Here is a 115343-nt window from a genome sequence, read left to right as displayed (position 1 = left end):
TGATATTTTCAATTTCACAGTGCAGGCTATTATCAGGCTTATCTGTTACAGTTCTATTAAGAATATAGATGACTGATAGTTCTGAAGAAGTTTTATTTTCCTCGGATAAATCAGGCATTTCAAATATGCGTTTGTTAAAACGGTTATGCACTTTTTTAAGCTTAGCTACGTCACCACCAAGTGCATTTTCCACTGAATCGGGCCACATGCGGGCAATGGGCCAGCTGGGGTAAACTTTTGGTGCGTTACTTTCTGTTGCATTCGCACCAATTTGATGCAGCGCAATCATATCATCAGTTAGCCACTCACATCCAGCTTGTTGTAGCTTGGCACTCAAAGTTGACTTGCCCGTACCACTATTTGCTACCAATGCGAAGGTTTTTTCACCACGTTTCAACCCATTTGCGTGTATGCAAGGTACATGCTGAGTTTCTAACCACAGGGCCAGGGCCAATGTCTGAAAGTAGTGGGAAGACGATGTGCCTTCATCCCAATCAATGGTTATTTTGTTTTTCTGAATTAAAAACCGACCTTTACCTTCACAATTAACACTCAGCACATAGCTTTTAGGTGAAGGGAGGTAGGTTTGTGACTCATCTAACGAATTGGTTTTGGCTTTAGTAATATGGGTATTGGGATAAGGAAAGAGATTTAATTCGGTTAAGTATCTCTGTCCTTGATCTTTTAATGTCCATATTGGGAGCTGGTTCACATCGAGGCTAATTGCTTCAAACGCAAGTTCAACGGCCAATTCAGAGATGTTAGTTTTATCACCACTGCAAATAGCATCAGGCAAAAAACATTCAACGCCATGAAGCGGCGTTGAATAATACTTATCTTGCATTGGTAACTAATGCCTCTGTTCAATCCATGGTTTGAATCTAAGGTAGAAGCTTTAGCAGACTAACGATTAACCTGTAAAAGGATTACGTTTTGTGTGTCCGCCTTGCTCATCAGGAATACTTCCCGCGTAACCTTGAGTTAATTCTGCAAGATTACCAGGGTTAGTTAATTCTGGCTTGGTGTAGGGCTTTTTGCCACTAACGGAATCGTTCACATTTACTTTGTTCATGACGTGTCTCCCTATTTATTTAAATCTTAAACTATTTTCTTGCACGTAAGCGTGCTGCACCAAACAATAAACCGCTTAGGATCATTGCAGTAGTAGCTGGCTCTGGTACTTTAAGCGTTTCAGTATCAGCAACAAATGTTAACTCTTCGCCTTCAGCAATCGGTGAAGAAACAAGCAATACAGATAACGAATAAAATAAATCGTCGTATTCTGCGTTTACTTGGTCGGTATATATTGCGGTATCAAATGCACTAGCCGTTGCGAAAGCAACACCCACACCTGAATCTGGAGTATCCACATTGTCAGAATCGATATCGAATGCAATTCCACTATCAATACCGCTGATCGAGAAAGCGAAAATTCCACTCGCTACAGCATCATTAGTTAACGTCCAAGCACCATACACATCACCTGCTGGTGAAACGTTACCGCTGGAGAAACCTTGTTGAGTCAATGACCAACCTGTACCAGTTACCCCACCGGAAAAACCTTCTGCATCAGCAATAGGATCGCCAGTACCAAGAATCACATCTGGGTAAGCAGACCAAGTAACTACCTCAGATGAACCATCACCGAAGAGAGCCGTTACTTCAAGGCCTGCCATATCAGCACCTGTGATATTCGATTCATCGATAATAATGGCAGACTGAGCGCTTAAGCTCATTCCCACTAGTGACAAACCTGCAATTATTTTCTTAATCATGTGATGCTCCTTATTTAGTTCTGCGAACTTAAAAATTTCTTGAATATGCACTTAATGCTATTACTTCTGTAGAAATAACTGCAAAAGCCATTCCAGATATATTTTTCCCATATAAATCATACAGTTAACAAAACTCAATGTTAATGCATTGTTAACTCGAAAATGATCTGTAAAAATTCCTGACAGAAAAAACCTAATGTAAACAAAAGGTTATAATGTCATTTGTTGTTACAGTGGAGTGACATTTGGCATATAGTACCCTTAATTTACCGGTGTTCGAAAGCTTTATTTAGGTCTAAATATTATATGAATACATTGTTTGCTCTATTTGGTTCTAAAGCGCCTCGTTATTTTGAGGCGATTCAGGGCCACTATGAAAACTCAAATAAGCAAGTAATATCAGATAGTTACAGCTCGATCGGTGGCGCAGATTCTAGTGTTTTTTTGGGTAAGGTGGCCGATGCTGATGGGGTGTTAAAAACCGATACACCCGTCCCCCTGAAGATTGTGAGTGCAGGGCGATTTTGTTTAAAAAATGCACCTTTGGTGTGCGATGGTGCACTAAAAGATCGCGATCTTTGGGATTTGATCGATAGCGATTATTCGAAAACCATTGAGCAGCTCGACGGTGATTTTACCCTCATTTCCTGGCATCCAGATGCTGCTGAATTACGATTTTGTAGCGCTGCGTTTAATCCCCGCTCCCTATTTTATGGGTGGTTAGAGGGCTGCTTTGTGGTGACCACTGATTTGCAGTTGATGACGACCCTGCTCACCCCGGAAGTGGATAATATTTCGATTCTGCAGTGGCTGGCGGGACGGCCGGATCCGAATCGATCTATGTTCAGCAACATTGATCAGCTCCCCTTCGCTCACAGCGCCTGTTTAACTGCCGAAAATCAATTAACTGTGCGGCGATTTTGGGATATCCAACCCAACCACTCACTAAAGTTTGCCAATGAAGTGGAGTATGAGCAGGCTTTTTACGATGTGCTAAAACAAAGTGTCGCAGGGGCGTTGCCACTGAGTTCACAGGGTAAGCGGCCTGAACCTATTTTCAGCCAGATGAGCGGTGGTATGGATTCAACTTCTATCACCTCTATTTTACATTCATTGAGTGAGCATGGTGGCAAAGACGCAGATCTCCTTGGGTTTGAATTACATTCCATTTCTCATACTTATCGGAATACCCAGAGTTGTGACGAGATAGAAAAGATTGATGCAATGCGGGACTTTCTGAAGCTTCAACATAGTCATTTTGTTGAGCTAGACCAATTTACCAATCTTTCGTTTGCCCAGCTGTACCCTACTCAGTTACACAATCCTGGCGTGGTAGCTTCACCTAAGTACCAACAGGAAGCTGAAATGATTCAGCGGTTAGGGGGGCACGATTTGTTTACGGGCAATGGCGGAGACGAAATGTGTTGGGGTCACAGCTTTGCTTATCGGGACAGATTAGCCAGTGGTGATCTTGGAGTGACTAAAGAGGTGTTTAATTCTGCTCAACAGTTGGGTATGTCACCCATGAGGATCATGCTGCAAGTACTGGTTAAGCCATTATTGCCTCAGTCACTGTTAACCTTGTTAGGCAAGCAGCCAGTAGATGCCGACCACTTTCCCCAGTGGTTAGGGCCTCAACAACAAGCCATGTTGAAGTCGGTTGAGAAGCACAATCCATTTGCTCAAAGTAAACAATGGGCAAAACGAGCTCGCTATGAGGGCTTATTTACCACCTCCACTTTTAATAGCATGCGCTCTTATCAGCATGTTTGCGATCCTTTAGGGATTGCAGTACATCATCCGTTTTTCAACAAGCAGCTAGCGGAGTTTAGTTTTGCGGTGCCGCAGAAATTGCACATCCAGGGGCGATATCCGAAATATTTGTTGCGTAAAGCCATGGATAGCCATTTGCCAGAAAGCGTGTGTTGGGACCAGAACAAAACCGTATTTGATCAGCATTTTGCGAATTTGGTGCGTGCAAATAAAACCGAGTTGCGTGAGTTGTTATCCCATCCAGGTTTACAAGATTTAGGGTTGGTTGATAATGACATTTTGTTAGCCAGTTTCGATAAGGTAGTAGCCTCACCAAAGGGTTCGTTAAACGTCGATTTATTATACGCAATTTTAACCCAATCCTGGTACCAAACCCACATGTTGTAGCATGGCCTTTAGGCCATGGATTGTCTTTAGGCCATGAATGTTAGGCCATCAGGCTCTCTCGGGGCTAAAGCCACCGACTACAGGTATATTGAATCCCAATGGGGATATTGTTTTAGGCTTTTGACAATTCCTGCCCGCAATGGATTTGCAACAATGTACCGTGCGGCCTCAATTATATTTTCTTCTTTGCGTAATGCGTGGTCATGAAATCCTGCTTGCCATATTCCACCCTTTCGGTTTAATCGTTTGCATATTTGATGGGACGTGGTGCCTTTGATATACCCGATTACCTCGCTAAGGCTCGAATCACCTTCTAACGACATCAAAAAATGCACGTGGTCGGGCATAATCACCCAACTTAGAAACTGTATTTTGCCCCTTTGTTGGGATTTTTTCATGCATGCCACCACAATTCTGGCCAAGGTAAATTGGATAAATAATGGTTCCCGATGTTTTGTACAGGCAGTAATTAAATACACCTGACCGATTATAGAGCGGCGCCCTTTTGTTAGGGTTTTGCCCATGATTCAATCCTTTGAATGGCAAATTTTAAGTGTAGATTGAATATTGTTTAGACGGGGTACAGAAATATTGGGGGGGGAATTTTAGGGGCATTTCTCGGGGCCTGTAGCATGGTCTTTAGGCCTTGGATTGTCTTTAGGCCATGGGCATTTCTCGGGGCCTGTAGAATGGTCTTTAGGCCATTGGGTTTTAGGCCATGGTTTTTGCTCGGGGCTAAAGCCGCCGACTACAGGTGACTGTAGCATGGTCTTTAGGCCATGGATGTTAGACCATGGGCATTTCTCGGGGCTAAAGCCGCCGACTACAGGTGACTGTAGCATGGTCTTTAGGCCATGGGCATTTCTCGGGGCTAAAGCACCCGACTACAAGTGGCTGTAGCATGGTCTTTAGGCCATGGGCTCTCTCGGGGCTAAAGCCGCCGACTACAGGTGCCTGTAGCATGGTCTTTAGGCCATGGGCGTTTCTCGGGGCTAAAGCCGCCGACTACAGGTGCCTGTAGCATGGTCTTTAGACCATGGGCATTCCTCGGGGCTAAAGCCACCGACTACAGGTGACTGTAGCATGGTCTTTAGGCCATGAATGTCAGGCCATGGGCTTTCCCCTCGGGGTTATAGGGAAGATATGCTGGCTTGGAAGAATTGGCTTTTGTTGGTGATTTCGGTGTAGGTATTCACCACTTCTTTGCTGTCGTTAATGATAAAACCGTTTACGGTTAGCCATGAATGGGCTTCAAGGGTTTTGTCGTTATTTTCTTGAGTGTTGGTTGGCGTTGCAGAGCTGAACCTTACACCAATGTGCAAGGTCGAGGGCATATTTTTGCTTAGCAGCAATTCCTGAAAAGCCAAGCAACGGCGCAGACAATTCATGGGGCGATAATGGTGTCGAGTTACTTTGGCAAACAAGATGGCTTGTTGCAGATATTTGTGTTGGGGATAGGCATCAAACTGGTTGCTTGTATTGCTCACACTAAAGCTCTTATCGAGATACTTTTTCCATTTTTTGTAGGGCTGTTTGGATATGCGCCAATCCCATTTGGCTAATAACCAATAAGCATGCACGATGGTAGGTAAAGAGGTGATCAACTGCATACGTTTGTTTTCCCTAAATCAACCATTGTCCTACCCATGGAGCTTGCGCCCTAAGCTTCTTCTAACAGTCCTTTATCACTCATTGTGTCAATAAGCTCTGAAAGATCAGCTTGAATATTGTCGACTGTGGCGTCGTAATTTTGCTCGATGAGGGCCACCACCTGAGCTACAGACTGTCCCGTATTCAAGGCTTCAATCATTTCCGTACCTATGGGATCGAGGGTGTAATACTGGCCGCTGATAGAGTCTAAAATGACCGTCTCATCCACCACTTTTTGAAACAACGCTTTGTCTGAAAGTTTATATTTAGTGTCGCTATTCAGCATATTACGTCCTACTCATTGGTTTTTTATTCATCTAGGTAAAGTTACTGTCTCAATTCTAGAGCTTGGTTTACACCTGCGCCAGAGAACCTTGTTCTAGTTTATAGACTTTGTCTGCCACTTCACACAGTTGTTGGTCGTGAGTCACAATTATAATGGTTTTGTCTTTTAATGACTCCCCTAGAAGCCTAGAAAATTCCAATTTTCCGGCGTCATCGGTAAAAGACGTGGGTTCATCAAACAGCAAAATTTGTGGGTTAATCACTAAGGCACGCGCCAAGGAAATACGCTGTCGTTGTCCACCGGAAAGGAGTACACCGTTTTCACCCACTTTGGTGTAGTAGCCGGCTTTCAAATCGGTAATAAAGCTATCTGCACCGGCAAGTTTCGCAGCTTCAATAATCTCTTCTTCACTGGCTTGGGGCAAGCCATAGGCAATATTGTCTAAAATGTTGCCGTCACATAAGGCGATATCTTGCGACACTAAGCCAATTGCCTTGCGCAAAGACACTAGGCTGCAATCGGCAATAGCCTGGTTATCAATTAAGATGTTGCCGGTTTGAGGTTCCATAAACCGCATGAGTAAGTGAATTAAACTGGTTTTACCCGCGCCGTTTGGCCCCAGAATGATACTCACACTAGCGCTGTCAAAGCGTGCATCGACGCTTTTTAAAATGGGACTGTCAGGCTGATACGCAAAAGAAACACCATTAAACTCGATATCGCCCCTTTGGCAAGACAGGTCGAATTCGGCTTTATCATCTGACTCAGGGGATACATTAAATACCTCTAGAATACGTGTAGAAGAGCCCCTAGCCTGCTGTAGCTGACCGTATAACCCGGCAAAAGTACTCATGGGCTTGGCAAACACTAAGCCATACATCAGCAAGGTGATTAGATTGGGAATGGTGAGCTCGCCTGATTGATAGTGCAACGCGCTCACTACAACGATGAAGACAATACCAATTGATATAATCATTTGAATAAGCGGGGAAATGAGCGCTTGAATGCGCAGTAAACGGGTTCGCAGATCGAGTACCTGCTTGGCATTTTTGCGGAATTTTTTCGACTCAATACTTTGGCGATTAAAGGCTTTCACCAATTGCATAGAGCCAAAGTTTTCAGTGGCGATGGCAATGGCACCGGCCTGGTGTTTTATAACCTGCTCCGAAATAGGGCGGATGGTTTTACCAACAATTTTTATGGTGATTAAAAATACTGGCACCGTGACCACGATTATCAAGGCGATGCTCAAATTGATATTGGCCATCATAATGATTGCACCTATCACTATTAGCGCCGCGGGGACTAGCCCTGTTAACACGCCGGATAAGAAATAGCTGAGCACATTGGCGTCATTACTGATGAGAGATAGAATTTCGCCCTTTTTACGGTTGCTAAAATAGGCCATTGGCAACATTTGTACGTGGTCGTAAAGCCGGCAACTTAGGTCGTTTAATACTTGAGCGCCGACGATATTGGTGCGAAAGGTTGATTCAAAGCGCAATACCGCTTGCAAGATAATTAAGGCAACCCAAGCCAAGCATATTTGACCTATTGACCAGCCAAATGCATTTTCTTGATCCAAGATACTCATTGAAAACTGGCCGATAAAATAAGGGATACTCAGGCTTATCAGACTTTCTGCAAGCATCAACAGCACAGCAAGACACAATGCGGTTTTATGATAGCGGAGTAGTTTAAATAGCGATAAAAATGACATTGAATGAGTAGGTTAGGAACAATCGAGTATTGGCATCTACTCTACCTTATTTTAGTGAACGATGAACAGCAGGGATTGAAAATAAACCCCAAGCGGAGAGGTGAGTGTAAATCCAAGGCCTGTAGTCGGTGGCTTTAGCCCCGAGAGAGCCATGCACGGTCACCCTGTAGTCGGCGGCTTTAGCCCCGAGAGAGGGGTATCAAAACCCCATGATAAACCCATGGCCTAAAGACCATGCTACAGGGCTCGAGGAAAAAACCATGCACGGTCCCCCTGTAGTCGGCGGCTTTAGCCCCGAAAAGACAATATTGAAAATTATGATAATTCATGGTCGTCCTTACCTTTCATGGCCTAAAGACCATGCTACAGGGCTCGAGGAAAAAACCATGCACGGTCACCCTGTAGTCGGCGGCTTTAGCCCCGAGAGAGCCCATGGCCTAAAGACCATGCTACAGGGACCGAGGAAAAATCCATGCGCGGTCACCCTGTAGTCGGCGGCTTTAGCCCCGAAAAGACAATATTGAAAATTATGATAATTCATGGTCGTCCATACCTTTCATGGCCTAAAGGCCATGCTACAGGGCCCGAGGGGATAATTGACCTTCACTGCCCATGGCCTAAAGGCCATGCTACAGATTAAATGCCTATTCGACTAAATGGTTTAATGAATATAAATCGCGGGTTTGGGTGGATTGTTTGCGCACTTCTTCTAAGGCTTTGGCTTCGCTTATTTCGAACAGCGTGTTGATCAATCGGTTGAAGTGGTAATGCATTGCCTGTCTTGCTTCGGCTGAATCGTGATTTTTCAAGGCGGTGTATATTTTACGATGTTCTTCTAAACGATCGCTGTCGCTGCGGTTACACACGTTTTTATATACATTGACTATGTCGGGTTCTGAATCTCGTAATTGCCAGAATTTTTCAACCGCTAAGCATACCGCGTTGTTGCGAGTGGCTTTAGAAATAATCAAATGGAATTCGCGGTCTGCCTTTTCTGGATGAACCCCCTTTTCCATGGCAACTAATGTCCCTTCTAAATCGGCAAGTTCTTGCTCTGTAATAGACGCCGCGGCCAACGCAGCAGCCTCGCCTTCCACTAATGCTCTTGCTTGGGTTAATTCAAAGGCACTAACTTTGATTTCAGGTTCGTCGGTTTGCGGATTTTCCAGTACGTAAACCCCAGAGCTGGTTTTCACGTCAACTCGTTCGCGTACTTCTAAGGCTATAATGGCTTCGCGGATTGTAGGACGACTAACGTTAAAGGTTTCAGCTAATTCTCGTTCGGGTGGTAATCGACTTCCCGGTGGATATTTCCCGGAATCAATTAATGCTTCGATTTTTTCGACTATCTGCCAAAACATACGACGATTTTTCATCTATAATCCTCTCACCCAAACACAACAGCTTTAGTATTATTATTTCGCTTTTTCGTTTGATTTACTTATACCTAGGTTTGTACTAATACTTATTACGACAAACCATTTTTGATATTTACACTTGCTTAACAACTAAGGTAATGAGGATAGCATACACCTCCCCAAGATTATTACCAATAAAATTTAAATTGGTAACAACAACGGGCGATAATGGTTGACAATATTAGGTTATATTGATTAGATATCAGCATAAATTAACTTGGGGAAAATATATGACACACAGCGAAGCGTTTATTTACGGTGACAAGCAGCCAATTGAAGATATTGGTAATGGCATGAAGCGTCAATTAATGGGTTACAATGACCAAATTATGATGGCGAAAATCTGGTTTGACGATAATGCGATTGGTTATGTTCACGCCCATCCTCACTCTCAAGTTACTTATATTGAGAGCGGAGAATTTGAAGTACAAGTGGGTGAAGAAAAACAATTGTTGAAAGCTGGCGATTGCTTTTTTATGCTTCCTCATGCAGATCATGGTGCAGTTTGTAAAAAGGCTGGTATCCTTATCGATGTATTCAGTCCTTTGCGTGAAGACTTCTTGTAAAATTAATTAATTAGAGAACCAATGAATGACATATCAGAATGAAAATACCAGCGATAACCCGACAGTGGATTTTTTTAGTAAACTAAGCGGGCCGCTAGTATTTGCAGGCGAGTGTATGCTTGAGTTGGTAAACAAGAGCGATAATGAGCTTGGAAAGTCTTTTGCAGGTGATTTATATAATTCTTGTGTCTATTTAAAGCGGGCGTTTCCTGAGCAAGATATCGAATTTATGTCGTGCTTAGGAACCGATAGACTCAGTAGTGAATTGATCAGTCGATTAGACGGTGAAGGTATCAGTACTGGGTTTCTTCCGAAAATCACCAGCCATCATATTGGCAGTTATATGGTCATTACTGATGATTTTGGTGAGCGCTCTTTTATTTATTGGCGTAGCGACTCTGCTGCTAAACGCATGATCAGTGCGTTGTCATCAGAACAATCCATGGCATTAAATAAAGCAGGCATGTTTTTCTTTTCAGGCATTAGTTTAGCCATATTGTTAGATGAAGAAAGAGCTTTGTTCTGGCAGAAACTAGAAGAAATGCAGCAAGCCGGCGTATTGATTGTGTTCGATCCGAACTATCGCCCTCAACTTTGGCGTTCGCCTGATATTGCAAAGATGAATATTGAAAAAGCCTTCCAGATGGCAGATGTACTGCTTCCTGGTGTGGATGATTTTGATAAGCTTTACGGTGTCGACGACGTGGAAGAGTGCATTGGCTTGTGCATGCAGTATTCGCCCAAAGAGCTAGTTATGAAGCAGGGCGAAAAAAATGTCATTATTGTTAATGAGCAAGGACGAGAAATTGTCCCCATCGTGGCCAATGACAATGTAGTTGATACAACCTCCGCAGGTGACGCCTTCAATGGTGTTTATCTTGGTGCACGGGTATCTGGTTTCGATCTGAAAACTTCCGCACTAGCTGCGAGCGCGGCAGCAAGCAAAGTAATAGAAACCCCTGGTGCTATCATGCCTAGAGACCTGTTTGAATCATTCTGGCAGTCTTATCAATTACCAAACCTGTAGTCGGCGGCTTTAGCCCCGAAAGAAAGCCCCGTTCAAACCCCATGGCCTAAAGACCATGCTACAGGACGTGCCACCTGTAGTCGGCGGCTTTAGCCCCGAGAGAGCCCCATGGAAAACCCATGGCCTAAAGACCATGCTACAGGGCGTACCACCTGTAGTCGGTGGCTTTAGCCCCGAGAGAGCCCCGTTTAAACCCCATGGCCTGAAACCCATGGCCTAAAGACCGTGCTACAGGACGTACCACCTGTAGTCGACGGCTTTAGCCCCGAAAGAGCCCCGTTTAAATCCCATGGCCTGAAACCCATGGCCTAAAGGCCATGCTACAGGACGCTCCACCTGTAGTCGGTGGCTTTAGCCCCGAGAGAAAGTCCCGTTCAAACCCCATGGCCAAAAGGCCATGCTACAGAGCGTTCCACCTGTAGTCGGCGGCTTTAGCCCCGAGGGAGAGCCCCATTCAAACCCCATGGCCTAAAGACCATGCTACAGAACGTGCCACCTGTAGTCGGTGGCTTTAGCCCCGAAAGAAAGCCCCGTTCAAATCCCATGGCCTAAAGACCATGCTACAGAACGTTCCACCTGTAGTCGGTGGCTTTAGCCCCGAGAGAGAGCCTATTCAAACCCCATGGCCTAAAGGCCATGCTACAGGCCGTGCCACCTGTAGTCGGTGGCTTTAGCCCCGAAAGAGCCCCATTGAAAATCCATGGCCTAAAGACCATGCTACAGGACGTTCCACCTGTAGTCGGTGGCTTTAGCCCCGAGAGAGCCCCATTGAAAACCCATGGCCTGAAACCCATGGCCTGAAGACCATGCTACAGGACGTGACACCTGTAGTCGGTGGCTTTAGCCCCGAGAGAAAGCCCCGTTCAAACCCCATGGCCTGAAACCCATGGCCTAAAGGCCATGCTACAGGACTCTACCTGTAGTCGGTGGCTTTAGCCCCGAGAGAGAGCCCCGTTCAAACCCCATGGCCTAAAGGCCATGCTACAGAACGTTCCACCTGTAGTCGGTGGCTTTAGCCCCGAGAGAAAGCCCGTTTAAATCCCATGGCCTAAAGACCATGCTACAGGACATGCCACCTGTAGTCGGTGGCTTTAGCCCTGAAAGAGAGCCCCGTTTAAATCCCATGGCCTGAAATCCATGGTCTAAAGACCATGCCACAGGACATGCCACCTGTAGTCGGTGGCTTTAGCCCCGAAAGAGAGCCCCGTTTAAATCCCATGGCCTGAAACCCATGGCCTAAAGGCCATGCTACAAAACCGGTCGATTCTTGGTTAACCAAATAAATCTAACCAAAAACCACAATTGGTATGACATTACTATTGGAGTTGCCAATTTTTACACATATAATCCCTTAATTGAGATAACAATAATTTTACATTTGGTAAGGGGAAAGTATGTTTCTTAGTTGGATGCTTGACTACAAACACAGTCAAAAATCGCGGTTTTCGTTGGTCTTACTTTTAACTGCCGTGCTCAGCGCTTGCGGCGGTGGAGGTGGCAGCACCGCAACAACACCGGTGATCCCTCCTGTTGTCGTCGAGCCAGAACCTGAACCTGAGATCTGTGTAAATGAAACATACGCTGTAACTTCTGCAACTGATGACGGCAGTTTTGATCCAGGCTACCCGCCGAGTAACGCTATAGACGGCCTAACTACGCCAGAATCCAGATGGTCTAGCGATGGAATAGACAAAGAGTTGATACTTGATTTAGGCACCAGCAAAGACGTAAGGGCTTTAACAATTAAGTGGTACAAAGGTAATCAGCGTACCGCCAGTTTTTCTGTGGCTACCTCAGCCAGTACTACACTAGACAATGCTACCTTTACTGATGTACTAGAAAATGCCGAATCCACAGGCACTCACAGCGGCTTCGAATTAGTAAGTTTAGAAGAATCAGATGCACGATTTATCAAGATTATCGGCATGGGAAATAGTGAAAATACCTTTAATAGCATCGTTGAAGTACAGGTACATAGCTGTGCAGAAGCCACGGGCGAGTATGCGGATATTCTTCCCAATGAAGTTGGTATCGATTTGTTAGACTGGTATCTAAGTGTACCCACAGATGAAGATAATAGTGGCACCTCCGACTCGATTTTCGAGACAGAACTGGCAGCCGGCTACACCAACTCTGAATTTTTTTATGCCTCAGAGGATAACGGCATCGTTATGCGCTCCCCAAGTTACGGTTTTAAGACCTCGCAAAATACCAACTATGTGCGTGTAGAGTTGCGTGAAATGCTGCGCAGAGGTGACCGCTCGATTAGCACTCAAGGTGTAAACAAGAACAACTGGGTGTTTGCTAGTGCTTCAGCCGAGGGCCAAGCCAATGCGGGCGGGGTAGACGGCGATTTACGAGTAACCTTGGCCGTCAACAAGGTCACTACTACTGGGGAAGATTATCAAATTGGACGTGTGGTCATTGGGCAAATACATGCCAACGATGATGAACCTGTTCGTTTGTATTATCGCAAACTTCCGGGAAATAACCTGGGTTCAATTTATTTCGCCCATGAAAGTCGTGAATTAGACAGTGACGGCGACACTATTGAAACCTATGTAGAGATGATAGGTTCAAGGAGCAATTCAGCAAGCAATCCGGCGGACGGCATTGCATTGGATGAAAAGTTTAGTTACCACATTAGTGTTAATGTGAATTTGCTAACGGTGACCATTAGCCGCGAAGGAAAGAGCGATCTGGTGGCAAATTACGATATGAGCGAAAGTATGTATGATGAAGACGGCCAATATCATTATTTCAAAGTTGGCGTTTATCATCTGAACAATTCAAGTGATCCTGACGAATATGCCCAAGCAACCTTTTACGAAATTAAGAACAGCCACACAGGGTATAGCGCCAGCGAATAAAGGATAAACCGGTCGGCGGGCGTTTCGGGCCCGCGCATATAATTGAAATACCGCCCTGTAGTCGGTGGCTTTAGCCCTGAAAGAGAGGGTATCAATATCCCATGGAAAATCCCCGTTCAAAACCCCATGGCCTAAAGACCATGCTACAGGAGGTGCCACCTGTAGTCGGGTGCTTTAGCCCCGAGAGAGGGGTATCAAAATCACATGGAAAATCCCATGGCCTAAAGACCATGCTACAGGGCGTGCCACCTGTAGTCGGCGGCTTTAGCCCCGAGAGAGGGTATCAATATCCCATGGCCTGAAGACCATGCTACAGGGCGTGCCACCTGTAGTCGGTGGCTTTAGCCCCGAGAGAGCCCCATGGCCTAAAGACCATGCTACAGGAGGTTCCACCTGTAGTCGGCGGCTTTAGCCCCGAGAGAGCCCCATGGCCTGAAGGCCATGCTACGGGTATGTTAATGCTGGTTGTCTAGGTGATAGAAGGTGGCTTGGACGTAGTCTTTTGGGTTACCGCTGTTGTTTTGGTTGTATACACCGGCTTTGAAATACATGTATTGGTTATTTTTATGATAGCCACTGTCAGTCATATCAAAAGATTTTGTGATATTGGGTTTACCTTGACGGATCAAGGTGACAAATAAAATGTTGTTTTCGACGGTGATCTTATAGCTAAATTTTTCATTTAACGAGATGCCGTCTTCTGGGTCTGCAAGAGTATGGGAGCGAGTGCCAATAAAGTTCACCCACTGGTCATCCCCGTCGTTAATTTCATGAGCGAAGTAAACTACGCCTTTGGAATTATTCGGCAGTTTGCGATAGTAGAGGCGAATCGGCTCGTCATCAGTTGCATGGATCTGGCCGATAATCACCCGCCCTACCTTTTTCTCATCACCGGTCGTTGACACACGATTAACTGCCAAGGTGGCCTCTAAACTACCCTCAATGGCACCAGCTTTGCGCTTAACCGAGCCGTGGGCTGCGCTAAACACCCAGTTATTTTCGGTAATACCTTGGGTTTTGATAGAAGCGTTGCCTCGTCTAAGCATTTCACGGAGTTCAGTTCGGGCATATTTGGTATTTTTGGAGGTTTTAGCGCCAACATTTGGACAAGCGAACACCATGCCCCCGTCTTCAGCGGTATAAAACAGTGGTTTTAGCTCAAAGCCATCACTTAAGGGTTTTTCGTAGATAATATCGGCTTTTTTGTCTTTGTTAAGATCAGTGGGTAAGGTCAATGTCCAATCTAACAAGTCAAAGTTTTCACTTGGCTTTTTGCTGGCGTCAAGGGCGTCTAAATTACCAAGTAAAACGCCGTCAGCCAAGTCTCTATGAGACGCTGGTATGTAACTTTGCTGGTCTGTTTGCTCTGCATAGCTAGTTGATGCCGAGGTCAAGCCAACGGCCAAAGGCGTGATAAAAAATAGCGTTTTGGTAAAAGATAATCGTCCAGAAAGAGAACCACACCAAGAATTAATTAACCTTAACATTGTACTCTCCCCAGGCTAATACTACGAAATTCATAAACTACGAATTTCAAAAACACTCGCCTTAGGAACCTGTGGCTCCCAAGGCGCAACTTCGACCCCAAATCTAGATGCTTATTTTGCTTCCACAGGGGCTATTTTAGGACATAAGAACCAAATACTTGCCATAGCGATAATAGCCAAGGCTGCACCTATCACAAATACCACAGTGTAGTTACCATCAGCGGTTAGTGAAGGTACCAAGTAAATCAATACACCGGCGGCCAATTTTGCAGCCATCCCAGCGAAACCTGACAAGGTTCCAACAGATTTACCACCAAACAAGTCACTTGGCAGAGTTTGAACATTACCAATGGAGGTTTGGAATCCAAACAGTATGGTTGCCATAATCAGAACGGCCGCCACTTCTCCACCCGGATCAGATAACATTAACAACGCCGGCAACATAATTAAGCAGCCCATGGAAATAACCAGTTTTCTGGTTTTATTCACTGTCCAACCGGCTTTAAGACGGTTTTGCGCAAGTAAACCACCAAACCAAGCGCCCAACATCGCGCCAACGTAAGGTACCCAACCGTAAATAGCTAAGCCCTTAACGTCCATTTGATAAACTTCAACTAAATAAGTGGGGATCCAGACAATAAACAACCACCAAATTGGGTCGATTGCTGCAGTGGCGATAATCACCCCCCAGCTTTGTTTATGGGATAATAACTGACCTGTAGTAGGCGTGTACTCTGGCGCAGTGTTGCCATTTTCACATTTCACTTCATTTTTCTGACCCGTAAGAATGTATTCGCGCTCTTCTTCGGTGATCCAAGAGTGAGAACCCGGTGGCGATTTGACAACGATCAACCAAGGAATTAGCCACAACAAACCAGTACAACCAACGATGACAAAAATCGCTTGCCAACTAAAAAACAAAGCAAGATAGGCAATTAGAGGAATAGACACAATACCACCAATGGCAGCACCTGAGTTGAATATCCCCTGGGCTAACGCTCTTTCACGGGTTGGAAACCACTCCGCGTTGGCTTTAGCCGCACCTGGCCAGTTACCCGCCTCAGAAATACCCAGAATCGACCTGAAGATACTGAAGGTTAAGATGCCTTGGGCAAAAGCATGCATGATGGTGGCCAATGACCAGATACCGATGGATAATACGAATCCCATTCGTGTCCCCACCCAATCGAATATCTTACCAAATAGTGCCTGACCAAAGGCATACGAGAATAAGAAGACAATACTGATAATGCCGTATACTTCTTTGAGCTCAGCATCAGTTTTCTCTGGATAAATTTCTTTACCCATGAATGGCCAGAGCACGCTTAAGGATTGTCTGTCGATATAGTTAACTACCGTTGCTAATGCAACGAGAGCAATCACCCACCATCTTAAATTCTTCATGTTTATATTTACCTATACCTGATGCTTCGAATATTATTCTTCACGTTTTTATTACGATTGCTGAATCGCGCTTTTTATTTTGTACAAACTATTCTGGTATTCACTATGCATTTCTAATCCAACCCAGAATTGCATATTGCCATGGTGATGCGCGCTATCGCCTGCTGCAGACAAACTAGATTTCAGTGTCGTCGCTGGCATCGCTTCAACTTGCTTATTAACTTGTTGCAAGTATTCTGACCCATAACCCATTGGGCTAAAGATCAGAATGACGAGAAGCGTTTGCGCCCATTTCATTGTGAAACATTTCCTACCACGACTGCAGTAGAAGGGCCGCCGGCAAAGGTTTCAGTGACGACAGGTAAAGGCGTGTTCACAAACTTATTGTTCAATATTTGGGTGCGAGGCTCACCGACAGTATGGTCAATGGTGATCACCTTATTCTGAATAAATTCATTTCCTTCAAGCAGAGTTTGCTGAACCCCTAACAAGAAGATAGACGAACCTGTTTTATTGCGTTTTCCAGCACCCACATTTTCAACTTTGCTATCCGTCATTCTAAAGTGCGGACCGAAAGTACTTTCATCTGTACCGCCTCGATACACTTTGGCCACCGCTCCTTCAATATTGACGAAGCTTGAATTTTTGATGGTGATATATTCAGCGTTATAAATCCCCAAGTCATCCTGCTCTTTGTCTAAGCGCAAAACATCACCGGTTATATTCTTGAACACACTATTGGTGATCACCAAGTTCTCCGCCATGCTGCGGTAACCTGAATCAAATACATGGGCCGAATGATTAACGTTTAAGTCGCTAAAATGGGTATTGTCGATGGTTAATTTGTAGTTATGCAGAGTTGGTAATTTGGTATTACGAATAAGTACATTACCGGCATTATCTGGGGTTTTAACACCAGAGATATTCAGCCCGTCTAATTTTAAGCTACCGCCATCTTCTATCTCGAAAGTTAACGAGCGCATGGGATAAAGTGTAACTGAACGAGGCGTTGCGGCTTTAAGGGTTACTACAGATTTAACTTGTAATTGTTTGTTTAGATCATAGTTACCTGGTGCAAGCAAAATAACCGTACCGTCATCTACCCCGGCAATGGTTTTCATCAACTCTTGGGCTGAAGAAACATTGACCACGTCCCCGGAATCAAATTCCACTGGCGCATCCGCTTTGGGATACCAGCTTACTCCGGTTTGGTCTTTTGAAATTGGCTCTAGGGAGGCGGCTGCACCCACATTGGCTTGTTGTGCACTTGCACTTTGCAGTAAGCCGTTAGCACCTCGTTTAAGATCACTTTTTTCAATGGAGAAACCCGAAGCAATTTCATCTTGAGGGCTTTGGCTGGCGATATTGTTGGCAAAAGTAATACCAGAAACATCATCAAATATCTTGAACGGGTTACTACCGTCTGCATTGATTATTAAGTTATTTGAAAAGCTGCTATCAATTGGCGTTGCAGTGCGCTCTGCATCACTTCCACCGGCTAAGTTGATGTTGTCGACATTCACAATGGTGTTGTTTTCGATGATGGCATTTTTAACTTGATGATAGCGATTGATAGATGAATTAGGCACACCGTTTAAAATAGTAAAACCACCGCCAAAACGAATACCGGTTAAGCCTTCCATGTAATTGTTACGGATTGTTTGATCAGCATTGATTACGCGAATACCTCCAGTATGGTCTTTACCATTTCCGAAGAATACGTTGCCTTCAACTAAATTACCGTTGCCATGACGCAAGGTTAAAGTGCCGCGGCTTTCCCAAAATACGTTGTTGAGGAATTTGTTTTTGCCAGACTTATTGGAAATAATTTCAACTTCACCATTGCAGCGTTCGAAGTAGTTATTTTCAACAACGGTTAGAGAGTCACTTAAGGAATATTTACTGGTACCAATACGCAAGGTTTCGCCACCGTTAGAGCCTAGAATAGGTCGAGGCCCAAAATAGTTGTGGTCAATGCGGTGGTTGTTTTGTTGGCTGGCTTCGCTATTTAATCTAACCGCCATGGTTACACCAGCGTTGTTTTTACCTTCTAAATGGCTATGGTCAAAACGGTTATTTTTACCGTATAACACCACCCACTTATCTGAGTTAAATTTGTCTGTATTGCTAAATCCGTCAATAACGACTTCCGTTACCCGAGAGTGATTAGCGAGGGTGTCAGCGTCTTCGCGGAATGAAATCACTTCACCAGTAGGACTGTAGCCGTCTTTGAATACCAGTCCTTCAACAACTAAATATTCACCTGATAAACGTAAATTGGAAAGGCCAGTTAAAATGACTTTCCCTTTGGTTGACGCTTTAAGGGTAATAGGTTTCTCAGCCGTCCCCTTGCCTTTCAAAAGAATTTCAAAATCTTTCCATTCTTTGTCGGCTAAAATAAGGGTGTCGCCAGGTTGTAATGAGGCTGCGGCTTGTGAAAATTGCTGTTGGTCGTTAATTAAAATGCCATCTGCGGTTTTTAGCATCTTTGCTGATGCCATCTGGCTAGTTGGTTTGCTGCTATTTTCAGCATTTTGAGAAGACGCGCTACAACCTACAACGGACACCACCATGGTAAGTGCAACGATACGGGGAAAAGAGAAATTTTTAGCAAACATTCAACACGACCTAATTCCATTTTAAAAATAAGTAGAACTCTGTAAGTACTATTCGTACGCAGAACCCTGGTTGGCAATGCATGTTGTAGAAACCATACATCAATTATTTGTTACTGACACTATTACTTATGCTCAAATAAGCTTAGGCTTTGAATTGCAATAATTAAAGTAATGAATATCGTAAAGACAATGTAACCAATTTCACAACATTGTGTCAACCACACATTAACATTTATTATTACCAATAATACCTCTATTGGTAATACCAAATACTATTCTATTGTTTTTAAACAAGTTTAACTTTTAAAAAAATGGGCCCCATTTAATGAGACCCATTTTCCACTTTAGTGATTAATTTCACTACGTCATCCATATGATTTGCAATCTGCTAGCAAAATGTCGCTAATGATGCATTCGCAAGATCCTAACCCGTGTTGGTTATGAGAACAGTAAACCACCGTTTATATCAACGTTATTACCTGTCATGTAAGATGAGTCGTCATCTGCCAAAAAGCCTACTAATTTAGCCACTTCTTCCGAGGTACCTTCACGCTTGATACAAGTTGCTCCAGCAACATTGGTACGAACCGCATCAGGGGTAAACGTATCGTGGAAACCGGTAGATATCATGCCCGGACACACCGAATTAACCCGGATATCAGGCCCAAGTTCTTTCGCTAATCCCCGTGTAAAGGTGGATACTGCCCCTTTAGAGGTCGCGTAAGGGATAGCGCCACCGCCGCCACCGTCGCGAGCCGCTTGGGACGAGAATGTCACGATAGTGCTACCAGGCTTCATGTGAGGAATAACGGCTTGAGACATTAAAAACAACGATGTTAGGTTAACGTCTAATACATATTTCCAGTGGGCTAGGTCCATCTCAGTAATTTTTTTACGATCAACCAGGCCGCCTGATACATGCACTAGGCAATCAATAGCGCCAAATTCATCTAACGCCGTATTAATGGTTTTGTCGACACTGCTTTGTTCAGTTAAGTCAGCTTGAAGTGCAACCGCTTTTCCACCCGCTTCAGTAATTTTAGCCACCGTTTCTTGTGCTCTTGTGGCACTTGCGTGATAGGTGATCAAAACACTTGCCCCTCTAGATGCTAACTCAACCGCACACGCTGCTCCGATATCTCTACCACCGCCAGCTACAATAGCTACTTTACCTGTCATTGACATTCGTTATTCTCCAAGAGTAAAAATTTAGTTTATACCAGTAAAAACGTTGCAATTATTAAGTTGTATCGTCGAAAAACTTAGGCTTAGGTAAGCTTCTCAACTTATATAAACAAAGCGGTTGCCGCCGCATATGTTAAATTAAAGTAACTAAGCAGAATTTCATTATCAACCAAGAATTCAAACTTGTGATTACCAAAAGCACTAACCAAAATTAACCATTGGTTTTAATTTAAACTATAGTTCAAATAGCATTTTAGTCGAGTCATCGGAATTAAGGCACTAAATTCAAGTACTGTAAGACACATTAAATTTGATTCAGTGACAGTGGAATAGCCATTATTTAGTGTGCTGTGCGACTAAAGCAGTATTGAAATAGGATCATTTTAGGGTTTCAATCTATATTCATAAGTAGGTTTTTAAAATGCCGTAAGTGTTAATTGTCTGATTGAAGGAATGGCTGTGAAAGGTATTGTTTTTGTAAAGTTCAATGAGTTTGTGGAAGAGCTTTGGGGAGAAGAGTTTTGGGATACCTTGTTAGACGAAGCCCAGCTGTCCAGTGAAGGTATTTACACAACGGTAGGCACTTACGATGATGAAGAGCTGTTTACTCTCATTGGACTGGTAGTTGAGCAAAAAAATATCTCCCCTAAAGATGCCCAGTTTGCATTCGGTAAATGGGTATTTAAAGAGCTGCTTAATGCCGCTCCTGCTGGGGCTCATAACTTTAAAGATGTTTTTGAATTTTTACATGCGGTGCAAGACTTTATCCACGTAGAAGTGAAAAAACTTAATCCCGATGCTTTATTGCCCGAATTCGAATTTCTAAGTGAAACGCCCAACACCTTAACCTTTCTTTATCAGTCACCGCGTAATTTATGCTATTTCTGCGAAGGCATTGTGCACGGTTTAGCAGAACATACGGGGCAAACAGTGGAAGTGTCTCAGACAGAATGTCAGCATCAAGGTGATAGCCGCTGCGTAATGGAAGTGGTAAAAGTTTGACCCTGTCTAAGGAAGAACTGGAAAAAAGAGTTTCCGTTCTCGAACGCAAAGCCTTGAGAGAGAAAAAGGCAAGGCAACTGGCCGAGAATCAGCTAGAGAAGTATTCCTTGGATATTTATGAAGCCAATCAGTCTTTGAAAGCAGCCTTAGCAGGTTCCGAACAAAAGCAATTGGAACTAGAATACTTAGCCCACACCTCCAGCGCCGTAGCCTCCGAAATTCCCTTAAGAGAGATGGTTTCGAATATTGTCGATTTAACCGGCGAGTTTTGTTGTGCCCGATATGGTCTTTTTGTCATCAGTGAAGAAGGCCAATGGCTAACTGAAAAAACCCCCAAAGTCTGGATTTCTGAGCAGGGATGGCAAGAAAACAACGCCATTAAGGAATTCGTAACGGATCTGCTCCCCGTTAGCAATAATGACCTGCTTGCATCGTGGCGAAGCGCTGAAATTAAAAATAACGAACTCAATGAGAGCGCGCCGTTAAATTCCATTTTCTACACCAATGTTGCCTGGTCAGGTAAAAAAATCGGTTGGTTAGCCTTTTTAAGCCAAGAAGCTGAATTAAATCAAGATCTTGAAGTGATATTAAACACCTCGAAAGAACACTTAGTCAGTGGGGTTCGCAGGCGCTTAACGGATATAAGAATTCTACAACGTAATGTACAGTTACAAGACTCATTAAGTAGCCTCGAAAAAGCTCGCCGCCAACTTATTCAGTCTGAAAAAATGGCATCTTTAGGGCAATTGGCAGCCGGCGTTGCCCATGAGATCAACAACCCCATTGCCTTTATTCGGTCTAATTTAGAAGTGTTGCAAGATTATCTACATGACTACAAAAAACTAACCTCAGAAGTGCAGACTAACTTAACCAAGCAGAATACTCTGGATACCAGCCAATTCTCACAAATATGTAAAAAAATAGACCTTGATTACATAGAAGAAGATTCCGAAGATCTCCTTAAATCAAATATTGAGGGCTTAGATAGAGTAAAAGAAATCGTCGATAACCTGAAAGGATTTTCCCACGCAGGTGATGAAGCCTTAGTAGCAACATCATTAAATAATTGTATCCAATCTGCCCTTAAAATAGCGGGTAATATGTTCAAGTATGAACACAAGGTAATAAACAATATCTCTGGGGACTGCCCACCCGTGTTGGGTAATTCTGGGCAATTACAGCAGGTATTTGTTAATTTATTTGTCAATGCAGCACATGCAATGGAAAAGGGGGGAATTTTAACCATCGATTACACGCATATTAAAGAAGGCGTAGTTGTGCATATTCAAGATACGGGTTGCGGAATGGACGAAGAAACCGTTAACCAGTTATTTACCCCTTTCTTTACAACCAAACCTGTTGGTATCGGCACTGGGTTAGGGTTATCAGTTTCCTATGCAATATTAGAAGCCCACGGCGCGCAAGTAACCGTAGATTCCCAGCTAAACCTAGGTACAACCTTTCATATAAAATTTCCGATAATCGACTAAATCTCCTCTCCATTGTCTTCAACAACCAACGAAAGAGCTTGAGACTGACTTTTTTCAAATTGAATCAACTTGGTGATAGTAACATCACTGAATGTGTGTCCTTCTGGCAGTACTAATATGTGTTTATCATTGAGAATGTTGTTGCGCAACACCATTCCTGGCTTGAGTTCCTCAGTGCTAATCGTATTGTCAATAAACTTATCGGAGACAATATCTTCGTTATCCAACAAAATGTCTAAAACCACGGGGTCATAGTGTGAACCTTTTAGCTTTTTCATTTCCATTAGGCAGGCAATGTCATCTAGCTTTTGAGCAGTGATTCGAGCTGTTTTAAAACGCCAATAATCTCTGGCGACGGCTAAAATTTTTGCACCCATAGGAATTTGGCCATCTTCCAGCTTTTTAGGCCCTGCGCCATTGAGGGTTTCATATTGGCAAGTAATAATATCAGAGACATTTTGCAAATGAGTGGCCGGAGCAAGTACTAACTTTGCGATGTTAATTTGTTCCAGAAACTCTTGCTGTTGATTATAGTTTAGCTCTTTGAAAGGACGACTATATATTGCTGAATCTAAACCTAACAAACCCATTTCACACAACAGTGCAGCATAAGATACATCTTTAATTTGCTGTTGAGATAACCCTAATTTTTCCGCAATGCGGCTCGCAAGTAAACTCACGCTATTGGCAAAACCACCACTTAAATTGGGGTTAATACTGATCATGTTATACAGCACTTTTTGTGTGGCACTGTTGTTGTGTTCAATTCGCTGCATGGCCAATTGTATTTGCTTAGTCCGCAGTTTAACTTTGTCTTCTAAATTTTGATTAAGCTTTTTCAGCAGACAATTTTGCTTTTTTACTAACTTTTGTAAGTGATTATTTTCATTTTTTAACCTAACCTTTTCCAAGCCCTCTTCAATGGTTTGGATGATCTCTTCATTGTTCCAAGGTTTCTGTAAATATCGATGGATTTTGCCCTTGTTGACTGCATCAATGGTCGACTCCATGTCAGAATATCCGGTTAATAAAATACGATGACAGTCAGGCGTTAATTCAGCCACTTTCTGGAGTAATTCCGCGCCCGACATTCCGGGCATTTTCATATCAGAGATGATCAGATCGATCTTATTCTGGGCCATTACTTCAAGGGCTTTGGCACCACTTTCAGCCAGTAACAGTTGATAGTTTTGTTTGTACAATAAACGCTTCAATGATTTGAGAATATTCACTTCATCGTCTACACAAAGTACCGTCATGGTAATAGCAGCGTCTAACAATTGTTCACTCATTTGGGGGGCTCTTCAGATTTTCGTTATCGGTTAAAATAGGTAAGGTTATGGTGAAACAGCTTCCTTTGTTTACCTTGCTGGTTACCGTAATATCCCCTCCATGCTCTTGAATAATGCCATAGGATATGGATAAACCTAAACCTGTGCCCTTGCCTACATCTTTGGTGGTAAAAAATGGGTCGAACAGCTTACTTAGGTTTTCCGGGGGGATGCCCGAACCATTGTCTTTAACCGCTATTAAGATTTGTTGATCTTTTACTTTAGTGGAAATTGAAATTTGCCCGTTGTCACGAATGGCTTGCCCTGCATTGATCAACAAGTTTGTGAGCACCTGGCTAATTTTGCCAAAATTAATCTTAATTTTGGGTACCTCAGAAAGATCTTTTTGAATGTCACAATGATACTTAAGCTCATTGCTTACCATTTTGAGCGTACTTTCAATACACTCGTTTATATCTAACCAACTTTTCTCTTCAACATCTGCCCGTGAAAATTGCTTGAGATCTTTAACGATGTTGGTCACTCGCTCTAAACCTTCAACAGACTCAACAAGAACATCTTTAGAATCTTCATTTATGAATGCTAAGTCTTCACTATTTACAATTTCAATTAAATTTTGTTTCGACAACTCTAATGATTCTGAAGGCCCTTTGCCGTAAACAGCCACTAGGTTCTCGCTGATTTTGCGATAAATACCGATATATTCTTCGAGACTGCTTAAATTGCTTTTCACAAAACCAATGGGATTGTTAATTTCATGGGCCACGCCTGCGGCAAGTTGACCAATTGAGGCCATTTTAGCCGCTTGAGTGAGTTGTTTCTGGGTAGCCTGCAACTCTTGGTTTATTTGTTCCAACTCATCATTTCGCTGATGTAATAACGTGGTTCTTTGGGCTACTTTTTGCTCCAGTGTGCGATTAAGCTCTTCAAGTTCATCCTGATACGCCTGTTTACGGGAGTTTTCATACTCCAAGGTGGTAACAAGTTTATTGAATGCACGTGTTACCTCGGCAAGTTCGTCTTTACCATTCACTGGCAATTGGGCTTGATTAAATGAGCCGCTTTCAACATTTTGCGAAACTTTGCGCGCCGCAATACGTAAGCTTTCCAACTGCCTGGTTAAATAATTACCCAAAAAGAATGAAAATAAAGCAACGAGTGCCATTTCGATGATTGCGATACTGGTTGTCCACTTCTTGATCACTTCTAGAGAATCTTGGATGTTTAATGTATCTACTCCCAATTCCACCCGGCCGTAAAGTTGCTCTGCTTCGGTTATATTTACAAAGCTATCAAAAACACCATCAGTGACATTACTAACGTCAATATCTTGGTTAAATTGACGGGCTAACAAGTTGTTGTCTCCGGCTTGGGCTAAGACTTGATTTTCGGTGTTTACCACTCTTACATACAGAATATCAGGGTTACTTAATAGCTCTACACAGTAGGTTTCTAATGATGCGAGATCATAGGTTAACACCGCATTTTTTGTTGTACTTGCAAATAAGGTAGCCACAGTTGATGAACGGCTGACTAAATTTTCATTGAGGGTATTGCGCATAAAATTAATTGCTGTAAATATCAAAGCAACCAGCAGCACACCCTCAATGACGGCAATGCTAACAATGGTTTTATTGCGTAAAGAAAGGTGCATTAATTCACCGTGCCAGTTGCTTTGTTGTGGAACAGCGCTTCGATGTTAAGTGCTCTTACATCATCCCAATCGCTGTCTGTTGCGGTTTCAAAACCGTTAAAGTTAATGTTTTTAAGTAATACTTTGCCGTGTTCACTATTGTTCATATTCACTAAAGCGGCTTGGATCTTAACCCTGGTGGCAGCATCGACATCTGGGTGGCTGGCAATAGCATGTGAGGTATACCTGGCACTCTTCCAGATCGTCACTAAACTAGCCTGTATCTCTTCATCCATATTATTAAGGGTGCGTTGAATTCCACCGCCCGCAGGGAAAAAGCCTCTGGACACATTTAAGTAAACAGAATCGTGTGAGCCCACATACATAGGCGTAAATTCCACACCTAAGTTATTTAGTTCGGCTTGGGGCAATAAAGTGGCTGCAAAAGCGGCCGGAGCGGGGAAAGCTAAACGGCTACCGACTAGGTCATGGATGGTTTTTATGTTGCTATCGGCATGGGTAACGATAACCCCTTGGATAGTTTTATTACTTTGTTTAGCTAAGGCATCATAGCCCGATACTTGCTGATAAAAGATGTAATGGTAGGGATTCATATAAGCTAAATCATAATCCCCAGATTCGAGGCGTTTTTCGAAGGTCGGAATATCTTTGGCCGTGCTAAACACAATATTGACATCGCTTTGTTGGCTAATGTGGTGAAAAATTGGGGTCCACAATTCAGCCAAACGTTTTGCGGATTGTTGCGGAACAATACCAAACGTCAGGGTTTTCTGTTGTGCCGCGACAACACTCGAAAAACCAAATAGCAAACCAATCAATAGGGCTAATTTATACATCAATCACCTCATCTTTTATCAATGTTACTGGGTCATTTCATTAACTAAACTTAATAATTTGTCTTTTTCAAAAGGCTTAGAAAGTGCGGCATTGGCACCTAAAGCAAGTGCTTCATCTAAGCTTTCCTGATCCAACGCTGAAATAACCAATATTTTTAAATCTTGAAATTGTTCGTCTGCTCGTAAATGCTTCAAAAGTTCGAAACCATTTAGGCCAGGCATTGTTAAATCTAAGGTCATGATGCAGGGCTTGTGTTGCATCAGCTTACTTCCTGCTAAAAAGCCGTTGGTGGCAGTATCACACTCAAACCCGTCCTTTTTGAGAACACGTTTGATCGCATTTCCCATGTCTTTATCATCATCAACAATTAGAACCGTTTTGCTTTTAGGCAATAGTTCTGCTGGCACAGGCATATTGTTTTGCTTTAAAAAAAGCACAAAATTATCCACAGTGACTCGATTGTTGCCCCTTCCTGGTAGCTTGTAACCTTTCAAACTTCCCTTATCAATCCACCGTATTACTGTGCGTAAATTGACATCGCAATATTCTGCAATGTCACCAGTAGTAAGAGATTTCACTTTAGCCATAATCATATTCCCTGAATTAGTTTGGTATTTATATCACATAAGACAAATGAGTCATACATGACTAAAGTATAATACACGACATTTGTGACATTTGCTACATTTGCACAATCGAAACGAACAACGTTTTTCTGCTTTACGCAAACAGCTCATTAAAAACAGCGGCGTTTGGCTTTATTAGGTGATGGTAAGAATGAAGAAACTGTATGTATTAATGGCTGCCTGTGTACTGACATTGCAAAGTGTTCAGGCAACAGAATTTGATGCCAGCGTATTACTTAGATACGAAAATGAAACGGATCAAATTAATCTGGCTCCGCGCAAAAGAGTGAGAATGATTGCAGCGTTAGGGATCACCAGTCAATTTAACGATACCTGGTCATTTACGGCACAAGCGCGCACAGGGTTAAAGAACAAACAAAACGTTCCAGCGAACACCTTATATCAAATCACTGATCAGCCTGCTGGCGACAAAGACGTTTATTTAACTCGGTTTTTTATTCAGGCAAAATTCGACAATCTTAACCTGATTGCGGGCAAGATCCCGTGGAAAACCGCACAAGTCACCGACCTGTTTTGGGACAGGCACTTAAATCCAATTGGCGTGCATGTTGACTATGCTCTTGGAGCAGGACAGGCATTCAAATTTACTACCTTTAAGCCCCTCGACGGGGCCAATGGCACAGTGGGCCATATGTCGATTTTTCAATTTCAACATGAAATCGCCAGCAAATGGGGCAAGTTAACGCTGTCTCCTTGGCTTGTGGATTATCAAGGTGAATCTGATGCTCTCTACGCTAAAAAAGACACCCAATATGATAATCAATTTGTACGTTTATCCATGCAACTAAAACGCGGTCAGTGGCAACTAGGTGCAGATATTGGCAAATCAATTAAAGGCGCACCGACTGAGGTGGGTGAAGCGTTCTCAGATCAAAAAACAAGCTATGCCTTTGAGTTAAAACATGGCAGCTTGAAAAAAGACGGAAATTTTTTAACCCAACTGAGATATTTACACGTTGAAAGGTTCTCCGTAGTCACTGAGTTTGCTCAAAATGCGTCGAGCCGTTTTGCCACAAGCAACTTTAAAGGGTGGGATTTGCGTATACGTCATAAGATGAATAAAAACTTATGGGTAGGTGGTCGCTTATCTCGAACGCAGCGTTTACTTGGCGATGCCGAGCAAAGTGTGCGATTCAGATTAGAAACAAAATATACATTTTAACTGTTATTTAGGACTTACGATTATGTCTAACGCCGTACAAAAATATCTATCAGAAACACCTACGGAACTTTGCAACCTGTTAGTTATTGATGATGAAGAAAGTAACTTAAAAGCGATTACACGGACTTTTAGGCGCACTAAGTATCAAGTATTCACAGCCGATAGTGCAGAAAAAGGTTTAGAGTTGCTAAGGCAACATGAATTTCAAGTTGTTTTGTCTGATTTTCGTATGCCCGATATTGACGGCGGAACCTTAGTTAAAAACATTAAACAATGTTATCCCAATATCATTTCCATGATTCTTACCGGGTATGCAGATTTTGATGCAGCAGTAGATGTGATGAACTCTGGCGCGGCTTATAAATTTCTAACGAAACCCTGGAACAATCAGAAGTTAATAGCAGAAATTGACCAAGGCTTTAGAGAATATGAGCAACGCCTTTTGCAGAGTTCGAAAAATAAGTTAAACGCCCGTTACGTGAAACCTGATCGTGTGAAGCTTGATAGCACCATTAGATTTTTACTCCAACAAGATGCTAAGTTTGCGCTAGCGTCTGTGATGATTTCTGATATTTCATTGCACGATCAGTATTGGGCAAAAAAGGAAGACGAAGAACTTTTAGGCCTTGAGTCTGTGGTTAAGAACATCCGTGCGTGTTTACCCCTAAGTTGCGAAGTCTTTGAAGTTGAAGTGGATCAGGTGTTGATTATTATTCCCGAGAATGAATGCGACGAGGAATTACATACTAAATTAACCTTATTAAGCGGTGCCTTATCGGCTTGCTCACAGAATGATGCCAATATTCCCAAATTACAGTGCAATTTATCTTATGCACTTGCGCCTTTCTCAGGGATGGATACACAACAATTATTACACTCCATCAGAAATTTGCCGGAACAAGATTTTCATGAGAGTAAACTAAATGGCCAAAAACCCTGCGTTGTAAAGTTAGATGCCTCTTATGTCGCTAAAAAGAAGCGCAAAAGAACCATTCAAAATAGCATTCAGCAAGCCATTAACAGCGACCAATTCAGTTTGTATTTTCAGCCTAAAGTAAGATTATCTGATGGCATTGTAGAAACAGCAGAGGTGTTAATGCGCTGGCAACATAACACTTTAGGTTGGGTATCGCCCATAGAGTTTATCACCCTAAGTGAACTGGATGGACAAATAGAGAAAATAGGCAGCTGGCTGTTAAATAAGAGCATTGATCAGCTCATTGGTTTGCAAAAACAGTATGGCAATAATTTGAAACTCGCAATTAACGTTTCACCCCGTCAACTGAAGAACAATAAAATCGTCGATGAGTTAGCTTATTTGCTAGATAAAACCGGATTAGCCCCCGCCAGTCTTGAACTTGAAATTACCGAAGGCTGTATAATCGAAGATCTCGCCCAAACCAGCGAGATACTTTGGAAGTTAAAAAGGCTAGGCGTAAGCATTGCAATAGACGACTTTGGCTCGGGCTATACCTCCTTTGCCTACCTAACCAAATTACCCGTTGACGTATTAAAACTAGATAAGATTTTAATTGATGACTTAGGGGTTAATACCGATGTGAGCGAGATGATCCGAAGTGTCATTCAATTATGCCAAAAGATGCAAATAGACGTGGTAGCCGAAGGGGTTGAAGACCAGCGCCAAGTTAAAATATTAAGAGAGTTCGGCTGTGACTATATTCAAGGATATGTATACAGCAAACCTTTAGAAAAACCAGAATTTGAAAAAACACTGATTAACCAGCCATTTAAGGTTTAAGCGGTCTTTAGCCGAAACCTTAAATGCCTGGGGGATTATGAAGATTTTTACACTTTTGGCACATCCATTAAGCGTAAAAACAAATTAGCGTTGAGAATGTTAAACGCGTTAAGAGCTATGTGGGTTACACATTTTGCCCGGCAACCCAAGCACTGCTCCACGCCCACTGGAAGTTGTAGCCACCTAGCCAACCAGTAACATCCACCACTTCGCCAATAAAAAATAGGCCATCGAGGTTGTTTGCCATCATGGTTTTCGACGAAAGCTGGTTTGTATCCACTCCTCCTAACGTTACCTCAGCGGTTCGATATCCTTCAGTGCCGTTAGGTTTTAATTGCCATTGATGAAAGGCATTGGCCACCTGTTCTAACTGCTTACCTTGAAATTGTTTAAGGGGTTTGTTCTCTAGCCCTAAGTAAGGCAATGCCGTTTGAACATATCGCTTGGGAAAATGTTTGGATAAGGCGGTAGCTAACAAGCTGTCTGGGGATTGCTGTTGGCTTTGCTGTAATTCATTGAGTAAATCACCGTTTGGAAACAGGTCGAACTCAACCGCTTGGCCTGGATACCAAAAAGATGAAATTTGCAAAACGGCTGGGCCGCTTAGTCCTCTGTGGGTAAACAGGATATTTTCATTAAAACTGGTATTGTTGCAGCTCGCTCGCGCATCTAAGGAAATGCCACTAAGTTCGGCTAAAACGCTTTTGTCTTGTTCGTGCAATGTGAAAGGAACCAGTCCTGCTCGGGTTGGTTTAACGGTTAAACCAAACTGCTCAGCAATTTTAAAACCAAACGGCGATGCGCCTAATTTGGGCATGGATAACCCACCGGTAGCAACCACCAGCGATTCACAGCGGTATTCACCTTTGTTGGTTTGCAAGGTGAAGCCATCAGAGGTTTTATCCACCTCGATAATTTCACATTGATTGGTGACACCCGCCCCTGCCTTATCGCATTCTTGCAACAGCATATTGAGGATATCTTTAGCCGATTCATCACAGAATAACTGACCGAGTGTTTTCTCGTGATAGGCAATGCCGTACTCTGCGACCAAGCCTATGAAGTCCCACTGAGTGTAGCGACTCAAAGCCGATTTGCAGTAATGAGGATTGTCGGAGAGAAAGTTTTCGGGGCTGGCATACATGTTCGTGAAGTTACAACGCCCACCCCCTGACATCAATATTTTGCCACCAATACGTTTAGCGTGATCCAGTACCTGTACCTTCCGACCACGCTTAGCCGCCTCAGCTGCACAAAATAAACCGGCAGCACCCGCGCCGATGACAATAACGTCAAATTGTTTCAATAGTTTCTCGTGTTTATCTAGGTTGAAATTTGAGCTGTCAGAAAAGTCCACCTCAATTGTAGGGAAGCATTATATCGTTTCCCCGAAGGTGTAGCACGGGATTTATCCCATTCAAATTTGTAGCCTGGTCTTTAGGCCATAGGCTCTCTCGGGGCTAAAGCCGCCGGCTACAGGTGGAGCGTCCTGTAGCATGGTCTTTAGGCCATGGGGATTAGGCCGTGGGGTCTCTCGGGGCTGAAGCCACCGACTACAGGTGGGATGCCCTGTAGCATGGTCTTTAGGCCATGGCTGTAGACCATGGACATTTCTCGGGGCTGAAGCCGCCGACTACAGGTGGAATGTCCTGTAGCATGGTCTTTAGGCCATCGGGGATTTCATGGAACGGCATGAAGTGACACAACACATCCTCGGGGCTAAAGCCACCGACTACAGATGGAATGCCCTGTAGCATGGTCTTTAGGCCATGGGCATTTATCGGGGCTAAAGCCACCGACTAGAGGTGGGACGCCCTGTAGCATGGTCTTTAGGCCATGGACATTTCTCGGGGCTAAAGCCACCGACTACAGATGGAATGCCCTGTAGCATGGTCTTTAGGCCATGGCCATTTTTCGGGGCTGAAGCCGCCGACTACAGGTCGGACGCCCTGTAGCATGGTCTTTAGGCCATGGCCTCTCTCGGGGCTGAAGCCGCCGGCTACAGCACTTCGTGGTTATTTTTTAATGTAAAACGCCTCGGGTGGGGTTGCGTTGAGTGTCTCAATTAAGGTTTTTGCGGCATGTTTGGCTACATAACGGGTCTTTTCGTCGGGTTCGTTGTCGCCCACTTCGTAAGTGACACCGTGAACCTGGTAGACATCGGCAAAAAATTGCTTAAACACACCTTTGCCTGGCGATGTCCCAGGTTTGTCAAACACCTTAAATACGCCCGCCGTCTGCTCTTGTAAACTCGACAACCAATTCACCACCATTTCTGTTGGCGCAATATTTTCATCCTGTGGAATGGTGTAAAAAACGTTGTTATGGGTTGAATGGAAGTCCATTCCCATGACAATTTTTCCACCATTGTCAGTAATGGAGTCCAAATACTCTTTCACCGCTTTGGTTTCTGGTTGAGAAAATACATTCCAGTCTCGATTTAAATCTTTGTGGCCTAAACTATGTCGCCAATGCCCCTCTGCAACGCCATCTGGATTGATGTTGGGCACAACTAATACATTAAATCGCGATAAAAAATCACGGTTGGATGCGGTGTAAGCAAGAAACTCATCTAAAAAGGCAAACATGGCAACCGCCCCTGTCACTTCTGGAGGATGTTGTCGACCGACAAAGATCACCCACTCTTTATTCTCAGGTTTCTTTAGAGTGAACGCCGACAAAGGGCGACCTGCGGTTGATTTACCAATAACAAAAGGCTCAAAGGAATACGTTTGTGCTGCGCTATCTAACCAATTAGTATAATCAGAATTTAGTACTGGTCGCTGGGCTGCTACGTATAACGCCTTGCTGCTGATATCTAAGGACAACGACATAGCCTTTGCATTTGTATCAAATGCAATGGGTTGCCAAGACATTTGGTCATCACTCACTTTGGGTAAGTATCTGGGTGCAAAGCCATCAAAAGTCAGCAAGACCTTTATGGTTTTGGCTACCGGTGATTTCACACTAAAATAATACCAAGGGCTGGGATTAATTGGTTTGTCTTCAGGCAAGAACGTCAACACGTATTCGCCATTTTTGTTAAGTTCACAATTATCTAAATTACCTGCCTCAAATTTGGCAGAAAAGCTCACACCTTCAAACTCACAACCAAAGGCAACGGGTGCCGTAAATGCAAGTGCTATCAATAAAAAACGGATCATGATACCTCCATGGAAACATCGCCCACCGAATGTGGGCGATACTAACTAAATCAACGAGATAGAAATTTAGTTTATAGGTTAAAATTTGTGATTTAGGGTGATGTAAGAGTAACGCCCCAACGAAGAATGCAAGTTGCTACTATACCCAAAGGTATTGTCTGCAAATGGAGGAGCTTCATTGGTAATATTGCGCATTCCCACAGTTACTTTAGTCTTACCAGTAAACAGCGCATCTTCGCTAAAGCGATAGCTCAGGTAAGCATCAACCGTAGACCAATCATCCACCACATAAGTAACTAAATCACCCGCATCATTTGTGTAGGTTAAACTAGTATCCTCTACATCACTAACATAGCGGTATTTAAGTCCAGCTCGCCATTCATCTTTAGAGTAGGTTAACGACAAATTTGTTCGCCATTCTGGACGTTCGTTTTGGCGGATAAGATCACCGTCGCTACCAAACAATGATACCTGCTCTCCTTCATACAACAACGCTTCGTTACCGGCTTCTTGAGCTGCCACAACGAGATCCGTAATTGCATCTGTTCCTTGGGTGAATTTTCGCAAATTAGCTGCATTCAACTTAATTGTGAATTTACCAAGGTCCGTTTCTAAACGATAGGTTGCGCTATAATCTATACCGGAAATTTCTCGGGGCAATAAGTTAGTGTAGTCATTTCGGACATACAAAATTTCGTCGTTTTCGTCGCGCACAACATTTTCATTTTGACTACCTTGGCTGCGCAGTAGTGCATCATAAAGAATTTGAATACGACTATCTAAAATACCCACGGTGTTCTCTTGTTTGATGCGCCACCAGTCAACCGTCAAGGTAAGTTCTTTGGTTGGCGTCAACACAACCCCAAATGAGTAGTTTTCACTTTCTTCCGGGCTTAGGGTATCGCTACCGTTACGTAGCTCTAAAGTTCCTCGACTCGTTTGAGTGACAGGATCTGTGCGGGTATTTGAACGGGCCACATTTACTGCCGTGGTCTGCGGCAAACCAGGGGCTTTGAACCCTCCAGAATAGGCACCGCGAACCAAAGCTTTGTCATTCACTGTCCAGGCTAAAGCAACTTTAGGTTTAAACACACTGCCCACATCAGAGAAATTCTCATAGCGCCCAGCCAATTGCATATTTAAGCTTTCAATTAAAGGTTTGTCGGCGATTAAGGGGATAGCCAATTCAGCAAAAGCTGATGATACGTTACGACTACCACTGGCATCGGGTGTTGGGCTACTGCCTAAAATTTGGCTGGCAATTTCGGACGACGTACCTCCCACCAAATCGCTAAAATATAAGGTACCGTTTAAATCATCAGAACGTTTATCGAAAAAGCTTTCATATCGAAATTCGATTCCAGCAGCGAACCCCACATCTCCTGCAGGCAGAGAAAACAAGTCGGGACGAGAAATTTTTGCATCAATTGAGGCCAATTCGGTCTCTGATTCACGTTCAACATTGACCGTAAAACTATCGATAACACTTTGCGAAACTGGCGTATCATCAACAGTATTGGGATTGGTAACACTTGCGCCGCTAAACACGTTGTAGGCAGTACTTTCATCAGTACTATTGATGGCTTGCTGGAACAAAGTAGTGTTTATACGATTGGCTTTATCTAAGGTATTGGCTTTTGAATAAAGTACCCCAGTATCATAATCCCAATCGCCGAAATAACCACGACTCCCCACTAATAAACGATAACTATAATCATCCACCTCTATATTACGCGGGCCAGTATCAATGGGACGATATCTCCGTAAGGTCACCTCTTCATCAAACGGATTGTAAAAAGCATCTGCTGAGATAGTAAAACGTTGTGCAGTGAGGTTACCCGACTGTTCACGTAAGCGCTTTGCTGTTGCAGAGTAATACAGCGCCTCTCCATAAACTTCCACTTGGTCGTTTACTTGATGATTCACTAGAGTGTAAAAGTTTAATCTGTCGACTTCAGAACTAAGGCTGCGCTGGGAATTTGAATCGAACCTGAGGTCGCGCGGTGTGGAACCTGATGACGCGCAAACCTCATCGTTGACCACTGCGCTACAATCATCATAAGCGCTCGGTTCTAAGTGAAACGTACCTAGGCTGTCTGAAGAAAACTCGCCCCAAGGGGTAACCGTAGAGCGGTTGTCTAACTGAGTATCTCCAATGAACTCGCTAGGAACTTCACTGAATTCACGTAAATCTGAACTTGCTGCATAGTCTCTTTCGCTCGCCATCACCATATCACGATGATAATAGCCACCACTGATGGTTAGATGAGTCTTATCATCATTGAACAGCCAACCACCTGCACCAGATAGATTAACTTGGTCTCGGCTCGTCCCCTGACTGTTTCCATACTGAGCTTGAATTTCACCGCCAGTGTAATTGTCATCCAATACATAGTTCACCACACCAGAAATGGCATCGGTGCCGTAAATTGCAGCCGCACCGTCGCGCAAAACCTCTACGCGTTTAATGCCTTTAACCGGTAGAGTATTCGAGTTAACTGTAGTCACAGGAACTAAATTTTCTGCTTGTGTTCCTGGGTGCAGCACTAAACGACGCCCGTTTAACAATGTAAGTGTATAGCCGGTACCTATTCCACGTAAATTTACTGACGAAACATCACCACGAGCATCATTTACACCGCCTACGACGCGCTCGCTGGTAAAGTTCACCGCACCTTGCTGAGGTAGCTCAGCTAATATTTCAGCACCACTACTTATACCCAAGCCATCAATGTCTTCCGCAGACATGGTGGTTACCGGCAGTGCCCCTGTGTCTTCCATACCTCTGATGTTGGAGCCAGTCACTTGAATTCTTTCAACGCTAGATTCACTCGCAGTCTCGTTAGTAACAATTGGCGATGGGCTATCGTCTTGCTGATTATTTGTGGGGCTTTGAATGGGCGTAATAATATAGGTTCTTTGCGAGGTTTGTTTAAAAGTAAAACCTGTTCCCTCTAACAAAGTAGCAAGGGCTTGTTGCACATCCATGCTGCCTTCGAGCTTAGGTGCAAGCTGCTCTTTGATTCGCTCATCTGAAAAAAGAATCTGAATTTCGCTATGCTGTGCTAGTGACAACAGTGCATTATCAAGGGTGGTAGATTGAATCGATAAATTATCGACCTGTTGAGCGTTTACACTACCATTAAATGACAGTGCGACGCATAAAGCTATTGTACTTATTGTTGTTTTTGGCAACTTCATGGCTGCTCCTTTGATTTTTAGTGTGTGCTCATAAAGTTAATACGCAGGCAAAAACAAAACCCTCCGTTATTTTTTCAATAAAATAATACGGTCAGTGTCAATTTGCGCTTCTATGGGCAGTGTTGCCTCGAGTGCGGTTAAAATGGCATCGCCATCTGACAACTTAAACACGCCACTAATGCGCAAATGTGCCAACTTATCGTCTATCTCTATTTTCTTAGTTCTGTATCGATTAAAGCTAGCGATAACCTTTTCCAACCGTTCATCATCAAAGCGCAAATAGCCAGTACGCCAACTCTGCGCCTTCTCTACTGTCACCTCGTTTTTCTTGGCGATGATGGCATTGGAATTATTAAAGGACGCAATTGCTCCAGCTTCTAAAAATACCCCTTCGCTTTTTTCGACTTGCTGATTGGAGCCGCTCTTAGCACTTTCTTCAACGGCCACAATGCCTTCTGCAACGGCAATATCAAAACCCGATTGAGATAGCTTAATGTTGAACTTGGTACCTACCACGCGCACTGTTTTAGTGCCGGTATGAATGAGAAACGGGCGAGAAGGATCTTTGGCAATATCGAAAAAAGCTTCCCCTGTTTGCAACCAAAGTTCTCGGTAATTGTCGTTAAATTCAACATTAATTTGAGTGTTGGTGTTTAAACTAATTGTCGAGCCATCGGGCAATCCCACACTACTGATCTCACCAATAGCCGTGCGATAAGTGCTTGGCAGTTGGGGTTGCACAGAAGTGTCTATGCTGGTGGTGTTGAAAAACAGCATAAAACTAAACATAAAGACAAGAATAGATGCCGCTAAGTAGCGCAGGTGATAGAAACGCTTTTCTAATTTTTGTCGCCAGCCCACATGGGGTGACAACTCTGCAGACATATCCCACAGTGACAAAGCTTGATCAAAAGCCTGCTGATGGAATTCGTTTTCCTCACACCAACAGATAATTCGTTCTTCTTCCTTGGCGGTTAATTCCCCCGAATACAGACGAACTACGAATTCACTCGCTTGCTTATTGATTGCCTTTTGATGACTTAAAGCAGTAGTCATTAATTTTGTACCTTATTTCGAATAGCGGTGAGAGCAGCAGATATGTATTTTTCAACCGTGCTGACAGAAACCCCCAATATATCGCTTATTTCTCGGTAAGCTTTTCCTTCGACACGACAAAGTACAAATGCAGTTTTATGCACCGGATTTATGTTGTTTAGTACTTTCTCAATGTCAGATAACTTTTCTGCAATATTTGCTTGTTCTTCTGGTTCATTTGCCTTTGAAGAGTAATGGGTATCAGAAAAGGATTCGTGCTCTTCTTGGGCTCGTACTTTAGCGCGCCTTTCCCTATCTATAATTAGGTTAGTGACCACTTTGAAAAGAAAACTGCGAAAGGTGTCTTGCCGCTCTTCTGTTTTAGCTGCAAGTCCATCGAGTGAAAATAGCTTAGTGTACATTTCTTGAAGAATATCTTCTGTTTCCGAAGAATTCGCTCTTGCGCGAATACGAATAAAGCGTCGAAGTGCCGCTTCATGTTCATAGGTCAGCTCATACAATACGTCATTATCTTTAGCTGACTGAGCTATTGCAGACTGTGTATTTATATAAACAACTTTCACACTATTTATTCTTTTTCATCCCAAGATTATTATTAATACGCAGTAGCGTAAAAATCCCTCCATTTTATTTGAAATTAATCAATATGGGTTTAACCCGTAGCATGGTCTTTAGGCCATGAGTGCTAGGCCATGGGCCTCTCGGGCATTCCTCGGGGCTAAAGCCACCGACTACAGGTGGAATGTCCTGTAGCATGGTCTTTAGGCCATGGGGATTTGGCCATGGGCTCTCTCGGGCATTCCTCGGGGCATTTTTCGGGGCTAAAGCACCCGACTACAGGTGGAATGTCCTGTAGCATGGTCTTTAGGCCATGAGGATTTGGCCATGGATGTAAGGCCATGGGCCTCTCGGGCATTCCTCGGGGCATTCCTCGGGGCTAAAGCCACCGACTACATTGCGTTTAACATGGTTTCGGCGTCACTTACTTCAAAGGTGCCGGGTTCTTCTTTGTTGAAAATTTTAACCACGCCATTTTCCACTAACATACTGTACCGGCACGATCGTACGCCACCGAATGTCCCTGTGTCGATATTCATACCAATTGCGCTGGTAAAATTACCGTCGCCATCAGCTAACATTAGGATTTCATCGGCATTTTGTTGTTTTCCCCAGGCATCCATGACAAAGGCATCGTTTACCGATAAACAAATGATTGTATCGACTCCTTTAGCCTTGAATTTATCGCTCAAAGCTACGTAACCCGGCAAATGAGCTTGTGAGCACGTTGGAGTAAAGGCGCCGGGTACGGCAAACATCACCACCTTTTTATCTTCAAAAAGATCACTGGTTGTAAATGTTTTCATTTTGCCATCAATTTTTGCGGTGGTTTCTGCTTCTGGTAACTTGCTTCCAGTACTAATCATAACGATCTCCAATTAATTTTAAATTTGGGTAAAATAAACATCAAAGCGAAGCTTTTTACCTTTAATAGACATATTTGGTTCTTTTTTTTGTAAAAAAGGAGCTGATTCAGGCCTCTTTACTACAACTCTCTGTTTTGCCAACTCTAAAGCTGGCCCTAATAAATCATCTGCATCTTCGTCCGCTCCCAACAAAGTTTGAAACAAACGCATTTCCTTTTTCACTAACGCAGATTTCTTGCGGTGGGGAAACATAGGGTCTAAATACACCACATCGGGCGGTATTTCTTGCCAATTGGCTAAAAGGTTGACGGCCGAATCATGAAAAAGTGCCATTCGCTGAGGTAGCCAATCTTGTAGTAGAGGATTGGTTTTAGCACGTCGTAACCCATCACTGAGTAAAGCAGCCACGTCGGTTGATCGTTCAATCATATCAACATGACATCCAAAACTTGCGAGTATAAACGCATCTCGCCCTAACCCTGCTGTAGCGTCTAATACGCGCGGAAAAACATTACCTTTAATGCCCACCGCCTTGGCAATCGACTCTTTACGCACACTGGTTTGCTGTCGTCGAAATGTTAAAACGTCTGACGCAAAATCGACGAATACAGCGCCAAGCTTGGGTTCATCCAATTGTTTAAGGGCTAAATGGTGCTCATCTAACACTAACGCTAAGCCTTTACTTTGTTGATTATCAACTTCCATTCCCCATTGTGTTTGCCAAGCAAGGGCGTGCTCCTGTAATAATGGATTTTCCGGTTCAGTTAATAGTAGCTTAAGCATGGCCATATCGCTCTTTATGTCCTAACCAACGGTTAATGATGGCTTGAGATTTTGACGGATAATGTTCCCACATGTGGGCTGCGATGCTTTGTACTTCTGGTATGAGTTCGGCATCTCGAATCAAGTCGGCTATTCGCAGGTCGGCTAATCCAGTTTGTTTGGTTCCTAAAAGCTCACCCGGCCCACGAATTTCAAGATCTTGCTGAGCGATATAAAAACCATCGTGAGACTCGCGCAGAACACGCAGGCGTTTACTGGCGGTTTTAGACAGTGGGCTTTGGTACATTAAAACACAGTGACTCTCTACTGAGCCTCGTCCCACCCGTCCGCGCAATTGATGTAATTGTGCCAAGCCAAGGCGCTCTGGATTTTCAATGATCATCAAGCTCGCATTCGGCACATCCACACCCACTTCAATAACGGTAGTCGCAACTAATAAGTCTAGTTCACCGAGCTTAAATTGTTCCATAATCTGTTGTTTTTCCTGAGACTTCAAGCGACCATGCACTAGCCCCACCTTTAGCTCCGGTAATGCGGTGTTCAGCGCAATGGCGGTGTCTTCTGCGGCTTGGCATTGCAACACTTCTGACTCATCAATTAGGGTACACACCCAGTAGGTCTGACGCTTTTGATTAATAGCCGCATTACGCACTCTTTCAATCACTTCCCCTCTACGTGTATCGGGCAATACCACAGTGGTAATGGGTGTACGACCTGGTGGTAACTCATCGATTATCGATGTATCAAGGTCTGCGTAAGCGGTCATTGCTAAGGTACGAGGAATGGGCGTTGCAGTCATAATCAATTGATGAGGAAATGCCCCCTGCTGCTCGCCTTTTTCCCTTAACGCTAAACGTTGGTGCACGCCGAATCTATGCTGTTCGTCAACGATAACTAAAGCCAACTTATGGTATTCCACCGCCTCTTGAAACACCGCGTGAGTGCCCACTAACATATCAATCTGGCCAGATTTCAATTCATTTAAAACGGTTTCTCTGGCTTTGCCCTTTAATTTTCCAGCCAACCACCCAATTTTTATGTTTAAAGGTGACAGCCAGCCATTAAAATTATTAGCATGTTGCTCAGCAAGCAGTTCGGTGGGCGCCATCATTACCACTTGAAAACCAGCTCCGATAGCCGACAACGCGGTCAATGCCGCTACTAGGGTTTTACCTGAACCTACATCTCCTTGTACTAAGCGCATCATTGGGGAGTCTTGTTGCATGTCATGCTGAATTTCGGCCACCACGCGAGATTGCGCATTGGTAGGTGAAAAGGGCAAGCAGGCCAAAAATTGTTTGATTAACCCTTTAGATACCGGGATTGGAAAAGTTTGTTGGCGCTTACTTTGCTGTCGAACCTTTAACACACTTAAATGGTGAGCGAGTAACTCTTCTATAATCAAGCGTTGTTGAGCTGGATGTTTACCTTCCTCTAATAAGCTCAAGGCAACATCTGGCGGCGGTCGATGAACTAAGCTCAGAGCATCAGCTAGGCTAACTTGGGATCCATAAAGATTATCAGGGAGCAGTTCCGCCAAGCCACCTTGTTTTAATTTAGCTAAGGCTTGCTCACTCAGATTACGCAATGTGATTTGTTTTACACCTTCAGTGGTGGGATACACTGGAGTGAGAGACTCTTCTAACTCATTTACGGAATCTTCCCGTTTTACCCGATATTCTGGATGCATCATCTCAAGGCCAAATTTTCCCGCTCGCACTTCGCCAAACGCGCGAATGGTAGTGCCTTTTTCCAGGCTATTTTTTTGCGCTGCCGAAAAATGGAAAAAACGTAAAGTGAGAGTGCCAGTATTATCGCTGACGCGAACCACTAACATGCGTTTTCGGCCAAATTGCACGTCACAAGACATTACCTGAGCTTCAATACTGGTGTGTAAAAACGGCTGCAAATCACCAATGGGATAAATGCGAGTACGATCTTCGTAACGATGGGGTAAATGGAACAACATGTCCTGAATGGTAACTAACCCAATTTTTTCTAGCTTTTCAGCTACTTTGCTACCAACACCTTTTAATTCGGTTAATTTTGTTATTGCCAGAGATTGCATCTGAGCCTTTTTATTCAGAACCTAACAATCTGTTATTTTGCCTTACGTTCAGCAGAATACAACTATCTTAAAGGGAAAATAATAAAACCACCCTAAAAGCCAGCGAAAACCCGTAGCATGGTCTTTAGGCCATGGTTTTTTTCTCGGGGCTGAAGCCACCGACTACAGGCCTTTTGTAGCATGGTCTTTAGGCCGTGGGGGGGTTAGGCCATGGGGGGTTAGGCCATCGGGGATTTCATGGAACGGCATGAGGTGACACAACACACCCTCGGGGCTAAAGCCGCCGACTACAGGCGTTTTGTAACATGGGGTTTAGGCCATCGGGGATTTCATGGAATTGCATGAAGTGACACAACACATCCTCGGGGCTGAAGCCGCCGACTACAGGCCATTTGTAGCATGGTCTTTAGGCCATGGGCTCTCTCGGGGCTGAAGCCGCCGACTACAGGCGTTTTCTACCGATAAAAGCAAGCATTATAATTTTTGCTAAAATTCTAAATCAGCTATACGAATAGGCTGTATTGCTGCATAGTGAGTTTAGAAATTAGAAAATGTGAATTGATATGAACTTAGAAACCATTTCCTCCCATGTTGAGCAGTTGTGGCTCATCATTCTTAGTGCATTAACGACCCCAAACACCTATGCTCAGATAGCTGTCGTAATCACGGTTTATGTGTTGGCATTTTGGCTAGCCCTTAAAATTCGTAACACTGTTGGCCTCACCCATCACGAACCCGATGTAAGTGCTCACCCCATGCGCAAACTTGCCTATCGGGTAGGATATTTGGTTTATCCGTTAATTGCCCTTGTGACCTTAAAAATCATAATAGAGAGCGGAGAAAGCGGCGGTTTTTCTACCTGGCTTTTAGACACCGCATTAACCATAGCTGTGCTACTTTTTTACTATTCGATGATTCGTGTGTTTGTAGTCAATACCGTTGCGGCGAAACTTTTCAAATGGGTGGGTTTACCCATATTGCTACTGCATTTGTTTGGTATGCTTGATGTGGTTATTTCGTCCCTTGAAGATATTTCCCTTAATTTAGGTAACGTCAATATTACCGCTTACGGTGTCGTAAGAGTGCTTATTTTCGGCTCAGTGCTTTTTTGGCTAGGTCGCGCTTCTAATAGCTTTGGTAAAGATATCATTCGCAAACAAGAATCCATCGATATTCGAACCAGAGAAGTGTTTTCTAAGCTCTTTGAAGTGGCTGTTTTTTGTATTATTGCGTTATTACTCTTGAATGTAATGGGCATCAACCTAACTGCACTTGCCGTATTCGGTGGCGCTGTGGGTGTAGGGCTTGGGTTGGGTTTGCAATCCATCGCCTCGAACTTTATATCGGGTATTATTATCTTATTAGATCGCTCTTTAACCGTTGGCGATTTTGTAGAAATGGACGATGGCAGCAAAGGATTTGTGCGAGAATTTAGAATGCGTTATACGGTGTTAGAAACATACGATGGTAAAGACATACTCGTACCTAACGAAAAGTTCATATCTAATTTAATTGTTAACTGGACCCATAAAGATCCTAAACAGCGTTACCGAGTTGATTTTTCAGTGCCTTATGCCACAGACATACGTTCAATGGTGGAATTTATAAAAGTTGCGGTTGCTGAACACCCATCGGTTATAAGTGGTTCAGATGTGCCGTTTGAGGAACGACCAGATTGCGAAATCGACAGCTTCGGCGACTCAGGGGTGAATATGTTTGTGGAGTTTTGGATGGAAGGCATTGATGATGGTAAAAACCGTGTTGGCGGTGATTTAATGTTAATTATATTTGAAACACTCAGAGAAAACGGTATCGAAATTCCCTTCCCTCAACGAGAAGTTCGGGTTCTGAATGAAGAGCTACTGAAAGGTCAAAACCCAAGTTAGTTATCCAGAGTCGAAATCGAGTATTTGATTTCGACTCTTTATTTTATTGCGAAAAATCCGATAGTAAGTCTTTACAAACTCAATTTGGCTGCTTGTAGAAGAAGCTCAGCTGAAGGTCTTACTTTAAAATTCGGATTAACGTAGTTAAATTTAATTAAGCCTGATTTATCAGTAATAAATACCGAAGGGGCTGGCAATACTGCGCGGTCACTGCCAGCTTCTGCGGTTAATTCTATGTTTTTCTTAGCTTTATAATTCGCTTTTGTTTCCATGGGGACGTAAAAGCCAATGCCAAAACCTTTAATGGCTTGCAAACTCTCATCTGATAGTAATTGCACCGCAAATTCGGTTTCCAACTTTTGCTCTTGTAATCGGGCTGGCGACTCTGGAGATATAGCTAATATTTGATAGCCTAAATCAATTAGCGGCTGCTCAATATCTTTTAATTCTGCCAATTGACGGCTGCAATAAGGGCACCAGCCACCGCGGTAAAATAAAATTATCGTTGGTTTTTGCATAACCATTGCCTGCAAGCTCACCGGTGCTCCGGTTGCAGTCCGCAGTGTCGCACTGGGAATAGTTTGCCCATTCAATAAAGGGGTAACATCTTCTGGTGATTCAGCAATGACCGAGCGATCTAACGCAAATAGCTGTGCCGAAAACAGGGTTAGAAAAACACCAACAATTTGAAGGGATCGCATACAAGTGTTCCTTATAAGGTGGATGATAAAGATAACAATGTAGCACGGCATTTGGAACATGGGAAAAGTTGTTTCTCGGGGCTAAAGCCGCCGACTACAGGGGCTTTGTAGGATGGTCTTTAGGCCATGGGGCTTTCTCGGGGCCTTCTCGGGGCTGAAGCCACCGACTACAGGGGCTTTGTAGCATGGGGATTAGGCCATGGGGCCTTCTCGGGGCTGAAGCCGCCGACTACAGGTGGTTGGGTTCGAATTTATGTGGCGGTTTTGAATTGGAGGGCTTGCCACCAATCGTCGGCGGCAACTATGCTTCCTTGTTCATCGATATGAGGATATGGCAGATTCTTTTCATCACAAAGTCTTCTGAACTCGGGATAACCTCGTTCGAATAGCATTTTTTGACAATCTGACTCTTCAAGGTGCTGTGTATCGTACATTCCTGCTATTTGTCGTTGCCGCTGAGCTTCATATAATACAAGGGCTGCAGCCACACTAACGTTTAACGATTGCACCATACCTACCATGGGGATCACAATTTCTTGATCGGCTAATTCGATGGCTTGTTGGGTTGCCCCATGCTTTTCTTGGCCTAAAATTATCGCTGTTGGCTTAGTATAATCGACGTCTCGAAAATCCACTGCCTCATCAGACAAATGGGTGACCAATACCTGCATTTGTTGTTCTTTTAAATGACTCACCGCCTCGCCAATACTTTGATGGGTTTCCATGTACACCCAATTTTGGCTGCCCATGGCGGTGCCACCGCGTAATTCTTTGGTTTCATCATCCCATACCGCGTGGACTTTATGGATACCAACGGCATCGCAACTTCTTACCACAGCAGACACATTGTGGGGCTTATGCACTTGCTCCAAACAAACGGTTAAATTTGTTTGTCGCTTAGATAAAACATCCCGAATTTTTTGATAACGTTCTGGTGACACTGACACTTAAAAACCTCAATTTGAAAGCTGAGCTTTCTAAAGCACTATCACTCAGGCAATTCCATTACGCCGTCAATTTCGATTTGTGAACCTTTTGGTAACTCTTTCACACCAATTGCTGCGCGTGCTGGATAAGGTTTCTTGAAGTATTGGCTCATCACTTCGTTAACTGTGGCGAAAGTAGATAAATCCGTCAAAAAGATGTTCACTTTTACCAGATCGTTAGTGGTGCCACCAGCGGCTTCGCAGACTGCTGTAACATTCTCAAACACCTGAATTGCCTGAGCTTTAAAATCTTCTGAAACCATTTCCATAGTTTCTGGAACCAATGGAATTTGACCCGATAGATACACGGTTGTTCCTGATTTTACCGCTTGACTGTAAGTACCAATAGCTTGCGGGGCCCGGTCAGTGTGAATTACGGACTTTGACATAATTTTTTACCTTAGTTGTGTCGAATTTTACTATGACGAGAGACTTTTTGTACTTCCGGCATGGAGCGAATTTTGCGCATGACTTTGGCCAGATGTACGCGATTTTTGGTGGTTAATTCAATATCAATGTAATAAACATTGCTTTCTTTTTCTTCTGTTTGCAAACCAATAATATTGGAATCACAAGATGCAACGGCATTGGTTAAGGTTGCTAACGTGCCTTGATGATTAATAAGCTCAATTCTCACTGAGGCTTTAAATTCACCTTGCGCTTCGCTGTCCCATTGCATGGGTAACACACGTTGCGGTTCTTCTTTACTTAACTTGCGAATATTGCTGCAGCCCACTTGATGGATAACCATGCCTCGCCCCGGGCTAAGAATGGCAATAATTTCATCATCGGGAATTGGGTAGCAACACTTAGGATAGGTGACTAATAAACCTTCTGTCCCACGAATAGCAACATTACGACCTTTTTCCGGTAACACTTCTGTTTCACCTAACAGGCGTCGAGCGACTATTGCACTAAGCTCATTCCCTAAACCTATTTCTGATAGTAATTCATCAAAGGAATTGTGCTTGGTTTCGGCCACTACCCGATCTCTATCTTCTTGAGGTATATCGTCTAGCCTTCTTGCCCCTAAAGCATGTCGTAGTAAACGATTCCCCATGCTAATGGCTTCTTCTGACTGCTGACGCTTAAGATAATGACGTATATTGGAACGCGCTCGGGCGCTAACCACGAAATTCAGCCAGTTGGCATTAGGTTTTGCCCTTGGTGAAGTAATAATTTCCACTAACTGACCATTTTGCAAGGGTTTATTCAGTGAGTAGTTACGTCGCTCCACTCTCACTCCCACACAGGAATTGCCCACGTCTGTATGCACAGCGTAGGCAAAATCGACGGGAGTGGCCCCCATAGGCAATTCGATAATACGACCGTCTGGGGTAAATACATAAATTTCATCCGGAAACAGATCGGTTTTAACGTTTTCAATGAATTCGAATGATGAACTAGCGCTTTGCTGCAATTCTAGTAAAGATTGCATCCATTTACGCGCGCGGACCTGAGCCGTTGTTCCCTGCTGTGTTTCACCATCATCTTTGTAGATCCAATGGGCTGCCACACCTTTGTCTGCCATTTGATCCATTTCATTAGTACGGATTTGAATTTCCACAGGGATCCCGTGCGGTCCGATTAAAGAAGTGTGTAATGACTGATAACCGTTGGTACGGGGAATAGCAACATAGTCTTTGAACCGCCCTTCAATGGGTTTGTATAAACCGTGCATTGCCCCCAAACCTCGGTAGCAATTGTCTACTGAACTAACGATTACCCGAAACGCATAAATATCCATGACTTCATTGAACAACAACTCTTTATTCTTCATTTTCCGATAGATGGAATACAAATGTTTTTCGCGACCAACCACTTGCGCTTCAAGGCCATGGGCTTGTAAACGGGTTTCAACTTCATTGCGGGTATTTTCAATGATCTCTTTGCGATTACCACGAGCTTGCTTCACCGCTGCCGATAGGGCCCGGTGACGCATGGGGTACATTGCTTGAAAACCTAAGTCTTCTAATTCATTTTTAATATCGTGGATACCGAGACGATGGGCAATGGGAGCATAAATTTCGAGGGTTTCTCTGGCTATTCTGCGACGCTTGTCCGGTCGCAATGAGCCTAAAGTACGCATATTATGGGTTCGGTCAGCAAGTTTAATCAGGATAACTCGAATATCCTGCACCATGGCCATCATCATTTTACGGAAATTTTCGGCTTGGGCTTCTTGCTTGGTACTAAACTGAATTTTATCCAGTTTAGAAACACCTTCAACTAAATCTCCCACCGTTTCACCAAATGCTTCGACTAAATTTTCTTTGGAGTAATGGGTGTCTTCAATCACATCATGTAGCAATGCAGATTTGATGGTTTCTTCATCAAGGTGCATATCGGCGAGAATCCCGGCTACCGCGACGGGGTGAGTAATGTAAGGATCGCCACTGGAGCGCATTTGTCCTTCATGTGCATCTTTAGCCAAAACAAAGGCAGCCTCAATCCCCTCAACGGTGCTTAGAGGTAGATAATCACTTAGTTTGTTTTTCAGGCCTTCGAATAAATACACTTAACACATGCTTTTAGTTAACTTGGTAGTTAAGAATACGAGGAATTTGTAAGATTGTCAGCCAATAAGTTCACCCTGAACTCAGATGAGTTCAGGATTGACTCAATTTTACTCAGACAGGATGTTCGCAACTGACGAAAACTCTGCTTCATCGTGCTCTTGCTGGTCACGAATTGCTTCAGCAGCAATGGTTGATGCATCAACAAAACCTTCTTCAATTTCACGAAGAGAGACTACTGTAGGTTTGTCATTTCCCATAGGTACATGGGGTTCTTTGCCTTCAATAGCAATCTGACGTGCGCGCTTAGCAGCAACCAATACTAAATCAAAACGATTGCCAATTTTATCTACGGCATCTTCTACTGTTACACGAGCCATATATTTCTCCGAGGTGGTCGATATGTCTAAAGGTGTTCAAAAAAAGGTCGAGTAGTTTACGTTTTTATCGACCTAAAAGAAAGATCTTTCACGATCATTAGCTAGTTTATTTTCCCAATAAATTGGCAAATAAGCTAGCATGACGGACGATCTGCTTCTCTTTTCTAAGTCTGCGAGCACTTACTATCGAATCTAGCTCCTTCAAAGCGGACTCAAAATCATCATTCACCACGATAAAGTCAAATTCATGGTAGTGGGAAATTTCTGACTCAGCTTCTTTCATTCGTTGTTGAATCACTTCTTCTGAGTCTTGATTGCGTTGGGTTAACCGTCGAAAGAGTTCATCCCGTGAAGGCGGAGCGACAAAAATGGTCGCAGTGTCAGGAATTTGCGCTTTAACCTGGCGCGCCCCTTGCCAGTCAATATCTAAGAAAATATCAGTGCCCTGCTTGAGTGTTTCTTCTATCACCACGCGAGAGGTTCCATAGTAGTTTCCAAATACCTCTGCCCATTCGAAAAACACTTGTTGCTCAATGTTTTTTTCGAATTCCTCTCTGCTTACAAAATGATAATGCTGACCATCCACCTCTCCGGGCCTAGGGCTTCGAGTGGTATGAGAAACAGAAACCTGCATTTTGTTACTGTGCATGGTCGACTCACTGTGCCTTTCGATTAGCGCATTTATGAGACTAGATTTACCTGCTCCTGAAGGAGCGGCCAAAATAAATAAGTTACCGGGTGCTTTTGCCATAAATTTTTATAAAATAACTGTCGCGAAATTTCTGCAATGTTAACATATTCTGACTTATTACCTAACTAGCGAATCACAAAATGAATGACAGCCAGTATCACCAACTTGTAGATGACATGTTTATCCAACTGGAAGAAGCGCTAGACGCGTGCGAAGTGGATATCGATTATGAATCGGCAGAAGGCATATTAACCCTCGAGTTTTTAAATAAAACCAAGATAATTTTAAACAAACAAGCACCTTTGCACCAACTTTGGGTGGCAACCAAATTTAATGGTCATCATTTTAATTATGAAGATGGCCTGTGGATTGATGAGCGCACTGGTGTTGAGTTTTGGTCATTTATTGATGAAGCAGCCAGCAAACAAGCAGAACAAAACGTAAAATTATCCTAAAAGAAGAACAAAGGAAGTAGCTACATGAATGAGCAGATATTGCCCTACGTAGAAGTGAATCCAAAGAAGCCACACGACGCAGTTGTTATTTGGATGCATGGTTTAGGGGATTCAGGTAATGGCTTCGCCCCCATAGTACCTGAGCTGAAATTACCTGAAAGTATGGCGGTTCGTTTTGTTTTCCCCCACGCACCTGTGAGACCGGTAACCATAAATAATGGCATGCCAATGCGAGCTTGGTACGACATCAAAACCATGGATTTTAATAATCGTGCCGATGTGGAAGGAGTATTAGACTCAGCCTCCAAAGTAGCAAAACTGATTGACGCGGAGAAAGCCAAGGGCATACCCGCGAATCGGATAGTATTGGCAGGCTTTTCACAAGGCGGGGTAATCGCCCTTCACTTAGGCACCCGTTATCCAGAAAAGCTGGCAGGTATTATGGCTCTTTCAACCTATATGTCTGAACCAGACAAGTTTGCTGAGCAAGTTCATGAGGCCAATAGAGACACAGCTGTACTGTGTGCCCATGGACAGCAAGATGAAGTGGTTCCGATGTTTTTAGGCCATGCCGCCTTCAAAGTACTAGAAGATCTGGGTTATCCGGTAAAATGGAAAGAATACCCAATGCAGCACAATGTTTGCCCACAGGAAATTAAAGACGTTTCAGAGTGGTTGCAGCAACGTTTGGGGTAAAGCCAAGCTGCTGCCAGCATAACTTACACTTGTCAGCGATGAATTATCGCGCTATATGTTAAAAAGGACGATGATTTAAACAGGCAAAGTAAGTTTTGACGTTAAAAGGTGCTAACACTGGTGGGTTTGAACTCGCGCTCGAAGAGTTCATATCGCGCTCAAAACCACAGCTATTGAAGATATTATCGAATATGGTCAATGTGGCAGAAGCGGAGGAAATACTGCAAGAAGCGTATTTGAAGATCTACTTACTGGTGAGCAAAAACCCCAACAAGGAAAATCCATTGCAACAGCTTCTTGCGTTGCAACCTATGTTGATCGCGATGTCTAAAAACATGGCGATTAGCAATATTCGCCATCAAAAAGTGGTAAGTTCGCATATTCAGAACGCATTATTGATGTGGGTTGAAAGCGACGAAGCTCAGTCGTTAACCTCAGAAACGTCGTTAATTGATCAACATGACAAAGACATTTTATTACAAGCAATCAATAAACTACCGCCAATTTGTCGTCAAGTTTTTGTGCAACGAAAGTTACATGGAAAAAGTCATGGGGAAATTGGTAAAATGCTGAGCATCACAAATAAAACTGTTGAAAATCACTTAACCAAAGGGTTAATGCTATGCCGCAAATATGTGGCAGAGTTGAATTCAGAGACATATTCACAGTTTAAGGTTAATGAACGTTGAGTATAGAACAATGGACAGGTTACGAAGTCTCAGAAGCGACGCTACTTGAAGCGGCGAACTGGATTGCGTCTTTAGACAGCAATGAATTAGACGATAGCCAACAAATTGCCTTTCATGACTGGTTACAAAGTGAGCCTGCGAATCAGCATGCTTATTTGGAATTATCTGAACTGTGGGCCAAAACGGCCTGTTTAAATAGCCTGCATGAATATATTGAAAAGTCTGTCGTTATCCCCTTCCCTTCAGAAACAAACGAAGTTGCCCCCGAACCTGTTGTTCACTCTGCAGGCCCTGGATGGGCTTATACATTAACCATTGGTCTCATTTGCTTCGGTTTAACAATGCCTATTATTCAACATTTCGTCTAACCCCCAACCTTCCAACATATATTTAATCTCTGTTAATTTTTTGTAATATTTTATAGGGGGTTTTGTGTTTTGCTGCGTTTACTAGTTAAGAATCCAAAAGAAAACCGTGTATTGCAAATACAAAATCACGTGTCCAATTGGATCGAAATGACAAAATAATAATAGTCACACTTAACAGGTACACATATGAAACAGAGCACAAAACACACTAAAAACCGGTTTTTTAAGCCCAGTTTGCTGTCTTTCACCATTGCTTCCATAATTTCTCTTCCAACGATAGGCCAACAAAATGACACTGAAAATTCAGAGGATTACGAAAAAATTCAAGTTGTAGGCTCTCATATTAAGGGCGGACAAGTTGCTGAAGCTTTAGCCATTTCGGTATTAGACGCTGATGCTATAGGCTCCCTAGGTATCGATTCAATTGATGATTTATTGCAAGTTATTCCGGAAAATGGTCAGAACTTTTTTAATGAAGCGGAAAACATTGGAGGAGGTGTTAACGCAGCACGGGGAGATATAGGTACGTACAATTTACGTAATTTAGGAACTGGAAATACGCTGGTATTGTTAAATGGCAGACGTTTAGTTAATTCCGCCTCGTATCAAACCGAAGAAGTCGGCGGCAGTTTCGTTCCCGTTAATTCTGTGAATGTTAATACCATACCCGTAATTGGCCTAGATCGAGTTGAAGTGCTGCGCGATGGCGCTTCAGCAATTTATGGTGCGGACGCCGTTGCCGGAGTGGTAAATCATGTTTTAAAATCTGATTTTGTTGGGTTTACTATCTCTGGTCGCTGGGCCGAATACGAAAACATTCCCCGTGACACCCAAACATTAACTATGGAATGGGGTAAAGATTTTAATAATGGCAGAACCAATGTCAGCGCTTTTGTAAATTATTACCAAAGAGACAGGGTAAATTCTCAAGATGATCCACGCTGGGCAGATGCTGACTTTCGTTCGCGCATTCCAGAAGGGTCTTTATGGGAAGGAGATACAGCTTTTCGAAATGACTCGGCAAACTCACTATTTGGCCAATACGATGTGGTTAGCAGTGCGTCTGCTGCAGGTCTAACGGATATGTTTACCGACAGTAGTGGAGAATTTGAAACCTACCCCATTGGTGATGAGCGCTGCCAGTATGTAATTAACGCCACCACTTGTGGAGGCCAAGACGGACAAGGCACCTACCGTTTAAACCTGAATGCTGATCGAGATATTAGTTCTGACTTAAAGCGCTTTAACGTTTTCGCGTTTATTAATCATGAATTCAATAATGGTGTTGAGGGGTTTACTGAACTGTCTTATTACAAGTCGGAAACCAATTTACGCCGCCATGCGACGGCTTCATTTACTACCTCTAAATTGCGCGTGGGTGCCGAAAACTATTACAACCCCTTTGGCCCTTGCGGATCACCAAATCGACTTCCTGACGAGCTCATTCCCGACGTACCTTGTACTGGCCTTGAGCTCACTATAGATAATTACAGGTTTGCCGAATTGCCTAGAATTGTTGACAACGACGGAAAAACGTTCCGCTTATTGCAAGGATTTAGAGGTGTGATGGGAGATTGGGATTGGGAAACTGCAGTATCTTATTCGAAAGCACAAAAAGATGATGTTACCCACAATCGCGTATCCAATAGTTTAATTTCTGAAGCACTATTTGACCCCACTGAAGCGGCTTACAATCCGTTTAGCGGCGGTCTTAATTCTAATATCGAACGGGCGTTAATTGATGTGGTTAGAATAAGTGAAACTGAACTTACCACCTTTGATGCTAAATTTTCACATCCCGAAATATTCACTCTACCCGCTGGGCCTGTGGGATTCGTGGTGGGTATTGAGTATCGCGAGGAAACATTTGTTGATGATAGAGATGATCGACTAGACGGCACTATCACATTTACAGATTATGAAGGTGATACCTACCCATATGTTTCAGATGTAGTGAATTCTAGCCCTACTCCTGACAGTTCAGGGGAGCGAGACGTAGCGTCTTTGTTTGGTGAACTGCAAATTCCTATTTTTGAGAGCTTAAACGCCCAGGTGGCATTACGTTACGAAGACTTTTCTGATGTGGGTAACACGACCGTGGGGAAAGTGGCACTCGCTTGGCGCCCCATTGATGAGTTGCTAGTAAGGGGCTCTTGGTCAGAAGCCTATCGCGCTCCAAATTTAATTACCATCAACGAAAGTATTGTGGCAAGAAATAACACCCGCACTGATTACGCCTGTTTGTACGCTGCTGAAAACGGCGGTGATCCGGATCAGGATATCCTCGATTGTACTAATTCGGTTCAAAGGATCGCCCAAGGCAGCAACAATCTAGTACCCGAAGAGTCTACTAACACTTCTGTAGGTATTGTATTAACCCCCAACGACGATATAACTTTTACCCTTGATTATTGGTCCATTGAAAAAGAAAATACCATTGGTTTGTATGGTGAAGAAAACCACACTTTGTTAGATTTACTATTGCGCCTTGAAAATGGCGACGCAAATTGTAACTCTTCACATTTCAACTCGGCAGTGTCACGTGTAGATGCCGATGAAAACCAAATTCCAGTGTATCAAGCCGCTGGGATCTGCCCGGCAGGAAACATTCAATTTATAGATGATCAATATGCAAATTTAGATAAGCGTAATTTATCTGGATTTGATGTGGGTTTTTATTACAATCTTAATACCGAGGTTGGTAAATTCAAGTTTAGCTACAACGGCTCATTCATTGAAGAGTTTGAACAAAACGCTGGCGGCGATGCTGCGCGTTTAGTGCAAGCTCAAGAAAGTGGGTTGATTCCAGCGAGTTATCCTGTCGCTGGGTTTGCGGACTTAATTGGCCAGGACGGTAATCAAGAACAACGTCATTCGATGCGTTTATCATGGCGTGAAGGTGATTTCGGTGCCTCTTTAAGCGGGAATCGAATAGGTAGTTTCTATCAAAGTTCGTTAACCTTGGATGATGGGACGCGTTATAAAATCCCAGCCATGACCACGTTTAATGCCACCTTCGACTATACCTTTGCTTACAAAGAAACGGAAACACGGCTTCGCCTTGGTGTGCGTAATTTAACTGATGAAAGAGCACCGCTGGCGGACAGATACTTTGGATTCTTTTCCGATGCCCACAGCGACTATGGACGCAGTTTTTACGTAGACTTTAGAACAAAACTATAAAATTCGTCCTTCAAGTGGGCTTCTTGCCCACTTCAACCTTCTCGATGTTAAGGCAGTAATATGAGTAATAGCTTACCGGATATAACCGATCAGCAACGTGGCCGCTATCAAAATATTGGTCTTTTAGCTGGACCGGCATTATTCGCTTTGATGATGCTTTTAGGAGCAAATCAATCCGTTATGGACCCAGCAGCTTGGCGTGTTGCGGCCGTAGGAATTTGGATGGCAATTTGGTGGGCTACCGAGGCAGTTCCTGTGCCAGTAACCGCTTTTTTACCAATAGTGACATTTCCATTTTTAGGAATAACCACATTGGCGGAAGCCACGTCAGATTACGCAAATCCTATCATTTACCTCTTTATGGGAGCGTTTATTTTAGCCCTTGCCGTAGAGCGCTGGGATTTACACAAACGTATTGCCCTGGTGATTTTGTCTTATACTGGTACTGATGGCAGCCACCTGATTGGCGGATTCATGATTGTTGCGGCTTTGCTATCAATGTGGATGACAAATACGTCAACCACTATGATGTTAATGCCGATTGCGCTATCAGTTACCCATGTTATTGCAGAGCACAATCCCCACCTGAGTAAACAACAAACCAAATCTTTTCAAATTGCCATGTTGTTGGGATTGGCCTATGCGGCGACCATTGGCGGCCTTGCCACTTTAGTAGGAACGCCACCAAACGCTTTGTTAGCTGCATTTTTGAGTGAAAACTACGATATTAAACTCACCTTTGCTAGTTGGATGGCCCTTGGTGTACCCGTTATGCTTATTATGCTCCCCCTCGCCTGGTGGTCGTTAACACGCTGGAGTTTCAAAATTGATGTTCCAGAAAATCCAGTTGTGCATGAGCATTTAAATGACCTTCGCAAAAAACTTGGCCCTATGAGCAGTGCAGAAAAACGCGTCGCCATAGTGTTTGTTTTCGTAGTGATATTATGGATTATTAGACGTCCTATCTCAGTGCTGTTTGAAATTGATTTTTTGACCGATACTGGCATCGTAATGACCGCTGCACTATTGCTATTTCTTTTGCCAAGTGGAGACAAAACACAATCGCAAATCATGATTTGGCATGATGTGAATAGGCTGCCTTGGGGTGTGCTTATCCTTTTTGGTGGTGGTTTAAGTTTAGCGGCCGCGGTGTCGTCTTCAGGGCTTGCCAGTTGGTTAGGCAGTAGTTTGATGCCATTGGGCGCATTGGGTGTATTTACCCTCGTTATTGCGGCCACCGCATTGGTCATATTTTTAACCGAACTCACCAGTAATGTTGCAACTGCAGCCACCTTTTTGCCGGTTGTAGCTGCGGTTGCGTTAGAGCTTGGTGTTTCTCCACTACTACTTTGTATACCCATAACTTTAGCGGCAAGTTGCGCATTTATGCTGCCCGTGGCCACGCCTCCCAATGCCATTGTATTCGCTTCTGGCGTACTTACCATTCCACAAATGGTGAGAGCCGGCTTTATTCTCAACGTTGTTGGTTTAATTCTTTTAAGTGTGGTTTCCATCTGGCTTGCGCCACTAATTTTCCTATAAGCAAAGTGAACTCAATGAAAAATAGATCAATTTCTTTTATGTTATGGGCTGCAACTTTGCTCCTAACACCCCAGGTTAGCGCCGAAACACAACTTGAAACCCAGTCACAGGAATTGGCAATTCTTGAAAATGTGTTTAAACCAGAAATAATCAACTTCGAATCGCCAACTAGGCTTTTATTCATAGGTAATAGTTTTAGTTTTTACAATAATGGTATTCATAACCATTTGGGCAGCTTAATTCGATCTGCAGGAGAATGGCAGGTCGGTCAAAATAGATTGAGACTTTCTACCCTGTCTGGTGGACATATCTATGAACATTTGACTGATCTCAACTATTACCTAAACGCTCCAAAACAAAACTGGCAAGGAATCGTTTTGCAAGGCCACAGCAACGAACCCATAAGCTCGAAAAAGAAAGAATTATTTGAACGAGGGACAGAAAAAGCCATAGAAATGATAAAGCGCAAAGACCTAAAACCAATTTTATTCATGACCTGGGGTTACAAGGGCCAACCCAAAATGAGTACGGACTTAGCAAATGCTTATATTAAGCTAGCTAACCGTTATGATGTTGCTGTAGTACCAGTAGGATTGGCGTTTGAACAAGCACAAGTTGCCCTAAAGCATATCGAGTTGTTTGTACCCGACGTATTGGCGGTGAATAATCTTGGTCAACCAGATGCATCTCTAAAGTACCGCAACGATTGGAAGCACCCAAGCGAAGCGGGCACTTACTTATCGGCCTGTGTTTTTTATGCTAGCCTGTATGCTAAATCTCCCGAAGGGTTAATTTTTCATGGTTCGCTCTCTGCCCAAGATGCAACTGATTTGCAAAAATTAAGTTGGCAAGTAACAAAAGAGTTTTTCAATCTGAAATAGTTAAAATAGGGTAATTAAAAAATCCTATTTCATTCAAAATACTCCGATGCGAGTAAGTAAGTATTAACTTCAGTATACCATCATACGCTCTTGTCATTCCGTGATAAATTTGTGATGAAATTTTTGGTCCGTTTCACCGGTTCTGTAAATAACCTTAACGAACTTTCCAAACGGATCTAACATGAATTATTTAAAAGTACTTATATTTGCCATAACTAGCCTATTTATAACCACTGCCAAAGCATCAGATCCCATCGAGACAGGCTTTTTCAATAACCACGCTATTTATGGTTACGATACTGTCGCGTACTTCACTCAAAACAAACCGGTAAAAGGTAACAAACAAATTACCTACGATTGGCGAGGAGCCCAATGGCACTTTTCCACTGAAGAACATAAAGCGATGTTTGTCGCGAACCCTGAGAAATATGCGCCACAGTACGGTGGATATTGTGCTTACGCAATGGCGGATGGCAACTTAGTAGGTATAGATGAGAATGCTTTTACCATTGTAGGGGAAAAACTGTATTTGAATTACAGCATCAGCGTGATGGAGAAATGGCTGCAAAACAGAGATGAATATATCCGAAAAGCCGACGAACAATACCCGTTAGTGGTGGAGTTTTAGACTTTTTTCGTTGCTATTGATGTAGATCATCCTGGTTATCAGGTTTTTTACAACTCTGCTGTACCAATCCGGACCACAAAACCTTAAAATGGAATGAAAAGGTTAACCGGATTGTTTATGACTCGCTCAGTAATAAAAATTGCTACCCGTAAAAGCGCCCTTGCTCTTTGGCAGGCTGAATTTGTGAAAGCTGAATTAGAAAAGGCGCACCCTCACATTGCAATTGAATTGGTGCCAATGACAACCAAAGGCGATGTGATTCTCGATACACCACTGGCCAAAGTAGGCGGAAAAGGACTATTCATCAAGGAATTGGAAGTGGCAATGCAAAAAGGCGAAGCCGATATTGCAGTACATTCCATGAAAGATGTCCCAGTGGAGTTTCCCGAAGGCTTTGGGTTACACGCCATTTGCCAACGGGAAAATCCATTAGATGCCTTTGTATCCAATAAATACGAAGACATTGTTTCCCTACCAAAAGGCGCCGTTGTGGGCACTTCAAGTTTACGTCGACAAGTACAAATCAAAGCTTATCGCCCAGATATTCAAGTAAAAGATCTCCGTGGCAACGTAAATACTCGTTTAGCGAAGCTTGATGATGGTCAATACGACGCAATTATTTTAGCCTCTGCTGGTTTAATTCGTTTAGGCATGGCTGACCGCATACGACAAGAAATTAGCAGCAGGGTCTCGTTACCGGCTGTGGGTCAAGGAGCCGTTGGGATTGAATGCCGTACTGAAGACGCAGAATTAGTCGCACTATTACAACCCTTAAATGATCCTGATACTGCAACCCGTGTTGTAGCTGAACGCGCTTTGAACGCTAAGCTACAAGGTGGCTGTCAGGTACCCATTGGCAGTTTCTGCGAAATCGTCGACAATCAACTACACTTGCGTGGGTTGGTCGGCTCTATTTCCGGCAAACAAATAATTATGGCAGATCAGTACGGCGATATTTCGGAGCCTGAACAACTGGGCAACGCTGTTGCTGAAAAATTGTTAGAACAAGGCGCGCAAGACTATTTAGCTGAAGCATACGTGTAATATCGATGTCTGTTTTATTGCTGCGACCAAAAGAGAAGTTCCAAAAAAGTACTGAGTATTTACAACGCCATGGCATTAAAACCATAGGTTTAGGGCTGATTGAAATCGACATCAACCACCACAATTTACAGCAATTTGCACAGTCAATTTTAGCTTTAGATGACGAGCAAATTGCTCACACTAAGTGTATATTCGTTAGCACACACGCGGCTGAGATCGTAATTAATGGGGTCCAAAAGTGGCCCTCTGAACTTCAGGTTTTTGCTGTGGGTCCAAGTACCGGCGAGAGCTTAACCCAGTTAACGAAACAGGTTATTGTGCCTGATATGGCAAACTCAGAAGGCTTGTTGTCATTGCCACAATTGCAAGCGTTATCAAATCAAAAGGTATTTCTTGTGAAAGGCGTGGGTGGGCGTAAAATATTACCCACTGAACTACAAAGTCGCGGTGCAATAGTAGAGCATATTAATCTTTATAGTCGTTTGCCCTGTATAGATTATTCGCAAACAGAAGCTTGGCAGCCACAAGAGATTCAATGTATTGTGGCCACAAGTGGCGAAATTATCCAGGCAGCATGGGACAAGTTTGACCGAACGTGGTTAAAATCTACACCTTGGATAATGGTTAGTCAGCGTCTTGCCGATTATGCAGCTAAACTTGGTATACAGCAGGTATATCTGAGTGCTGGTGCAAGAGATGAGCAACTCAAAGACGCAATCAATCAATTTTTGGAGCGCTAGAATGACGGAAAAAGACAAAATCACCGCACTCGAAGAGGAAATGAAAGCCTTGGAAATCGAGAACGCATCCTATGTCGAAGATAAAGCCCCCGCAAAGGCCAAAGCCAAATCAGACAAAAAGCCTGACGTAAAAAGCCAGAGCAACTCAGAACAAAAAACTGAAAAGCCGCCATATACGCCCAAACCTAAATCCGCCCCCAAAAAGGAACAAGCCTCTAAAGGTAAAGCCAAAACAGGATTTTTATGGTTTATTACACTAATCAATTTACTTTGTTTAGTAGCGTTAGCTGCCGCTGGGTATTGGTTTTGGCAACAGTGGAATAACACCCTCAATACCGAAAACGCAGCCTTAACAACACAAAGTGAAAGCATTTCCGAACAAGGTCGCAGTATTGATCAACTGAGTCGACAATTACTTGAACAACAAAGAACACTCTCTGAATCTATTCAAAAACAGAACGATTTGGTCAACCAGGCCTTAACCCAAGCACAGTCCAATAGTAAAAACCTAGCCGAAGTGTCTGGACGTCGTCCTGCAGACTGGTTATTGGCAGAAGCGGATTATTTAGTCCGTATGGCCGGTCGTAAACTATGGTTAGAAAACGACGTGCGTACTGCAGTAGCTATGTTGCAAGCAGCGGATAGTCGGCTACAAGATTTAGCAGATCCTTCTTTATTGCCCGTCAGACAATTCATTGCCAGCGATATTCAAAATCTTCAACAAATCAATCAGGTTTCTTTGACTTCTATCGCACTGTCGTTATCAGGCATGGTGCAACAGGTTAATAACCTACCTTTGTCTCTACCAGAAGTGGAAGTGAAAGGCTTTGAGCCAGAAGAACTCACGGGCATGGCCAGAGTGTGGGCCTACATTGAAAGTAATTTTAAATACCAAGCCAATGAAGGCCCTGTTGAACCGTTGTTATCTCAACAGCAACAATGGTTAGCCAAAGAGCAGTTACGGTTTGCCTTAATGCAAGCACAAACCGCTATTATGAAAGAACAAGACACCCTATTTAAACAAAGCCTACAACGCGGGATTGGGCTAATAGTCCAGCACTATGATCTTGAAGCCACCGAAGTAGCGGGTATGTTGGATGCGTTACGTAATTTGGAAGAAACCGAAGTAGCCCGTAAATATCCCCAACAACTTGATGCGGCAAAACCACTGCAAGATATTTTAGAAGACCGAATGAGCAACGCTTTCTCAAACGGGAAGTTTGAACTATGAAAAAAATCTTACTGCTGTTAATTATTATTGGGCTGATTATTGTCGGCTTGTATGCAGGCCCTGGATTAATCAATTACCAAGGGTATTTTTTGATTGCCCTTGAAAGTGGAACTTACCAAGTTTCAATTTTTGGTTTTGTGGTCTTGGTTGTAACCCTATTTTTTGCCACCTGGCTAACCATCATTCTAATTAAAAAGCTGATAGATATCCTAGCCGGCTCGCAAGATTGGTTGTTCGGTTTTAGTAGCAGACGCAAGCAAAAAGCGTTTACCAATGGTTTAATCTTTTTAGCTGAAGGTAATTATTTAGATGCTAAAAAGTCCTTGAGCAAAATACGCAATGAAGATTTTGATGGAATTAACTTATTAGCTTTAGCAGAGGTAGAAGCGCAACTTAATAACAAGTCCGAAGCACGTGATTTATGGTTTGAAGCCGCCGAAAAAGACAAAACGAACTTAGCCGCGAATTTATGCCTGATCCGTGATCTGGTCATCGAAAATCAAGGTGAGCAAGCACTTACATACATAAATGAAGCACCGGAAAAGGTCCAACGTGAGCCAAATATTATTAAATTGTGGGCGCGAGCGTTAGAGCAAACTGGTAAGTTTTCGGTATTGAAAGAGCACGTTAAAAAGTGGAAAAAGCCACTTGGAGAAGAATACGACTATTGGTTGTTGAAAGCCTCAAAAGGTGAGTTTGCGGAAATCGCCAGTAAAGAAGGCGCAATTAAACTGAAGGAAAAGTGGCAATCTTTGCCCAGAGGAGTGCGTAAAGAATCTGGTCAGGTTGCAGCTTATGCACAGCAATTAATTGACCAAGAAATGTATGAAGAGGCGCAAACGGTTTTAGTAAACAGTCAAAAAAGTGGGCCCATCCCTGTTCTGTATAATTTGTATCGGCAGCTTAAAAACACTCAAACAAATGGTGCAGTTAAACAACTTGAAGGTTGGCTGAAGAAAGACGATTCTAATGTAGATTTGCTCTCTACCCTTGGTCAACTTGCGTACAATTCCGATGACTTTATGCTTGCTGAAAAGGCTCTTTCAAAAGCAATTAAAATTGCACACGAACGTCGAGACGTGCTTCTGTTAGCGCAAATTAAGGAAGCTCAAAAAGATAACATTCATGCGTTAGAACTCTATAAACAAACTGTTTTTAACCCGGAATAACGCTGGTAGTTTTTCTTTCATAATATTTATATATCGATCACTACAATAATTAACAATCCTCTTTGATTCAATTATTGTAGTGATTAATACATTATTTACTTTCCTGCAATTCATTTACTTCATACAAGCCTAATTAAATTTAATTAAAATACACCTACAAGCCTTGTAAAATAGGTTTTTGTAGCGTTTAATACAATTATTAAAACTATCAATGGATAGGATTTTGTAGTGAATGATACAAATAATTCCACAGTACGAGGAAGACCAAGAAAACTAGACCGAAAAGAAGGCCTAAAAAAAGCGTTAGCATTATTCCAAGATCACGGTTTTGAGAATGTTTCAGTGGCTGAATTAAGTGCCACGCTAAATGCCACCGCCACATCAATTTATGCCACATATGGAAATAAAGAAGATCTTTTTTTAGCAGCGCTAGGGTTTTATAAAGACCAATTTTGGGAACGACTAGAGAAGATGCTAGCCGACTCTCAAAATCCCAGCGAGATGTTTAGAAATAGCCTGGAGATGAGCCTCGAATTTTTCCTAAATGAGAATCGCAGAAGCGGTTGTTTAATTTTGCAAGGACACCTTTTTTGCCGCAACAAATCCATACTGAATGAGATATCTAAACTGCAAAAGGAATTGCAAACAAGCTTACAAAATCGTTTGCAAAAATTAGGGTCAGAAAATCCAGAGGAGTTGGCCGATGTTTTAATAACACTTATGGGCGGCATTGCCCTGTCGGTAAGATCTGAATCTGACGAAGACAAACTTTATACCACCCTAGAATTTTTCTGTACTGCTTTTGAGTGTTAAGAATCTCTAAATTGAAATGCCCATTTCAGAAATGACAACGACGCACACTGGCTAATTTCGTCTTGTTTTACCAACCGAATTAAGCAAGACGAAACAAATCCCCCTTCCACCTTTGTAAGTAAGTGTTCACTACAAAAAATTCAGACCAAAAAAACACCATATCGCACAAATCCAATGAAAAACATTCAGCATCCATCGGATAATTAAAAATAACAGTGGAAAATTCCTAGGTTTTCATTAAGATCATGCCTGCTTCCAGCGCACCCGTAGCTCAGCTGGATAGAGCGCTGCCCTCCGGAGGCAAAGGTCATAGGTTCGAATCCTATCGGGTGCGCCATTTTTGGCGCTTCATTGAATGTATAGTGCCCACTAACTTGAGCTGGTGTTGTGACCAGATTGTGACCAAGCCCCACTTTATTACATCAACTTCAGTAGACTATTTCTTATTGCGTCGGCCGGTAAATTTGTTGTCATATGCGACCAAGAAATTCGTAATGAGCCAGCTACAGCATCATCTGATAATCTCATTGCTGTTAGCACATGAGATGGCTTGTAGCTTGAAGATGTGCATGCGGAGCCATTTGAAATGGCTACAGTCTCTTTCAATGAAACCATTGCTGCCTCTGAATTTACTCCCGGAATGTGGAAGTTAATAACAAATGGTGAGGTATTGGAGCCAATTATGTTTCCGTTTAAATCGCTCACCAAATTGATCATTTGATCTTTTATTTCTGAGCAGTGTTTAGTCCACTCAGAAAGCTCAAGAGGCTAAAAAATCCTATAGTTAAAATTATGTCTTTTCCTACAGACGACTTTTATAGAACGTTATTTAAAGCTATTCCCAAGCCGAAACGTGTTTGCTTATGATTGTAATCGATTAAACTCTCGCCATAGCCTGTGAAAAGGCTGGCGTACCCATAGAATTTGCCCCACAAAGGAAATGAAAAATTAACTTCGGCAGAGCCTCGCCCCGTTTCAATCGCATGGTTTAATCTCAAGCTATACTCAAATTGACCATCATTATACCCGGCAGAAACTTCATAATTTCCAATATAATCTTCTATATTCGGGTTATCGTCGCCTCGTGACGCCATTGGCTCTTCCTTTGCATCTTCTTGCAATCGAATCCACGGTTTAAGCGAAAAAACCCAGCTCCCTTTTTCAACCACAAACTGTGTATACAGGCGATTCCAGCTACGAGACAGTAACTGGCTCCGACCGTTTGACAAATGCTCTGCGCCAAAAACAACCCCGGTATTAGCATTAAAAGGCTCCCAGTCGGTTTTTATGACATACATTATTTCCGGCATATAGTTCGTCTCCCGAAACGGCTTGGATATACCGTCAGAGTAGATCTGCCACCATGACTGAATAGTAAAACCAAAATATAGTTTGTCTTCTTCAAATAGCAGACTAGATTTGCTTAAGGGAACTTTTAAACTCAGTTGAAACTTAGCTTCATAATCTTCCAGATTCCTCTCATAACCTTCAATTTGAGCGTATTGCTCGTGGTTGATGTCATTTGTAGTAAGCATGGGTTGAATATAATTTCTGCGATGGGGAGTAATAACATAAGGTTCAAACTCCGTCTGTTGCTCTTTCCTCAAACGCTGAGTTAATACGCCGTTCTCTCTTTTAGGAACATCCACACTTGATAAGTTCTGTCTTTTGTCGTTTTCAACATGTTTACGACACTCTTTCTTTATAGCTTCAACAGTATCGATAGAACCGGAGCCCTTCACTCGATCTAAAATGCAGAGTTCATATTCACTAAGTTGCCCACCATGACAAATAGGTATCGCGAACAACGTTAGGTTAAGAATTGAAAATACTGAAAACCGGTTAATCATCACTCTAATATCTCTTGAAAAAGTTTATTTAGCCTGTTCAGTCTTGACTGAACAGGCTAAACAGCTTAGCCTTAAATTATCCAAATTAACAAGTTTTTACTATGAATAAGCTTACCGAAGCAGAATTACAGTTTATTACCGATATGGGCATGCACACTCAGGGCTATGGTCTTTCTCGCATTGCCGGGCAAATAGTTGCGGCTCTTATCATATCTGATGCCCCGCTAAATACCGCCGACCTCATGAGCTTACTTGAAATAAGTAAAGGAAGTGTCAGCACCAATATTCGCTTTTTGGAAATGCTTCAGCTGGTCGAACGCAGAGCGCTGCCTGGTAAGCGCCAAAACTATTTTGTTATGCGCACCAACCCTTATGATTCGCTACTGGAATTAAAGATAAAGCAGCATAAAGAAGCGAAAAAGATAATAACTGAAGCCAAAGCAAGTATTAAGAATTCGAAAGCTCAGGAGAAAATTACTGAGCTGGAGAGGTTTAATACGCTCTACGATGAAAGCGTGAAAAAATTGCTGTTGGAATTGAAGTCGGAACGCTAAGCCATGCTCAATAGTCAGAAAAGTTGACGTTTGACGAAAACATTTAAATAATTTAGGTACAACATCGATGACCTCATCATCACGTGGTTCACTGCATAAGCAGCAGGGCCAAATCAGTAGCTCTACAGCCGTATTTATTGCCATCGTAACCTTGGTTTTTTTGTGGATAGCCAGTGGTTTCATCTTCAGAGGCGACACAGAAAAGACAAGCGCAACTAAAAGCGATTTACCATCAGTTGCAGTAAAAAATAGTCAAGCCCAGCTTGTGGCTCGCGAGTTGACACTAAACGGCGAAATCAAACCAAATCAGCAACTTAATATTCGTGCACGTACCGACGGCATGCTTGAAATGATTACCGATAGTGGCACTGACGTTGATCAAGGCGATGTCATAGCAAAACTGTCCATTGATGATCGCGAAGTTCAACGCACTCAGGCAGAAGCTCAAGTAAAAAAAGCACAAAGCGACTTCAATGCGACGAAAAAGCTCATCGAACAAAATTTGTCGTCCCAGTCTCAACTCCAGGCGTTGGAAGCACAACTAGAAGCAGCACGGGCACAGCTTCGTCGTATTACATTTGATATTGAAAATACCGAACTGATAGCACCGGTCAGCGGCGTTATCAATCAACGCTTTATTGAGCAAGGCGCTTATGTCTCAGCCGGCAATCAAGTACTAGAGCTTATCGATAACGATCCGTTAATTGCCATCATCAATGTGCAGCAAAGCCAAATTCACAGGCTCAAACTCAATATGCCCGCAACGGTCAAACTCATTGGTGGTAATGATCGTCAAGGGCAGGTCAGCTTTATCGCTCCTATTGCCGACCCGCAGACCCGGACATTTCGTGTTGAAATAACTATTCCTAACCAAAACGATCCTATCCCCTCCGGTATGAGTGCCGAAGTGACGATAGAAACGAGCAAAGTTAAAGCACACAAAATTTCTGCGGCCCAAATCAAAATAGATGCATCTGGGCGCATGGGTGTTTTAACCATTAATGACAATAACGAAACACGTTTTTCTCCCGTTACTGTGGAGCGGGCAGACGTTAATGCCTTATGGGTCAGCGGGCTGGATGACCAAACGCGGTTAGTCATCATTAGCCATAGTTCTTTAACCGCTGGTCAAAAAGTTACCCCCAGACCCGTACCTGCTGATTATGACAAGGGCGAGGAGTTATAATGAAAGCCTTTATTGCCGCCGCTTTCTCACGCAATCGCGCAGCGATTCTGTTACTCGCTGTACTGTTGATAATGGGCAGCATTGCCTACGCCACAATTCCTAAAGAAGCTGCACCCGAAATTGACATTCCGGTATTCACCGTCACCGTAAGCTACCCCGGCATTTCAACGGAAGACAGCGCACGTTTATTAGTCGAGCCGCTTGAGCGAAAATTACAAAGCATCGACGGTTTAGATACTTTAACCGCTCAAGCCGGTGAAGGCTTTGCCATGTTACAACTGGAGTTTGCCGCAGGCTTCGACAATGAAAAAGCACTACGTGATGTAAAGGACGAAACTGAAAAAGCAGAACAAGATTTACCGTCCGATGCTGAGAAGCCCACGGTGGAAGAGGTTGATCTGTCTTTATTCCCCATTTTAACGGTTGCGCTCTCAGGCAATATTCCCGAACGGGACTTAATCCAACTAGCACGTAATTTAGAAGATAAACTTGAAACACTTAATGGCGTACTCGAAATCGATATGTCAGGTGATCGTGAAGATCTGTTAGAGATCATCATCAAACCTTTAGCCATGCAGTCTTACAACATTTCTTTAACGGAAGTGTCGAGAGCTATTAGTAATAACAACCTTTTAGTTACCGCAGGCGCGATGGATACCGGGGCAGGACGCATCAGCGTCGCCATCCCCGGCACCATTGAAAACATTGTCGATGTACTCGAGATGCCTATAAAAACTACGCCCAATAATGTGGTACGGGTCAGCGATGTCGCCGAAGTCAGGCGAACTTTTAAAGATCCCGTCAGTTACGCCCGCATTGATGGTCAACCGTCGATAGCACTCGATATTAAAAAACTGAGTAGCGCTAATGTCATTGACGTTGTCGATCGTGTAACCCAAATGGTCGAGCAGCAGCGCACTGAATGGCCTACAACCGTTAATGTCGCTTATATGCAAAACCAGGCAGACGATGTTAAGCAATTTCTGGGCGACCTTGAAAACAATGTCATACTCGCCATTATTCTGGTCATACTAACGGTCGTGGTGGCTTTGGGTGTAAAAGCTTCCCTGCTCGTTGCTCTTGCTATTCCAGGCTCATTTCTTGGTGGCATTTTAACGCTGCAATTGCTGGGTATTACACTGAACATCGTGGTCCTGTTCGCACTCATTTTAGTTATTGGTATGTTAGTGGATGGTGCCATTGTCGTGGTCGACCTTGCAGAGCGCTATCGTCGACAAGGACAAGACCGATTACAAGCTTATCTGGCAGCTTCCCAACGCATGGCGTGGCCTATTATTGCGTCGACAATGACCACCCTCGCCGTATTTATACCACTGCTCTTTTGGCCAGGTATGGCCGGGCAATTTATGTTTTATCTGCCCGCCACTGTTATCATAACACTGCTCATGTCTTTGCTCATGGCACTGGTTTTCGTTCCGATAATTGGCTCCTCAGTAAAAAGCAAAGTATCAGTGACCTCACAATCAGCAAATGCAGCAGACAAGGGTTCAAAACTCCAGTCTTTGGTTAGCTATATGGTGGATAAGCCGTTACTTGCTTTGCTGGTCAGCCTGTTTGTCTTATTACTTTCATTTTTCCTCTACAGCAAGCTCGGGCAAGGCATAAACTTTTTCCCTGACATCGAAGCCGACCGGATACAAATACAAGTTCAAGCCGATGGTAATTTATCAGTAAGTGAAGCCGACAATCTGGTTAAGCTCGTCGATAAGACCGTTGAACCAGTCGCAGGCATTGAACGCATTTATTCTCGTACCATCGGATCAGTTGAGGAAAGGCTGAAAGCGAACCTGGATTCTGAAATTATTGGTACACTACAAATCGATTTGCTGGATTGGCAGGAGCGTGATTCTGCCACAAAAATTATACAAAACATCCGTACTAAAACAGACAACTTACCCGGGATAGCGCTAAAGATTGAAAAACAACAAAGCGGTCCGTCCTCTTCTCGTCCGGTCTCTGTAGAAGTATCAGCGAAAGATCGGAGCTTATTGCCTGAAGCCGTAGACAACTTGCTCAAAATGATGAAAGAATCAGATGAATTTATCGATACATCCAGTGACATGGCGACCCCTAAGCCACAGATAAAAATTGATGTGGACCGCGAAAAAGCTGCCGAGTATGGCGTCGATGTCGCGACCTTAGGTACCTTAGCGCGTCTATTGACCGACGGTGTCTTAGTTGGTACTTACCTTCCTGAATCGGCGCCAGAGCAGGTTGATATTCGTATACGCTATCCCTGGGAAGAGCGCTCAATGGCCGACCTAGCCAATTTGCGCATCCCCGCGAGCCGGGGTCTGATGCCGATAGAGAACTTTGTCCAGTTATCGCCGAGTTTAAGTCCAACAATTATAACTCGTGTGAATTCGCGCAATGTACAAACTGTAGAATCAGGCCTTGTTCCCGGGGTTACCGTCGTCGAAGCAACGGAAACGTTGCGACAAAAAATCAAGCAGAGTGATTTTGCCAAAGGTGTGGAATTTGATTTTACCGGAGAGCTTGACGACCAAAATGAAGCCATGAGCTTTTTACTATTGGCATTTGCCTTAGCCATTTTCTTAATGCTCTTCGTTTTACTATTACAGTTGAATAGCTTTTTTCAGGGGGCTTTAGTGCTATCCGCCATTGTCTTTTCTCTAGCTGGCGTACTGCTTGCGCTGCTGGTTCGACAAGAGCCTTTTTCCGTGGTCATGAGTGGTATTGGCATTATGGCACTCGCGGGTATTGTGGTGAATAATAACATCGTTCTAATCGACGCATATAACGAGTACCGCTCAGATGGATTATCACCGATGGACGCAGCAGTGAAAGCAGCAATGCAACGTTTAAACCCTGTGCTTCTCACCGCAACGACAACGATAGTTGGATTGTTACCCATGGTCTTGGGTTTAACTGTCGACTTTTTTGAGCGTGATATTTTTATGGGAGCACCTTCGGGACAATACTGGATCCAGTTATCTACCGCACTGGTTGGCGGACTGCTAGTTGCGACGTTTATTACGCTTCTATTAACTCCGGCAATGCTTGCCTGGGACGGCCAAAGAAGGGAGAAAGCCAATTAAACTTGGCTTCACTATGCGCTTACACCATATCGTGTTAACGGTCATTATTTGTTCTAGCTGTATCGCCTGCAGCAGTCTGCCCGACTTAGAACAGCGAACGCCAAGCTACTCTGTGCCAGTTTCAAAAACTCAAAGCACTCGGCTTGGTCAGTTCTTATCTCCGGTACTTCGAAACTCCCCCCAAAGTACCGGTATAATACCTTTAGCCGAAGCAGAGCCGTCCTTAGATGCCAGGCTGATATTAATCAACAATGCACAAGTTGCACTGGACATTCAATATTATATCTGGCGTGACGATAAGTCTGGGCAACGTTTAACTAAAGCCATTTTCCGAGCTGCTAATCGTGGTGTAAAGGTTAGGTTGTTATTGGACGATCTTCACTCCCGGGATATCGACGAGCCCTTACAAAGACTAAATGGTCATCCTAGTATAGAAGTGCGATTATTTAACCCCTTTCTCCCCAGAAGCTCTCGAGTACTGGGGTTTATAACCGACTTCCCACGAGCAAACAGACGCATGCACAACAAGTCTCTTACCGTGGACAATCAAGCTACGATAGTCGGGGGAAGAAACATCGGTGATGACTATTTTTACCGCTCTGATGGTATTCTTTTTGCTGATCTGGATGTTCTTGCGATAGGAGATGTAGTTGCGAAAGTATCCAGCGATTTTGACGCTTTTTGGAACAGTAACTCAGCTTACCCCTATGAACTTATTTCTCAATCAACGACGCCATCAGACTCCCCTTTATTTATTCATCAAACTAATATTGATCAACCATCCGATCTCAGTGAGTTATTGGATAACGATTCAATTATTTGGGCTGAAACTCAAATAGTGAGTGATAGCCCGCTTAAAGCCTTAGGTAAAGCGGAGCCGGATCAACTCATTGTTCACGCACTCCGAAAGATAATTGGTCAACCTAAAAAGCAATTATTACTGGTTTCTCCCTATTTCGTACCAACCCTGTCGGGAGTAAAAGCGCTAGAGAGCATTGCGGAAAACGGGGTGAGTATTAGTGTGTTAACAAATTCCTTTGCCGCTACCGATGTTGCCGTTGTGCACTCGGGATACGCAAAGTGGAGGAAACGGCTCTTAGAAGCTGATATACGCTTATTTGAGATGCGCCCAGGGACTGTTGCCACCGATACCACTATCTATGAATCTGTCGAAACAAGTTTCTCCAGTTCGGCAAGCAGCCTTCATGCAAAAACGTTTGCCGTTGACGGACAACGTGTTTTTGTTGGCTCATTTAACTTTGACCCTCGCTCAGCAAGACTCAATACTGAGCTTGGCTTTGTTATTGAAAGCCCCGAAATAGCATCAACGATGGTAGATGTCTTTATCGAAGAAGTCCCTTACAGCGCCTATGAAGTGCTCTTAGCTCCATCCGGTTCGCTATACTGGGTTGAGCAAAACGGCAGCCATCATCGCCGATACGATACAGAGCCAGGAACAACCTGGTTTCAAAGGTTTTCGGCCGGATTTTTTTCGTTGTTACCCATTGATTGGTTGCTTTGAAAAATGAGTTGGCTTACTCGGTGAAGCGCTATTTTTTCTTAATCACTTTATGTACGAACCATGGTCATATTAGTCGGTTTTTTTGTTGGAATGCTATAGGTCATAAAAATGCTAAATAGAATACTAAAGTATCTAGGTATAGCGTGGATGGTTATTATTTTTGTTTTTGTTCCCATTACTTATACCGCATTACTATTCGCCTCTGATGCAGAAATAAATATGTCGGTCACTATTTTTTTTATCTCTACAGTATTCATCACTTCACTTTGGAATATCTTCAAAAAATATCGCGAGTACAAGGTTGGGCTCCAACTTAGCAAGATGTTTTTAGCCATCTATGTAACTATTTTTGCGTTTGCCACTCTTTATCAAAGAGCTGGGATTCTATACGGTCAGGAAATCTCTTTTAGTCCTGTTGACGCCCTGTACTTTTCAGTAGTGACATGGACCACTTTAGGTTATGGAGACTTTCAACCCACTGAAAGCTTGCGCTTATTGGCCGCTTTCCAGGCGTTATTAGGAACTTTCTTTATACCAATGCTTATAGCGGCAATGCTATTCTCATTACAACTAAAGTCTCAAAAGCACAGTTTGCAAAAAAACACTAACGGTTCAAAACCATAGAGGGAATAGTTTAAATGAAGCTTCTTTTTTATAAAATTAGACTTCTCGTAATCCTATCAGCTTCTGTTACCAGCTTAGGCTGCAGCACAGTAGGGCAAATTAAAAATGAGCCTATTTCTGGAAAAAATGATACTGAATTAACTTCTGGTACATTATTCTCAGCGGCTCGAGCTGGAAACCCCAAGGGAATAACTCTTATTTTGGCTTTTTCCGGAGGTGGAACACGGGCTTCTGCTCTGTCTTATGGCGTATTAGAAGAACTAAGAGATACTAATGTCACTATAGGTGGCAAATCGACAAGACTTTTAGATGAAGTTGATTTTATTTCATCTGTTTCGGGCGGCAGCATAACGGCGGCTTACTATGGTTTGTTTCGAGACAAAATTTTTTATGATTTCAAAGATAAGCTTCTAACACGGGATTTAAAGGAGCAAATAATCTCAACAGTTTTAAACCCCCTTCGTTGGTTTTCAAATTTAGGAATAACTGATCATACTGTCGGAATATATGCTGATGCAGGGTTTGGAGAATATACATTTGGCGACATGCTCGAAAAAGGTCCGCCCTATATAGCCATCAATGCCACAGACTTATCTCAAGGTGCTAGATTTTCCTTTCTACAGGACTACTTCAATTTAATATGCTCAGATCTATCTACCTTCCCCGTAGCCAGAGCAGTAGCAGCTTCAGCAGCTATGCCTTTACTATTCGACCCCATCGTACTGAAGAATTACGATACATGTGACATTACGGATTCCATCAACTTTTTATCCAGTAAAACTTCCATTGGGAAACACAGTATTCGGAATACTGCCTCTGCAGCACTTTCTTATTCCAATAAAAAAGAACGTCCTTTTGTTCACCTCGTAGACGGAGGTGTATCGGACAATTTGGGTCTCAGGATTATAACTGACCCTGTTGAGCTAACAGGAGGTATAGTAAATTACTTTAGCATGATCCATGGAGAGGATAGTTATTCAATCCCACGACATTTTGCCATCATAGCCGTAAACGCATCAGCAAAAGTCGGCTCAAGCATGGATAAGAGTTCGACCCCTCCATCAATGCGTCAAACGTTAAACGCGGTTACTGATGCGCAACTTCAATTGTACAATAATGAAACAACCGATTTAATAAAGCTTAAATTAGAGCAGTGGGTCGATGAAACAAAAACACAAGGAATACCTGTCGAAGCGCACCTAATATCTATCGAGTTGAAATCGGTATCATCAGACCGTCTAAGAAATCGCCTCAATTTCATCCCGACAACTCTCGGCTTACCAGAAGAGGAAGTTGAGTTGCTTATTGGTACAGGCCGAAAGCTACTAAGGGAAAACCCTCAATTTCAAAAATTACTAAAAAGTATCCGCGAATTCAACTCCGAAGTGCACCACTCGCTAAATTAAGCCGTTCTTCGTAATTCATTGAAGACCACCGATGGTTGTTTAAACCCAAGGCATTTCCTTGGTCTCGCATTCAGCGCACGCTCAATGACAGCAATCTGCTTGTCCGTCACCGTCCGTAAGTCTGTCCCTTTACGGATATATTGCCGCAGCAGCCCGTTGAAGTTTTCGTTTAGGCCGCGTTCCCACGATGAGTATGGGTTGGCGAAGTAAATGTCCGTTTTTAGTTTATCCGCTACCAGCTCATGGGCGCAGAACTCTGCGCCGTTATCCGCGGTAATCGTGCGGACATGGCTACGGTAGCGCCATAACATACTAGCCATAGCGTGACTCACGTCAGCCGCGGTTTTCGCTGGCACTTTGCGTATCAGATACAGTTTACTTTTTCGCTCAACCAGACTGACGATAGCGCCTGTGCCGTTCTTGCCCAGCACGGTGTCGGCTTCCCAATCACCAAATCGTTTCTTCTTATTTACAATGGCCGGACGACGTTCAATCCCAATCCGTTTCGGAATAATAACGCGCTTCGCGCGACTGCCTTTTCGGTATTTCCGGTGACCGTGTCGCAACTGCTTGTGCAGCTTGCCACCGTGCAATTTATCCCGCTGCACGAAACCGTAAATCCACTCATGGCTGACGGGATGACCAATGATTTTACCCACGCCTGCTATCTGCTCAGGACTCCATTTTTGCTTCAACCCAAACTCAACAAACGTGATGGTCTGTTCCGGTATGCCATATTTCGCAGCCTGACATCGGCGTTTGATTGTCTTAGCATGAGCGACTTCGGGCAGGTAATGGTTATCCCGAATCCGGTTGCGCCGCACTTCTCGACTGATAGTGCTGTGATTCACCTTCAGCCGTTTCCCAATCTCCCGGTAGCTGAAACCCTCGCGTAAGTAGGCTTCGATCTGGTATCGTTGCCCTTCGATCAACTGCTTGTAACTCATGGTGATACTCTTTTTGTTTGGCGACTTTAGAATACCACCAACGGGCAGTTGATCGTCTATCGCCAGTTAACCATGAGTGGTGCACTTATTATCTGAATTCGGGTCAGCTCTCATAAGACACAATAAAAACAACTAAATATCGAGACAAAAAATAAGCCCAGAGTGTTACTCTGAGCCAGCTGTTTGGCAAGTACATCACCACCCAGCCCAAATACATAGCCTGTAAATATGTTGGCTTCTCTGTATTCGCTGCGTTTCAACGAGCGACAAACCCAAGCGCGAAGATCCATTGCTGACCAGTCAAGATTCGTGGTGAAGTCGCAACACAAATCAATACGACTGATCTTGCCGGTATCCGCGCAGCTCAGAATATGACTGACCAAATCCCGAGCCATCGCTAACGAGTTTTGGTAGCCGCAGAGGGTTAGAAGCTCACTAGATATTTGCATGTAAACAGACGGAGCGTTTAATTCTGATTCACCTGCAATGGATATATTGAATTGATTGTTGGAAATGACAAATGAGTAACGGCGTTGTCCTTTGGGATGAACTTTAAATGGCACGCCCGCGTGCTGCAGCGCGGCCTGTGCCTTTCCGCCGCATCTCACGGCTTAGGCGGCCTCTTTGAGCGACTGTAGCTCATCAACAAGTATTCGTTTGGGAGAACCGCGAAATGATAAGTACAAGCTGTCGATACCAGCTCTTATGATTGCAGTATCGGTGCATTTTGGGGGTGCTGTGTTACAAGGTGGCGCACCCAGCACGTCGGCTAGATTGCAATCGACAACGCAATCAGTTTCCTTCTTCGAAGCAAACAGATTGACGTCGTCCGCGTTTTTTTGGATTGGCTCACTTTTGGGCATTTCAGAAACCGCATAGATTGAAAGAGGTTTCCTACTTTATGCATCTAAACTGGAATGTTTAGGAGGTCGTTTGGCGTTTTGACTTCCTTGTATCGTGCTTACGAGTTTGCAGGTGCTTGCGAATGGCCGAATCGAAATCCTCACCTTCAGCAATCAAATCCAACAAGCTATTCATTTCAGCAATGGCCTCTGCTGAGACATCTCCATCTATTTCTTCTTGTAGTGCAATCATCATTCGCAAGTCGTCAAGGCCTTACCATTTGAGCATGATAAGTTACGTCGTGTTCACCTAACAATTTTAGCTATTAAGGAACCTCAAAACAGCCTTTCACCTTTCTTTTTGTCCCGTATTATCGCCAGGCTAGGTGGCTTGATTTGTGAGCATAAGTTTCTAAGAAAATTTCAATTCACAACGCAGCTTGACACACGGGACGAGATCCTTATAGTTTAAGACTGACTGGTCAGTCCGTTTTGAGGATCGTTGAATGAATACTCCCGAAAAGAAAAAGCGCACGCATAAAACGGTTGAAGAACGTCAATCCGAAATCATGATAGTAGCCTCGCGAATTTTTTCGGAGCGCGGTTACCAGTTGGCTGACGTTCAAACCATTGCAGAGACAGCAGGTGTTGGTAAAGGCACGGTATATCGCTGTTTCTCAAATAAAGAAGCGTTATTTAGAGCGACCATAGATTACCACTTAAACGCTCTTGCTGAGCGTGCAGTCAGGGCCAGAGATAGTGTTGACGACCCGCTGAATAAGCTCAAAGCAGTGATGCTTGCGTATCTCCATTTTTTTGAAGATAACCCAGAAATTATTGAATTGTTTGCTCAAGAGCGGGCTGAATTTAGAGATCAAGCTGAATCTGCCTACTTAAGTCTTATAAAAAATAAACGTGAAGAATGGTTGAAGCTGTTTCACGAGATAACCGGCCGTTATGAATGCCGGAATATTGAAGCAGATGAGCTCATGGATATTTGCTCATACATGATGCATGGAGCGGCAATGATGCCAGAACCATCTGAGCAAAAGCGATCTGCTGAACAACGGGTTGATACGATATTTAACGTATACACACAAGGTATTTTGCTGCATCCACTGAAATGAAACAGTGGCTGGATAAGCACAATGAAAAATGGAGTACGTAAATGAAGGTGTTATTTACACAAAGCCGATTAGCTTGGATAGCCGCTGTACTGCTTTGTTTGGGATTATTAAGCGCATGTGGCGGAGAGCCGGGTAAGCAGAATGACCAGCCGCCGCTAGTACCGGTAACTATAACCTCGGTTGAGGCTGAAACCATAGAGCATTTCGGTCACTTTGCAGGGCGTTTACGTGGGGCGCGTGAGGTGGATGTTCGTGCCCAAGTATCCGGTATTCTGATCGAACGCCGGTTTGTTGAAGGGGATGCAGTTGAGCAAGGGCAAGCTCTCTTCCAAATCGATCCTGAACCCTACCAAATTCAGGTGGATTCTGCAGGCGCTGAACTAGTCAATGCCACCGCGGCTAATCAACAAGCACAAAGCGAATGGCGGCGCATTTAAGCTCTGTACGAACAAGATGCAACGAGTCGTCGCGAATATGAGCAAGCCGAAAGTAATAGTAAGGCCGCTGTTGCCCGGGTTACGCAGGCAGAATCAGCGTTGGCGGACGCAGAGCGCAACTTGCGTTATACGCGAGTTGAAGCGCCGATAACGGGTATGTCGGGTATTGAATCACTATCGGAGGGTAATTTAGTCGATATCGGTACGATGTTGACTCGCGTTACACAAATCGATCCGATAAACGCTCATTTCTCATTGCCTGAAGCGACTGCCATAGTACGCCGCTGGCGGATGCATCAAGCCCCCGAAATGGATACTTATAAAAAAGCGTGGCTCATTATGCCGGATGGCCGTGAATACGCGCGATCAGGCGAAATTAATTTTGTGGCAAACCGAGTTGACGAAGAATCGGCAAGTATTGTCATGCGCGCTGAATTTACTAACCCAGATAATTTATTGATCCCCGGTCAATTGATTCGTGTTCGGGTGCTATTAGGCCACTATGACGAGGCATTTTTAATCGACCCTACTGCAGTCAGTCAGGGGGCTAATGGACCATTTGTTTATGTCGTCAATAAAGACAAGGCCGAGTCGAGACAGGTTGAATTGGGTCCCGAAATTGATGGTAAGCAAGTGATTATTGATGGCTTGGTGGACGGTGATCAACTGGTAATCAACGGACATGTCTCTCTGACGGACGGGACATCGGTAGACCCAATTAGTGCGGATGAGCAGGAGTAATTTATGTTTCGATTTTTTATTGATCGTCCGCTTTTTTCCTCTGTAATTTCGATCGTCATTATGCTAGTGGGTATCGTGGCGCTGCGAGCTTTGCCGGTCGAGCAATATCCAAATGTTGTGCCACCACAAGTAGTGGTAAGTGCGACTTATCCCGGTGCTAGTGCCGATGTAATTGCTGAGTCAGTAGCGGCGCCGTTGGAGCAAGAAATAAACGGTGTTGACGACATGATATATATGGAATCAACCAGCACCGATTCAGGTATGCTACAAATAACGGTGTCGTTTGCCATGGGCACCGACCCTGATCAGGCTGAAATCAATATTAACAACCGAGTGCAAGCGGCTATTTCAACGCTACCTCAAATTGTTCGTGATTTGGGTGTGCAAGTGCAATCCCAGTCGACCAATATTTTGATGGTACCCGTTTTATTTTCTCCCGACGATAGTCAGCAAATACTTGAGATGAGCAATTACGCCCTCCTCAACGTTTTGGACGAATTGTCGCGCGTCGATGGGGTTGGCGATGCCTCATTGTTTGGCGCCAATGATTACTCGATGCGAATTTGGACTGACCCGGCGAAACTTGCTGAATATGAACTTAATCCAGCGGATATCGCCAGCGCAATTGCTGCGCAAAATTCTCAATATGCTGCAGGACGCTTTGGTGCTGCGCCATCGCCCGAAGGTCAAGCTTTTACATTCAGTGCGACCACAACCGAACAGCTAAGTAGTCCGGAAGAATTCGAGCAAATTATTTTACGCGCAGATGCACAAGGAAATATGCTGCGGCTGGGTGATGTGGCTAAAGTTGAGCTTGGTTCACAAAATTATGATTTTTGGGCGACTTACAATGGTCAAGACGCCGTGCCAATGAGGATATTTCTGCAGCCAGGTGCTAATGCGCTTGATACGGCGACTTTGATTCGTGAAGCTTTAGACGACATGAGCAGCCGCTTTCCCGATGGCATCGATTATTACATTCCCTACGATACAACTGAATTTATTGAAATCTCCGTGCAAGAGGTGGTTACTACTTTAATCATTGCCGTGCTTTTGGTGGTTTTAGTTACTTATGTATTCTTACAACGTTTCCGCGCAACGTTAATTCCCGTTGCTGCTATACCCGTTTCATTAATTGGTACATTTGCGGGCATGCAAGTCCTTGGCTTTTCAATCAACATGCTGACCTTGTTTGGCCTAATCTTAGCGATTGGTATCGTGGTTGATAATGCCATTATTGTGATGGAAAACGTTGAGCGACTAATCATGGAAAAGTCCATGAAGGCTCGAGATGCGGCTGTTGAAACGATGCAGCAAGTTTCTGGCGCCGTAGTCTCGTCAACACTTGTGTTAGTCGCGGTGTTCGCACCGGTCGCGTTTTTAGGTGGATTAAGCGGTGAACTGTATCGTCAGTTTGCGGTAACCATTGCGGTTTCCGTGGTGGTGTCAGGGGTGGTCGCATTAACACTCACACCGGCAATGTGTGCGCTATTGTTAGATGGCGAAAAACGAGAGGTGGCCAAACCCTTCCAATGGTTTAATTCAGCGTTTGATCGGCTAACCGATGGTTTTGTATACGTGGTGTCATGGTTGCTACGCCGCTGGCAGATTGGTGTCGGTTTGTTCGTATTGAGCTGCTGTGCCGCTATCTTTCTAATGACACGAATGCCCTCTGGTCTCGTTCCTCAGGAAGACCAAGGTGTCGCGATGGCAATTGCACATTTGCCTGCAGTTGCGTCCTTACCACGCAGTGAAGCGGTTCGAGATAACTTATCTGAACAACTGCTAGCATTAGACGAAGTTGATGATTTCATTAGTTTTGCGGGCTATGACATGATTGCTGCTACGCAGCGAACCAATGCTGTAGCTGGGTTTGTAAACTTGGCGGATTGGTCTGACCGGACTGAAGAGGGGCAAGATGCCGCATCCATTGTTGGAAAAATTATGGGTATGGGTGGTTCGATTCAGGAAGCGAATGTTGTTTCGTTCGTGCCACCACCAATTCAAGGGTTGTCGTTGACCGGCGGCGTTGAAGGTTATCTGCAAATTCGTGAAGATATGACCACCGTCGAAATGGAGCAGGTCGCGCAAAAAGTGATGGCGGCGGTTAATGAGAGGCCAGAACTTATTAATGGTCGCACGACGTTGGATACTAGCATTCCACGTTATCGTATTGCTGTTGATAGAGAAAAAGCATACGCCGCAGACGTAAGTTTGGATGCTATTTTTTCGACTTTACAGGCGACAGTTGGTGCGTTATACGTCAACGATTTTACTTATCAAGGAAGGCTTTGGCAGGTAAATATTCAAGCACAGGGACAATATCGTACAAACCCGGAAGATCTGAATAACGTATTTGTGCGTTCCAGTAGTGGTGCAATGCTACCGCTGAGCTCACTGCTTAGCGTTGAGCGAACTAGCGGTGCAGATATTGTTAACCGCTTTAATATCTATAGTGCCGCCCGCGTGATGGCAGATCCCGCACCAGGTTACACTTCGGGCCAGGCAAAGGAAGCAATGGAGACTATTGTTGCCGAGTTTTCAGCAGATACGGACATGCAGCTGGGCTGGACTGGTGAAGCCTTTCAGTTAGATCAAGCTGCTGGGGCTGCAGGGTCAGCGTTTGGCTTGGGTTTGTTTATGGTGTTTTTGATCCTAGTGGCTCAATACGAGCGCATCACGCTGCCTTTGGCGGTGGCTGTTGCAGTACCATTCGCTGTGCTTGGTGCGGCGTTATCATCAATCTTGCGGGGCTTTCCCAATGATGTTTATTTCCAAGTGGGTTTGTTGGTATTGATTGGTCTTGCGGCCAAGAATGCCATTCTCATTGTAGAGTTTGCTGCACAAAACCGTAAGGAAGGCATGAGTTCGTTAGAGGCGGCAACAGCAGCTGCGAAACAACGTTTCCGTGCTATTTTAATGACCGCATTAACCTTTATTATCGGTACGTTACCACTTGCCTTTGCCAGTGGCGCAGGGGCCGCAAGTCGCCAAGAAATTGGCACTGTAGTGGTTGGTGGAATGATTGCAGCCAGCTCATTAGCGCTTATATTTGTACCGCTTGGTTATAAGTTATTTGAAGACTTATCTGACTGGCGCAAAAACCGTAAAGGAGACAAGCATCATGCGTAAAACAATATTGTCAGTATTTATTGTTGCAACGCTTACGGGTTGCGCAATGGGTCCTGATTATCAGGCCCAACAGGTTACCGTTGCGGATAGCTGGCCAGAGCAAGTGGAGCAATCAAATGCGCTAGCGAAAGATTGGCAGAATTGGTGGACACAGTTCAATGATCCAACACTCAACGCGTTGGTAGAGCGAGCATTGGATGAAAATCTCGAGTTACGGTTGCAGTTGCAACGTATTGAACAAGCGCGTGCGCAGCTTGGTTTAAGCGACGCAAATTTTTGGCCATCATTGGGCGGGCAGGCCGAGGCTACCCGACAGCAACAACCAGAAGCGATTCTACCCGTCGAGATTGGTGGTGGTGCGCCACGGAATGAATTTACTGTGGCTGGAACATTAAGTTATGAAATCGATTTATGGGGGCGTTTACGGCGAGAGCGAGAAGCTGCCAGTGCGCAGCTCAATGAGTCTTTGTATGGTTTAGAAGCAGTCCGATTGAGCATTATTGGTGAAGTTGTTTCAACCTACTTTAATCTGCGCACACTGGAGCAGCAACAAGCGTTAACTAAGCAAACGTTAGCGTCGTATGATGAGAGTGTGCGCGTGATTGAACTGCGCTACGAACAAGGTGCAGAGGATGCGTTAGGCGTGCGCCAAGTGCGTGCTGCTGCCGCCAGTGCGCGTGCGATACTGCCAGACTTGCAGCAAGCAGCTGAAACCACTCGCACTGCGTTGGCTATACTTGTAGGTTATAATGCGCAAGAGTTAACGGAAGCATTTGACTTTGGCAGCACGAAATTAACGGATTTGGAATTGCCTGATACCCTACCCGGTTTGTTGCCATCTGAGTTGCTGCAACGACGCCCAGACGTACGTGCGGCCGAATCATATCTGGTCGCCGCGAATGCTCAAGTTGGCGCTGCGCAAGCCAGTCGATGGCCAAGTTTGAATTTATCCGGTTTGATTGGCAGCACTGCGTTACAAACCGGTGATTTGTTTGAAGGATCAGCGCAAAGCTGGAGTGTTGGCGGTAATTTGGCCGGTCCGATTTTTGATTTTGGTCGAAGGCGAGCCAATGTTGACAGTGCCGAAGCATTGAAAATGCAAGCTGAAACTGAATATCAAATGGCGGTGACCAGTGCTTTTCGTGATACACGAGATGCTTTGTCGATGCATCGTTATGCGCAAGTGCGTTTTGATGCCGTACAAAACCAAGTGCAAGCAATAGATGAAACCGTTGCGATGGCTGAGCTTCAATATGACGAAGGTGCGATCGGAATTTTTGAATTACTTGAGTCTCGACGTCAACTACTGCAAGCAAAATTGACGCTGAGTGAGGCGGTTAGCCAACGTTTATTGGCTTCGGCTAATTTATTTAAGGCAATGGGTGGTGGCTGGCAAGATCCAGACCCATTGACTTTGACGAATGAAAAAGAAAGTGAATCATGAGTATACAGATGCAGGTTGCGGTACTTTCGGCTGCAATAGCGACAGCTTTAGTGATCAACCCTTCCGCGCACGCGCAAGTGAAAAGTCAGCAGCAAACGGATGAAAGCCGCAGTGGCTGGTCAGTCGGCGCAGGCGGTGTTACCTCATTATCAGCGTACCGAGGTGTAGATTCTCAAACAACGGCGTTTCCGTTTTTTAATTATGAAGGCGAACGCTTCTTTGTCCGTGGCCCATCATTGGGCTATCGGTTAACACCAGATAAACCGCTTCGCTTAGCGGCGTTTATCAGCGCCGCACCGGCTGAATATGATCCGGATGATTCGGATGATGCACAGATGCGTCAACTTGATCGGCGTAACTTCACTGCTCTTGCGGGCTTTTCTGCGCGTTATAATTTATCAGCGGGTTTACTGACTGCACGAGTGGGAACTGAGATAACAGGACGACATCATGGTCAATACGCTGAGGTGAGTTATAGTTATCCATTCCTATTTGAAAGCGGTGCGATTTCATTAACACCGACTGCTGGTGTTGAATGGCACAGTACGGATTTCAATGATTACTATTTTGGTATTTCTAGTGCAGAGGCAGCACGGACAGCGTTGACCGAGTATTCGCCCGGGTCTAGCACCAACCCATTTGTGGGGTTGACGTTGACTTGGCAGCTTTCAGAGGTTGTTGGCATTTTTGTATCGTCACGCTACAAGCATTTTGGCGATGAAATTGCCGATAGTCCCATGTTAGATGATGATAGTGAAGTAAGCTCACTCGTTGGTTTAACTTGGAAGTTTTAGCTTACAACATCTACTTCCAATAATAGTCAGGAATTGTCTATGATTCTCGATCCACTCCATTCGTCAAATTTATCGACGACCAATGACCTTTCCCCTGAAATAACACCATATTTTCAATGAGATTGCAGTTTTATTGATAGGCCCCCATTATTAGAACCACTCGAGGAATGAATTGAGCTGTTCAATTTTCAATGGGTGCCACAAACTGCAAGGGTGGCAGGTTGTTTAAAGCCCGGTGAGGTCGACTCTTGTTCTAGTCATCCCGCCAAGCTACAATTTTTGATTTAGCATCGGATAGCGATTCGAACCAGTGACAGGATTGGTCGTGAATTAATGGAGGGAATGTGACTCACCTGCTAACGTTAAGTAAGTCAGTTGCCGCTGTTAAATAGCGATAGAAGATATTTTAGTCATTACACAAAGAGCATGATGTGTCAGTAAACGAACGGCAAGACAGCTGTACCAGCGATCATGAAGATGCTCTGTCAGAGAGTGAGCAGGCCAATGCTGTTGAAGATAAACCTTATGTAACGGGCGAAGCGAAGACCTCCACTGCGCGCAGCAACCCCGCCAAAAAGGTTGCATTCTGGGTGTTAATCGTCATTGTGTTGTTGGTGGGTTGGTATGCCGCCACAGATCGTCTGGCTCCATCTTCTTCTAGCGGTGCGGTCTCCGGGTATCTCGCACAGCTGACGCCGCGTGTAGCCGGACAAGTAACAGAAGTTTTGGTAAGCGATGGCGATATCGTGGACGCGGGAACACCACTTTTTCGGCTCGATCCACGGGTATTCGAGCTAGCGGTGCGGGAAGCTGAAGCGAGCTTTGCGCAAGCCTTGCAATCCAACGAAGCTTCCGCCGCTGGTGTTGTTTCATCCCAGGCAGGTGTGACTCAGGCACGAGCCAATCTGGAGAATGTAAGCTCATCTGCTAATCGCACACTGACGCTTGCGGATCGCGGGTTGATTTCTGCCGTCGAGGCGGATAATGCCCGTGCGGCGTTGCGTTCTGCAGAGGCAGATTTGGCGCGTGCGGAAGCGAATCTCAAAAGCGCCCTTTTGCAACTGGGTGAACGTGGCACATTAAATCCCGAAGTGAGAGCAGCTCAAGTGCGGCTCGAGCAGGCGCAACTAAACTTACAGTTTTCCGTAATCACTGCACCCACACGAGGAGCCGTAACAAATCTCCGGCTTGCCATTGGTCAATATGTTAGCCCGGGAACGCCTGCACTGACATTTTTTGACGCGCGCGGTGCCTGGATTACCGCTGACCTTCGCGAAAACCAATTGGGCAATGTGCAGCCTGGCGATGAGGTGGATATTTTGTTTGACGCGGCGCCCGGACAAGTCTTCGCGGGCAAAGTGCAAAGCATCGCCTGGGGGATTGACCCCGGCAGGACCACAGCCGGCGGGTTGATGCAAAATCAGGCACAGAGTGAATGGTTTGAACCGGCACGTAGTATTCCGATTCATATCGAGCTTAACAACGAATTAGCAAACTGGCCGACGGCCGTGCGCGCCGGTGGAAAAGTTAGTGTGGTGGTCTATGCAGAAGGCAAGGGCAATCCCATAGCGTGGTTGTCATCGGTCGGTTTGCGGATCCGCTCGTATCTTTCATATCTCTATTGAGTTGAGGGCGCGTTATGTATGTAGCTCCGCGTCCGCGCGTTGAAGATGATCCGTTATTTGCAGTGCGTCTTGCGCTGGCGGCGGTGTTGGCATTGCTGGTAGCGTTAATGCTTCAGTCGAAAATGCCGATGATCATGCCTGCGTTAACCGTGGGTCTAATGGCCGGAATGCGCAAAGCTTTTGATCCTAAAAAGGCGTTCGGAGGACCCATCGCAATGATTGTGGTGATGTCCCTGTACGCCGCTATTGTGTCGCTTACCCGGCCCATGCCAGGAGTACTGATTGTATTTATGGCGCTAAGCAGTTTCTTGTCTTATTACCTGATTTTGCGCACAGGCAATCCGCTCGGCATGTTATTGCTTGTCGGCACTGTCCTTATGTCGGTGATGGGAATGAACTCCATTATGGTGATGGAGCTGATGCGCGATGCATTTATAGAGGGTGCGCTAGCGGCGCTGGTGATTATTCCGTTGTTGTATGCGCTTTTTCCTCCGGCAACGCGAGAAGCGAACATTGAAGTTTATAAACCCGGGACCGAAAGCTATCACGGCGCCAGAGCACTTATACGCGGTGGTGTATTGTTAATGCTGATTTTATGGCTTTATACAGTGATTGATGAAACCAACTTGATGTTGGTCATGGCTGCGGTTTTTGTGCTGGTGTTTCCCACACGCGAGCAGCTATTTGCAGAGGCTTGGGAGCGTACCTTCGCGACTATTATTGGCGGTACATTGGCATTAATGATCATAGGGCTTTTCACGCTTATGGCGCACATCAGTGTTTTACTGGTTCTGATTTTTCTGGGGGGACTTTTATTTGGCAGTCGCATGATGAATGGCGGACATCCACCCATGGTTTATCAGTTCGCGTTTTCGGTGATGATCGCTTTGGTCGTCGGTGCGCTGACTACTCAAGCGCCTCTGGATTCCACTGTATTGCGGATTCTATTAACGCTGGGCGGCACTGTCGGTGCGGCATTTTTGACCAGTCTGGCTGAAACACTTTTTCTGTCGGAAAAATTAAAGCGTAGGTTGGGGTAAAGCGTGAGTCAAACGAGCGCCGCACCCCAACATGTCCATGCCAGAAACCTTTGGTGGGTAAAGTGGTGGGTAAATTGAATCTCGTTCACAAGTTAAAATATTAACTAATTGACTTATATAAGCTAGTTTGAATTATTCGATAATAAAATTCAGAATATTGAATAAGTTTGTCAACTCTTCTAGAGGCTGTTGATCTTTGCTTATAATTTGTTCAGCAGTACATTGGCAGCCACATCATTATGAATGCCAAGGCGACTGTACTGCCGTAATTCCTTGCTAATTTATCGTATCTTGTCGAAACAGCACGATACTTTTTAATCTTCAAAAAAGCATTTTCAACTAGGTGCCGATATCTGTACAGGCACCAGTCCATATGCGCATTACCTGTCTTATTATTTATCTTTCTGGGAATGTTGGCGTTGCCCCATTTTCTTCTATGTATGCTCTTAACGACTCGCTGTCGTACCCTTTATCTGCGCATACAACTTTTGCTTTTGGTGAACAAGTGACGAGACTCTGAGCATGCACGATGTCATTCACCTGACCACCTGATAGTTCAAAATAAACCGGAAGGCCACCGCTATCGACAGCAAGATGGATTTTTGTCGAGTTACCTCCCCGACTTTTGCCAATGGATTCATCGTAAGGGCTGGCCGCACCGCTACTATCCTGATGCGCCTTAACGATACTGCCATCAATAAATAACCATTCTGGGTCATTGTCGCGAGCCAAAGCCTGAAATAGCAACTGGAGCAATCCCTTTTTCGACCAGAGGTTGAAGCGTCTGAAAACCGTGTTCCATCGTCCGAATTCTGATGGTAAGTCACGCCACTGAACCCCCGTACGCATCCGGTATAAGATACCTTCAAGCGTGTTTCTGTGTTCGAATTTATTATAAACCCGGCCACTTTCTTTAAGTAAAAGCCTTAACTTTTCCCACGTCCCATCTGTTAACATTGTTCTTGGCATAGCAACTTTCCGGTAAATTATTTTTTGCGAAACAATTATACCTTGTTGCTATGCCGATTGTTTTTTAGACAAAGATCAACAGCCTCTAGACTTAACTTCCCTAAAGTTAGTCTCAGCGGATACAAGAATTGGCCCATGTGTAGGTAATGTGGGTAAGTTCATTTGTATCGGCTTAAATTACAGTGACCATGCTGCCGAATCGGGAATGCCATTGCCCACAGAGCCTGAAGTATTTACCAAAGCTACCAGCGCTATTTGCGGACCTGACGATGACATCATAAAGCCTAAAAATAGCACCAAATTAGACTGGGAAGTAGAACTCGCGCTGGTCATCGGCAAAGAAGCAAAATATGTTAGTGAAGAGGAAGCTGAAGACTATATTGCAGGCTATTGCGTTTGTAATGATGTCTCTGAGCGCGCTTTCCAACTTGAGCGTGGTAATCAATGGGATAAAGGAAAAGGATGCGATACTTTTGGCCCTATTGGGCCTTGGTTAGTGACCAGCGATGAAGTGGGCGATCCCACACAATTAGACATGTGGTTAGAAGTAAACGGCCACCGTTATCAAAATGGTAGTACTCGTACGATGGTCTTCAAGCCGGCCTTTATTGTCAGCTACTTGAGCCAATTCATGAGTTTGCAGCCTGGAGATATTATTTCAACGGGCACACCGCCAGGCGTCGGCTTAGGTCAAAAACCACCGATTTACCTTAATGCCGGTGACAAGATTAGTTTAGGCATAGAAAAACTAGGGAAACAGCAGCAAACGGTGGTTGATTACCAAGCTAAATAATCTTTATTATTTTAATTGTTTTACCATGTGTTTAGACACTTCGAATAAACACATGGTGTATCGATAAAAATCCATGAAGTTAAATCGTGCTTCAGGGTATGTCTAACTCCTTTACAACATGCCTAATAAACCTCTGTTAACCTTAAAATACAAAGGCTAAATCAGCATTAAAGAATATAGAACCGACTAGGACAACCAGCAAACTTATATTTTTCATCGCAATAAAGTCCATAATGTTCACAATAATATCAATCTTATAATTTCAATAGCTATGCTAGTCTTAAGTTATTGAAACCATACTTGAGAACATTTATGTCTGAACAAATACAAAAAGTCCCGTTACTAATTAATGGTGGCCTAGTACAAAGTACAAGCGATCAATGGATTGATGTTACCAATCCAGCCGACCAACAAGTGATAGCGGAAGTTCCTTTGGCAACATCCCAGGAAGTCGAAGACGCTGTTAGCGCAGCCAAGGTGGCGTTTGAGTCTTGGAAAGATGTTCCTGTAAGTGAAAGAGCGAGACTCATGCTGCGCTATCAAGCCTTGCTGAAAGAAAATCATGACGAACTTGCCAGTTTACTCGCAAAAGAAACCGGTAAAACCTTTGCGGACGCCAAAGGGGATGTGTGGCGTGGCATTGAAGTAGTAGAACATGCTTGTAATATCGCTTCGCTTAGCATGGGTGAGATTCTTGAAAACGTGGCAAACAAAATCGACTGTTACAGCATTACCCAACCGCTAGGTGTGTGCGTAGGTATTACTCCCTTTAATTTCCCGGCAATGATCCCCTTGTGGATGTTCCCCATGGCGATTGTTTGTGGAAATACCTTCGTACTCAAACCTTCAGAACAAGACCCTTTAACGCCAATGCGTTTAGCTGCGCTGTTCAAAGAAGCGGGCGCGCCTGACGGCCTATTACAAATAGTGCACGGTGGCAAAGACGTGGTAAATCAATTACTAACTCACAAAGATACGCCAGCCATATCCTTTGTTGGTTCTGTTGCCGTGGGAGAGCATATTTATCGTACCGGTACCGACCACCTAAAACGCGTGCAAGCCTTTGCAGGGGCAAAAAACCATATGGTTGTCATGCCTGATGCTTCTAAAAACCAAGTAATTAATGCCATCGCCGGTGCGTCCGTTGGTGCCGCAGGACAGCGCTGTATGGCCATTTCAGTGGTGGTTTTGGTAGGCGAAACCAAACAATGGGTGGGCGAGATGCGTGATGCATTGGCAAAAGTTAAACCTGGCGTATGGGATGATCCAGAAGCAGGTTATGGCCCATTAATTAATCCCCAAGCCAAACAACGAGTTCTAAGCCTTATTCAAGACGGAAAAGATGCTGGGGCGACTTGTCTGCTCGATGGTAGTGACTATGAAGTACCTGGATATCCTGACGGAAACTGGGTGGGACCAACCATGTTCACCGATGTTACTCGTGACATGTCAATTTATCAGCAAGAAATCTTCGGACCGGTATTAATCGTGTTGGAAGTGGATACATTAGAGCAAGCCATTAACCTAATCAATGAAAACCCTTACGGCAATGGCACATCTATCTATACGTCATCTGGCGCAGTAGCACGTAAATATCAACACGAAATTAAAGTGGGCCAGGTGGGCATCAATGTGCCTGTTCCGGTACCACTACCGATGTTCTCTTTTACGGGCTGGCGGAAATCGTTTTACGGTGATCAGCATGCTTACGGTAAACAAGCTGTTAAGTTTTACACCGAGACTAAGACCATCACTGCACGTTGGTTTGAAGATGATATCGATACTGGTGTAAATACCACGATTGAATTGAAGTAATTTTTCTTTGTAAATTAAAGGACAAAACAATGGCTGTTATCGGTTTTATAGGTTTAGGCAATATGGGTGGTCCAATGGCTATCAACTTAGTCAAAGGAGGCCACACCGTAAAAGTGTTTGATTTATTTCCAGAAGCGGTTGATAAGGTTGTGACACAAGGCGCAACAGCTGCAGGTAGCGCAGTAGATGCGGCTCAGGAATCTGACGTTGTTGTAACCATGCTACCTTCAGGAAAACATGTTGAAAGTCTATATGTTTCCTCAGATCAGCCATTGTTTGATGTGGTAAAAAAAGATGTATTAATTATAGATTCATCCACCATAGATGCAGCAACAGCAAAAAAGGTATCCGCTATTGCAGCTGAGCAGGGATTGAGTTTTGTTGATGCTCCTGTGTCCGGCGGAGTAGCTGGCGCAGCCGCAGGTACCCTAGCCTTTATGGTAGGCGGCACTAAAGAGCAATTTGACCAAGCTAAACCCATTTTAGACAACATGGGGCTGAATATTTTTCATGCTGGCCCTAGCGGTGCAGGTCAAATCGCAAAATGTTGTAATAACATGTTGTTGTCAGTATTGATGGCCGGTACAGCCGAAGCACTGAACATGGGTGTTGAAAATGGTTTAGATCCTGCTGTGCTATCTGAAATAATGCTGCAAAGCTCTGGTAATAATTGGGTATTACAAAAATACAATCCTTATCCAAATGTAATGGAAGGGGTTCCGTCCTCCAACGACTATCAGGGTGGATTTCAGGTTGACCTAATGTATAAAGATTTGGGTTTAGCAATGGATATAAGTCACCAAAGTGGTGCTGCTACGCCTATGGGGGCTCAAGCTAAATCCCTGTATACGATGCACAAATCAAAGGGCAATGGCCCGTTAGATTTTTCCAGTATTATGACATTATATCGGAACGAATAAACTCAAATACTTAGAACAGTAATAGTCAGTCATAAGTGACGCCAATTTGACCAGCAATTGACTAGTATGATGGAATTCAGGTTTTGATATGATTGTAGAGGTAAGCCAATGAGTATCTGGTTTGAAACGCCAAAACTAGAAGATCTAAATTTGTTAATGGAAAACATTAAGATACACCGTTCCCTTGGGTTAGAAATAACAGAAATAGGTGACGATTTTATTCGAGGAACCATGCCTGCCGATGAGCGCACTTTTCAACCCTTTGGCGTAGTTCATGGCGGCGCAAATGTGGTGTTAGCAGAAACCTTGGGGAGTATAGCTGGCTATTTATGTGTAGATAAAAATAAATTTCAGGTGTTTGGACAAGAAGTTAGCGCCAGCCATATACGTTCAATATCGACAGGTATAGTAACAGCAACCGCTCGCGCGGTGCACTTGGGATCACGTTCTCAAATTTGGGAGATCCATATGCACAATGACCTAGGTAAACTCAGCTGTTTGTCGAAACTAACCATGGCCGTTGTGCCAATTAGACGTTAACCACAAAGCCTAATACTGCTGTAATTGCGATAGGTTTAGTTAAACAGCTCTTTGGTTGTATTGCCGCTTGCGATAAGCCGATGGTGATAACCCAGTGTGCTTTTTAAACAATCTCGAAAAGTACAAACTATCATCGTAACCTACCCTTGAAGCGATACCTTGTATCGCTAACTCGCTGGTTTCCAATAAATAGCTAGCATATTCTACTTTCATTTTTAAAAAGTGCTGCACGGGTGAGAAACCCGTTGCCTCTTTGTATTTTTTACTAAAGTGAAACTTAGATAAATTGACCTGCGAAGACAGCGCATCTAAATCAATGGATTTATTCAGGTTTTGAAGCATGTAGGCTTGTAAAATATCGAGATTAAATTGTTGTCTTTCCGGGGTTTTGATTTGTTGGGCCAACATTCCAATATACGCTAGTAACTGCTTAAGCATATTGGCAGCATAGACCATCGCTGGTGTATTATAACCAGTGCTAGACTCAGCCAATACAGAACGAAATTGCGCCATTAGCACAGGTGAATGGCCTACTTTCAGTATGGGAAGTTCTTTTTTATAGTCCATATTATAGACATATTCCTGGGCTTGATAACCGGAAAAGTGACACCAATAAATGGACCAGGGATCATCAACATTGGCCCAATAACGATGGTTCACTCCCCTTGGCAATAATACTAATTCACCACTTTGAATTTCTCCACTCCAATCATGAGTATGTAAAAAACCTTTTCCCGAAAAACAGTAAATAAGAATATTATCATCATGTCGATTTCGTGACATTTCATGGGAAAGGGCTTTTTCATAGCGACCTACAGCCAAAGGGTAACAATCTTTGGTAAGGGGGTGCTGTTGCAATTGCTGACGGATCACAACCGGCGAGACCATACGTTCGCTATCACTACTTAATGGCCAATTTGAAGTCTTGCTCATGTCACTATATCCCGTAAAACTCTAGCTACTTACCCGTGTAAATTCGCAAGCATACTGCATAACGCAATATAGTCCATATCAACAACAAGATAAACAATTAGCCATAAAGATATAGACTGCTATTATCAGGTAGTTCAGTTTTACAATGTTAGTGGATCAACTTAGCCGTCGCTCAAAACAATAACCGGCAACAATCAATATCACTAGCACCCAAATGGAAGAATATTTAAAATGATGACTGCGTCTGTATTATTTGAAGAAAGAGCTTCAATGGCAAACAAAAAAATTGCCATTGCGACGCTAAATGTTGAGAAAACCTTAAATTCTCTCACCCTAGAAATGGTTGATTTGTTGTATAAGCAACTTTTGGAGTGGCAACAAGACGATTCAATTAGCTGCGTATTTTTGCACGGAGCCGGTCCCAAAGCCTTCTGTGCAGGAGGTGACGTTCAGCAACTTTACCACTCTGCTTTGAGTCAACCCGGTGGTCCTTGCGAATATGCTGAAACGTTTTTCGAGCATGAATACCGTTTAGATTATTTACTCCATACCTTTGCAAAACCTATTATTTGCTGGGGGCATGGCATAGTAATGGGCGGCGGTCTTGGCCTTATGGCGGGTTGCAGCCATAGAATCGTGACCGAACGAACTCGCATGGCCATGCCTGAGATTACCATTGGACTGTTCCCCGATGTTGGCGGCAGTTGGTTTTTAAATCGTATGCCCGGGCGCATTGGTTTATTCTTAGGGCTCACGGCAGCCCACATGAATGCCGCTGATTGCATTTACACTGGCTTAGCCGATCGTTTTATCGAAAACGCCCAAAAAGACACGGTTTTAGCTGAATTAGTAGCCATTGAATGGCAGCCAGATGCGCTACGGCATAAAGAGCAGATCACTGAAGTGTTACGACATTTCGAGCAACAAAATCATGAAACCAGACCTGCCGACAATATAGCGGCGCACTATGAGACAATTCAGCAATTAACCGACCAAAACAACTTTTATGACATTGTTGACGCTATAACTGGCTATCAATCTGATGATTCTTGGATGACAGCGGCGGCTTCGGCACTCGCTCATGGCTCCCCCATTAGTGCTTGCAGTATTTATCAAACATTAAACAAAACCTTGCATATGTCTTTAGCTGAAGTGTTTCAGTTTGAACTTATTTTAGTTACCAATACTGTTCGTAATTCAGATTTTGTTGAAGGAGTAAGAGCTCTGCTGATTGATAAAGATAAGTCACCTACCTGGCAATATGACTCAGTTAGAGCTGTGCCTTCTCAAGTTCTACAGAAGCTAATAACCCCACCATGGCCAACTAACCCATTGGCGGATTTATGACGCCTTAAAGGGGGCTAGATACTGTTAGTCCAAGAAGAATTGTGATTTTAATGAGCTTTTAAATAGCCATGATGAAATTTGCAGAGTAAAACTCTTAATTAAAGAACATGAATACTGCCACCCCATGGCCCCTTGCCCAATCAGAGCTTCAATTCAGTATTGAGCTAGTCGATTGACCATAAATCAACTTAAATTCTCGTTTTTTAAACACCAACTCGGCTAACTAGAATGCAAATAAAAACAAAGTCATACTGCCTAACATATTTGGTATTTTATTGATTTTAGAATAGGAGCTTTTGCGTGAAAAACCAAATGGAAAGGGTATTAATCGTAATTTCGTTCAAATTTAAAAATTTCCATCTCAACGTTTACCTCGCGAATTGGCTCATCCAGCGAAATTCCTGACTTTGTCCCCCAATCAATGAAGTCGCGACATTGCTTTTCCATCCATTCTTTGGCGAGTTCTGAGTTTCCTTCTTTTAGGGCATTATATATTTTTGTGTGAACTTCAAGCAGTCGCTTACCCTGCCCCATTTTTGAAATTACTTTTCCAGAAGCTGGCAAAAGGAAATCGCTAATCGGTTCTCCCACTAACAATACAGCCTTGTTCCCAGCAGCCTCAGCAACAAGGTCGTGAAATTCAATAACAGCTTTTACCATTTCAATAGGGTCATCAAGTGTAGCAGCGGTTTTTTGAAGGTTAATTTCAATTTTTTGTAACTGCTCTTTAGTGATCCGTTTAGCCGCCAGAGCCGCAATTACTGGCTCAATCATCATATTGGCTTCCCACAGTTCACGATATGTGATCCCATGAAGCACAATAGCTTGTTGCATTGCAGTGGAAGAAATACTAGGACAGGGTGCCGATACCATCATTCTTCTTCGTGGCCCCCTAACCACCAAGCCTGAACTCTCCAGCTTACGTAATGCTTCACGGACTGTTGGACGGGTTACACCTAATTGTTCTGCGAGGTCATGTTCCACTGGAAGTAAATCACCAGGTGCTAATGACCCATCCATGATTTTCTCGCGTAACGCTTCTTCCACCAATTGATATGCAGTTGCTCGTTTAAGTGAAGTGAGCTTTTCGTTTTTAATCACCTAAAACTTTCTCCTGAATAGGTGTAGCGCCTTTTTAGGCCATTGATTATGAGCCTATACCATTTACTGTAGCTTAAAATTAATATTGTTAGACTGACTGATTGACTTACTATAAGCGAATTGGGGTATATTATCCTAGGGCTAAAATGATTAACAGATTTAAAGTCCCCCCAAAAATGTTCTTGAAAAGCTTGATGTTTGAGCGCACTCGGGTATAGATAAGGCAACCGGAATTGACTCTATTGCCAAATGGTTGGAAGACAATTGCCCCGAAAATTTCATACCCGGAGTTATTCATGGCGACGCACATATCGGCAACGTTATGTTTGAAAATGACAGCCCGGAAATTGCCGCTTTAATCGACTGGGAGTTGGCCACTATTGTCGATCCATTAATTGATTTGGGTTGGGTTGGGAAATAGCAACTTGGCCAGAATCAAAGGGTAAAGGAACCCTTGATTTTTCGGAACTGGATATTGATGGTTTCCCGACAATCGAAGAACTGATAAAACACTATGGGAAACATTCGACACCTGACTTAAGCAATATAGCTTGGTACGGCGTCCTAGGCTGCTTCAAACGAACTGTAATTCTTGAAGGTACCTATGTGAGATATTGCGCTGGAAAAGCGCCAAAAGATGTGGCTGAGATGCTCCATGAAACCACCTTTAGGTTATTAGAACGGGCTCACCAGTTGATTGCGCAGGTTGCAGTTAAACCTTGAAATCTAGTTACTAAAACAGACTAGGTGACAGCAGCTTCTGGTGGCGGATAGCCGCCAAAAGCGTTGCCAATTTGAGCTCAGTTAAAGGCCTATCAACTCTTTTAGACTGATGTTGGAATACAATGGAGTTTAGCAAAGTCATACACTTGTTTACCCACTAAATTCAGTTGCATCTGGACATTTTCGTCGTCCACTTTGCCATCTTTAAACATGCCCGATACAGCGCGTATACCTGCACCAAACGGCGTTGGCCAGCCACGCAATGCATGCACGATAGAGCGCATAGACCCCAATGTTGAGCCAATTGCTTGCCATCCATAAGCTGTCACCACTATGCCAACGGGAACGCCATCCATGTACACCCGAGAATCCTTGGATGTTTCCTCAAAATAATCGATGGCATTTTTCATCAAGCCAGAAATCGAACCATGATAACTAGGCGTAGCCAAAATGATGCCATCGGCTTCACGAATTTTTGCCACTAACTCACGGGCTTCAGGCGAAGATTCAAGAGCACCATATGAATAATGGGGCAGCGCGGATAGAAATGCACCATCAAAATGGGTTACGGATGCGCCTTCAGATTCTGCAGATTGTAATGCTATTTTCATTGCATTTTCGGTGGATGAACCTGGCGAAGTCGTGCCGCCGATTCCCACAATAGAGATACCTTTAGTCATTCATTTTTCCTCAGCTTGCATGTGCATAGCACTTATTCTTGGTTGCCATTTATATTGGTTACTATTCTTAATTTTTTGTCAGCAATGGCTACCTTTTCGCGAATTAACGGAATAAGACCTTTGCCAAGTAGTCGAACGTCACTCAAGGTTTCAAATCCGTTGATAAGGAACCTGTCAACGCCAACCTCGTAGTATGCCATCAATGAGTCAGAGACCTGTTCAGCAGTCCCCACCAAGGCCATTGCGTGTAAACGACCTTCCGTTGCTTTGGTAATCCCAGTCCACAATCTTTCATCTAAGCAGTCACCTTGCTCAGCTATGGCTAACATTTGTTTCGCACCTTGGTCATCAGGGCCTTTATCACGGCCAATTTTGGTGCCTGAAGATTGTATTTTAGTGACCACATCAAGCACATGCTGGGCTTTTTCCCACGCTTCTTCTTCAGTTTCACCAATAATCACGCGAATCGACATTGAGATCCCCGGGTTACGACCGTGCACTGCTGCAGCAGATTTAAATCCATCAATCACTTTTGCTGTCTGCTCAACGGTACCTGGACCGATTGCATATACGTCAGCGCACTCTGCACCCAACTTCACTGCAAGCTCAGATCCCCCACCCCAATAAACCGGAATAGCGGTTTGTTTAGGTTTTATCTTTGAAAAGCCTTGATTAAAACGATACCAATCGCCTTCAAAGTCGGTTGGCCCATCGCTTTGCCAAATTTGTCGTAGCACATCAACATATTCGCGGCTGCGTCTATAACGTTCATCTTTTGTATGGAAATCACCATCACATTGCATTTCAACATCACTTGCACCGGTAATAATATGTACACCGACCCGGCCATTGGAAAGTTGATCTAGCGTAGCGAACATGCGCGCTGCCATGGTCGGTGCAATAAACCCTGGTCGATGAGCGACCATAAACTTAAGCTTGCTAGTGACTGCCGCAATGTGACTGGCAATGGTGATACCATCCGGCCAAGTGGCAGTCTGGCCAATCAACACCCGATCAAAACCGGCCTCTTCATGAGCAATGGCATAATCGCGAATAAAATCCGTATCCAAAACATTATCAACAGGGTGTAATTCTGAAGAGTCTGCATGAAAGTGTAATCCAACAATTTCACATGGCATTTGATAACCTCCAAAGGTCGGAACTTTCAGTTCCTTAATTATTATCAGGACTGATACTTTACTGTTTAAAATTAGGCCTAGAACTTAATCAAGCCGACAGGCAATAGCGCATCGATAGCCCTTGCGATTGTTTCGATCTCTATAACCAAAAATAGATGTGGAATACTAGGCAACCTTTCATTTATCGTAACTTCACAGCTTAATTCAACAAATTCCATATTTATCTTCCTATAGTCCAGTTCCGTTCTTTAAGCACCCTCTCAGCAGCATTGTTATAGAGTTATATCATTAATGTATTGAGGTTCAACCATAACGATTTAATTATAAAATATCTAAATCAATTTATGGATTGCCTATGCATTAAATCTATAACAGAATATACAGCAGTAACCTTAGGTTTTACCGAAACTTGTTTCATGGTCATTTTTACCAAGGAGAGTATATTTTGGACATTCGCCAATTAAGACGTTTTGTAGCAGTTGCTGAACATGGCAGTTTCAATAAAGCGTCCGATATATTAGCGGTTTCGCAACCTTCATTGAGTCGCAGTATCCAACAACTCGAAGACTCACTTGATATAAAACTTTTCGAACGCGGCTCTAAAGGGATTAGTTTAACAGCGAACGGAAGAGAGCTTCTGCCCCACGCCCATATTATAATGACCGAAAGAGACAGAGCATTAGAGACCATTAACTCACTTAGAGGTAGGCGAGAAGAAGTGATCACTATTGGCACCGAACCCATGTTTATAATGCATCGCCTACCACTTGCTTTGTCGCGTTTGGCGGTTAGCGCTCCTCATTTACAAATTAAAGTTGTAGAAAATAATACACACGAATTACTGGAACATGTCCGCGAAGGAAGTATCCGCATGGCGTTTGGTGCCCGACCTCCAAGTATTGACCTGACTGGGCTTACGTTCGAACAACTCTCTGTTGAGGGCGCAAGTGTGCTCATGCGTACCGGCCACCCTTTATTAAAAAAAGCGAAACCGAAGCTAAAAGATATCGTTAATGCTCGCTGGATCGTTCCTGACGATGCAGTTGTTACACAGGGCTGGAAACAAATGTTTCTCGATAATGATTTACCCGTGCCAGAAATAGGTTTGCGCACATCATCCTTGCTGCTAATGAAAGGGTGCTTACTTAATAGTGATTTGATTTCTATGGGAAATCATAGAGAATATGCCGAAGAAATCAATTCTGGACAACTGAAAGAAATGGACTTTGGACAATCAAGTTATACCCGCCCTGCAGGTATATTCTGGCGCTCCGAAGCACGTCTTTCATACAGTGAAAAGTCGGTAATTGCGACTCTTCGTAAAGTCTGCGTTTAGAATTTACGAAGAGTTTCAACTAATCATAATATTTTGAATGATTTACTAAATTGCATGAATTTTATCGATAAAAGTTTTTAAATCTTGACCCGTTTCATCCGGTAACTCTAGCATTGGATAGTGACCCACATCTGGGTAATGAATCACTTCTACTTTAGTATTCTTAAATTCGGCTACCGCACCTGGAACTAAGTCTATGGGCAAAACTGGGTCAATATCTCCCCACTGGAGTAAAATCGGCACTTTAATTTGAGCTGCCTCATCTCCTGCACCTTTAGACCATACCGCCTTCAAATTTGCTTCATAATATTGTTTAACCAGTGCAAACTTACCATCGATATTATTCGTTTCGTAATACCAATCTAATGTTTCTGGTGTAAGCCGAGAGGAAACCCCATAAAGCCACCCCAGTGATGATTTGTAATAAAATTTCGGTAGATAGTTAGGTACCCAATTTTGATTAATATACTGTACTATTTTTACGGTAGCAGGTGGTTCAGAGGTAGGTGGCGATGACAGCGGTAACGTTGACAAAGCAAGTGCTCGAACCTGTTCAGGATGGGATGCAGTATACAGTACTGAAATCGTCGAACCACTGGAGCTTCCCACTAAGGTAAATTTATCTAATCCCTCTTGTGCGACGAATTTTTCTAGTAATTTAACAATACTTGGCATCCCTTGGGATGGTTTAGGATCTGTGGACAAGCCATACGGAGGCCAATCGATACGAATAACACGGTAGTCTGTTTTTAACCGATCTGCCCATTCGTCATAGATTCGCAAGTTCGTCATAGAACTATGTAACATTATAATGACAGGTCCCTGCCCTTCGTCCCGCACGTGCAGCTCAACGTCTTCAACCATAACAAACTTAGATGGCGCTGTTGCATGCTTTTTCTGCACATCTTCAAAGCTAGGGTTCCACCAACCGGCACGCATACTTGCAATAATTCCGACACACACTATCAGTCCAACAGCAAGTACGCTACTTGTCCATTTCAATACACTTTTTATCATCATTAACCCCTAATTATTTTACAGCTATCAACCTGGCAAGTTATGCTTTTTCTGCTTCCATCCCAGCATATTTTTTGACGACTTGTCGTTTAAGTACGAAAGCTAAAATAACCGCAATTACCATAGCCGGCCCAACAACTAAACCAAGTGACACACCCACCATATTGTCTTGTTCAAATACATATTGAGTTAACATGGCAACTAGCATTGGTCCCATTGATGCGCCAATCAAACTAGCCAAAAGAGTATTAACGGAAGTGGCTACACCGCGCATATGGGAAGGCACAATGTCCTGCATAATCACTAACGACATCACGCCAGCCATGGCTAACAGTACACCTGGGAATGAAACTAAAAAGATACTGACGTTAAGACTAGGATTGAAGGCAATAAGCCCGTACCCCACACACAAACAGTATGCGCAAATCATTACATTGAGGCGTTTTACAGGACTCTTACCTGTGAGTTTAGAGGCGAAACCACCAGCTAATGAACCAATACCACCAGCTGCAAACATCACTACGCCCATAATCAAGCCTACTTGTTGAGGCCCTAATTCGAATCGACGTAGAAATAAAGGCACATTCCAAGCTAAACCGGAATATTGAACAATGGCGACCACCATAGTCAGCAAATATAGTGAACCGACAGACTTCCAATTGACTTTGAAGAACTCATAAAACTCCCCCAATCCCGCTAAAGGGTGGGATGATTGACTTCCACCGGTGCGCTCTCTTGGCGGCTCTTTTCCCATTAATAACATTACAATGGCTAACGAACCCGCGATGCCATAAACTATAAATAACATGCGCCAAGCTTCCATATCACCAATCACCGGTAAATGAGCTAAGCCTCCCCCCATTGCCGCTTGTAATAATTGCCCGCCGATAATAAGTGACAGGCTAGCACCAAACAATTGACCAAGAATAATGCCACCGATTAAAAATCCACGATTGCGCTGAGGGGCAATATCGCCAATTAATGAAATGGCTACGGGCCACAGTGCCGCTTCACCAGCACCGACTAACATTCGAAAAATAAACAAGGTTTCAAAACTATTGGCCATACCGCAAGCAATAGTGCCGCCACTCCAGGTAAGAACTGCCATAGCGAGTAGTTTGTTGCGATTTAATCTATCTGCCATTAAGCCTAATGGAATACCGGCAAATGCGTAGAGTAACGAAAAGGAAAAACCTTGCAGCACGCCAATTTGGGTCTCTGTAAGGGATAAATCTGCTCGCAACGGCTCGACCACCATTGAAAGTACCATGCGATCCATAGTGCACAGGGCAGCGGTTAGAATTAACGCCATGATAGTAACGCGGCCACCTAGAGAGTAGAAGGTAGCAAACTTTATCTTATCAGGAACGCTATCCACTAGCGATGGATCGGGCAGAGTGTCAATTGTACTTTCACTAGGCACGTAAAGCCTCCAATGTTTTATAGTTATTATTTGTTAGACGCTACTATTTGTCTGGCAGCCGCCTGAAGTGCAAAATTCATTTTTAACTCAAAAAAGCCCTACCAACTGGGAACTGTTGGCAGAGCAGCGGGAGTCAAAAACTAGAACTTGTAACCTATTTCAACACCAAATTCAGCCGGTCTTTGTGCTGTTGCTTGCAAGCACTGCTGATTACTACCATAAGTTGCTGTATCTGTTTCAACAAAAGCGCAACCAGAAGAAGCACCCGCTAAACCAGCACCAATGGCTCGGTCTTGATTGAAGATGTTTTTACCATAAAGAGCAACTTCTAAGTCATCGCCTGTTAAGCTGATGCGACCATTAAAGGTCCACGCACTTTTAACCGTAACCAAATTGGACAAGTCAGCGTAGAATTCACCACGATATTTGGCATCTAAACGAACAGACAGGCTCATGTTTTTATAAAAATCATCAACATAATATTCACTGCCAATAGTACCGTTCCATTTAGGTATGTTAGTCTGGGTTTTACCATCAAGAGAAACTGGGTCACCCACTTCTCCTTCAAATCCCCAAGCCGAGGTTGCCGACATAACAAAGGGTTCATCATTCACAAATTCATGATCTGCATAACCAAGCGAGCCTGTTAATGTAAAGGCTTCCGTAACTGCGACTCTAGATTCTAACTCAAACCCGTACACTTCTGACTCACCAACGTTATTAACGTAAGTCACTGGAATCAGTTGGTCGCCTATAGGTAGATTAATTGAACTTACCAACTGTTGATTTTCAACGTGTTGATAAAAAGCCGCCATGTTTAGGGTAATAAGACCGTCGTTGAACTCATTTTTAGAACCAAGCTCAAAGTTATCTAACTCTTCTGGATCAGCCACCACAATTAGAGGTTCGCCATTAACCTGAACAAGACTCTGACGAGCACTTTTCACACCAGAAGAATACAAACCGTAGAGCATATTATCTTCAGAGAGTTTATAACTAAGGGTTACACGAGGAGAGAAATCGGTAGAAGAATTACTACCAGCGGTATCAATTGGCGAAGTACAATTTGGGCATGCCATGTAAGTCACTCTTTCGTCTGCAATTCGACCTTCAACACTTAACGTTAGCTGTTCGGTCAAATCATAATCGAAGCCACCAAAAACGGCATAGTTTTCTAGTTTTTCTTTACGAGCCGTACCATCTGGATTTGCGTCGCTAGCGAAAGAGGTGAATTGAGTTTCATCAAATTCATAAAAGTAATAAAGCCCAGCACGCCATCTGAAATCTGAATCGCCAGGCGACAATAACACTAATTGTTGGCTGTAGTTCTCAAAGATTTCACTAGCAGGAATTGTAAATCCAGCAAAAAATCCAAGGTCAATTTCATCAGTACCCACTAAATCACCAAATACTGGATCTTGACCAGGCAAATAAGCACGAGCAGAAAAAGAAAACTCTCTGTCATCTTCACTGTAGTAATACCCAGCACTATAGGTTAACTCATAATCACCAATTTCTTTATTGACAATCAAAGATGCAAAGTAGCGGTCACGAAGAAAACTATCAGCGCCTAAGTTAGCAATTAGGTCTACATCAGGATCGGGTAATACTGAGGGGTAAAATGATCCTGAAGCTCGAGGCAAGGTAACCAAATCTGCACCAGCTTCAACCCACTCTCTAGGATGCTGAATAACAGCAAGTGAACTATGATCTTTATCATGTGAAAACATACCCTTTAACTTAATAGAAAGGGTGTCTGATGGCTTATATAACAAATCTAATGAGGCAATTTGTGAACGTTCTTGACCGATAGAGGTACCATCGTCAGTCGCTTCTGCCACTCCACCATTTTGGAATACACTGCCAGCTACATTTAACCAAAGTTTATCCTCAATCAATGGCATTTCCACAGAACCTTCAAGTAAATAGCTGGTATCTGGACCGCCAGTCACTTGGCCAAGTTTAGCGCGAAAGCTTCCAGTAACAACGTCACTACCTAACTCTTGTGTTATAAAGTTAACGGCACCACTGTATGTTGCACGACCAAAACTCGCAGCTTGCGGGCCCTTGATAACCTCTACGCGTTCTATGCCGTTTAAGCCCAAAGAAGCTAACTGTCCACTAAGAGGAACACCATCAAGGAAAAAAGACACACCTTGATAACGCTCATCAGAGGTATTAGGTGTAAGTCCTCGCATACCAACGGCAGTAGGATCATTACGGTTTGACGCTGATAAGTAAAGATTAGGTACGGCATCTTGCAAGTCACGTAAACCGTTAACTTGACCATTTTTCAAATCATCAGACGATAATACGTTAATCGCAAGGGGAACTTCTTGCAGCGGCTCGACTCGATTTTTTGCTGTTACTACGACTCGTTCAACATCAGCATCTGTTGTATTATCAACATCCTGAGCTGCAGCAGTTGTTGTCAAAACTCCAACACTTGCGAGAGTCAACATCGCTTGAGCAAGTAGCGTTCGTTTAAAGGTTTTAGTTTTTTTCATCAGTTTTCCGCCATCTTTATTGTTTTTAATTAATGATTATTTTCCAATCTCTGAAAAAACGCTCAAACCTTGCCAATACATATATACATATATACATAACTTTATAATGAAATAACAATAAAGCTTACAAGTCGAAGTTACCCTATTACGTAATATTTATCGGTACAGACAAGGCAAGAAACTTGCGAACGAGAAACAACTAATGTTGTTGCTACATGCTCTCATTCATTTTTCAATTTGTTTTGCACAACAATAAAACAATTGAAACTATCCATTTGGTTTAAGGCTAATCTGGACTAAATGCCTTGGCATATTCGGTTAAAAATTGCCTAACAGAACGCGGCTCACGACCGAGCAAGATTTGTATTACTTGAGTCGTGTGCTGGGTACTACCATCCGCCAAACCTTTTAACTCTTCACATACCGCAGACACTCGCCATGCATCTGGAATGAATTTTTCTAGAATCCCTCGATAATCTGCCAATGGCTGATCAACGTAACTAATTTTGCGTCCAAGCACTTCAGTAAAGATATGCGCAATTTCTTCAAACGAGAGTAGTTCTGGCCCAGTCAAATCATAGCTTTTGTTTTCGTGACCATCTTCAGTGAGTACTTTGGCAACTACTTCAGCGACATCTCGGGCATCAGTGGCAGCAACTTTACCCAGCCCCATTGGAAATGTAAGCGCATCACGAGCTCGAATTGCCGGCGCACAGGTAAGTAACATTTGCGCAAAAAAAGTGGGGCGTATCATTACCCAATTTAAACCGCAGGACTTTAGATAGGCTTCCGAGGCAAGATGCATTTTTGGTATGGGTTTAGTGGTACCTTCCACAGATTCTAAAGAAGATTGCTTAACAAATAGCGAAACTTTAGCCTCTACCGCGGCATCAATAACATTCTTTTCCAAGGTTAATTGATCTTGACCATTTGGCAGTAATAAGAAGACTTTTGTCACCTTGTCCATAGCTTTATGGACAAGGTCTTTACTAGAAACATCGCCAATAATCACATCTACGCCCGCATCCCTGAGTGCCCTTGCTTTTTCTTCACTGCGAACAAGTGCCCGAACTGAACAGTTTTTGTCGAGTAAGTTTTTAACAACATTACTACCTGTTTTGCCAGTGGCGCCGATTACCAAAATCATATTTGAATCCATATATTTACAATTAATTCAGTCGCTCAAGTTTGATTAAGCGACGATTAGAATTATTAACTAAAAGTGCTCACAATAATTGCAGCTATGCGCTTTTATTCTGTGCCATTGCTTGAGCAATTTTTTCACGTAACTCGGGTACTAAAGTACTTCCAATTTTTGCCGCATCTGTATCCTGATCCGGTGCACGAAGTAAAAATCGAGTGACACCTAAGCGTCTGTATTCCATAAGGCTATCCGCAATTTGTTCTGCGCTGCCAACCAACACACTGTTATTACCGCGACCTTGGTAAGCTTTATTCAGGCCTGTCCATAAACAGCGGTCTAATCTATCGCCTTCTTTGGATTGGTCCATCATTCGCCGAAAAGCACCTGCCGCTGGCTTATCACCAATTTTTTCATGCTTGGCCAATATAGCGCCGTTACCATTAGCCACTTGAAGTTCGACTTTTTCATACAACATCTGCGCTTTAGCCCAAGCATCTTCTTCGGTATCTCCAACGATAATTACCATCGTCATCAGTACTTTTATTTCACGCCCATACTTTTCTGCGGCTGCATAGGCTTTGTTTGCTAACATTCCTGCACGTTCGAACGTATCGCCTCCTAGGGCGTAAACATCTGCCACTTTGCCACATAGATCGATGGCCAAATCAGATGTACCGGCCCAATAAACAGGAACCGCTCCACTAGCAGGTTTAACCATGGCGTAAGCACCACGGAATTTATAAAATTCGCCATCAAAATCGAAAGGTTCTGGTGAAGACCACATTTTGCGCATAACTTCTACGTACTCTGCTGCGATGTGGTAACGCTCTTCTTTAGTATTGAATAGTCCGTCTGCTTGTACTTCCCTATCATCTGCTCCTGCGATAATGTGGACGGCTGCTCTGCCACCACTTAACCTATCTAAGGTCGCTAGGTTGCGTGCCGCAGCGGTAGGGGGAATAACACCGGGTCGGTGGGCAAGTAGAAAGCCAAGTGAGGAGGTCACAGCGGATAGATATGCACCAATTGAAAAACTCTCTGGCATAACCGCGGCATTGGCAATGAGCACTCTGTCATATCCTGCACTTTCTTGTGATGTTGCAGACTTGCGTATATGTTCTGCATCGAAATCTAACTGAGAAGGCGGATCACCAACCCCACCAGGATGATGATTAACAAGACCGATAATTTCTAGGTCATCTGAAGTTCCAAAATTCATGGTAATTCCTGTGAATTAGTATCTTTTCGTTGATTTGATACTAGGCCTTATAAGATAGTTTTCCTAAATGAATTTACGCATACGCTATACACATTCTGTATAGCTAAATACGCAATTTTCTTAGCTTTTAAAACTGAGTAATTCAATAATATCTAGTATTTTCAAAAGGTTAAAAATTTAAAACAATTAAAATTAGCGTTTTGAGGGGTGTTTATCCAGTGTTCAACTGTGTCGATTTTCAGCCTGTTTTCGCAAAATAAATGTTATATAGACATAATATAAATACAAATTAAATTGCTTTTTTTAAAATTAGTTGAGGGCTGAAAAAAAGATTGGGAATTAGCAAAGAGAAGGCAAGTTGCCAAGGGTGTATTTGAAGCATCAACTCAGAATCAGGTTGAAAGGGAGTAAATAATAGGCTGTTTTGATCTGACCAGGGTAAAGTATGAAATGAATAAGATGCTGACAGTTAATTGATATTAACTGAAAGCATCAACCTAAATGGCTACTGCTTATTTTTTTTCACGAAAGCAGCGAAACCAGCAGCCATTTCATCCAATACTTTTTCTACATGAGGTTGTTTTTTAATTGCTTCCCACCAAGCTTTCACTCTGGGATATTGCATTAATATATCTGGTTGATCATAGGCAGGAGCTAGCGTGGTGGCATACCAAAGGTTAGTGGCTAACGCAAAATCACCAATATCATATGCATCCGACGTATGGATGGCCATCCAACGATCTAGCTTTTCCAGCTCAGTACAAAGAGGCTGTGTAAAGGTACTTTTGTCGGGGTGAGCATCTTTCTCCGCCATGTTTTTAAATAGCGGAAATAAAGATGGTCCAAAGTGAGAATTTGCAAAACTAACCGTTGCTCTCGTCATGGCTAGTTTTGAAGAAGACTTGGGACGGCATGGATTTTCAGGAAACTCGTCCTCTAAATACTCAGCGATAGCCGTTGCCTCAGGGATTAATTCAGTTTCAGAAATCTCAAGTATAGGCACCTTCCCCATAGGATAAGCGTCTTTAAACTCAGTTGTTTTTAACGGAATTTCTGGCGGCAATATGTCGATATTAAGTTGTTTGCTATAAATTTGCATTCGCACTCTAGCAGAATAAGGTGAGTGAGGTAGGCTATATAATTTCATATGTTGTTAGCTTCCTAGATGGTGAGAGGATTAAAACATTTTCGCTCAATTAGTTATTTGCGAAGTAATACATAAGTCTTTATCAACTTCCGTTGTTTCAACATCGGCTCATCTAACAAGCTTGATGTCAGAATACATAAACACGTCAGTTCCTAAACAGCTGAACTTTACATCACAATGATATAATATTATGCTAACATCTCTTTTAGAGCTAGTGGCAATTTGTTTATTATATCTTCCCACACATATCCCTTAGGGTGACAAAACAGCTTTGAGCATCAGAATTTCAACAATAATATTGATAATGGAAATTTCACCATGACCGCACATGAACTGCTTTTACTGATACATATTTTGCTGTTTTGTTATTGGCTAGGCGGTGACATTGGCGTGTTTTATTCCAGTAATATAGTGGTGGATGAAAAAGCCAGCCGCGAAGCGAGAATAGTCGCAGGTAAAATAATGGTTGCATGTGATTTAGTGCCTAAACTATGCATGACCTTAATGTTAACTACAGGTGGCTTGTTAACGACATTTTTTAATGTCGAACATCCAGTGTGGCAACTGGCAGCCATTGTGTTACTCGGACCTTTTTGGCTTGCCTTAGTCTTATTGCAACATTACAAACATCATGCTTCTTATATTAATCAACTAGTAAAATTTGATTTTATGTTTCGCTGCGCCTTGATAGTCATCGGTTTAATATCTGTCTCTTATGCCCTAATTAATGGCAACTTAATGGGTAATACTTGGATAGCGGCTAAACTTTGCATATTTTATTTGCTGGTATTTTGTGGGCTTATGATTCGGCTCGCATTAAAAGACTTCGGCCCAGCGTATTCTAACCTTATTCAGGATATACATACGGCCTACGACAACAAAGCGATGCTAAAAGCCATGAACAAGGCTAAACCATGGGTATATACCATTTGGGCCGGTTTGATTGGTGCAGCAGCAATAGGCATAGCAAAACCGCTGCTTTAATACAGCATATACCTACTATTTCACTTCACATCCTAAGCTAAATTTACCCAGCGAAAAAGTCGGATACTTCTCCCGACTCACCTCTTCTTTTCTAAAACACTATTTTGACTCGCTAAACTTGGGTTGCGAGTGTTGGGTTGAAAAGCGCAAATTACGGGGAGCTAGATTCTATTTTGTCAGCATGACAATTATCAAAGACGGAATTTAACATGGAGGGTACTCTGGCTATACCGTCAATTTCGAATCCAGAATATTTACGTACTGTTAAGAATTGAACTGATAACTAACACCTTGGCTAAGATTCCACAACAGGTCCTACTCTTACAGGTAATAGGTTAAAGCATGACAAATATACTTCAGACAAAAGATCAGCAAGACTCCCTTGCACCAACAATCAAAAATAAACTTTGTGAAATTGTTGGAGCCGCTCAGTGTTTAACGGGTACTGCAAGCGCCGCTTTTTACACCGATGTTTATCGTCAGCTTGAAGTTCCTGATGCAGTAGTTCGCCCTTCTACAGTTGAACAATTACAACAATTGGTCGCCTTTACCCATGAGCAAGGCATTCGTGTAACCATTAGAGGCGGGGGAGCATCCTATACTGACGGTTACTTGCCGCCAATAAAGGGTGTCGTAATCATAGATCTAAGCTTGTTGAACAAGATTGTAGAAATCAACGAGATGGATGGCTTTGTCACGGTAGAAGCCGGCGTCACTTGGGCTGCATTAAAAGAAGAACTGGGAAAACGTAATCTCAGAACCCCGTTTTGGGGGCCATTTTCGGGAATGAAAGCGACTGTCGGAGGCTCTGTATCACAAAACACCATCAGCCATGGCTCTGGCTTATATGGAATTTCAGCGCAATCTGTACAGTCCGTGGACATTGTTTTAGGAGATGGCTCCTTATTACAGACTGGCTCAGCAAGTACAGGTGCAAGTCCCTTTATGCGTCATTTTGGCCCTGATTTAACTGGGCTTTTTACCGGAGATTGTGGCGCGCTGGGAATAAAAGCTCGCATTACACTCCCGCTGATTAAGTGTCGTCCTGCCCACCGCGTTATTTCCTTTGCTTTTCCAGATTTTAATAGCATGCATGAATCCATGCGCCGAATTAGCTTAGAACGATTAGAAGATACCCACTTTGCTTTAGATGGCGCATTGTCTCAAGGGCAAATTGCGCGTCAGGATAGTGCGGGGCAAACCATGAAAATAGCCTTATCCATTCTGACGAGCTCTCCATCCTACTTAGCCGGCATTAAGCAACTAATTAAATCTGCATTTTCAGCTCGCAAAGTGATTAGCTCCTCACCTTACATGACTCACTATATTGTTGAAGGCACCCATGATGCTGAAGTAAAAAGTCGACTGCACCGCATCCGAGAGCTGACCTCTGATTTGGGTTCTGAAATACCCGCGACAGTTCCAGCCATAGTACGCGGTATGCCCTTCGCACCTTTTTTCAATACGTTAGGCCCAGCGGGTGAACGTTGGGTACCTTTACACGCTATTATTCCCCACTCGAAGGTCGCTAAATTTCATCAAGAGCTTGAGCAATTCTATGGGCAACGCTCAGCTGATATGCAACGCTTAGGTATTTGGCATGGCGGCATGTTTGCCACTGTCGCCTCTTCAGGTTTTTTATATGAAATAGCATTATATTGGCCAGACGAAATCACGGCTTATCATCGGAAGGTTGTACCCCAAGACTATCTAGCCAATTTACCGAAGCATCCAGCTAACCTAGAAGCAAGGGAGTATATCCAGCAATTAAAAGAGGACATTGTCGCGCTTTATATTAAACACGACGGCACCAACTTCCAGCTCGGCAAAGCTTATCCCTATGCATCAAGGGTCTCTCCGCAAACATTAAATCTGATAAAAAATATAAAACAAGTAACAGATCCGAAGAATAAACTTTCGCCTGGTACTTTAGGTATTTAATCAGTGTTTATATTCTAAAGAGTAAAAGATGATGACTAATACAAATTGCAAAATATCCCGCCAGTATGCATTAATTGGGGAACGACAAGTGCACTATCGGTATGCAGGTAATGGACCGCTAATTGTATTAATCCATCAATCTCCGAATAACAGCAAAGAGTTAATTCCGCTTATCGAATATTTAGCTCCAAACTTCACCGTAGTTGCACCAGACACACCGGGATACGGGCAGTCGGACCCACTATGCTATAAAGGTGAACAGCCGTCGATAGATAATTTTGTTGATGCCTTGGTGAACTTTTTTGAGGTCTTAAATTTGCACAAGCCGGTGTTATACGGCAGCCATACAGGTGCAATAATAGGCGTGCGTTTAGCCGCTCGCTATCCGCAAAAGCTCGCAGCCTTAGTGGCAAACGGTGTGCTTATAAACAGCGCCGATGAACGTAAAGATTTGTGCGACCACTACTTCCCTCCTTATGTCACGAAATGGGACGGTACACATTTAACCTCTTTATGGTCAAGACTACGGGATCAACACAGCTTTTTTCCTTGGTATGTACGTGCCTCAAAGAACATTAACTACTGGCCTGCTACAGATACAGAAATAGACGCTAACTTGCTGAATTATTTAGAAGCCGGTAACGATTACCGGTTGGCTTATAGGGCAGCTGTAGATTATGCCATTGTTGATGATTTAGTGAGACTATCGATTCCCAGTTTATTATTAGCCGCTAAGGCAGATACCTTATCTCGCTATGTTGAACATTATCCCCCTTTACCAAATGGTGTTGTCACCCAAATTGTCCCTGATTTCAATGATATTCCCGAGGCAATGGCAAATTATGCGCAACAACAACATTTCCCAACATCTGGAGCGTTTAACTGCCAACCGCTACTAAAAACTATTGGTCTCAGTAAACGCTTTCTAGCTACCCCAAATGGAGTTTTTCATATACTGCTAAACCATTGCAGCCCCCAAAATGCCAATCCCACCCCCTTGTTGGTATTACATGAAATTGGTTTTAATAATGAAACCTTGCATAACTTATTAATGACAATGGCCGAACATAGAAAGGTAATAGCGCCAGATTTACCCGGGCATGGTGAAAGTGATTGGCCAGACGTCACTAGCCCCGCTGATATGGCAGTAGCGCTTGCTGAACTGATCACCACAATGAACATAGAGCAAATTGATGTTCTTGCCATTGCTAACGCCAGTGCATGCGCGTTAGCGCTTAAAACGCAGTTTCCAGAATTAATAGATAAAGTCACTTTTTGTAACCCACAATGCGTCGATTCAGCTTCACCTATTGCTATCAAAATACCTGATTTAAATGTGGATTCAGCCGGATCTCATTTAACCCGAGCGTGGCACTATTTGCGCGATCGTCGCTTATATTATCCTTGGTATAAACGAACTCAAGACAGTCAAATTCAGCATGCTCAAATACCCGATGCGAATACTTTACAAGTCGAATTATTAGGCTTACTAAAAGCTCGCAAATGTATAGAAACTTGTCTAAAACTCGCTTCTCAATTCAATGCCGAAGATTATATTCACTGTCCAGATTCCCAGGTTGCTTTTACCAACACCGCTCCTTGTCGAATACTATTTTGTGATTATATTCCACTTGCAGATGAAATGTATCGTTGGCCACAACTGTTAAAAGCTGAGTAGCGGGAGAGACTACCCACAGAGTAAATCCATACATAAGAACAGACCACGAATTAGATAGCCTCAGGCTCTTCTAATTCGATGAGTTCGTACCAATTTTCAATTTTCTGCCACTTCATTTTTAGAAAAATATAATCACCTTCTTTAACCCAAACGTATGCGGGGGGCCAATCGGGTTGCCAGCGCAAAGCGTATTTTCGCGCATCAAAGGTACCAGCAGTAACAGTGAGTTCTTCATTGCCTAAATAAGCCACTTCAATGGTTACTGGCGTCGCAATTAATCCTTGATCACCATTTTCAGATATAGAATTGGTTAAGCCTTGAACAGGTACATATTCGCCGGGCATAGACGTATCTACCTGTGTCGTGACTAAAGCATCTCCTTGTAAAGGATGTAAGCCTAAATAGGTGTAGGCCGGTTGATTATCAAATTTTTGCGAAACTCGACCTAACCCACCAATTTCACTTTCAACAACCACATTATCTTTATGGAAAGAGAACCAGTTAGCCGCAACAACCTTCCCTGCCGAAGTTAGGCGACAGAACCCATCAATGGGTAGCCAATATTGATTAAGAGACATTGTGACATCTCGCAATAGTGCTAGGTCATCCATTTCGCAAAATGCGCGAAATGAATAACCATGAGCATGACGAACAAGATTAAAACGCTCTTGCCCTAACAGAACCTTATCAGCACTCCAATAGGCTATACGTCCACTTATATATTTTTGTAACGCGGGCTTGAGGTCAGTTTGCATCATTTAAAAATCTATCTCTGGTGAATCCAAATTTTGAAACTCAGGGCTTCGCTCAACCAAATTAAGTAAAGTACCATCGGCATCTCTAATGCATATTTCACGCTGAGATATATGTCCCATTTCAAGCAGTTCAGGCTCGGGCACCCAAGCCGCTCCTAGCGCCTTCAATTTTGGTAAAACATCATCCAAAGAAGACACGTAAAAAACCAATGCGACCTCACCAATGCGTGCTGCCCCAGTCGCGATTTGAAGCTGTTCAGCCTGATGCTCCTTTGATAATTGGAACAGACCAAGCATGCCGAAATTCGGGCCTGCAACTTTGAGAATATTGATTGGATAAGGATGATGCTGCTCGAAGCCCAATACTGCACTGGCGGAAGGATGGTCAAGTTCACCTTGATAATAACGTTCAGACAAGCCTAAAGCTCGGTAGAACTGAGTCGCGATTTGCAAGTCACGAACAAAGATGCTCGCACGTATTAACGCAGAAACATTGGGGTTTGGCATAAACGAATATCTCGTAAAACTGGATACTCACACTCTACGACAATTGTGCAAAAGGTCTCCATGATATTAATCAATCCCTGTATACAATTTACTTGCCGGTAAATCTGTCTCACACGTCCAATTTTCCCAGTGACCAGTATTATTTCTCTAACAAATACACAATTGAACAAAATCGATGATTAAAAAACAGAGTACCTTAAATCAAAAATGATAAGCTTACCCATGACATTTATCATAGTGAATAGAAATTGTTCGTTATAAATTAGTCCTATGTTGAAACTTTCACTCCGTGTTTAAAGCATATTCAACTTTGAATGACTGGCAAACTCCTTGTGATTGGACGCGACTTTCCTGACCTCATCGACATGGAAACTAGCAAACAAGACTAATTTGAGCGGATGAGTAGGTAACGATGCAAAACATGATTAAAAGTACGATCAAAAATATTAATATTTTAGCTGCCACAGAACAATTTTTGGAACAACCTCACAAATTATTAATTGATGGAAAATGGGTTGATGGTATTGAAGGTAAAACCATTGAAACCAGAGATCCAGCCACCAATAAAGTTATCGCTCAAGTTTCCATTGGTGGCAAAAAGGACATTGACGAGGCGGTGATTGCTGCACGCAACGCGCTTGAAGGTCCTTGGTCTAAATTAACTAATTTTGAACGTGCTAAGTTGCTTTCACGAATAGCAAGATTGGTTGAATCCAACACTGATTTGTTGACTGAAATTGAAGTGTTAGACAATGGGATGCCAACCAATATTGCGCGACTAACGATTCATAATATAGCAGAGATGTTTGACTATTACGGCGCAGCCGCACAACGGATTGAAGGTACAACGACGCCTCCTCCGCGGCATATAACCGACCATGCAGAGGCCCTTACCTATACGTTGCGAGAACCAATAGGTGTTGCCGGATTAATTGTACCTTGGAATGTACCAGCGTTTACTGCCGTACTAAAACTTGCTCCAGCACTTGCTGCCGGTTGTACCGTGGTAATGAAACCATCAGAAGAAACCCCTTTGTCCGCATTATTAATTGGTCAGCTTTGTTTAGAGGCGGGGATCCCAGCAGGTGTAGTAAACATTGTAAATGGTTATGGCAGCGAAGTGGGGGCAGCTATTTCCCATCATACCGATGTGGATACGGTTTCTTTTACTGGTTCCACGAAAATCGGTCGAGAAGTGATCAATGCAGCTACAAGCAACCTGAAGAAAGTGTCCCTTGAACTGGGAGGCAAATCCCCTGTGGTAATCATGCCTGATGCAGATCTCGAACTGGCGACTAAAGGCATAGCAATGGCGACATTTTTCCTGCAAGGTCAAAATCGCAAGGCCGGAACTCGTATCTTCATTCATGACTCTGTTCATGATGAATTAATCGAACGAGTTAAGTTATTCACGGAGCAATTGGTAATAGGGCACGGTATCAATCCAGCGACAACCTTGGGTCCACTTATTTCTGAAAAGCAGTGTGATCAGGTGATGAAATATATTGAAGCGGGTTTAAATGAAGGGGCAACGCTGCTTGCCGGAGGAAAAAGACTCGAAGGCGATGGACACTTTGTGGAACCAACAATTTTCATCGATTGCAGACCCGATATGAGCATAGTACAAGACGAAATATTCGGCCCGGTCATGACTGTTCAACGTTTTTCCACTCTGGACTTAGACGAGATTGCTCGATTGGCAAATGACACTATTTACGGCTTATCAGGTAGCGTCTGGACACAAAACCTATCTACTGCCCATTCACTAGTTGCGCGCATACGAGCAGGTCATGTTTCAATTAATTGTCATGGCGCAGTCGGTACAAATATTCCTTCAGGTGGTTATGGACAATCAGGATGGGGACGTGAATTTGGTCAAGAGGGTCTAGATGCGTTTTTAGAAACTAAGGCAGTTACCGCCCAACTGGGTAAATATTAATTAACCTAGGCATCAACTTTACAAGTTTGACCTATTTTCACAAAGATTGAATGGTTTATTGCTACAACTTTTAACAAGGAATCTTAGGAAAAAAGGAGTTTAGATATAGTCAAAAATAAGTTCTACATGGTGATGTGGCTTATTTGCTTGTCAAATAATAGAGAGACTCAACAATGGTGCAATTAAGTAGTCCGTACAAGAGTATTAGTTTTGGAGACGACTGTTTATTATTCAAGCAAATGAGCAAGTGCGAGTTGGATCGTTTATCTAAAAGCGCAAGGTTGAGAGTGCTTACCAAACAACAGTATCTTTTTACCCAGCATGCTCCTTCTGACAGATTATATAATATTGTCTCTGGTGTTGGCATTATGGAAAAGGTATCCGAAAATGGACGTCGCCAAATATTTACATTTGTTTATCCTGGCGATTTGATTGGATTATCTAACACTGAGAAATATAGTTATGGGGTGAAGAGTCTTAGCAATTTAACTGTTTATGAATTCAAACGCCAAAACCTGTTAGCACTCGCAGAAGAACTCCCTACCTTAGGTGCGAATTTAAGAGAAATCCGTTCTGACGTCACGACACACACCTTCGAACATGTCTACCTTTTGGGCCAACTAAAAGCATACGAGCGTGTTTGCTTTATGTTAATTCAATTGCTTAATCGTCTGCCTGGAGCCAAACCTGATAAAATAGATTTGCCCATGACACGTACAGATATAGCCGATTATTTAGGACTTACAGTAGAAACGGTGAGTCGTACATTTAGCCAACTTAAACGGGATGGACTGATTTCAATCACGTCAAATAATACAATTAGTATTCTCAACCTTGAATCAATAGAAGACTTAGCGAGTACAGCGTAATTTCCCCTTCTTATAAACTCAACTAAATTGCCCTCCTTTCCATCGTTGACGATATTTTTTTAGACCCTTTGATTTGTATACTAAAACGAATCAATTGAATCCTGAAGTTACCCTATTATTAGAGATCATTCATTGCGCAACTCGAACACATTTTCACCTAAACAAATCAACCACAGTGATGCAGGTGCGATATTGGCAGCCAGATTAAATATGCTGGCACATAGTTGTTTTGTGTAGGTTTTGCAGGTAGATAACAGATTGAATTCAGCGATTACTCTATTTATGATGTTCGCTAACTCAACATTGCTTATTAACCTAATACATCCTAACGTTCATGAAACCTAAAAAACCTACGATAATGGGAATGGCTGAATTCTCGCCTTCTGCGAGATGCCCCAATTGCCAATTGATTATGTATCTAGGAAATAGGTGCCCTCATTGTAATCATCTGTTAAACCATGTTGAGCAACAAGCCCAAAGAAACTTTTGGATAAAAGCACGAAACAATGGATATAAGAAAGGAATCGTCTTTTTCGGGTTATTTTTCTTAGTTTTTTATCTTATATTCAGTGCCTAGCCTAACTGCAATTAACAAATTCAGTTTACGACAGTTTTTTTGGGGGATTTGCATCAACTCAACCGCTTAAAACTTGTTCATTAATAACTTGTTACAGATAGTTACACCCTTAACTCATTGTAAATATTGAAGTTAATAAATAATCAATGCACTTTTTGATATTTGTTAAGGAACTGGAATATTTCTCCTTCTAATCTACTGTTACCGAAATAGGCATATCGTTGTTCCGATTAAGAATGAGCTCAATAGCATAGAATTAACTCGGAATAGGTCATGTATCAACGTAAAAATAGTAGAAAGAGAGAATAAAATGAATCCCCAAAATAAAGATACTGAAAATTCTGACCGCAGAAACTTCCTGGTTAATTCTAGTAAATTATTAATCGGTGGCGGAGTCGCAGCGTCAGGCACTTTGGCATTAGCTGGTTGTGCAACGGAAAGTAGTACATCAGCATCCAAAGCGACAGAAGTCTTGCGTTACAATGACCCAGAGTGGAACCGTGATGCCATGGCTCGTTTACAAGGCGATCTTGATTTCGGTAAGCAAAAATTTGGTTACTTGTCAACGGTATTCCAAAACTGACCCACTAAACTGCTAAATTCGGTAAAGTAAAATTGACCCACCCTTAGCGGTTTTAGTTTAATTAGTCTCTGTGATTACAGGAACGATCCCTGCTGTTTTCTT

100 protein-coding genes and 1 tRNA gene (1 of these 101 running past the window's edge) are annotated in these 115343 nt (G+C 43.4%); 53 read left to right on the top strand and 48 right to left on the bottom strand.

All coding sequences use genetic code 11. The features are described from left to right. The 3 genes from ACYVIL_RS13780 to ACYVIL_RS13770 all read right to left on the bottom strand — a co-directional run. Positions 1 to 844, bottom strand: partial view of a hypothetical protein gene (locus ACYVIL_RS13780; protein WP_460312834.1) — the 5' portion only. Its footprint begins 200 nt before the window's first position; the window shows 844 of its 1044 coding nt (coding positions 1–844); its start codon is at positions 842 to 844; its stop codon lies beyond the left edge, outside the window. 66 nt (positions 845 to 910) lie between these two features. Further along, the gene (locus tag ACYVIL_RS13775) at positions 911 to 1072 is read right to left on the bottom strand and encodes a lasso RiPP family leader peptide-containing protein (RefSeq protein ID WP_216050578.1); all 162 of its coding nucleotides are present in this window, start codon (positions 1070 to 1072) and stop codon (positions 911 to 913) included. Positions 1073 to 1103: 31 nt separating this feature from the next. Then, positions 1104 to 1775, bottom strand: coding sequence for a PEP-CTERM sorting domain-containing protein (locus ACYVIL_RS13770; protein ID WP_460312832.1), 672 nt, complete (start codon positions 1773 to 1775; stop codon positions 1104 to 1106). Positions 1776 to 2081: 306 nt separating this feature from the next. Here ACYVIL_RS13770 and ACYVIL_RS13765 point away from each other — a divergent pair, with 306 nt between their 5' ends. Continuing rightward, positions 2082 to 3935, top strand: a complete 1854-nt coding sequence (locus ACYVIL_RS13765; protein WP_460312830.1) for an asparagine synthase-related protein — start codon at positions 2082 to 2084, stop codon at positions 3933 to 3935. 77 nt (positions 3936 to 4012) lie between these two features. On the opposite strand, the gene ACYVIL_RS13760 is transcribed toward ACYVIL_RS13765, so the two are convergent. The 4 genes from ACYVIL_RS13760 to ACYVIL_RS13745 form a co-directional block, all read right to left on the bottom strand. Continuing rightward, a complete protein-coding gene (locus ACYVIL_RS13760) occupies positions 4013 to 4459 on the bottom strand; it encodes an REP-associated tyrosine transposase (RefSeq protein WP_460312828.1) in 447 nt (148 codons plus the stop codon). A gap of 606 nt (positions 4460 to 5065) precedes the next feature. After that, positions 5066 to 5545, bottom strand: coding sequence for a lasso peptide biosynthesis B2 protein (locus ACYVIL_RS13755; protein WP_460312826.1), 480 nt, complete (start codon positions 5543 to 5545; stop codon positions 5066 to 5068). 50 nt (positions 5546 to 5595) lie between these two features. Beyond that, the gene (locus ACYVIL_RS13750; protein ID WP_216050583.1) at positions 5596 to 5871 is read right to left on the bottom strand and encodes a PqqD family protein; all 276 of its coding nucleotides are present in this window, start codon (positions 5869 to 5871) and stop codon (positions 5596 to 5598) included. Positions 5872 to 5938: 67 nt separating this feature from the next. Further along, entirely contained in the window at positions 5939 to 7591 is a 1653-nt protein-coding gene (locus tag ACYVIL_RS13745) for an ABC transporter ATP-binding protein (RefSeq protein ID WP_460312823.1), read from the bottom strand. Between the two features lie 260 nt (positions 7592 to 7851). Between ACYVIL_RS13745 and ACYVIL_RS13740 the strand changes: the two genes are divergently transcribed. Continuing rightward, positions 7852 to 8082, top strand: coding sequence for a hypothetical protein (locus ACYVIL_RS13740; protein WP_460312821.1), 231 nt, complete (start codon positions 7852 to 7854; stop codon positions 8080 to 8082). A 153-nt stretch (positions 8083 to 8235) separates the two neighbouring features. Here ACYVIL_RS13740 and ACYVIL_RS13735 read toward each other — a convergent pair whose 3' ends face one another. Beyond that, on the bottom strand, positions 8236 to 8967 hold the full coding sequence (locus ACYVIL_RS13735; protein WP_303473306.1) for a FadR/GntR family transcriptional regulator: 732 nt from the start codon (positions 8965 to 8967) through the stop codon (positions 8236 to 8238). A gap of 272 nt (positions 8968 to 9239) precedes the next feature. Between ACYVIL_RS13735 and ACYVIL_RS13730 the strand changes: the two genes are divergently transcribed. From ACYVIL_RS13730 to ACYVIL_RS13720, 3 genes are all read left to right on the top strand, one after another. Next, entirely contained in the window at positions 9240 to 9575 is a 336-nt protein-coding gene (locus ACYVIL_RS13730) for a cupin domain-containing protein (protein ID WP_216050586.1), read from the top strand. Positions 9576 to 9600: 25 nt separating this feature from the next. After that, positions 9601 to 10602 (top strand): sugar kinase, encoded by a 1002-nt coding sequence (locus ACYVIL_RS13725; protein WP_460312819.1) that lies wholly within the window; start codon positions 9601 to 9603, stop codon positions 10600 to 10602. A gap of 1394 nt (positions 10603 to 11996) precedes the next feature. Next, complete coding sequence (locus ACYVIL_RS13720; protein WP_460312818.1) at positions 11997 to 13472, top strand: polysaccharide lyase family 7 protein; 1476 nt, start codon at positions 11997 to 11999, stop codon at positions 13470 to 13472. A 455-nt stretch (positions 13473 to 13927) separates the two neighbouring features. Here ACYVIL_RS13720 and ACYVIL_RS13715 read toward each other — a convergent pair whose 3' ends face one another. From ACYVIL_RS13715 to ACYVIL_RS13695, 5 genes are all read right to left on the bottom strand, one after another. Continuing rightward, positions 13928 to 14959, bottom strand: coding sequence for a polysaccharide lyase family 7 protein (locus tag ACYVIL_RS13715; protein ID WP_460312817.1), 1032 nt, complete (start codon positions 14957 to 14959; stop codon positions 13928 to 13930). Between the two features lie 111 nt (positions 14960 to 15070). After that, entirely contained in the window at positions 15071 to 16363 is a 1293-nt protein-coding gene (locus ACYVIL_RS13710) for an MFS transporter (RefSeq protein WP_460312816.1), read from the bottom strand. A 51-nt stretch (positions 16364 to 16414) separates the two neighbouring features. After that, positions 16415 to 16660, bottom strand: coding sequence for a hypothetical protein (locus tag ACYVIL_RS13705; protein ID WP_460312815.1), 246 nt, complete (start codon positions 16658 to 16660; stop codon positions 16415 to 16417). Beyond that, positions 16657 to 18981, bottom strand: coding sequence for a chondroitinase-B domain-containing protein (locus tag ACYVIL_RS13700; protein WP_460312814.1), 2325 nt, complete (start codon positions 18979 to 18981; stop codon positions 16657 to 16659). Before ACYVIL_RS13700 ends, ACYVIL_RS13705 begins: the two co-directional genes overlap by 4 nt. Before the next feature lie 438 nt (positions 18982 to 19419). Further along, positions 19420 to 20166: an SDR family NAD(P)-dependent oxidoreductase gene (locus tag ACYVIL_RS13695; protein WP_303473287.1), complete on the bottom strand. Its 747-nt coding sequence runs from the start codon at positions 20164 to 20166 to the stop codon at positions 19420 to 19422. Between the two features lie 453 nt (positions 20167 to 20619). On the opposite strand from ACYVIL_RS13695, the gene ACYVIL_RS13690 reads away from it, so the two are divergent. Further along, entirely contained in the window at positions 20620 to 21168 is a 549-nt protein-coding gene (locus tag ACYVIL_RS13690) for a heme NO-binding domain-containing protein (RefSeq protein ID WP_303473285.1), read from the top strand. Continuing rightward, positions 21165 to 22658 carry a sensor histidine kinase gene (locus ACYVIL_RS13685; protein WP_460312813.1) on the top strand — a complete coding sequence of 498 codons (1494 nt, stop codon included), beginning with the start codon at positions 21165 to 21167 and terminating at the stop codon, positions 22656 to 22658. Before ACYVIL_RS13690 ends, ACYVIL_RS13685 begins: the two co-directional genes overlap by 4 nt. On the opposite strand, the gene ACYVIL_RS13680 is transcribed toward ACYVIL_RS13685, so the two are convergent. The 4 genes from ACYVIL_RS13680 to ACYVIL_RS13665 are packed head-to-tail and all read right to left on the bottom strand — an operon-like array spanning position 22655 to position 27028. Continuing rightward, the gene (locus tag ACYVIL_RS13680; RefSeq protein ID WP_460312812.1) at positions 22655 to 23950 is read right to left on the bottom strand and encodes an HD domain-containing phosphohydrolase; all 1296 of its coding nucleotides are present in this window, start codon (positions 23948 to 23950) and stop codon (positions 22655 to 22657) included. The two genes, ACYVIL_RS13685 and ACYVIL_RS13680, sit on opposite strands and share 4 nt — an antisense overlap. Continuing rightward, entirely contained in the window at positions 23943 to 25604 is a 1662-nt protein-coding gene (locus ACYVIL_RS13675; RefSeq protein ID WP_460312811.1) for a sensor histidine kinase, read from the bottom strand. Before ACYVIL_RS13675 ends, ACYVIL_RS13680 begins: the two co-directional genes overlap by 8 nt. After that, entirely contained in the window at positions 25604 to 26440 is an 837-nt protein-coding gene (locus ACYVIL_RS13670) for a phosphate/phosphite/phosphonate ABC transporter substrate-binding protein (RefSeq protein ID WP_460312810.1), read from the bottom strand. Before ACYVIL_RS13670 ends, ACYVIL_RS13675 begins: the two co-directional genes overlap by 1 nt. A gap of 24 nt (positions 26441 to 26464) precedes the next feature. Further along, positions 26465 to 27028, bottom strand: a complete 564-nt coding sequence (locus tag ACYVIL_RS13665; RefSeq protein WP_460312809.1) for a response regulator — start codon at positions 27026 to 27028, stop codon at positions 26465 to 26467. A 190-nt stretch (positions 27029 to 27218) separates the two neighbouring features. Here ACYVIL_RS13665 and ACYVIL_RS13660 point away from each other — a divergent pair, with 190 nt between their 5' ends. Continuing rightward, a complete protein-coding gene (locus ACYVIL_RS13660; protein WP_460312808.1) occupies positions 27219 to 28250 on the top strand; it encodes a putative porin in 1032 nt (343 codons plus the stop codon). Between the two features lie 22 nt (positions 28251 to 28272). Next, positions 28273 to 30009, top strand: a complete 1737-nt coding sequence (locus ACYVIL_RS13655) for an EAL domain-containing response regulator (RefSeq protein WP_460312807.1) — start codon at positions 28273 to 28275, stop codon at positions 30007 to 30009. 124 nt (positions 30010 to 30133) lie between these two features. On the opposite strand, the gene ACYVIL_RS13650 is transcribed toward ACYVIL_RS13655, so the two are convergent. The 8 genes from ACYVIL_RS13650 to recG form a co-directional block, all read right to left on the bottom strand. Further along, positions 30134 to 31315, bottom strand: a complete 1182-nt coding sequence (locus tag ACYVIL_RS13650; RefSeq protein ID WP_460312806.1) for a BaiN/RdsA family NAD(P)/FAD-dependent oxidoreductase — start codon at positions 31313 to 31315, stop codon at positions 30134 to 30136. 709 nt (positions 31316 to 32024) lie between these two features. Further along, complete coding sequence (locus tag ACYVIL_RS13645; protein ID WP_460312805.1) at positions 32025 to 33173, bottom strand: M14 family metallopeptidase; 1149 nt, start codon at positions 33171 to 33173, stop codon at positions 32025 to 32027. A gap of 78 nt (positions 33174 to 33251) precedes the next feature. Next, on the bottom strand, positions 33252 to 36374 hold the full coding sequence (locus tag ACYVIL_RS13640; protein WP_460312804.1) for a TonB-dependent receptor: 3123 nt from the start codon (positions 36372 to 36374) through the stop codon (positions 33252 to 33254). A gap of 66 nt (positions 36375 to 36440) precedes the next feature. Further along, positions 36441 to 37430 (bottom strand): FecR family protein, encoded by a 990-nt coding sequence (locus tag ACYVIL_RS13635; protein ID WP_303473263.1) that lies wholly within the window; start codon positions 37428 to 37430, stop codon positions 36441 to 36443. Continuing rightward, positions 37430 to 37993: an RNA polymerase sigma factor gene (locus ACYVIL_RS13630; RefSeq protein ID WP_303473262.1), complete on the bottom strand. Its 564-nt coding sequence runs from the start codon at positions 37991 to 37993 to the stop codon at positions 37430 to 37432. Before ACYVIL_RS13630 ends, ACYVIL_RS13635 begins: the two co-directional genes overlap by 1 nt. 387 nt (positions 37994 to 38380) lie before the next feature. Then, the gene (locus ACYVIL_RS13625; protein WP_303473260.1) at positions 38381 to 38854 is read right to left on the bottom strand and encodes a peroxiredoxin; all 474 of its coding nucleotides are present in this window, start codon (positions 38852 to 38854) and stop codon (positions 38381 to 38383) included. Between the two features lie 18 nt (positions 38855 to 38872). Next, on the bottom strand, positions 38873 to 39637 hold the full coding sequence (locus tag ACYVIL_RS13620; protein ID WP_303473258.1) for a class I SAM-dependent methyltransferase: 765 nt from the start codon (positions 39635 to 39637) through the stop codon (positions 38873 to 38875). Then, positions 39630 to 41705, bottom strand: a complete 2076-nt coding sequence (gene recG / locus ACYVIL_RS13615; protein ID WP_460312803.1) for an ATP-dependent DNA helicase RecG — start codon at positions 41703 to 41705, stop codon at positions 39630 to 39632. Before recG ends, ACYVIL_RS13620 begins: the two co-directional genes overlap by 8 nt. A 563-nt stretch (positions 41706 to 42268) precedes the next feature. Between recG and ACYVIL_RS13610 the strand changes: the two genes are divergently transcribed. Then, positions 42269 to 43591: a mechanosensitive ion channel family protein gene (locus tag ACYVIL_RS13610; protein WP_460312802.1), complete on the top strand. Its 1323-nt coding sequence runs from the start codon at positions 42269 to 42271 to the stop codon at positions 43589 to 43591. Between the two features lie 71 nt (positions 43592 to 43662). Here the strand turns inward: ACYVIL_RS13610 and ACYVIL_RS13605 are convergent, their stop codons facing one another. The 6 genes from ACYVIL_RS13605 to gmk form a co-directional block, all read right to left on the bottom strand. Continuing rightward, positions 43663 to 44292 carry a peroxiredoxin-like family protein gene (locus ACYVIL_RS13605; RefSeq protein ID WP_303473252.1) on the bottom strand — a complete coding sequence of 210 codons (630 nt, stop codon included), beginning with the start codon at positions 44290 to 44292 and terminating at the stop codon, positions 43663 to 43665. 251 nt (positions 44293 to 44543) lie between these two features. Next, positions 44544 to 45233, bottom strand: a complete 690-nt coding sequence (trmH, locus tag ACYVIL_RS13600; RefSeq protein ID WP_460312874.1) for a tRNA (guanosine(18)-2'-O)-methyltransferase TrmH — start codon at positions 45231 to 45233, stop codon at positions 44544 to 44546. A gap of 47 nt (positions 45234 to 45280) precedes the next feature. Continuing rightward, positions 45281 to 45667, bottom strand: a complete 387-nt coding sequence (locus ACYVIL_RS13595) for a RidA family protein (RefSeq protein ID WP_303473250.1) — start codon at positions 45665 to 45667, stop codon at positions 45281 to 45283. An 11-nt stretch (positions 45668 to 45678) separates the two neighbouring features. Then, entirely contained in the window at positions 45679 to 47796 is a 2118-nt protein-coding gene (gene spoT / locus ACYVIL_RS13590; protein WP_460312801.1) for a bifunctional GTP diphosphokinase/guanosine-3',5'-bis pyrophosphate 3'-pyrophosphohydrolase, read from the bottom strand. 108 nt (positions 47797 to 47904) lie between these two features. After that, entirely contained in the window at positions 47905 to 48174 is a 270-nt protein-coding gene (rpoZ, locus tag ACYVIL_RS13585) for a DNA-directed RNA polymerase subunit omega (RefSeq protein ID WP_303473246.1), read from the bottom strand. Positions 48175 to 48280: 106 nt separating this feature from the next. After that, entirely contained in the window at positions 48281 to 48925 is a 645-nt protein-coding gene (gene gmk, locus ACYVIL_RS13580) for a guanylate kinase (protein ID WP_460312800.1), read from the bottom strand. Between the two features lie 80 nt (positions 48926 to 49005). Here gmk and cyaY point away from each other — a divergent pair, with 80 nt between their 5' ends. The 15 genes from cyaY to ACYVIL_RS13505 all read left to right on the top strand — a co-directional run bounded on the left by cyaY (position 49006) and on the right by ACYVIL_RS13505 (position 63025). Then, positions 49006 to 49320: an iron donor protein CyaY gene (cyaY, locus tag ACYVIL_RS13575; protein WP_303473242.1), complete on the top strand. Its 315-nt coding sequence runs from the start codon at positions 49006 to 49008 to the stop codon at positions 49318 to 49320. A gap of 24 nt (positions 49321 to 49344) precedes the next feature. Further along, complete coding sequence (locus ACYVIL_RS13570) at positions 49345 to 50016, top strand: alpha/beta hydrolase (RefSeq protein WP_460312799.1); 672 nt, start codon at positions 49345 to 49347, stop codon at positions 50014 to 50016. Between the two features lie 95 nt (positions 50017 to 50111). Further along, a complete protein-coding gene (locus tag ACYVIL_RS13565; protein ID WP_460312798.1) occupies positions 50112 to 50705 on the top strand; it encodes an RNA polymerase sigma factor in 594 nt (197 codons plus the stop codon). Then, the gene (locus ACYVIL_RS13560; protein ID WP_460312797.1) at positions 50702 to 51073 is read left to right on the top strand and encodes a FecR/PupR family sigma factor regulator; all 372 of its coding nucleotides are present in this window, start codon (positions 50702 to 50704) and stop codon (positions 51071 to 51073) included. Before ACYVIL_RS13565 ends, ACYVIL_RS13560 begins: the two co-directional genes overlap by 4 nt. A gap of 186 nt (positions 51074 to 51259) precedes the next feature. Continuing rightward, positions 51260 to 54256 (top strand): TonB-dependent receptor domain-containing protein, encoded by a 2997-nt coding sequence (locus ACYVIL_RS13555; protein ID WP_460312796.1) that lies wholly within the window; start codon positions 51260 to 51262, stop codon positions 54254 to 54256. Between the two features lie 60 nt (positions 54257 to 54316). Beyond that, positions 54317 to 55798, top strand: a complete 1482-nt coding sequence (locus ACYVIL_RS13550; RefSeq protein WP_460312795.1) for an SLC13 family permease — start codon at positions 54317 to 54319, stop codon at positions 55796 to 55798. Between the two features lie 14 nt (positions 55799 to 55812). After that, positions 55813 to 56679 carry a hypothetical protein gene (locus tag ACYVIL_RS13545; RefSeq protein ID WP_460312794.1) on the top strand — a complete coding sequence of 289 codons (867 nt, stop codon included), beginning with the start codon at positions 55813 to 55815 and terminating at the stop codon, positions 56677 to 56679. 181 nt (positions 56680 to 56860) lie between these two features. Further along, on the top strand, positions 56861 to 57307 hold the full coding sequence (locus ACYVIL_RS13540; protein WP_460312793.1) for a YHS domain-containing (seleno)protein: 447 nt from the start codon (positions 56861 to 56863) through the stop codon (positions 57305 to 57307). 117 nt (positions 57308 to 57424) lie between these two features. After that, positions 57425 to 58351, top strand: coding sequence for a hydroxymethylbilane synthase (hemC, locus tag ACYVIL_RS13535; protein ID WP_460312792.1), 927 nt, complete (start codon positions 57425 to 57427; stop codon positions 58349 to 58351). A 5-nt stretch (positions 58352 to 58356) separates the two neighbouring features. Then, entirely contained in the window at positions 58357 to 59091 is a 735-nt protein-coding gene (locus ACYVIL_RS13530; RefSeq protein ID WP_460312791.1) for a uroporphyrinogen-III synthase, read from the top strand. Between the two features lies 1 nt (position 59092). After that, positions 59093 to 60322, top strand: a complete 1230-nt coding sequence (locus ACYVIL_RS13525; protein WP_460312790.1) for a uroporphyrinogen-III C-methyltransferase — start codon at positions 59093 to 59095, stop codon at positions 60320 to 60322. Then, positions 60319 to 61491, top strand: a complete 1173-nt coding sequence (locus ACYVIL_RS13520) for a heme biosynthesis HemY N-terminal domain-containing protein (protein ID WP_303473231.1) — start codon at positions 60319 to 60321, stop codon at positions 61489 to 61491. Before ACYVIL_RS13525 ends, ACYVIL_RS13520 begins: the two co-directional genes overlap by 4 nt. A gap of 228 nt (positions 61492 to 61719) precedes the next feature. Beyond that, on the top strand, positions 61720 to 62304 hold the full coding sequence (locus ACYVIL_RS13515; RefSeq protein ID WP_460312789.1) for a TetR/AcrR family transcriptional regulator: 585 nt from the start codon (positions 61720 to 61722) through the stop codon (positions 62302 to 62304). A gap of 260 nt (positions 62305 to 62564) precedes the next feature. Further along, positions 62565 to 62641 (top strand) — tRNA-Arg (locus ACYVIL_RS13510). Positions 62642 to 62890: 249 nt separating this feature from the next. Beyond that, a complete protein-coding gene (locus tag ACYVIL_RS13505; protein WP_460312788.1) occupies positions 62891 to 63025 on the top strand; it encodes a hypothetical protein in 135 nt (44 codons plus the stop codon). Positions 63026 to 63119: 94 nt separating this feature from the next. Here ACYVIL_RS13505 and ACYVIL_RS13500 read toward each other — a convergent pair whose 3' ends face one another. Continuing rightward, positions 63120 to 64154: a phospholipase A gene (locus ACYVIL_RS13500; protein WP_460312787.1), complete on the bottom strand. Its 1035-nt coding sequence runs from the start codon at positions 64152 to 64154 to the stop codon at positions 63120 to 63122. 101 nt (positions 64155 to 64255) lie between these two features. Here ACYVIL_RS13500 and ACYVIL_RS13495 point away from each other — a divergent pair, with 101 nt between their 5' ends. The 6 genes from ACYVIL_RS13495 to ACYVIL_RS13470 all read left to right on the top strand — a co-directional run bounded on the left by ACYVIL_RS13495 (position 64256) and on the right by ACYVIL_RS13470 (position 72526). Continuing rightward, a complete protein-coding gene (locus tag ACYVIL_RS13495) occupies positions 64256 to 64708 on the top strand; it encodes a GbsR/MarR family transcriptional regulator (RefSeq protein ID WP_126784208.1) in 453 nt (150 codons plus the stop codon). Positions 64709 to 64775: 67 nt separating this feature from the next. After that, complete coding sequence (locus ACYVIL_RS13490) at positions 64776 to 65894, top strand: efflux RND transporter periplasmic adaptor subunit (RefSeq protein ID WP_460312786.1); 1119 nt, start codon at positions 64776 to 64778, stop codon at positions 65892 to 65894. Next, positions 65894 to 68974 carry an efflux RND transporter permease subunit gene (locus tag ACYVIL_RS13485; protein ID WP_460312785.1) on the top strand — a complete coding sequence of 1027 codons (3081 nt, stop codon included), beginning with the start codon at positions 65894 to 65896 and terminating at the stop codon, positions 68972 to 68974. Before ACYVIL_RS13490 ends, ACYVIL_RS13485 begins: the two co-directional genes overlap by 1 nt. 13 nt (positions 68975 to 68987) lie before the next feature. Then, positions 68988 to 70496: a phospholipase D-like domain-containing protein gene (locus ACYVIL_RS13480; protein WP_460312784.1), complete on the top strand. Its 1509-nt coding sequence runs from the start codon at positions 68988 to 68990 to the stop codon at positions 70494 to 70496. A gap of 108 nt (positions 70497 to 70604) precedes the next feature. Next, entirely contained in the window at positions 70605 to 71120 is a 516-nt protein-coding gene (locus ACYVIL_RS13475; RefSeq protein WP_460312783.1) for a potassium channel family protein, read from the top strand. Between the two features lie 14 nt (positions 71121 to 71134). After that, complete coding sequence (locus ACYVIL_RS13470) at positions 71135 to 72526, top strand: patatin-like phospholipase family protein (protein WP_460312782.1); 1392 nt, start codon at positions 71135 to 71137, stop codon at positions 72524 to 72526. Here the strand turns inward: ACYVIL_RS13470 and ACYVIL_RS13465 are convergent. From ACYVIL_RS13465 to ACYVIL_RS13455, 3 genes are all read right to left on the bottom strand, one after another. Next, complete coding sequence (locus ACYVIL_RS13465) at positions 72523 to 73473, bottom strand: IS30 family transposase (RefSeq protein WP_460312781.1); 951 nt, start codon at positions 73471 to 73473, stop codon at positions 72523 to 72525. The genes ACYVIL_RS13470 and ACYVIL_RS13465 overlap by 4 nt on opposite strands. Before the next feature lie 110 nt (positions 73474 to 73583). Beyond that, entirely contained in the window at positions 73584 to 74036 is a 453-nt protein-coding gene (locus ACYVIL_RS13460) for a hypothetical protein (protein WP_460312780.1), read from the bottom strand. A 358-nt stretch (positions 74037 to 74394) separates the two neighbouring features. Beyond that, a complete protein-coding gene (locus tag ACYVIL_RS13455) occupies positions 74395 to 74571 on the bottom strand; it encodes a hypothetical protein (RefSeq protein WP_460312779.1) in 177 nt (58 codons plus the stop codon). Between the two features lie 250 nt (positions 74572 to 74821). Here ACYVIL_RS13455 and ACYVIL_RS13450 point away from each other — a divergent pair, with 250 nt between their 5' ends. The 8 genes from ACYVIL_RS13450 to ACYVIL_RS13415 all read left to right on the top strand — a co-directional run bounded on the left by ACYVIL_RS13450 (position 74822) and on the right by ACYVIL_RS13415 (position 84655). Next, positions 74822 to 75442, top strand: coding sequence for a TetR/AcrR family transcriptional regulator (locus tag ACYVIL_RS13450; protein ID WP_460312778.1), 621 nt, complete (start codon positions 74822 to 74824; stop codon positions 75440 to 75442). Positions 75443 to 75483: 41 nt separating this feature from the next. Continuing rightward, on the top strand, positions 75484 to 75879 hold the full coding sequence (locus ACYVIL_RS13445) for an efflux RND transporter periplasmic adaptor subunit (RefSeq protein WP_460312777.1): 396 nt from the start codon (positions 75484 to 75486) through the stop codon (positions 75877 to 75879). Positions 75880 to 75882: 3 nt separating this feature from the next. Then, positions 75883 to 76620: an efflux RND transporter periplasmic adaptor subunit gene (locus tag ACYVIL_RS13440; RefSeq protein ID WP_460312872.1), complete on the top strand. Its 738-nt coding sequence runs from the start codon at positions 75883 to 75885 to the stop codon at positions 76618 to 76620. Between the two features lie 3 nt (positions 76621 to 76623). After that, positions 76624 to 79752 (top strand): efflux RND transporter permease subunit, encoded by a 3129-nt coding sequence (locus ACYVIL_RS13435; RefSeq protein WP_460312776.1) that lies wholly within the window; start codon positions 76624 to 76626, stop codon positions 79750 to 79752. Continuing rightward, entirely contained in the window at positions 79745 to 81196 is a 1452-nt protein-coding gene (locus ACYVIL_RS13430) for an efflux transporter outer membrane subunit (protein WP_460312775.1), read from the top strand. The genes ACYVIL_RS13435 and ACYVIL_RS13430 overlap by 8 nt, the downstream gene beginning before the upstream one ends. After that, the gene (locus ACYVIL_RS13425) at positions 81193 to 81990 is read left to right on the top strand and encodes a MipA/OmpV family protein (protein ID WP_460312774.1); all 798 of its coding nucleotides are present in this window, start codon (positions 81193 to 81195) and stop codon (positions 81988 to 81990) included. The genes ACYVIL_RS13430 and ACYVIL_RS13425 overlap by 4 nt, the downstream gene beginning before the upstream one ends. 431 nt (positions 81991 to 82421) lie before the next feature. Continuing rightward, positions 82422 to 83615: an HlyD family secretion protein gene (locus tag ACYVIL_RS13420; RefSeq protein WP_460312773.1), complete on the top strand. Its 1194-nt coding sequence runs from the start codon at positions 82422 to 82424 to the stop codon at positions 83613 to 83615. Between the two features lie 14 nt (positions 83616 to 83629). Continuing rightward, positions 83630 to 84655, top strand: a complete 1026-nt coding sequence (locus tag ACYVIL_RS13415) for an FUSC family protein (RefSeq protein WP_460312772.1) — start codon at positions 83630 to 83632, stop codon at positions 84653 to 84655. A gap of 211 nt (positions 84656 to 84866) precedes the next feature. On the opposite strand, the gene ACYVIL_RS13410 is transcribed toward ACYVIL_RS13415, so the two are convergent. Then, positions 84867 to 85624, bottom strand: a protein-coding gene (locus tag ACYVIL_RS13410; protein ID WP_460312771.1) for an IS5 family transposase whose coding sequence is annotated in 2 segments (ribosomal slippage) — positions 84867 to 85090 and positions 85090 to 85624 — 759 coding nt in all. Because the reading frame shifts where the segments join, the coding sequence is not laid out codon by codon here. A 148-nt stretch (positions 85625 to 85772) separates the two neighbouring features. On the opposite strand from ACYVIL_RS13410, the gene ACYVIL_RS13405 reads away from it, so the two are divergent. The 4 genes from ACYVIL_RS13405 to ACYVIL_RS13390 all read left to right on the top strand — a co-directional run bounded on the left by ACYVIL_RS13405 (position 85773) and on the right by ACYVIL_RS13390 (position 89692). Next, a complete protein-coding gene (locus ACYVIL_RS13405) occupies positions 85773 to 86417 on the top strand; it encodes a fumarylacetoacetate hydrolase family protein (RefSeq protein ID WP_460312770.1) in 645 nt (214 codons plus the stop codon). Between the two features lie 312 nt (positions 86418 to 86729). Further along, on the top strand, positions 86730 to 88232 hold the full coding sequence (locus tag ACYVIL_RS13400) for a CoA-acylating methylmalonate-semialdehyde dehydrogenase (protein WP_460312769.1): 1503 nt from the start codon (positions 86730 to 86732) through the stop codon (positions 88230 to 88232). Between the two features lie 29 nt (positions 88233 to 88261). Beyond that, positions 88262 to 89152 (top strand): 3-hydroxyisobutyrate dehydrogenase, encoded by an 891-nt coding sequence (mmsB, locus tag ACYVIL_RS13395; protein ID WP_460312768.1) that lies wholly within the window; start codon positions 88262 to 88264, stop codon positions 89150 to 89152. Between the two features lie 108 nt (positions 89153 to 89260). Continuing rightward, positions 89261 to 89692: a hotdog fold thioesterase gene (locus ACYVIL_RS13390; RefSeq protein WP_460312767.1), complete on the top strand. Its 432-nt coding sequence runs from the start codon at positions 89261 to 89263 to the stop codon at positions 89690 to 89692. A 39-nt stretch (positions 89693 to 89731) separates the two neighbouring features. Here ACYVIL_RS13390 and ACYVIL_RS13385 read toward each other — a convergent pair whose 3' ends face one another. Then, complete coding sequence (locus ACYVIL_RS13385) at positions 89732 to 90625, bottom strand: AraC family transcriptional regulator (protein ID WP_460312766.1); 894 nt, start codon at positions 90623 to 90625, stop codon at positions 89732 to 89734. Positions 90626 to 90895: 270 nt separating this feature from the next. Here ACYVIL_RS13385 and ACYVIL_RS13380 point away from each other — a divergent pair, with 270 nt between their 5' ends. Further along, positions 90896 to 91972, top strand: a complete 1077-nt coding sequence (locus tag ACYVIL_RS13380; protein WP_460312765.1) for an enoyl-CoA hydratase/isomerase family protein — start codon at positions 90896 to 90898, stop codon at positions 91970 to 91972. A 324-nt stretch (positions 91973 to 92296) separates the two neighbouring features. Here ACYVIL_RS13380 and ACYVIL_RS13375 read toward each other — a convergent pair whose 3' ends face one another. Further along, the gene (locus ACYVIL_RS13375) at positions 92297 to 93073 is read right to left on the bottom strand and encodes a FadR/GntR family transcriptional regulator (protein ID WP_460312764.1); all 777 of its coding nucleotides are present in this window, start codon (positions 93071 to 93073) and stop codon (positions 92297 to 92299) included. A 253-nt stretch (positions 93074 to 93326) separates the two neighbouring features. Here ACYVIL_RS13375 and ACYVIL_RS13370 point away from each other — a divergent pair, with 253 nt between their 5' ends. Both ACYVIL_RS13370 and ACYVIL_RS13365 read left to right on the top strand, forming a co-directional pair. Continuing rightward, positions 93327 to 93494: a phosphotransferase gene (locus tag ACYVIL_RS13370; protein WP_460312763.1), complete on the top strand. Its 168-nt coding sequence runs from the start codon at positions 93327 to 93329 to the stop codon at positions 93492 to 93494. Beyond that, a complete protein-coding gene (locus ACYVIL_RS13365) occupies positions 93479 to 93796 on the top strand; it encodes a hypothetical protein (protein ID WP_460312762.1) in 318 nt (105 codons plus the stop codon). Before ACYVIL_RS13370 ends, ACYVIL_RS13365 begins: the two co-directional genes overlap by 16 nt. 101 nt (positions 93797 to 93897) lie before the next feature. On the opposite strand, the gene ACYVIL_RS13360 is transcribed toward ACYVIL_RS13365, so the two are convergent. Together ACYVIL_RS13360 and ACYVIL_RS13355 are read right to left on the bottom strand one after the other, a co-directional pair. Continuing rightward, positions 93898 to 94476: an NADPH-dependent FMN reductase gene (locus ACYVIL_RS13360; protein WP_460312761.1), complete on the bottom strand. Its 579-nt coding sequence runs from the start codon at positions 94474 to 94476 to the stop codon at positions 93898 to 93900. A gap of 32 nt (positions 94477 to 94508) precedes the next feature. Beyond that, positions 94509 to 95615 carry an LLM class flavin-dependent oxidoreductase gene (locus ACYVIL_RS13355; RefSeq protein ID WP_460312760.1) on the bottom strand — a complete coding sequence of 369 codons (1107 nt, stop codon included), beginning with the start codon at positions 95613 to 95615 and terminating at the stop codon, positions 94509 to 94511. 445 nt (positions 95616 to 96060) lie between these two features. Between ACYVIL_RS13355 and ACYVIL_RS13350 the strand changes: the two genes are divergently transcribed. After that, a complete protein-coding gene (locus ACYVIL_RS13350; protein WP_303473117.1) occupies positions 96061 to 96951 on the top strand; it encodes a LysR family transcriptional regulator in 891 nt (296 codons plus the stop codon). Positions 96952 to 96996: 45 nt separating this feature from the next. Here ACYVIL_RS13350 and ACYVIL_RS13345 read toward each other — a convergent pair whose 3' ends face one another. The 6 genes from ACYVIL_RS13345 to ACYVIL_RS13320 form a co-directional block, all read right to left on the bottom strand. Continuing rightward, positions 96997 to 97968, bottom strand: coding sequence for an alpha/beta fold hydrolase (locus ACYVIL_RS13345; RefSeq protein WP_303473115.1), 972 nt, complete (start codon positions 97966 to 97968; stop codon positions 96997 to 96999). 40 nt (positions 97969 to 98008) lie between these two features. After that, positions 98009 to 99391, bottom strand: coding sequence for an MFS transporter (locus tag ACYVIL_RS13340; protein ID WP_460312759.1), 1383 nt, complete (start codon positions 99389 to 99391; stop codon positions 98009 to 98011). Positions 99392 to 99531: 140 nt separating this feature from the next. Further along, the gene (locus ACYVIL_RS13335; protein ID WP_460312758.1) at positions 99532 to 101898 is read right to left on the bottom strand and encodes a TonB-dependent receptor; all 2367 of its coding nucleotides are present in this window, start codon (positions 101896 to 101898) and stop codon (positions 99532 to 99534) included. 286 nt (positions 101899 to 102184) lie between these two features. Continuing rightward, positions 102185 to 103045 carry an SDR family oxidoreductase gene (locus ACYVIL_RS13330; protein WP_303473108.1) on the bottom strand — a complete coding sequence of 287 codons (861 nt, stop codon included), beginning with the start codon at positions 103043 to 103045 and terminating at the stop codon, positions 102185 to 102187. A gap of 94 nt (positions 103046 to 103139) precedes the next feature. Beyond that, on the bottom strand, positions 103140 to 104261 hold the full coding sequence (locus tag ACYVIL_RS13325; RefSeq protein WP_303473106.1) for an LLM class flavin-dependent oxidoreductase: 1122 nt from the start codon (positions 104259 to 104261) through the stop codon (positions 103140 to 103142). A 505-nt stretch (positions 104262 to 104766) separates the two neighbouring features. Further along, entirely contained in the window at positions 104767 to 105408 is a 642-nt protein-coding gene (locus ACYVIL_RS13320; protein ID WP_303473103.1) for a glutathione S-transferase family protein, read from the bottom strand. 318 nt (positions 105409 to 105726) lie between these two features. On the opposite strand from ACYVIL_RS13320, the gene ACYVIL_RS13315 reads away from it, so the two are divergent. From ACYVIL_RS13315 to ACYVIL_RS13305, 3 genes are all read left to right on the top strand, one after another. Beyond that, the gene (locus ACYVIL_RS13315; protein ID WP_303473101.1) at positions 105727 to 106392 is read left to right on the top strand and encodes a hypothetical protein; all 666 of its coding nucleotides are present in this window, start codon (positions 105727 to 105729) and stop codon (positions 106390 to 106392) included. A 342-nt stretch (positions 106393 to 106734) separates the two neighbouring features. Then, positions 106735 to 108333, top strand: a complete 1599-nt coding sequence (locus tag ACYVIL_RS13310) for an FAD-binding oxidoreductase (RefSeq protein ID WP_460312757.1) — start codon at positions 106735 to 106737, stop codon at positions 108331 to 108333. A 28-nt stretch (positions 108334 to 108361) separates the two neighbouring features. Then, positions 108362 to 110011, top strand: coding sequence for an alpha/beta hydrolase (locus ACYVIL_RS13305; protein ID WP_460312756.1), 1650 nt, complete (start codon positions 108362 to 108364; stop codon positions 110009 to 110011). A gap of 50 nt (positions 110012 to 110061) precedes the next feature. On the opposite strand, the gene ACYVIL_RS13300 is transcribed toward ACYVIL_RS13305, so the two are convergent. Together ACYVIL_RS13300 and ACYVIL_RS13295 are read right to left on the bottom strand one after the other, a co-directional pair. Beyond that, positions 110062 to 110769, bottom strand: coding sequence for a hypothetical protein (locus ACYVIL_RS13300; RefSeq protein WP_460312755.1), 708 nt, complete (start codon positions 110767 to 110769; stop codon positions 110062 to 110064). Further along, on the bottom strand, positions 110770 to 111273 hold the full coding sequence (locus tag ACYVIL_RS13295) for a VOC family protein (RefSeq protein ID WP_460312754.1): 504 nt from the start codon (positions 111271 to 111273) through the stop codon (positions 110770 to 110772). Positions 111274 to 111694: 421 nt separating this feature from the next. Between ACYVIL_RS13295 and ACYVIL_RS13290 the strand changes: the two genes are divergently transcribed. The 3 genes from ACYVIL_RS13290 to ACYVIL_RS13280 all read left to right on the top strand — a co-directional run bounded on the left by ACYVIL_RS13290 (position 111695) and on the right by ACYVIL_RS13280 (position 115241). Beyond that, a complete protein-coding gene (locus tag ACYVIL_RS13290) occupies positions 111695 to 113212 on the top strand; it encodes an aldehyde dehydrogenase family protein (protein ID WP_460312753.1) in 1518 nt (505 codons plus the stop codon). Between the two features lie 173 nt (positions 113213 to 113385). Beyond that, positions 113386 to 114081 (top strand): Crp/Fnr family transcriptional regulator, encoded by a 696-nt coding sequence (locus tag ACYVIL_RS13285; protein WP_303473088.1) that lies wholly within the window; start codon positions 113386 to 113388, stop codon positions 114079 to 114081. Positions 114082 to 114968: 887 nt separating this feature from the next. After that, entirely contained in the window at positions 114969 to 115241 is a 273-nt protein-coding gene (locus ACYVIL_RS13280) for a hypothetical protein (protein WP_460312752.1), read from the top strand. Positions 115242 to 115343 lie beyond the last annotated feature (102 nt).

This window comes from Aliiglaciecola aliphaticivorans (assembly GCF_054782055.1).
The sequence above is the reverse complement of the archived record's forward strand: the minus strand, read 5'-3'. Positions and strand labels throughout refer to the sequence as shown.

Coding starts and splice junctions, on each gene's coding strand:
- ACYVIL_RS13495 (WP_126784208.1), top strand. CDS start 64,256: ATGAATAAGCTTACCGAAGCAGAATTACAGTTTATTACCGATATGGGC.
- ACYVIL_RS13770 (WP_460312832.1), bottom strand. CDS start 1,775: ATGATTAAGAAAATAATTGCAGGTTTGTCACTAGTGGGAATGAGCTTA.
- ACYVIL_RS13455 (WP_460312779.1), bottom strand. CDS start 74,571: ATGATGATTGCACTACAAGAAGAAATAGATGGAGATGTCTCAGCAGAG.
- ACYVIL_RS13620 (WP_303473258.1), bottom strand. CDS start 39,637: ATGCTTAAGCTACTATTAACTGAACCGGAAAATCCATTATTACAGGAG.
- ACYVIL_RS13300 (WP_460312755.1), bottom strand. CDS start 110,769: ATGATGCAAACTGACCTCAAGCCCGCGTTACAAAAATATATAAGTGGA.
- ACYVIL_RS13355 (WP_460312760.1), bottom strand. CDS start 95,615: ATGCCATGTGAAATTGTTGGATTACACTTTCATGCAGACTCTTCAGAA.
- ACYVIL_RS13475 (WP_460312783.1), top strand. CDS start 70,605: ATGCTAAATAGAATACTAAAGTATCTAGGTATAGCGTGGATGGTTATT.
- ACYVIL_RS13400 (WP_460312769.1), top strand. CDS start 86,730: ATGTCTGAACAAATACAAAAAGTCCCGTTACTAATTAATGGTGGCCTA.
- ACYVIL_RS13750 (WP_216050583.1), bottom strand. CDS start 5,871: ATGCTGAATAGCGACACTAAATATAAACTTTCAGACAAAGCGTTGTTT.
- ACYVIL_RS13500 (WP_460312787.1), bottom strand. CDS start 64,154: ATGATTAACCGGTTTTCAGTATTTTCAATTCTTAACCTAACGTTGTTC.
- ACYVIL_RS13640 (WP_460312804.1), bottom strand. CDS start 36,374: ATGAAGTTGCCAAAAACAACAATAAGTACAATAGCTTTATGCGTCGCA.
- ACYVIL_RS13635 (WP_303473263.1), bottom strand. CDS start 37,430: ATGACTACTGCTTTAAGTCATCAAAAGGCAATCAATAAGCAAGCGAGT.
- ACYVIL_RS13320 (WP_303473103.1), bottom strand. CDS start 105,408: ATGAAATTATATAGCCTACCTCACTCACCTTATTCTGCTAGAGTGCGA.
- ACYVIL_RS13695 (WP_303473287.1), bottom strand. CDS start 20,166: ATGTCAATGACAGGTAAAGTAGCTATTGTAGCTGGCGGTGGTAGAGAT.
- ACYVIL_RS13290 (WP_460312753.1), top strand. CDS start 111,695: ATGATTAAAAGTACGATCAAAAATATTAATATTTTAGCTGCCACAGAA.
- ACYVIL_RS13430 (WP_460312775.1), top strand. CDS start 79,745: ATGCGTAAAACAATATTGTCAGTATTTATTGTTGCAACGCTTACGGGT.
- ACYVIL_RS13335 (WP_460312758.1), bottom strand. CDS start 101,898: ATGAAAAAAACTAAAACCTTTAAACGAACGCTACTTGCTCAAGCGATG.
- ACYVIL_RS13525 (WP_460312790.1), top strand. CDS start 59,093: ATGACGGAAAAAGACAAAATCACCGCACTCGAAGAGGAAATGAAAGCC.
- ACYVIL_RS13680 (WP_460312812.1), bottom strand. CDS start 23,950: ATGAGTGAACAATTGTTAGACGCTGCTATTACCATGACGGTACTTTGT.
- ACYVIL_RS13450 (WP_460312778.1), top strand. CDS start 74,822: ATGAATACTCCCGAAAAGAAAAAGCGCACGCATAAAACGGTTGAAGAA.
- ACYVIL_RS13465 (WP_460312781.1), bottom strand. CDS start 73,473: ATGAGTTACAAGCAGTTGATCGAAGGGCAACGATACCAGATCGAAGCC.
- hemC (WP_460312792.1), top strand. CDS start 57,425: ATGACTCGCTCAGTAATAAAAATTGCTACCCGTAAAAGCGCCCTTGCT.
- ACYVIL_RS13775 (WP_216050578.1), bottom strand. CDS start 1,072: ATGAACAAAGTAAATGTGAACGATTCCGTTAGTGGCAAAAAGCCCTAC.
- ACYVIL_RS13655 (WP_460312807.1), top strand. CDS start 28,273: ATGTCTAACGCCGTACAAAAATATCTATCAGAAACACCTACGGAACTT.
- ACYVIL_RS13735 (WP_303473306.1), bottom strand. CDS start 8,967: ATGAAAAATCGTCGTATGTTTTGGCAGATAGTCGAAAAAATCGAAGCA.
- ACYVIL_RS13555 (WP_460312796.1), top strand. CDS start 51,260: ATGAAACAGAGCACAAAACACACTAAAAACCGGTTTTTTAAGCCCAGT.
- gmk (WP_460312800.1), bottom strand. CDS start 48,925: ATGGCAAAAGCACCCGGTAACTTATTTATTTTGGCCGCTCCTTCAGGA.
- ACYVIL_RS13675 (WP_460312811.1), bottom strand. CDS start 25,604: ATGCACCTTTCTTTACGCAATAAAACCATTGTTAGCATTGCCGTCATT.
- ACYVIL_RS13540 (WP_460312793.1), top strand. CDS start 56,861: ATGAATTATTTAAAAGTACTTATATTTGCCATAACTAGCCTATTTATA.
- cyaY (WP_303473242.1), top strand. CDS start 49,006: ATGAATGACAGCCAGTATCACCAACTTGTAGATGACATGTTTATCCAA.
- ACYVIL_RS13280 (WP_460312752.1), top strand. CDS start 114,969: ATGAATCCCCAAAATAAAGATACTGAAAATTCTGACCGCAGAAACTTC.
- ACYVIL_RS13380 (WP_460312765.1), top strand. CDS start 90,896: ATGGCAAACAAAAAAATTGCCATTGCGACGCTAAATGTTGAGAAAACC.
- ACYVIL_RS13545 (WP_460312794.1), top strand. CDS start 55,813: ATGAAAAATAGATCAATTTCTTTTATGTTATGGGCTGCAACTTTGCTC.
- ACYVIL_RS13520 (WP_303473231.1), top strand. CDS start 60,319: ATGAAAAAAATCTTACTGCTGTTAATTATTATTGGGCTGATTATTGTC.
- ACYVIL_RS13700 (WP_460312814.1), bottom strand. CDS start 18,981: ATGTTTGCTAAAAATTTCTCTTTTCCCCGTATCGTTGCACTTACCATG.
- ACYVIL_RS13765 (WP_460312830.1), top strand. CDS start 2,082: ATGAATACATTGTTTGCTCTATTTGGTTCTAAAGCGCCTCGTTATTTT.
- ACYVIL_RS13415 (WP_460312772.1), top strand. CDS start 83,630: ATGTATGTAGCTCCGCGTCCGCGCGTTGAAGATGATCCGTTATTTGCA.
- ACYVIL_RS13315 (WP_303473101.1), top strand. CDS start 105,727: ATGACCGCACATGAACTGCTTTTACTGATACATATTTTGCTGTTTTGT.
- ACYVIL_RS13605 (WP_303473252.1), bottom strand. CDS start 44,292: ATGCGATCCCTTCAAATTGTTGGTGTTTTTCTAACCCTGTTTTCGGCA.
- ACYVIL_RS13645 (WP_460312805.1), bottom strand. CDS start 33,173: ATGATCCGTTTTTTATTGATAGCACTTGCATTTACGGCACCCGTTGCC.
- ACYVIL_RS13310 (WP_460312757.1), top strand. CDS start 106,735: ATGACAAATATACTTCAGACAAAAGATCAGCAAGACTCCCTTGCACCA.
- ACYVIL_RS13595 (WP_303473250.1), bottom strand. CDS start 45,667: ATGTCAAAGTCCGTAATTCACACTGACCGGGCCCCGCAAGCTATTGGT.
- ACYVIL_RS13360 (WP_460312761.1), bottom strand. CDS start 94,476: ATGACTAAAGGTATCTCTATTGTGGGAATCGGCGGCACGACTTCGCCA.
- ACYVIL_RS13625 (WP_303473260.1), bottom strand. CDS start 38,854: ATGATTAGTACTGGAAGCAAGTTACCAGAAGCAGAAACCACCGCAAAA.
- recG (WP_460312803.1), bottom strand. CDS start 41,705: ATGCAATCTCTGGCAATAACAAAATTAACCGAATTAAAAGGTGTTGGT.
- mmsB (WP_460312768.1), top strand. CDS start 88,262: ATGGCTGTTATCGGTTTTATAGGTTTAGGCAATATGGGTGGTCCAATG.
- ACYVIL_RS13760 (WP_460312828.1), bottom strand. CDS start 4,459: ATGGGCAAAACCCTAACAAAAGGGCGCCGCTCTATAATCGGTCAGGTG.
- ACYVIL_RS13730 (WP_216050586.1), top strand. CDS start 9,240: ATGACACACAGCGAAGCGTTTATTTACGGTGACAAGCAGCCAATTGAA.
- ACYVIL_RS13285 (WP_303473088.1), top strand. CDS start 113,386: ATGGTGCAATTAAGTAGTCCGTACAAGAGTATTAGTTTTGGAGACGAC.
- ACYVIL_RS13665 (WP_460312809.1), bottom strand. CDS start 27,028: ATGGCTAAAGTGAAATCTCTTACTACTGGTGACATTGCAGAATATTGC.
- ACYVIL_RS13330 (WP_303473108.1), bottom strand. CDS start 103,045: ATGATTTTGGTAATCGGCGCCACTGGCAAAACAGGTAGTAATGTTGTT.
- ACYVIL_RS13325 (WP_303473106.1), bottom strand. CDS start 104,261: ATGAATTTTGGAACTTCAGATGACCTAGAAATTATCGGTCTTGTTAAT.
- ACYVIL_RS13660 (WP_460312808.1), top strand. CDS start 27,219: ATGAAGAAACTGTATGTATTAATGGCTGCCTGTGTACTGACATTGCAA.
- ACYVIL_RS13435 (WP_460312776.1), top strand. CDS start 76,624: ATGTTTCGATTTTTTATTGATCGTCCGCTTTTTTCCTCTGTAATTTCG.
- ACYVIL_RS13610 (WP_460312802.1), top strand. CDS start 42,269: ATGAACTTAGAAACCATTTCCTCCCATGTTGAGCAGTTGTGGCTCATC.
- ACYVIL_RS13385 (WP_460312766.1), bottom strand. CDS start 90,625: ATGAGCAAGACTTCAAATTGGCCATTAAGTAGTGATAGCGAACGTATG.
- ACYVIL_RS13480 (WP_460312784.1), top strand. CDS start 68,988: ATGCGCTTACACCATATCGTGTTAACGGTCATTATTTGTTCTAGCTGT.
- ACYVIL_RS13570 (WP_460312799.1), top strand. CDS start 49,345: ATGAATGAGCAGATATTGCCCTACGTAGAAGTGAATCCAAAGAAGCCA.
- ACYVIL_RS13710 (WP_460312816.1), bottom strand. CDS start 16,363: ATGAAGAATTTAAGATGGTGGGTGATTGCTCTCGTTGCATTAGCAACG.
- ACYVIL_RS13550 (WP_460312795.1), top strand. CDS start 54,317: ATGAGTAATAGCTTACCGGATATAACCGATCAGCAACGTGGCCGCTAT.
- ACYVIL_RS13720 (WP_460312818.1), top strand. CDS start 11,997: ATGTTTCTTAGTTGGATGCTTGACTACAAACACAGTCAAAAATCGCGG.
- ACYVIL_RS13295 (WP_460312754.1), bottom strand. CDS start 111,273: ATGCCAAACCCCAATGTTTCTGCGTTAATACGTGCGAGCATCTTTGTT.
- ACYVIL_RS13705 (WP_460312815.1), bottom strand. CDS start 16,660: ATGAAATGGGCGCAAACGCTTCTCGTCATTCTGATCTTTAGCCCAATG.
- ACYVIL_RS13505 (WP_460312788.1), top strand. CDS start 62,891: ATGGCTACAGTCTCTTTCAATGAAACCATTGCTGCCTCTGAATTTACT.
- ACYVIL_RS13725 (WP_460312819.1), top strand. CDS start 9,601: ATGACATATCAGAATGAAAATACCAGCGATAACCCGACAGTGGATTTT.
- ACYVIL_RS13745 (WP_460312823.1), bottom strand. CDS start 7,591: ATGTCATTTTTATCGCTATTTAAACTACTCCGCTATCATAAAACCGCA.
- ACYVIL_RS13740 (WP_460312821.1), top strand. CDS start 7,852: ATGCACGGTCCCCCTGTAGTCGGCGGCTTTAGCCCCGAAAAGACAATA.
- ACYVIL_RS13690 (WP_303473285.1), top strand. CDS start 20,620: ATGGCTGTGAAAGGTATTGTTTTTGTAAAGTTCAATGAGTTTGTGGAA.
- ACYVIL_RS13670 (WP_460312810.1), bottom strand. CDS start 26,440: ATGTATAAATTAGCCCTATTGATTGGTTTGCTATTTGGTTTTTCGAGT.
- ACYVIL_RS13445 (WP_460312777.1), top strand. CDS start 75,484: ATGAAGGTGTTATTTACACAAAGCCGATTAGCTTGGATAGCCGCTGTA.
- ACYVIL_RS13530 (WP_460312791.1), top strand. CDS start 58,357: ATGTCTGTTTTATTGCTGCGACCAAAAGAGAAGTTCCAAAAAAGTACT.
- ACYVIL_RS13470 (WP_460312782.1), top strand. CDS start 71,135: ATGAAGCTTCTTTTTTATAAAATTAGACTTCTCGTAATCCTATCAGCT.
- ACYVIL_RS13715 (WP_460312817.1), bottom strand. CDS start 14,959: ATGTTAAGGTTAATTAATTCTTGGTGTGGTTCTCTTTCTGGACGATTA.
- ACYVIL_RS13490 (WP_460312786.1), top strand. CDS start 64,776: ATGACCTCATCATCACGTGGTTCACTGCATAAGCAGCAGGGCCAAATC.
- ACYVIL_RS13305 (WP_460312756.1), top strand. CDS start 108,362: ATGATGACTAATACAAATTGCAAAATATCCCGCCAGTATGCATTAATT.
- ACYVIL_RS13345 (WP_303473115.1), bottom strand. CDS start 97,968: ATGATAAAAAGTGTATTGAAATGGACAAGTAGCGTACTTGCTGTTGGA.
- ACYVIL_RS13485 (WP_460312785.1), top strand. CDS start 65,894: ATGAAAGCCTTTATTGCCGCCGCTTTCTCACGCAATCGCGCAGCGATT.
- ACYVIL_RS13755 (WP_460312826.1), bottom strand. CDS start 5,545: ATGCAGTTGATCACCTCTTTACCTACCATCGTGCATGCTTATTGGTTA.
- ACYVIL_RS13425 (WP_460312774.1), top strand. CDS start 81,193: ATGAGTATACAGATGCAGGTTGCGGTACTTTCGGCTGCAATAGCGACA.
- rpoZ (WP_303473246.1), bottom strand. CDS start 48,174: ATGGCTCGTGTAACAGTAGAAGATGCCGTAGATAAAATTGGCAATCGT.
- ACYVIL_RS13390 (WP_460312767.1), top strand. CDS start 89,261: ATGAGTATCTGGTTTGAAACGCCAAAACTAGAAGATCTAAATTTGTTA.